The organism is Bacteroides xylanisolvens, from assembly GCF_018289135.1.
GTDB lineage: Bacteria > Bacteroidota > Bacteroidia > Bacteroidales > Bacteroidaceae > Bacteroides > Bacteroides xylanisolvens.
Genome location: NZ_CP072216.1, coordinates 5,882,490 through 5,997,832, shown reverse-complemented (window position 1 = coordinate 5,997,832; position 115,343 = coordinate 5,882,490). Strand labels below are relative to the sequence as shown.

General features: G+C 41.3%; 83 protein-coding genes, 2 tRNA genes and 1 pseudogene (2 of these 86 cut by a window edge). 41 read left to right on the top strand and 45 right to left on the bottom strand.

The window, feature by feature from the left end:
* From INE92_RS24555 to INE92_RS24545, 3 genes are all read right to left on the bottom strand, one after another.
* A protein-coding gene (locus INE92_RS24555; RefSeq protein WP_195436637.1) for a sensor histidine kinase crosses the window boundary here: on the bottom strand, positions 1-1,166 show its 5' portion. The gene continues 1,645 nt to the left of window position 1, outside the view; the window shows 1,166 of its 2,811 coding nt (coding positions 1-1,166); its start codon is at positions 1,164-1,166; the stop codon falls past the left edge of the window.
* 192 nt (positions 1,167-1,358) lie between these two features.
* Positions 1,359-2,567, bottom strand: a complete 1,209-nt coding sequence (locus INE92_RS24550) for a hypothetical protein (RefSeq protein ID WP_009039047.1) — start codon at positions 2,565-2,567, stop codon at positions 1,359-1,361.
* A gap of 43 nt (positions 2,568-2,610) precedes the next feature.
* Positions 2,611-5,325, bottom strand: a complete 2,715-nt coding sequence (locus INE92_RS24545) for a TonB-dependent receptor (protein ID WP_211421268.1) — start codon at positions 5,323-5,325, stop codon at positions 2,611-2,613.
* Positions 5,326-5,781: 456 nt separating this feature from the next.
* Between INE92_RS24545 and INE92_RS24540 the strand changes: the two genes are divergently transcribed.
* Positions 5,782-7,347, top strand: a complete 1,566-nt coding sequence (locus INE92_RS24540) for an ATP-binding protein (protein ID WP_008642103.1) — start codon at positions 5,782-5,784, stop codon at positions 7,345-7,347.
* Positions 7,348-7,373: 26 nt separating this feature from the next.
* Here the strand turns inward: INE92_RS24540 and INE92_RS24535 are convergent, their stop codons facing one another.
* From INE92_RS24535 to INE92_RS24520, 4 genes are read right to left on the bottom strand one after another with little or no spacing between them, the layout of a single operon-like run.
* Entirely contained in the window at positions 7,374-8,270 is an 897-nt protein-coding gene (locus INE92_RS24535) for an AraC family transcriptional regulator (protein WP_008642101.1), read from the bottom strand.
* A gap of 34 nt (positions 8,271-8,304) precedes the next feature.
* On the bottom strand, positions 8,305-9,645 hold the full coding sequence (locus INE92_RS24530; RefSeq protein ID WP_004315638.1) for a mechanosensitive ion channel family protein: 1,341 nt from the start codon (positions 9,643-9,645) through the stop codon (positions 8,305-8,307).
* Positions 9,646-9,682: 37 nt separating this feature from the next.
* On the bottom strand, positions 9,683-10,711 hold the full coding sequence (locus tag INE92_RS24525; protein WP_008642097.1) for a DUF4435 domain-containing protein: 1,029 nt from the start codon (positions 10,709-10,711) through the stop codon (positions 9,683-9,685).
* A 22-nt stretch (positions 10,712-10,733) separates the two neighbouring features.
* Positions 10,734-11,597, bottom strand: coding sequence for an AAA family ATPase (locus INE92_RS24520; RefSeq protein ID WP_004315636.1), 864 nt, complete (start codon positions 11,595-11,597; stop codon positions 10,734-10,736).
* Between the two features lie 122 nt (positions 11,598-11,719).
* Between INE92_RS24520 and INE92_RS24515 the strand changes: the two genes are divergently transcribed.
* Positions 11,720-12,637 carry a DMT family transporter gene (locus tag INE92_RS24515; RefSeq protein WP_004315635.1) on the top strand — a complete coding sequence of 306 codons (918 nt, stop codon included), beginning with the start codon at positions 11,720-11,722 and terminating at the stop codon, positions 12,635-12,637.
* Between the two features lie 90 nt (positions 12,638-12,727).
* On the opposite strand, the gene meaB is transcribed toward INE92_RS24515, so the two are convergent.
* From meaB to INE92_RS24500, 3 genes are all read right to left on the bottom strand, one after another.
* The gene (gene meaB, locus INE92_RS24510) at positions 12,728-13,819 is read right to left on the bottom strand and encodes a methylmalonyl Co-A mutase-associated GTPase MeaB (protein ID WP_004305376.1); all 1,092 of its coding nucleotides are present in this window, start codon (positions 13,817-13,819) and stop codon (positions 12,728-12,730) included.
* Between the two features lie 11 nt (positions 13,820-13,830).
* Entirely contained in the window at positions 13,831-14,898 is a 1,068-nt protein-coding gene (locus INE92_RS24505; protein WP_008642094.1) for a DUF1573 domain-containing protein, read from the bottom strand.
* Between the two features lie 225 nt (positions 14,899-15,123).
* Entirely contained in the window at positions 15,124-20,868 is a 5,745-nt protein-coding gene (locus tag INE92_RS24500) for an alpha-2-macroglobulin family protein (RefSeq protein ID WP_015532351.1), read from the bottom strand.
* A gap of 459 nt (positions 20,869-21,327) precedes the next feature.
* Here INE92_RS24500 and INE92_RS24495 point away from each other — a divergent pair, with 459 nt between their 5' ends.
* Positions 21,328-22,995 carry an ISL3 family transposase gene (locus INE92_RS24495; protein WP_203462761.1) on the top strand — a complete coding sequence of 556 codons (1,668 nt, stop codon included), beginning with the start codon at positions 21,328-21,330 and terminating at the stop codon, positions 22,993-22,995.
* Between the two features lie 749 nt (positions 22,996-23,744).
* On the opposite strand, the gene INE92_RS24490 is transcribed toward INE92_RS24495, so the two are convergent.
* Positions 23,745-25,202 carry an aminoacyl-histidine dipeptidase gene (locus INE92_RS24490; RefSeq protein WP_008642083.1) on the bottom strand — a complete coding sequence of 486 codons (1,458 nt, stop codon included), beginning with the start codon at positions 25,200-25,202 and terminating at the stop codon, positions 23,745-23,747.
* 121 nt (positions 25,203-25,323) lie between these two features.
* Positions 25,324-26,310: a lysylphosphatidylglycerol synthase transmembrane domain-containing protein gene (locus tag INE92_RS24485; protein WP_004315816.1), complete on the bottom strand. Its 987-nt coding sequence runs from the start codon at positions 26,308-26,310 to the stop codon at positions 25,324-25,326.
* Between the two features lie 116 nt (positions 26,311-26,426).
* Between INE92_RS24485 and rsmA the strand changes: the two genes are divergently transcribed.
* From rsmA to INE92_RS24470, 3 genes are all read left to right on the top strand, one after another.
* Positions 26,427-27,227 (top strand): 16S rRNA (adenine(1518)-N(6)/adenine(1519)-N(6))-dimethyltransferase RsmA, encoded by an 801-nt coding sequence (rsmA, locus tag INE92_RS24480; protein ID WP_004312093.1) that lies wholly within the window; start codon positions 26,427-26,429, stop codon positions 27,225-27,227.
* A 61-nt stretch (positions 27,228-27,288) separates the two neighbouring features.
* Entirely contained in the window at positions 27,289-28,629 is a 1,341-nt protein-coding gene (gene mgtE, locus INE92_RS24475) for a magnesium transporter (protein ID WP_004312092.1), read from the top strand.
* A gap of 85 nt (positions 28,630-28,714) precedes the next feature.
* Positions 28,715-30,568 (top strand): DUF349 domain-containing protein, encoded by a 1,854-nt coding sequence (locus tag INE92_RS24470; RefSeq protein WP_195436689.1) that lies wholly within the window; start codon positions 28,715-28,717, stop codon positions 30,566-30,568.
* 337 nt (positions 30,569-30,905) lie between these two features.
* Here INE92_RS24470 and INE92_RS24465 read toward each other — a convergent pair.
* Positions 30,906-30,976: transfer RNA gene (locus tag INE92_RS24465), tRNA-Gln, on the bottom strand.
* 264 nt (positions 30,977-31,240) lie between these two features.
* Here INE92_RS24465 and rsfS point away from each other — a divergent pair.
* Genes rsfS through INE92_RS24450 form a run of 3 tightly spaced genes read left to right on the top strand, consistent with a single transcriptional unit; the run spans position 31,241 to position 34,628 of the window.
* On the top strand, positions 31,241-31,600 hold the full coding sequence (gene rsfS, locus INE92_RS24460) for a ribosome silencing factor (RefSeq protein WP_004310984.1): 360 nt from the start codon (positions 31,241-31,243) through the stop codon (positions 31,598-31,600).
* Between the two features lie 9 nt (positions 31,601-31,609).
* Positions 31,610-33,763, top strand: coding sequence for an ATP-dependent zinc metalloprotease FtsH (ftsH, locus tag INE92_RS24455; protein ID WP_008642079.1), 2,154 nt, complete (start codon positions 31,610-31,612; stop codon positions 33,761-33,763).
* Positions 33,764-33,779: 16 nt separating this feature from the next.
* A complete protein-coding gene (locus INE92_RS24450; protein ID WP_008642078.1) occupies positions 33,780-34,628 on the top strand; it encodes a phosphatidate cytidylyltransferase in 849 nt (282 codons plus the stop codon).
* Between the two features lie 106 nt (positions 34,629-34,734).
* Here the strand turns inward: INE92_RS24450 and INE92_RS24445 are convergent, their stop codons facing one another.
* From INE92_RS24445 to surE, 3 genes are all read right to left on the bottom strand, one after another.
* Complete coding sequence (locus INE92_RS24445) at positions 34,735-35,526, bottom strand: NigD1/NigD2 family lipoprotein (protein WP_004315145.1); 792 nt, start codon at positions 35,524-35,526, stop codon at positions 34,735-34,737.
* Between the two features lie 94 nt (positions 35,527-35,620).
* Positions 35,621-36,757 (bottom strand): lipid-A-disaccharide synthase, encoded by a 1,137-nt coding sequence (lpxB, locus tag INE92_RS24440; protein ID WP_004315144.1) that lies wholly within the window; start codon positions 36,755-36,757, stop codon positions 35,621-35,623.
* 92 nt (positions 36,758-36,849) lie between these two features.
* Positions 36,850-37,617, bottom strand: coding sequence for a 5'/3'-nucleotidase SurE (gene surE / locus INE92_RS24435; protein ID WP_022199104.1), 768 nt, complete (start codon positions 37,615-37,617; stop codon positions 36,850-36,852).
* Positions 37,618-37,973: 356 nt separating this feature from the next.
* Here surE and INE92_RS24430 point away from each other — a divergent pair, with 356 nt between their 5' ends.
* The 5 genes from INE92_RS24430 (at position 37,974) to INE92_RS24410 (ending at position 44,174) form a co-directional block, all read left to right on the top strand.
* On the top strand, positions 37,974-38,738 hold the full coding sequence (locus tag INE92_RS24430; RefSeq protein ID WP_004301394.1) for a ParA family protein: 765 nt from the start codon (positions 37,974-37,976) through the stop codon (positions 38,736-38,738).
* A 15-nt stretch (positions 38,739-38,753) separates the two neighbouring features.
* On the top strand, positions 38,754-39,644 hold the full coding sequence (locus tag INE92_RS24425) for a ParB/RepB/Spo0J family partition protein (protein WP_004301392.1): 891 nt from the start codon (positions 38,754-38,756) through the stop codon (positions 39,642-39,644).
* On the top strand, positions 39,645-40,532 hold the full coding sequence (locus INE92_RS24420; RefSeq protein WP_004315141.1) for a DUF5683 domain-containing protein: 888 nt from the start codon (positions 39,645-39,647) through the stop codon (positions 40,530-40,532).
* 33 nt (positions 40,533-40,565) lie between these two features.
* Positions 40,566-41,861 carry a lytic transglycosylase domain-containing protein gene (locus INE92_RS24415; protein ID WP_008020625.1) on the top strand — a complete coding sequence of 432 codons (1,296 nt, stop codon included), beginning with the start codon at positions 40,566-40,568 and terminating at the stop codon, positions 41,859-41,861.
* A gap of 72 nt (positions 41,862-41,933) precedes the next feature.
* Positions 41,934-44,174 carry a RelA/SpoT family protein gene (locus INE92_RS24410; protein WP_015532345.1) on the top strand — a complete coding sequence of 747 codons (2,241 nt, stop codon included), beginning with the start codon at positions 41,934-41,936 and terminating at the stop codon, positions 44,172-44,174.
* A 119-nt stretch (positions 44,175-44,293) separates the two neighbouring features.
* On the opposite strand, the gene INE92_RS24405 is transcribed toward INE92_RS24410, so the two are convergent.
* A complete protein-coding gene (locus tag INE92_RS24405) occupies positions 44,294-44,641 on the bottom strand; it encodes a MerR family transcriptional regulator (protein WP_195436690.1) in 348 nt (115 codons plus the stop codon).
* Between the two features lie 20 nt (positions 44,642-44,661).
* Entirely contained in the window at positions 44,662-45,630 is a 969-nt protein-coding gene (locus INE92_RS24400; RefSeq protein ID WP_004315137.1) for a M23 family metallopeptidase, read from the bottom strand.
* Between the two features lie 171 nt (positions 45,631-45,801).
* Here INE92_RS24400 and alaS point away from each other — a divergent pair, with 171 nt between their 5' ends.
* From alaS to INE92_RS24370, 6 genes are all read left to right on the top strand, one after another.
* Entirely contained in the window at positions 45,802-48,420 is a 2,619-nt protein-coding gene (alaS, locus tag INE92_RS24395; protein ID WP_004315136.1) for an alanine--tRNA ligase, read from the top strand.
* Between the two features lie 524 nt (positions 48,421-48,944).
* The gene (locus INE92_RS24390) at positions 48,945-51,182 is read left to right on the top strand and encodes a GH92 family glycosyl hydrolase (RefSeq protein ID WP_134993107.1); all 2,238 of its coding nucleotides are present in this window, start codon (positions 48,945-48,947) and stop codon (positions 51,180-51,182) included.
* A 27-nt stretch (positions 51,183-51,209) separates the two neighbouring features.
* A complete protein-coding gene (locus INE92_RS24385) occupies positions 51,210-51,767 on the top strand; it encodes an RNA polymerase sigma-70 factor (protein WP_004310994.1) in 558 nt (185 codons plus the stop codon).
* A 34-nt stretch (positions 51,768-51,801) separates the two neighbouring features.
* Positions 51,802-52,809, top strand: a complete 1,008-nt coding sequence (locus tag INE92_RS24380) for a FecR family protein (protein WP_009039026.1) — start codon at positions 51,802-51,804, stop codon at positions 52,807-52,809.
* A 44-nt stretch (positions 52,810-52,853) separates the two neighbouring features.
* Positions 52,854-55,160, top strand: coding sequence for a GH92 family glycosyl hydrolase (locus INE92_RS24375; protein ID WP_195436693.1), 2,307 nt, complete (start codon positions 52,854-52,856; stop codon positions 55,158-55,160).
* A gap of 104 nt (positions 55,161-55,264) precedes the next feature.
* Positions 55,265-57,535 carry a GH92 family glycosyl hydrolase gene (locus tag INE92_RS24370; RefSeq protein WP_141408879.1) on the top strand — a complete coding sequence of 757 codons (2,271 nt, stop codon included), beginning with the start codon at positions 55,265-55,267 and terminating at the stop codon, positions 57,533-57,535.
* A gap of 1,021 nt (positions 57,536-58,556) precedes the next feature.
* Here the strand turns inward: INE92_RS24370 and INE92_RS24365 are convergent.
* Both INE92_RS24365 and INE92_RS24360 read right to left on the bottom strand, forming a co-directional pair.
* Complete coding sequence (locus tag INE92_RS24365; protein ID WP_004301374.1) at positions 58,557-59,864, bottom strand: DUF4989 domain-containing protein; 1,308 nt, start codon at positions 59,862-59,864, stop codon at positions 58,557-58,559.
* Positions 59,865-59,884: 20 nt separating this feature from the next.
* On the bottom strand, positions 59,885-60,109 hold the full coding sequence (locus tag INE92_RS24360; protein ID WP_229097062.1) for a hypothetical protein: 225 nt from the start codon (positions 60,107-60,109) through the stop codon (positions 59,885-59,887).
* Positions 60,110-60,325: 216 nt separating this feature from the next.
* On the opposite strand from INE92_RS24360, the gene INE92_RS24355 reads away from it, so the two are divergent.
* Complete coding sequence (locus INE92_RS24355; RefSeq protein WP_008771523.1) at positions 60,326-61,633, top strand: IS5 family transposase; 1,308 nt, start codon at positions 60,326-60,328, stop codon at positions 61,631-61,633.
* A gap of 9 nt (positions 61,634-61,642) precedes the next feature.
* Here the strand turns inward: INE92_RS24355 and INE92_RS24350 are convergent.
* The 3 genes and pseudogenes from INE92_RS24350 to INE92_RS24340 all read right to left on the bottom strand — a co-directional run.
* A pseudogene (locus INE92_RS24350) lies at positions 61,643-62,746 on the bottom strand (BT_3987 domain-containing protein); the annotation flags it as partial.
* 26 nt (positions 62,747-62,772) lie between these two features.
* A complete protein-coding gene (locus tag INE92_RS24345) occupies positions 62,773-63,933 on the bottom strand; it encodes a DUF1735 and LamG domain-containing protein (RefSeq protein WP_004310999.1) in 1,161 nt (386 codons plus the stop codon).
* Between the two features lie 9 nt (positions 63,934-63,942).
* On the bottom strand, positions 63,943-65,013 hold the full coding sequence (locus tag INE92_RS24340; RefSeq protein WP_149952020.1) for a glycoside hydrolase family 18: 1,071 nt from the start codon (positions 65,011-65,013) through the stop codon (positions 63,943-63,945).
* 237 nt (positions 65,014-65,250) lie between these two features.
* On the opposite strand from INE92_RS24340, the gene INE92_RS24335 reads away from it, so the two are divergent.
* From INE92_RS24335 to INE92_RS24310, 6 genes are all read left to right on the top strand, one after another.
* Positions 65,251-68,577, top strand: a complete 3,327-nt coding sequence (locus INE92_RS24335) for a TonB-dependent receptor (RefSeq protein ID WP_004301370.1) — start codon at positions 65,251-65,253, stop codon at positions 68,575-68,577.
* 11 nt (positions 68,578-68,588) lie between these two features.
* Complete coding sequence (locus INE92_RS24330; protein WP_118161046.1) at positions 68,589-70,211, top strand: SusD/RagB family nutrient-binding outer membrane lipoprotein; 1,623 nt, start codon at positions 68,589-68,591, stop codon at positions 70,209-70,211.
* A 90-nt stretch (positions 70,212-70,301) separates the two neighbouring features.
* Entirely contained in the window at positions 70,302-71,387 is a 1,086-nt protein-coding gene (locus INE92_RS24325) for a glycoside hydrolase family 18 (RefSeq protein WP_004323633.1), read from the top strand.
* A gap of 11 nt (positions 71,388-71,398) precedes the next feature.
* Entirely contained in the window at positions 71,399-72,565 is a 1,167-nt protein-coding gene (locus INE92_RS24320) for a DUF1735 and LamG domain-containing protein (RefSeq protein ID WP_004301367.1), read from the top strand.
* Positions 72,566-72,590: 25 nt separating this feature from the next.
* Positions 72,591-74,015 carry a BT_3987 domain-containing protein gene (locus INE92_RS24315; RefSeq protein WP_004301366.1) on the top strand — a complete coding sequence of 475 codons (1,425 nt, stop codon included), beginning with the start codon at positions 72,591-72,593 and terminating at the stop codon, positions 74,013-74,015.
* A gap of 32 nt (positions 74,016-74,047) precedes the next feature.
* Positions 74,048-75,550 carry a BACON domain-containing protein gene (locus INE92_RS24310; protein ID WP_004311004.1) on the top strand — a complete coding sequence of 501 codons (1,503 nt, stop codon included), beginning with the start codon at positions 74,048-74,050 and terminating at the stop codon, positions 75,548-75,550.
* Between the two features lie 267 nt (positions 75,551-75,817).
* Here the strand turns inward: INE92_RS24310 and INE92_RS24305 are convergent, their stop codons facing one another.
* Complete coding sequence (locus INE92_RS24305) at positions 75,818-77,236, bottom strand: ATP-dependent DNA helicase (protein WP_004311005.1); 1,419 nt, start codon at positions 77,234-77,236, stop codon at positions 75,818-75,820.
* A gap of 95 nt (positions 77,237-77,331) precedes the next feature.
* Between INE92_RS24305 and INE92_RS24300 the strand changes: the two genes are divergently transcribed.
* Genes INE92_RS24300 through INE92_RS24290 form a run of 3 tightly spaced genes read left to right on the top strand, consistent with a single transcriptional unit; the run spans position 77,332 to position 79,312 of the window.
* Positions 77,332-78,018, top strand: a complete 687-nt coding sequence (locus INE92_RS24300; RefSeq protein WP_004301363.1) for a hypothetical protein — start codon at positions 77,332-77,334, stop codon at positions 78,016-78,018.
* Positions 78,018-78,788 (top strand): DUF3822 family protein, encoded by a 771-nt coding sequence (locus INE92_RS24295; RefSeq protein WP_004311006.1) that lies wholly within the window; start codon positions 78,018-78,020, stop codon positions 78,786-78,788. Before INE92_RS24300 ends, INE92_RS24295 begins: the two co-directional genes overlap by 1 nt.
* A complete protein-coding gene (locus INE92_RS24290) occupies positions 78,779-79,312 on the top strand; it encodes an RsmD family RNA methyltransferase (RefSeq protein ID WP_004314595.1) in 534 nt (177 codons plus the stop codon). The genes INE92_RS24295 and INE92_RS24290 overlap by 10 nt, the downstream gene beginning before the upstream one ends.
* Before the next feature lie 24 nt (positions 79,313-79,336).
* Here the strand turns inward: INE92_RS24290 and cls are convergent, their stop codons facing one another.
* The 3 genes from cls to INE92_RS24275 all read right to left on the bottom strand — a co-directional run bounded on the left by cls (position 79,337) and on the right by INE92_RS24275 (position 84,318).
* Positions 79,337-80,776: a cardiolipin synthase gene (cls, locus tag INE92_RS24285; protein WP_149952022.1), complete on the bottom strand. Its 1,440-nt coding sequence runs from the start codon at positions 80,774-80,776 to the stop codon at positions 79,337-79,339.
* A gap of 132 nt (positions 80,777-80,908) precedes the next feature.
* Positions 80,909-83,830, bottom strand: a complete 2,922-nt coding sequence (locus INE92_RS24280) for a TonB-dependent receptor (RefSeq protein WP_004311007.1) — start codon at positions 83,828-83,830, stop codon at positions 80,909-80,911.
* 83 nt (positions 83,831-83,913) lie between these two features.
* The gene (locus INE92_RS24275; RefSeq protein WP_004305412.1) at positions 83,914-84,318 is read right to left on the bottom strand and encodes a hypothetical protein; all 405 of its coding nucleotides are present in this window, start codon (positions 84,316-84,318) and stop codon (positions 83,914-83,916) included.
* Positions 84,319-84,398: 80 nt separating this feature from the next.
* Here INE92_RS24275 and aroB point away from each other — a divergent pair, with 80 nt between their 5' ends.
* Positions 84,399-85,460, top strand: coding sequence for a 3-dehydroquinate synthase (aroB, locus tag INE92_RS24270; RefSeq protein WP_004305415.1), 1,062 nt, complete (start codon positions 84,399-84,401; stop codon positions 85,458-85,460).
* Positions 85,461-85,572: 112 nt separating this feature from the next.
* Here the strand turns inward: aroB and INE92_RS24265 are convergent, their stop codons facing one another.
* The 6 genes from INE92_RS24265 to INE92_RS24240 all read right to left on the bottom strand — a co-directional run bounded on the left by INE92_RS24265 (position 85,573) and on the right by INE92_RS24240 (position 88,861).
* Positions 85,573-86,442 (bottom strand): helix-turn-helix domain-containing protein, encoded by an 870-nt coding sequence (locus INE92_RS24265; protein ID WP_004301155.1) that lies wholly within the window; start codon positions 86,440-86,442, stop codon positions 85,573-85,575.
* Between the two features lie 680 nt (positions 86,443-87,122).
* Positions 87,123-87,974, bottom strand: a complete 852-nt coding sequence (locus tag INE92_RS24260) for a 5' nucleotidase, NT5C type (protein WP_004311009.1) — start codon at positions 87,972-87,974, stop codon at positions 87,123-87,125.
* A gap of 8 nt (positions 87,975-87,982) precedes the next feature.
* Positions 87,983-88,192, bottom strand: coding sequence for a hypothetical protein (locus INE92_RS24255; protein WP_004311010.1), 210 nt, complete (start codon positions 88,190-88,192; stop codon positions 87,983-87,985).
* A 17-nt stretch (positions 88,193-88,209) separates the two neighbouring features.
* Positions 88,210-88,413, bottom strand: a complete 204-nt coding sequence (locus INE92_RS24250) for a hypothetical protein (protein WP_004311011.1) — start codon at positions 88,411-88,413, stop codon at positions 88,210-88,212.
* Between the two features lie 17 nt (positions 88,414-88,430).
* The gene (locus INE92_RS24245) at positions 88,431-88,634 is read right to left on the bottom strand and encodes a hypothetical protein (protein WP_004311012.1); all 204 of its coding nucleotides are present in this window, start codon (positions 88,632-88,634) and stop codon (positions 88,431-88,433) included.
* A 17-nt stretch (positions 88,635-88,651) separates the two neighbouring features.
* Positions 88,652-88,861: a hypothetical protein gene (locus INE92_RS24240; RefSeq protein ID WP_004311013.1), complete on the bottom strand. Its 210-nt coding sequence runs from the start codon at positions 88,859-88,861 to the stop codon at positions 88,652-88,654.
* A 208-nt stretch (positions 88,862-89,069) separates the two neighbouring features.
* On the opposite strand from INE92_RS24240, the gene INE92_RS24235 reads away from it, so the two are divergent.
* The 3 genes from INE92_RS24235 to INE92_RS24225 all read left to right on the top strand — a co-directional run bounded on the left by INE92_RS24235 (position 89,070) and on the right by INE92_RS24225 (position 90,751).
* Positions 89,070-89,669 carry an Nmad2 family putative nucleotide modification protein gene (locus tag INE92_RS24235; protein ID WP_004311014.1) on the top strand — a complete coding sequence of 200 codons (600 nt, stop codon included), beginning with the start codon at positions 89,070-89,072 and terminating at the stop codon, positions 89,667-89,669.
* Positions 89,666-90,460 (top strand): Nmad3 family putative nucleotide modification protein, encoded by a 795-nt coding sequence (locus INE92_RS24230; RefSeq protein WP_004311015.1) that lies wholly within the window; start codon positions 89,666-89,668, stop codon positions 90,458-90,460. Before INE92_RS24235 ends, INE92_RS24230 begins: the two co-directional genes overlap by 4 nt.
* Positions 90,461-90,586: 126 nt before the next feature.
* The gene (locus tag INE92_RS24225) at positions 90,587-90,751 is read left to right on the top strand and encodes a hypothetical protein (protein ID WP_157758044.1); all 165 of its coding nucleotides are present in this window, start codon (positions 90,587-90,589) and stop codon (positions 90,749-90,751) included.
* A 268-nt stretch (positions 90,752-91,019) separates the two neighbouring features.
* On the opposite strand, the gene INE92_RS27040 is transcribed toward INE92_RS24225, so the two are convergent.
* The 5 genes from INE92_RS27040 to INE92_RS24195 all read right to left on the bottom strand — a co-directional run bounded on the left by INE92_RS27040 (position 91,020) and on the right by INE92_RS24195 (position 95,805).
* On the bottom strand, positions 91,020-91,367 hold the full coding sequence (locus INE92_RS27040) for a hypothetical protein (RefSeq protein ID WP_224262958.1): 348 nt from the start codon (positions 91,365-91,367) through the stop codon (positions 91,020-91,022).
* A gap of 550 nt (positions 91,368-91,917) precedes the next feature.
* Positions 91,918-92,490, bottom strand: coding sequence for a tetratricopeptide repeat protein (locus INE92_RS27035; RefSeq protein WP_004311016.1), 573 nt, complete (start codon positions 92,488-92,490; stop codon positions 91,918-91,920).
* A gap of 212 nt (positions 92,491-92,702) precedes the next feature.
* Positions 92,703-93,710, bottom strand: coding sequence for a phage/plasmid replication domain-containing protein (locus tag INE92_RS24205; RefSeq protein WP_004311017.1), 1,008 nt, complete (start codon positions 93,708-93,710; stop codon positions 92,703-92,705).
* 51 nt (positions 93,711-93,761) lie between these two features.
* Positions 93,762-94,547 (bottom strand): helix-turn-helix transcriptional regulator, encoded by a 786-nt coding sequence (locus tag INE92_RS24200; protein ID WP_032856120.1) that lies wholly within the window; start codon positions 94,545-94,547, stop codon positions 93,762-93,764.
* Positions 94,548-94,557: 10 nt separating this feature from the next.
* Complete coding sequence (locus INE92_RS24195) at positions 94,558-95,805, bottom strand: site-specific integrase (RefSeq protein WP_004311019.1); 1,248 nt, start codon at positions 95,803-95,805, stop codon at positions 94,558-94,560.
* Positions 95,806-96,261: 456 nt separating this feature from the next.
* Here INE92_RS24195 and INE92_RS24190 point away from each other — a divergent pair.
* The 3 genes from INE92_RS24190 to INE92_RS24180 all read left to right on the top strand — a co-directional run bounded on the left by INE92_RS24190 (position 96,262) and on the right by INE92_RS24180 (position 98,177).
* A tRNA-Pro gene (locus INE92_RS24190) sits at positions 96,262-96,336 on the top strand.
* Between the two features lie 57 nt (positions 96,337-96,393).
* Positions 96,394-97,614, top strand: a complete 1,221-nt coding sequence (locus INE92_RS24185; protein ID WP_195436583.1) for an S-adenosylmethionine:tRNA ribosyltransferase-isomerase — start codon at positions 96,394-96,396, stop codon at positions 97,612-97,614.
* A gap of 44 nt (positions 97,615-97,658) precedes the next feature.
* Positions 97,659-98,177 carry an NUDIX hydrolase gene (locus tag INE92_RS24180; protein ID WP_004323622.1) on the top strand — a complete coding sequence of 173 codons (519 nt, stop codon included), beginning with the start codon at positions 97,659-97,661 and terminating at the stop codon, positions 98,175-98,177.
* On the opposite strand, the gene INE92_RS24175 is transcribed toward INE92_RS24180, so the two are convergent.
* Positions 98,155-98,697, bottom strand: a complete 543-nt coding sequence (locus tag INE92_RS24175) for a glutathione peroxidase (RefSeq protein ID WP_117684886.1) — start codon at positions 98,695-98,697, stop codon at positions 98,155-98,157. The genes INE92_RS24180 and INE92_RS24175 overlap by 23 nt on opposite strands.
* A gap of 210 nt (positions 98,698-98,907) precedes the next feature.
* On the opposite strand from INE92_RS24175, the gene INE92_RS24170 reads away from it, so the two are divergent.
* The 4 genes from INE92_RS24170 (at position 98,908) to INE92_RS24155 (ending at position 106,127) form a co-directional block, all read left to right on the top strand.
* Positions 98,908-103,233: a CusA/CzcA family heavy metal efflux RND transporter gene (locus tag INE92_RS24170; protein WP_195436584.1), complete on the top strand. Its 4,326-nt coding sequence runs from the start codon at positions 98,908-98,910 to the stop codon at positions 103,231-103,233.
* 62 nt (positions 103,234-103,295) lie between these two features.
* Positions 103,296-104,189, top strand: coding sequence for an efflux RND transporter periplasmic adaptor subunit (locus INE92_RS24165; RefSeq protein ID WP_004301142.1), 894 nt, complete (start codon positions 103,296-103,298; stop codon positions 104,187-104,189).
* Between the two features lie 70 nt (positions 104,190-104,259).
* The gene (locus INE92_RS24160) at positions 104,260-105,327 is read left to right on the top strand and encodes a sensor histidine kinase (RefSeq protein WP_004313051.1); all 1,068 of its coding nucleotides are present in this window, start codon (positions 104,260-104,262) and stop codon (positions 105,325-105,327) included.
* Between the two features lie 5 nt (positions 105,328-105,332).
* Positions 105,333-106,127: a LytR/AlgR family response regulator transcription factor gene (locus INE92_RS24155; protein WP_004305425.1), complete on the top strand. Its 795-nt coding sequence runs from the start codon at positions 105,333-105,335 to the stop codon at positions 106,125-106,127.
* 474 nt (positions 106,128-106,601) lie between these two features.
* On the opposite strand, the gene INE92_RS24150 is transcribed toward INE92_RS24155, so the two are convergent.
* The 6 genes from INE92_RS24150 to INE92_RS24125 form a co-directional block, all read right to left on the bottom strand.
* Positions 106,602-107,459, bottom strand: coding sequence for an IS3 family transposase (locus tag INE92_RS24150; protein ID WP_015533000.1), 858 nt, complete (start codon positions 107,457-107,459; stop codon positions 106,602-106,604).
* Between the two features lie 35 nt (positions 107,460-107,494).
* Positions 107,495-107,875 carry a hypothetical protein gene (locus tag INE92_RS24145; RefSeq protein ID WP_015532999.1) on the bottom strand — a complete coding sequence of 127 codons (381 nt, stop codon included), beginning with the start codon at positions 107,873-107,875 and terminating at the stop codon, positions 107,495-107,497.
* Positions 107,876-108,116: 241 nt separating this feature from the next.
* Positions 108,117-110,063, bottom strand: coding sequence for a glycoside hydrolase family 97 protein (locus INE92_RS24140; protein ID WP_195436585.1), 1,947 nt, complete (start codon positions 110,061-110,063; stop codon positions 108,117-108,119).
* A 103-nt stretch (positions 110,064-110,166) separates the two neighbouring features.
* Positions 110,167-112,524 (bottom strand): GH92 family glycosyl hydrolase, encoded by a 2,358-nt coding sequence (locus tag INE92_RS24135; RefSeq protein ID WP_195436586.1) that lies wholly within the window; start codon positions 112,522-112,524, stop codon positions 110,167-110,169.
* Between the two features lie 10 nt (positions 112,525-112,534).
* Positions 112,535-113,329, bottom strand: coding sequence for a basic secretory family protein (locus tag INE92_RS24130; RefSeq protein ID WP_004313054.1), 795 nt, complete (start codon positions 113,327-113,329; stop codon positions 112,535-112,537).
* A 13-nt stretch (positions 113,330-113,342) separates the two neighbouring features.
* Positions 113,343-115,343 carry the 3' portion of a GH92 family glycosyl hydrolase gene (locus INE92_RS24125; RefSeq protein WP_195436587.1) on the bottom strand. The gene runs 342 nt beyond the window's last position, so only the last 2,001 of its 2,343 coding nucleotides appear in the window; its start codon lies beyond the right edge, outside the window — the gene reads right to left on this strand; it ends in the stop codon at positions 113,343-113,345.

Genomic DNA, 115,343 nt, shown 5'->3' with positions numbered 1-115,343 from the left:
CTATCCAGTATCTCTTCCAGAAAATTAAGTTTTTGGAGATAGTCAGGATGCTTTTCAGATGCCAAAGAACCAATATACGACTCCAAAGGAAGCCCGAAAAAGGTTGAACTGACCTCATTCGCATCCGTCACCCGATAATCGCAAGGTTTATTATTCTCGTCACGGATAATGGACATACGTATATATCCCATCGGCATAAAATGAAACAGATTATTTAGGAAAGTCTGTTCACGGATTACCTTGTTCTTAGTTTTACGCAACTCGATACAGATATTTATAATATTTCCCAATGAGGAGAACCATTGAAAATCTTCATTACTCCAGTCATGGTAGGTCTCAACCAAATCAATCCCCATATATCCCCAAACGCGGTCGCCTGTCATCAAAGGAGTCACCATTAACGATTTGATTCCCTGAACTACAAGAATCTGATATTCATCAGGAGCCTCTTCTAATAACTGCTCCAGTGTATTTAAAATAATCGGCTTGCCCGATAATATCTGTTCACTCCACCATTTTGACTCACTGGCAGGCATGTCCTGCAGATTGTCTATCTCTGCCGATACTCCTTCAGAAACAACTTCGTAGATACAACTATGATGGGCATAAATTTCATCGTATTCAAAAATATAAACACGACCTTTTCCATTATAAAGATTCAGAATATCTCTTAAAATATCTGCGATACAAGATTCTACTGCCTCATCACGTAGGAAACGAAGCAACGATTGCGAAACAAAATTCTGACGACAAAGCAAATCATTCACACGCCTTAATGCATCCCTTTGATCTTCCTCCTTGGGAGCCTCAACGCGCTGGATTATTCCGAAGGACTTATCACCTCCATCAACACCCGTACCCTTCTCACGAAAAGCCAGACGGGTATGCAGCCAAACCTCACCATATTTTGAATGAATCGGGAAAGTTTGTTCGTAAAAGTCCTTATGGATAGAAGAATTTGCCCGGAACTCCTGAGCAATCTGCTTGCGATAATCTTCACGTATCAGGTTTAGAAAATCCGAAGTAGAGATGGTGTCGCCGTCCAATCCCAAAAGATCAGAAAGATAATCGGAACATAAATAACATCCTGCCGTTAAATCTACTTCCCACCATCCGATTTGTGCAAGAGAAGCCATTTTTTTGTATCGCTCGTTGTCTGTTTGCATATTTTGTATCGTTGTAAAATAATAGGTTGACAAATATACGAAAAAGGTAATCACTGATACCATAAAGGAGCAAATAAAAAAGCTAAAAGAAGATTACGAAAACAAATAAATAGAATATGGGAGAATCTGTTTGTTACAAATTCTCCCATACCTCCTATTAAAAAAGATACACTTTGCTACTCTATATCTTATTTATAAGGAAGAGAAATTATATCCGCTCCAAGTGAACAGGGATGCATCTGCACCTGTATTCGTAGTTGGCTCGGTAAATGTATTCAATGTACCGTTCAGCTTATTCTTAAAGTTCAATGTATGGGTGATGCTGATGCTGGAAGCAGCATTTCCTGTACCTTTATTGTCATTCATATCAATCAAATCGATTGTACCGCCTGAACCTTTGACAAGGGCATTGGTGATCGTAGCTTTTGCTCCACGACGGATTTTAATCACATCTTGCATACGGTCTACATTATCCGTTGTATTGGCAGCATTATTTACGATTGTCATATTTTCAACCACAAAGTCCGACTGACGTAAATGATCCGGATAAATGCCATCCAAGTTACCATCTGCTTCAATGCCGCGCGGATCTGCTTCCGTACTGGTATAACCGCTTTCCCAAACACCATAGCAGTTTTTCAATTTACCGGAATATCCTTGAGTGAAGTCGAACATGTCATCATCCGGGTTCACAGCCAATAGGTTGGTTACATTCACCGTACCGCCAAAGAATTCGACGGCATCATCCGCACTCTCAAGAATGTAGATATTCTCGATCTTGGTACCGTTTCCAACACCGTTCAGTGTCAATCCGTTGTGCTCGATATCGGCAGTAGAGCGGGCACCGGCATAGCAGATTTTCACATAAGTCAGTGAACCGGAATTGTCATTATCGACATTACCACCGTATTTATAGTTGTTGTCGATTTCCGTCAGACCTGTATCACTCTTATTGGCGTTCGAACCGGAAATCGGAGCTTTACCATTGATAATGATTCCTCCCCAATAGCCGGATGTAGGGGTTGTTGAATTGGCAGTGAAAACAATCGGTTTATCAGCTGTACCGTCAGCATAAAGTTTACCGCCCTGTGCTACCAGCAGATAACTGCTGAAACCTTCGCGAGCCTTAATCGTTGTTCCGGCAGGGATATTCAGACGGCCTCCATTTTCAATGACTACCGTTCCGTTCAGAATATATTCCTTAGCTTCCAGTGTCTGTTCTCCGGTCAGCGTGCCGGACAGGATATTTTCGCCCACAACAATAGAACTACCGGTCCCACCGTTGTTTCCACCATCTCCGTTACCATCACCGTCCCCGTCACTATCACTGCTACATGCAGTCAATGTAAGTGCTGTTGCCATAACGGCAAACGTCATAAAGTTCACAAACAATCTTTTCATTTTGCTTTCATTATTAGTTAATAATCTTATTTCATCACCCGGCTTAGAATGTACACGACACTCCCAGGCTTATATTTATTCCTTTCTTATAATCATTCAGTATCACCTTTTCCCCGTTTTCGTTCGCTTTGCGGCTTAACTTATAAGAGGGATTCAGCAGGTTGCGGGCTTTCAGGTTAAGGGAAAGATGCTTGTTCAGTTTGGCTTGGGACACAAAATCCAGTATCAGTACTCCCTGCTCCATTATATCCTGATAGCCCTGTGTGCCAATGGTATATATCTTATCACTCACATAATTAAGTACCAATGTATTGACAAAACTGCGTTCTCCTTTCGTGAAGTTATGCGAGAGGTCGAAATTGACAATCCACGGTGCGGCTCCTTCCAGTTGCGAACCGGTGGTAACCGTTGCCAAAGGCATTTTTGCATTCGTGTAGATATAAGAGCCATTCAATCCCAAAGAGAGTTTATTCATTCCGTGCGCAGCATTACTCACCGGACGGACAAACAGATTCTTACGTATTTCTATCTCCACTCCTGCCACGGTTGCCTTATCCGCTATATTCTCATAAGAAAGATAACCTCCGGCGCTTGCCACTTCAATGCGGGATATCGGATTCTTAATCAATTTATAGAAAGCCGTAAGAGAAATCAACTCGGTCGGAGTGGGATTAAAGTCCCACTTCAGATCAAGGTTATAATTATCCGAAGGTTTCAGATTGGGGTTACCCTGACTGTTGAAGTTCACGCCGACATAACGGTAAGGAGATATTTCCTTTGCCTGCGGAAGCGTATATGTTTTACTAGCTCCCAGACGAAACGAGTTTTTATCATTCAGATTGTATTTGAGATTCAAGCTGGGCAGGAAATAATCTTTTTGGATGGTATTGTTTCCTTTAGAGCCTCCACGATTCACATTGTAATCCACTTCAATATCTACCTTGTCGTATTTCAGTCCCAGATTCACAATCCAACGGGGAGTAAACTGGTAGGTAGCCTCGGCATAAGCGGAATGAATATTCTTTTTTACGATATATTCATCTAAGTTCTTTTGTATCTTGAACCAGTCGGAAGCAAAGTTTTCCTGATTATAATAATCGTCAAGCGAGAAGTCGTCTAAAGAAGGGATGGCAGAAACATGTCCTACGGTCAGGTTATATTCCGTGGCTTTGAAGTTATCATCTACGAATCGGCCTGTATATCCGAAACGGACATTCGAAATCTCTTCTATATTATCTTTCAGACGATAGACCAAGCCTGCTTTTACATTCAAGTCGTCTTCATCTAAAGTTGAGAAATAGCGCTGTTGTGAGTTGCCCCTTAGCAACGTATAGCCGTCTTCCGCTTTAGTCAGGTTATTGATTCGACGATCTGGTTCATAGCCTTTCACCATATTATAGGAAGCACCTGCATCAAGACTTAATGATTTGGTCAATCCCCAGTTAGTCATTAGTTGGTTAACGATCAGCATATTGTCATTCGTTTGTTGGCGACGGGTGAATCCAAGGTTTTCATAGTCGTCACTAAAAATCGAGTTCTTGCCGTTGTAATCGCCCACCGACTGGGTATTGGCATGAATCATCATCAAATTATAACTGATGTGATGACGGTTCTGCATATCGAAATCCACATTGGCAAGTGCCAGTTGACTGATATTCTCCGCATACTTCTTTCCATTCATATCTTTGTAGACCGTACCGCTGGTAGTTGTATTACGTATGATTTCATCCGTATACTGATAGTCCGTCGTATGTCCGGCGGTCAGGAAGAAAGAAAACGGATTTTTGTCTTTTCCGACATAGAATCGTTTACCTCCGGAAATACTGTAACTCCGGTTGATTTGAAGATGTTGAGCGGAAGGGTCTAACTTATTTCTGAAGTTCCATGAGTTTTCATCGGCATGTTCGGTACGATTGGCAAAGCCCATGAAGTTCACTCCATCCTGTTTCAGAAAATCGGCTGCTACCGTTTGTGTATTCAAGCCACCGGAAATGCCGAATCCCAGATGACCGCTACCAATTAGTTCTTTGGATACAATATCAATGGTTGCCCCTCCGACATCGCTGCTGCCCCCCGCGTTGAATGCTTTCTTTACACCTACAGACTGAATAATGTCCGTACCGAAGAAATCAAGAGAGATATTCTTATATTCCGGGTCTTCGGAAGGAAGAGCAAATCCATTAAAAGTAGTTGCATTGTACCGGTCTCCCAATCCACGGACAAAGACATTTTTCACTCCGTCTTGTTTAGACACTCCGGCAACTTTCGTCACAGCACCTTCTGCATCCGAAACACCTTTGCGGGAAAGCTCCCTGACACCAACAGATTGTACGGCAATGACTGCTTTTTGCTGTTCGAGCAACAGCATATTCTCATTTTCCCTATTCTTCTTAGCTACAACCACCACATCGGCAAGTTCCTGTGCATCGGTTTCCAACTCCAGATTCAGTATCACCAGTTTTCCATTCTCCACACGCACTTTACGGCGCACTTCCGTTTTGTAACCTACATATTTAATCTCAATATCATACATACCTTCCAGAACGCCCATGCTGTTCAATTCGAAATTACCCTCCATATCGGTCACTGCTCCGGCTTGAGTTCCGAGCAAACGTATCGTAGCTCCTATCAAAGGTTCCTTGGATAGTTTGTCTTTCACAGCTCCTTTAATCTTGATATTGACAGCCAATGCAGGAAGTACACACAACAGGCAAAAGAAGGCCGCCACTGAAAATCGGATAAGAAATAGTTTTTTCATCTAACTTTGCTCTACGTTTTAATTACGTCGGCAAAGATAGAGGGTGAGCATTACAACCGTAAGACGAAAAAAATACAATCTATTGAAAGAGTCATTGCAAGATGATGACAAGATGTTACAAACGTATTATCAATCAGTTACGCTATTAGTTTAACTTGTTTATAAGCAAATTTAAGACCGGAACTTCACTCTTTTATCTCTCATTATGCATAAAATTAATCGGCTGACAGTTGTGAGAAGGTGAAAATTTTGGCTGATAGTGTATTTCCACCCGCTTGTCGTCAAAGATATGTTTCACCGCTTTTCAATGCATTACGCAAAGAAACACCGATAGCTCCTTTCCCACTAAGTATATATCCAACGTTGGACTTTCTTAAAAAAAGAACAGGCATAATTGACTTGAAACTAAATATCATTATCTTTGTGAATGTTTCACGCTAAAAACAGATATGCGTCATGGAAGAGAATTTCAGAAGATATCCGATAGGAATACAGAACTTTGAAGATTTACGCAATAATGATTGTGTCTATGTTGATAAAACAGAATTGATTTATCGTTTGACTCATACAAATAAAGTCTATTTTCTAAGTCGTCCCCGACGCTTTGGGAAAAGTTTGCTGGTTTCTACACTAGAAGCTTATTTCCTGGGAAAAAAAGAACTGTTTCAAGGCTTGGCTATGGAGACTCTGGAAAAGGATTGGACGGTCTACCCGGTACTACACTTTGATTTTAGTGTGAGTAAATATATAACCGCTGATATGCTGTCAGCCGTTATTAACCGCCAATTGCTTTTATGGGAGAAAATTTATCAACGGGAAGAAGGAGAAACGACTTTCAGTTTACGTTTTGAAGGAATTATTCGTCGTGCTTACAAACAGACGGGTAAACAGGTGGTGGTATTAATAGATGAGTATGACTCACCAATGCTGGACAGCAATCATAATGATGAAGTTCAAAAGGAAATACGTAATATCATGCGGGATTTCTTTAGTCCACTGAAAGCCCAGGGACAGTATCTTCGCTTCTTATTATTGACAGGTATCAGCAAATTCAGCCAAATGAGTATCTTCAGCGAGTTGAATAACTTGCAGAATATCAGCATGAGGGATGATTACAGTGCTATCTGTGGCATCACCGAACAAGAACTGCGCACGCAATTGCAAATTGATATTGAACAAATGGCCCAAGCCAACAAGGAAACATACGAGGAAGCCTGTGTACATTTGAAACAACAATATGACGGTTATCATTTCAGTAAGAATTGTGTAGACATTTATAACCCATTTAGTCTATTCAATGCATTTGCGCAAAAGAGTTATGAGAATTTTTGGTTTTCGACCGGTACTCCCACTTTCCTGATAGATATTCTGCAAGAAAGCGATTTTGATATCCGGGAACTGGATAACACGACCGCCACCGCCGAACAGTTTGATGCACCTAGCAATAGAATCACCGATCCTCTTCCGGTGCTCTACCAAAGCGGTTATCTCACAATTAAGGGATATGATCCGGATTTCCAACTGTATACACTGGCTTATCCCAACAAAGAAGTAAGAAAAGGATTTATCGAATCGCTGATGCCCGCTTATGTGCATCTGCCTGCACGAGAGAATACATTTTATGTAGTGTCCTTTATTAAAGACTTGCGTATCGGTCATTTAGAGGAATGTCTGGAAAGACTGAAATCTTTCTTTGCGTCTATCCCGAATAAACTGAACAACAAGGAAGAGAAACATTACCAAACTATCTTTTATCTGTTTTTCCGGCTGATGGGACAGTATATAGATGTGGAAGTGGATACAGCCATTGGAAGAGCAGACGCGGTTGTGAAACTTCAAGATACCATCTATGTTTTTGAATTTAAAGTAGATGGTACACCCGAAGAAGCATTAACGCAGATTAACAGCAAAAAGTATGCTATTCCGTATCAGGCGGATCACAGGAAAATAGTTAAAGTAGGTGTAAACTTTGACAGTGCCACACGAACGATTGGTGAATGGAAGATAGAACTCGGGAGTTAATCACCGAGTTCATAAAAGAGAATGCGCTAAATCAATTTCTTTTTCTTCCGGTAGTTCTCACGAAACTCTTTAGGCGAACAACTCTTTTTCTTCTTGAAGATCCGGTTGAAATTGGAAAGGTTATTAAAACCGCACTCATAACAAATCTCAGCGATAGACATCGTAGAATCTACCAGCAACCGGGAAGCAAAGCCCAGCCGAATATCAATGATATAATCAGAAAGATTCTTGCCTGTACGCAGTTTGAAAAAGCGGCTGAATGACACATCCGTCATCCCAACCATATCAGCCAACTGCCCCAGACGTATTTCTTCCTGATAATGTGTATTGATGTACTCCTGCACTTTCTGCACACGCCGGCTGTCCGAATGAATATCTATCTTGGCAAAAGACGAACTGGACAAGGTACGCGCTTCTTCTTCAAAGAGAGAAAGTTCATACAGGATTGTCATAAACTTAATGACCGCATAAAATCCTTGCTTCTCGGAAGCAAGCGTATCCAGCAACGGATATATTTTGAGTATGGCAGACATCGGGAAACAAAGCCCTTTTTGTGCTTTATCCAGTATCCGGCGGATAGAGTCGAACTGATTCTTATTGATAAAGCTCTTGAAGAAAAGATCGGAAGAAAACTGAATCGTAATCTCCCGTATCTCTTTCGAATGGCAGTCGTTCTGTTCCCAGACGTGTTCCAAATCTTTTCCTGTTATCAATACCAAATCATAATCACCTATCACTTCGGAAGAGTCTCCTACAATCCGCCTTACTCCGGCTGCCTTTTCGGTGAAGTTCAATTCAAACTCGGAGTGGTTGTGTATAGGATAAGTGAATTCCGTTTTATAACGTTCCGCAATGTAAAAGCAATCCTTATCTGACAAAGGAGTGATTTCACGGATAATCTGGTTGGATAACGGTGTAGTCATAGTAATTACAATTTATAAGCGTTTTATCGTTTGATTAGTTTTCTATCTTTACCCCTATCTGATGCAGGTCTGCCCCCGACGGGTTTTGGAAGACACGCAAGTCGAATTCGGGAATAATGGCAAGCACATGATCGAAAACATCTGCCTGTATGCCTTCGTAGGCAACCCATACTTTATTGGCAGAAAAGAAATAAAGTTCCAACGGGATACCGGTTTCGGTAGGCTGAAGCTGACGTACCATGCAGGTCAGGTCTTGGTTGACAGTAGGCAGATTCTTCAGATAGTTAGTCAGATAGGCACGGAAAACTCCCAGGTTTGTTTGCCGGCGTCCATTCACTAACACAGAGTTGTCGATATGATGTTCCTTATTATATTCTTCCACTACCTTTTCCGTTTCATCCACATAGTCTTTCAACAGTTGTATCTTCCGGTATTTTGCCAACATCTCCGGTGTACAGAAATGCACACTGGTCATGTCTATATTGATGGAACGTTTCACACGACGTCCGCCGGATTCCTGCATTCCCTGCCAGTTTTGGAAAGAATCACTAATCAATAGATAAGGAGGAATGGTGGTGATGGTATTATCGAAGTTACGTATTTTTACGGTATTCAATGTTACTTCTATCACCGTACCGTCCGCACCGTATTTCGGCATCGTGATCCAATCGCCCACCTTCAGCATATTATTGGCGGAAAGCTGGATGCCGGAGACAAATCCCATGATACTGTCCTTGAAAACCAACATCAGAACCGCAGCGGAAGCTCCCAATCCGGTCAGCAACACCACCGGACTTTGCTTTATCAAAATACTGATAATGATGATAGCTCCTATAAAGAAGAGAATGACTTGCGCTGTCTGCAAAAGCCCCTTCAAAGGTTTGTCTTTATATTGTTCACGCGCGCTATATACCAGATACACAGCCGTAAACAAAGCACTGACGAAGCGAAGAAAGACTGCAAGGATATAAATCATGCAAAGTCTTCGAAGAAAATCAAGCAAAGCAGAGTCTGCATGTTCGGGGAAGGCAATAGGAATAGATATATAAATCAATATAGGCGCCACCATCCTGCTGATGTTCACCATTACTTTATCATTAAATACAATATCATCCCAAGTAGCTTTTGTCTGTCTCACCAATTTAGCCACGGTACGCAGAATAATCTTGCGGCAAATCAGATTAGCCAATAATGCTATTCCAATAATAAACAATAAAATGATAAAGTTATCAATCTTATCAGCCATAGCTTCATCCACTCCCATCGAGAGCAAAGCATGATTCACCTCTTGCATCACTACATTACCTGCTTCTTCCGGTTGCCCGTTTGCTAATGCCACACTCACTGTATCAACCACTTCTTTTACTTCTTTCATAAGCAATCGTCTCTCTCTTTTTTAGTTTTTCTTTTATTTATGATCTCTGTTTCTTTTCTTCTTTATTCTTTCCTTCTTCCAAATATTCACTGATATCCTGCCGTAGCCAATCATAATGGAAGAGTCTTTTGTAGGCTACATTCTTCTTGAGCATGATTTCTACGTTCACCTGGCTGTTCTGATAACAAGTCAGTTCGTTTCTGAACTGTTCATTGTGTTCGGCCAGCCGCTTGATTTCCTGTTCCCGTTCACGACGCAATACGGTGCAGACCGGAATCAGTAGTTTCATTACCACATTATCCATCACATGGTGTCCCTGCATATACAAGTAAGTAGTTTCCGGCACCAAGCCCAGCTCTTTAAATTCAGTCCGCAATCCACTCACCTGATTAATGTTATGGGGAAATTTCCTTTTCAACTCTGCCAACTTCTGATTAACCCGTTGTTGAAGGGATTCCAAGCTCTTTTCCGGATGCCGGAGATTAATCTCGCGCAAAGAAGTATAAGTATGGAAATCGTACATGGGGAAAGTGTAAGTATCCCGTTGGCGATAGAACCATACGTTCCAGAGGAAAAGCGGATATACTATTTCAGAGTACTTCTTCAGGTAGAAGTTGAAATCTAAAATGGAACGGTCATTCAACGTAGCCTGCACACATACTTCGTGAAGGCTTTCGGCAAAACAATGATAGTTTTCAATAGCATAGGTATAAGTCTGAAAAATATACCTGTTCCGATTGATTTTACGGGAAGTATTGGTAGCTCCCTGCAACAGGAAATCATAGTCACTGTCCACACAGGCAATCAGACTTCTCCCCAATTCGGCTGTATTCAGCGTGTTCATGAGTACCATCTTTTTTCCTTTTGCCAGGGAGGTGGCCGAAGGAAGCATCACTTGGAAATAGTGTTCGTCGTCTTCAAACTCTTCAAGCAATGTGCGCCAGAAAGCGATGTCGTCATAGCTTTCTACGTAAGCGATGATACGTCGGCGGGCTTTCTTCGGATAAAGCTTATGGGCGGCATTGAAATAAGAAGAAGTCAGATTATCTCGTAGTGAAGTTGCCATTTGTTCAATTACAGGTTACGAATTACAAATTACAGTTGGGAGAATCCTTGTCGAGCTTGTGCCCTACGGTGGTAGATATATCACTTACTTCTGTCACGGCATCCAGCCAGCCTTCCATAATGACGGCAGGCGAATGGGTAGTCAGGATAATCTGCACATTCGGATTCAGTTCACGTATCATAGCAATCAGTTTCTGCTGCCATTCTATATGAAGGGAGGCTTCCGGCTCATCCATAAACAATACACAATGGCTGTTGTCCTGCACGAGTACGGTCAGCAGGATAACCAGCATTTGCTTTTCACCGGACGACAGTTTATAAGGGAATAATAGTTCGCCATCCTGATAGAAAGCGATATCGTTCCGTTTCCGGTCTATCTTTTTGCGTGTATAGCTGAACAGTTCGTCAATCATATCCTGAAAACGACGTTTGGCTACAGATAATGTAGCTGCTTTACGACGCTCTTCTTCATCAGTGCTGGAAAGCATTTCAATCATCTTATTACCAATGTTGACCTGATAATCGAGGTAACGGCGTTGCAAGAGATAGAGTTGCCAGTCCAGTTCAGACTTTACATTCTTGTCGGCCATGCGGGCTGTGAAGTCACCCATAATCAGGGGACGGTCGTAGCTTCGGATGACGTCATAAGGAATATAGGTTGCCTGGGGATTGTCGAAAAAGAGACGCACTCCGTTCTTCTCGTCACTTTTCATTTCACCGGAAAGTTCTTCGAGGTATCCCACCGAACGGTTCAGAATGGTAGTCTTCCCCACTCCGTTGATGCCGGAGAGGATGTTCACATCGGGACGCAAATCCCATCCTATATTAAAGCGTTCCCATAGTCCGTGTATCTCGATACGACGGATATAATTGGCTTGTTGTTCCATAATATTCAAGTTTAATCAAGGCAAATATAAACAAATCATACGATAAAAGACTACCTTTGCAACCGTTTTCTCTATTTGATTGTTAATGATATCAGAGATATGGTAAAATAAATAGTATCAACATGGACAAAAGTAAGAACCTGTATGGTCATTTGTTTGCGCTTACAGCAAACGTTATGTGGGGATTAATGTCTCCCATCGGTAAGTCGGCTCTTCAAGAGTTTTCTCCAATTTCTGTCACTACATTCCGCATGGTGGGGGCAGCAGCCGCTTTCTGGATCCTTTCCATGTTTTGCAAACAGGAACATGTGAATCATCAAGATATGCTGAAAATCTTCTTTGCTTCACTGTTTGCGCTAGTATTCAATCAAGGAGTGTTTATCTTCGGACTTTCTATGACTTCTCCTATTGATGCTTCTATCGTAACTACCACTCTACCGATTGTAACAATGGTTGTAGCGGCCATTTACTTGAAAGAACCTATTACCAATAAGAAAGTACTGGGAATTTTTATAGGTGCTATGGGAGCGCTCATTCTCATTATGAGTAGCCAGGCAGGAAGCAACGGAAATGGAAGCCTGATTGGCGACTTGCTTTGTCTCGTTGCGCAAATCAGTTTTTCCATATACCTGACTGTATTCAAAGGATTGTCTCAACGATATTCGGCAGTAACGATTAATAAATGGATGTTCATATATGCTTCAATGTGTTACATTCCGTTCTCCTATTATGATATTTCTACGATTCAATGGACTTCTGTTTCCACTGTCGCCATTCTACAGGTACTTTATGTCGTATTAGGAGGTAGCTTCCTCGCGTATCTCTGCATTATGACTGCACAGAGGCTGCTCCGTCCTACGGTAGTCAGTATGTACAATTATATGCAACCGATCGTGGCTACGATTGCGGCAATCGCGATGGGTATCGGAAGTTTCGGCTGGGAGAAAGGAATCGCTATCGCGCTCGTATTCCTGGGAGTATATATTGTGACTCAAAGTAAATCAAGAGCTGATCTTGAAAAAGCAGAAAAGCCTCATTAATAGTACAAGCGGGTAGAAAGACTGACGTTTCCTACCCGCTTATGCTAAATGTATTCTTTAAGAATCAGAATCTTATTATCATTTAAAGTCTTATTTCAAATCCTCAAAATAAGTATCGAGCAAGCTTCTTGCAGCTATAAACGAAGTCAGGTTGCCTTTCAATACCTGCTGTTCTTTTTCTAAGAGCATTGTTTCAATCTTCGGATTATGATAAAAGCTGTCACGAAGTTGTTCATTGATGCTTTCATACATCCAATATTTACTTTGCTCGTTGCGGCGATATTCAAAATAGCCGTTTTCTTTCACGAAGTCAATGTATTCGTAAATCATATCCCAGACCTCCTTCACTCCCAGGTTATAAAAACCGGAGTAAGTCAATACTTTGGGAATCCATCCGGATTCAGGCGCAGGAAACAGATGCAATGCATTACGGAATTGAGTGGCAGCCAACTTGGCACGTTCCAGATTATCTCCATCGGCCTTATTGATAACGATACCATCCGCCATCTCCATAATACCACGCTTAATCCCTTGCAGTTCATCGCCCGTACCGGACAACTGAATCAACAGGAAGAAATCAACCATCGAGTGAACAGCCGTTTCGCTCTGTCCCACTCCTACGGTCTCCACAAAAATCTTATCGAATCCGGCAGCTTCACAAAGAATAATCGTCTCACGTGTTTTGCGTGCCACTCCTCCCAAAGAACCGGCTGACGGACTAGGGCGGATAAACGATTTAGGATGCACGGAAAGCTGCTCCATACGCGTTTTATCCCCTAAGATACTGCCTTTACTACGCTCACTACTAGGGTCGATGGCCAATACCGCCAGTTTGCCCCCCTTTTCGAGCACGTGCAGACCGAATACATCTATGGATGTACTCTTTCCCGCACCGGGAACGCCGCTGATACCAATCCGGATCGAATTACCGGAAAATGGCAGACACTTCTCTATGATTTCCTGTGAGACAGCCTGATGTTCAGGCTTTACGCTTTCAACCAATGTCACAGCCTGACTCAATATGGTGACATCACCTTTTACGATACCTTCTACAAACTCTGCTACTGAAAGTTGGCGTTTCTTAGGTTTCCGCTTTAAGTAGGGATTCACAGATGAGGGTTGCTCAATGCCTTTATTGACAACAAGCCCCTTATATTCTTCACTATTTTCAGGATGTTCCATAATCATAGGATTTAGCGTTTGATATTGATTTCAACTTTCGGGCGTAACGGATCATTTGTTATCATCAGGATACGTAAATGATGCTTCTTATTACCTACGTCACGCTTACGAATAGTTACTTTGAGCTTCGTCATTCCATCCGGAGGAAGGACCGTCTTCTTCAGGCTCACTCCTACCGACGAATTGAATACCTGCAACTTACTGATGACTAACGGAGTCTTTCCGGAATTGGCTATCAATATATCATGGCTTACCTTATTCTTCTTTATCAACGGGATACTAAGATCAATATCCGTTTCCGAAATGTGCATGGCAGGAGCGTTCAAAGAATCTTTTTCCGTCATACGAGAGAAGTCGGGAAGAAGAATGGCCGAAACCGGTATTTCATTATCTTCGCTCACCTTATCACCGGAGAAACGGGAAAGGTAGACAGAAGCCTGTGTCAATCCGTAATCTTTTAGCTGGCTCGCATCCAGCGTCAGTTTGATAGTTCCCTTCTTGCCTTTCAACAAGACTTTGGGTTCCGCTTCCATTTTCAGATAAGGAGGCAGATGCATCAATACCGGTTCGTAAGGACGATCCGAAAGATTGGCGATATCAAAGGTCAATGAAGGCTGCTGTCCGCGATAGACATCGGGGAAAGCAAACTCATCACGATCTAAACGAATATTTCCAATTGTATAAGGAAGTAGCTTTGTATAATCTTTTATTTCCTGCACTACTTCACCGGTAAACTTCAGATAGACCAGGCTCGGACTGGCATTGCTATATATTCCTATCGACTTTTCAAAATGTCCTAACGCTTTTGCGTCAAAAGAAGCTTTTACTACTCCTTTTCCTCCCGGGGCAATCGGTTCTTTGGTCCAGTCGGCCACGGCACAGGCACAAGAGGTTGTGACGTTGGTCAGTACCAATGGCTGGTTTCCCGTGTTAGTGATGGTATATTCCACTGTCACCGGACGTTTCCACTCAATTTGTCCGAAGTTATGTGTCTCTTTATTTGAAGAGATACGAGGTTGGGCAACGGCTGCCAAAGCGACAGTAAGTAAAGATAATATAGATAGTAAACTACGTTTCATGCGATATTTTTTATTTTGGTGCACAAATGTAGGGGTTTTAGATGAGTTTTTCACCACAGATTACACAGATTAACACAGATTGACGAAAGAGGATAATTCTCCCCATCAAGAGGTATCAAATAGATTCAGGCACGGATTACGCCTATTTTACGGTTTCAGTTTATCTAATGAACCGTAAAATCGGCATAATCCGTGCCCGAATATTTCTCTTACAAATGTCCTGCGTTACTCTTTAACAGCTACCGTCATCGAAGCAGAATGTGAAGCATATTCTGGTGCGTATGCACATTGCATGGTTGCCAGACCTGTTTCGTAAGTTCCTGCACGGCTGACACGGTAACTATATTCCAATACATATACTCCTTTTCCTAAATGATCGAAGAAGAAATTGGTCGATGCATCTTTGATGTCTACGTAATAGCCCAGTCCGTTGTTCCAACGATAGCCGGAAATGCTGCCGATCGGTTCGAAGCAAGCTCCCCGCTGATCTTTCAACTGCACAAAGTCCATCGGACGGTCTACACGGATGCTCAAACGGGAAACGACTTTATCACCTACCTGAAGAACAGTTTTCGCTGTTATAGGCTGCAATTGAGGGACATTATTTACCATACGTTCCACATACAATTGTTTCTCTACATTCAACTCACCACCCTGTTGTTTCACATCACTGATGGGGGATTCAAATTCTGCATATACAGCTCCCCAGGCGATACCCGGATTTCTCTTTTCCACTTCAATCTTACGGGCATCCACCACGCTCTTCTGTGTGAAAGAACGTTTGATATATCCCAATCCGGGAACAGTTGTTTTACTCGGAGCAACCGTTTCCAGCACTTCATTAGCAATTACAATCCGTACATCTCCCTGATTGTCGAGCAAGTTAACACCTTTCATCAGCAATGCAAATACCGCGTCGGCAGTAGCTACCGGAGAGTTCCATTGTTGTGTTTGCTTTTGCTTCAACAGCCAAAGTTTCATTTCTTCCACGGTATCGCTGTTACCGCCTATCGCCTCCAATGCTTCCATCACATCTACGTGAGCCTGCATCTGCATTCCGCCCCATGTATACGGATTCTCGTTGAAAGCAAAGAACATTCCCTGTTCATCCGTCTTGGTCAGGAATTCTTTCAGAGAAGCGACAAATTCCTGTGCTTCTTTCTTGCGTCCGGCTTTATCCAGTACAATAGCGGCAATCGCTTTCGTATCCATCGAAGGAGAAGTAAGCAGTTCTCCTACTTTAGAAAGATAATAGGTATAAGCAGCTTTATTGGCAGCAGGCACCTGCTCTCCGGAAATAGCGATGAGATACAAATATTGCAGAATACTACCCGAAACACCGGTAAATTTCACTCCTTCTTTCTGTGCTTTCAAGATTTCCTTATATTCGTCTAAAGCTGATTGATGAAGGTAAGTGAAAGCATTTTGTTGCAAGGAGAGAGCTGGACCTGTTAATTTCTCACCTGTCAACATAGCCAGACGGGCATTCAGTTCGGCGATATAGGTAGTAATATATCGGCTGCCGGTCATTCCTTTATACCAAGACCATGCACCGTTTGCGTTCTGCAACTCCTGTAATCGGGTCAAAGCCGCTATATTATTGCTACGGATATTATTCAAATCAAACAAAGTGGCGATACGTTCTTTCTGTTGCTCTTCCGTTTGCGCTTCGAGCACCCAGGGAGATTCGGACAGAATAATATTCTTCACTTCCTGATTCTTTTGCAGATTGCTCAAGAAGGTTTCTTTCGTACCTCCCTGCAATTTCCAACTTTCAAACACTGCTTTGATCTTCGGCTGACTGTTCATAATGAACGAAGCCAAGGTATTTGCATAATATGCCGTAGCCCAGGAGATCGCATTATTGCTTGTAGGAAGACTCAAAGAAGGCAATGCCTGAATAGCATACCAGGCCGGATTTCCTGTAAACTCGACAGTCAGTTTACGGTCGGTTGCCGTTTTACTTTGTTGGTTGAACAGGCGGTCGAGTGAGAAAGTACGGGTTTCTTCTCCACGTACAGGCATTGGAAGTGTCTCTACCAAATGTTCTTTATTGCTAAGCACCGGAAGCAACTGTTGTTCTCCATCGCTGAAAGTACCGCTGTCGGCTATCATCCGGCATCCCAATATTTCGTATTTATCACTGACGGTAAACTGGAAGCTCACGCCAATCGTCTTTCCGGCAACAAGGCTGAATTTCTGTTTTTGTGTACTGATTACTTTCTCCGTCATCGGATCGAAAAGAATCAGAGTTACTGTTCCGGCTTGCGACTTACCAGTCATATTAGAGATAGAAGCTGTAAGAGAAGTCTTATCTCCCACACGTACAAAGCGGGGAAGATTAGGAGTCAGCATAAATTCCTTACTCGTGGTAGCTTCACCGTCCAATGTTCCCATCAGCATCCCTTTCGTATGAGAATATCCACGGAAGTTCCAACGCGTCAGACTTTCGGGCATCGTGAAAGAGAACGAGATTTCTCCCTGTTCATTGGTACGAAGTTGCGGATAGAAGAAGGCCGTTTCTGCAAGATTTGTACGCAGGTCGGCAGGAGCTTCAGGGAGTGTTTCGTTTCCGGACGTTTCATCAAGTTTACCAAGTGTTCCCGTTTGACCCCATCCTGACTCAAATTCCACATCTTCAGAAGCATCGGAGACTAAAGCCGGTACATATTTCACTTCCACCGCATTGCTCCGGCTTGTAACACTTCCTGTCATCGACACCTTTCTCTGAACCGCCAGACCTCTAACCACCACTCCATCAGCCAAAGACTCCGACAATGCATATACATTTCCTACACCGGAAGACATCACGAAATAATCATACGCCAATCCCGGCACTTTAAGACTTTTCGTATTCCACCAGTAATTAAATGAATTATTTCCTGAATATCCGCTCATCCAATTAGAATACGGAACAATCTGACTATAGAAGATTTGGAAATTCTGCTGACGGTTCCATATCTTATCCAGTGAAGCATCATACATCGTTGCCAGCATCTCCGCATTGGCGGCTTGTCCTTGCGGCGTTTTAATCGTCAGTTTCCATTCTTCCTTCTGTCCGGGACGCAACTTATCGCGGAATACTTCCCACTTCATAGTCAATGTCTTATCCGGTACACGTCTGGTCAGCCGGGCATGTTCCTGATAAACCTGTCCATCTCTTACCATACAGAAATTCACAAACACACCGTCACCATAACTCTCCTGATATGGATATTCGAAGCGAACAATCGTATCAGACAAGTTCAACGTCTTACTTTCCAGCAGTTTATCACCGGAGAATACATTCATCATCACATAAGCATCCTTTTTCGACGTACCGAAGCAGAATACAGCCGGATGAGTCGCATCAAATTCCATATTTTCTCCATAGAACCAAACTGTCGTTTCTACAGGCGGACGTTTGTCCTCAATGGAAAAAAGAATCGTGTTAGTATCAGCAGTCACTTCCTTGCCCTGATTATCTTTCACCGATGCTTTCAGTACATAAGGGCCCGAAGGAAGATCCTTCCAATCGAGCGTTATTTCTTCGTTAGAAGTAAAAGTTCCCGTTGCAATCGATTTCTCTTCCAGTTGTTTGAAATCCTGGTCTTTGGCAGGATACAAGTAATAATTTCCTTTCACTTCCACAGGTTGTCCATTCAGGTTTTGCACGTTAAACATCGTGTCGAATGGTTTATCCTTACAAGTCTTATCATGCAATTCCACCTGCAAAACCAACGAACGATTTCCGGCCGAAATGACATCCGTAGAAGATTGTGTTTCACCCGCCACATTGGTAACAGTAGCTTCAATGGAATAGCGATAATATACTTTATCATCATTCTTATAAGAGTCACTTTCCTGCAGGCGGACCGGTATCGTAAATTCTCCGTTCTCATTGGCCGTCACTTCACCGGAAGCAATCTGTACCGATTCCGCAAACCGCCAAAGGCTGTATGTAGAACGCATCACTTTATATTTTACCGGAAGATCCTGAAGCAATACACCGCTATAAGATTCTATCTTGCCTTTCACCTGCACTTCATCTCCCAACTTGTAACTTCCCTGTTGCTTTTCAAAAGTGATGTCAAATGTCGGACGTTTATAATCTTCCACACGGATACTTGTACGGCCTCTTCCTGCCTTCAACGAGAACATTCCGTTCAGGCAAGCTGAAGGCAACGCGAAATCAGTGGCAAACGAACCGAACTCATTGGTGCGTACCGACTTCTGCCCTACTTCCTGATTATTCGCATCCAATAAAGTCACCATATATTCCTTGTTCGGGAGCACATCCGCCGTATCTGATTTTTGAGAATAGGCAATCCCTTTCACATACACCGTTTGTCCGGGACGATACAAAGAACGGTCAGTCAATAAAGTCATATTTTCCGCCACTTTATCTTCGTCACCGTAGTATCCGTAACTTCCTGCATAGATACCTTGCTTCGGCATCGCTGTATCCGTGCCCTTGGAGGCTCTCAAATAGCGGTATTCAGATTTCCAGGGAAATACCACCTTACCATCTTTGTCCGTCGTAAACTCTTGCAAAACTTTTTCATCGTTACTATACATCGTAACTTTCGCATTCGAAATAGGATGTCCCGTCTGTCCGTCCAACGTCACCACTTGATATTGTTTTTCCGGCAGACGACAAGTCAACACCTTGAAACGTGTTACGTCAAACTTGCTTTCACTGTCTCTCTTTGCACGAATATCCGGTATGATACGCATTATGTAAGCTCCAAGTTCGGGAGCTTTGAACGTAAACACCGTGTCCTGTGTCCGGTAATCTTCCGGACGAATTACAGAGTAATGTTGTTCTTTTATCAGTTTCTTCGCCTGATAAATCCGGACGGTAAAACCATCCAGATTCTTATGTGAGGCTCTTAGTTCTATCTCTTCGTTCGGGAAAGCCTGATCTGCTGCATAGACATTCAAATAAGGAGCCAATATCTCTTCCCGAAGATTTTTCAGAGCATTGATTCTGTCATACCCCGGATAAAGACGAATCGCCTCATCACAAAGTTGCAATGCATTAACCTGCTGTTGCTTTTCAATAGCATAACGGGCTTGTGCCAGGTACACTTCAGCACATATCGGTTCCGAAGCATATTTACTTTTCAATGTATTCAATGCTTTCAGGTAAGTGTCATCCGTCAATACCGAAGCCTCTCCCTTTACTTGGAGAGGTCGGATATACCGTTCCGCTCCCCGTCTCCAGTCCAAATAGTTAAGTGCGGTCAACACATAACCTTCTTTCAATCCGGCTGCTTTATAAGCAGAAAGCATATTTCCGTAAATAGCTATTATATCCTGCTTCACCGGATTTACGGCGTTCGTTTCAGTATACCCGCTACCTAGTTTTTCCACTTGCAACAGAGCATCAATTCCACGGGAAGCCAATAGATGATAGAGGTCATGGTGATAATATTCACTCGTTTTCCCCAATTCTACGAAAGGGATATAGTCGCGTGAAGAAGTTTTGAGCAGTAACACAGAGTCAGCCAAGGCTTCTTTCACATTTGTCCGCACTTTCTCTACAAACATATTGGCGGTCCACTCGCGTATATCCGCAGAAGGCGTTTGGCCTACGATTTCCGTCCGTTGGCGAAGTTGCCATTGATTGTTGGCAGCATAATTTGCATAAATTCCGGCTATCAGAGAATGCAAAATAGCACGGTCCATTGGTTGGTCGGTTTGTTTCACCCACTGTTCCAGTCCTTTCAGACCGGCATAAAGACTATCCGGATTCAACATTTCCCGGTATTTCATCCGCCACGCGTATGCTTTGAGCATCTGCGGAGAGTTTTTCTCTTTTTCCCCTTTCTGATAAATCTCATCAGTCAGTTTTATCACTGTCTTAGGCAAGCTCTTTTTCTCTGCTTGCTCCACTTCTTTCCATAATTTGTCGAAAGTCTGTGCCTGCACCGCCGGAATCACTCCCAACCATAGTAGCACCATCATACAAATCTGCTTTACTTTCATAATCTTTCTAGTTTAAGTTCGCTATAAGTCTCACTCTATAAATAACAAAGTAAAGAAATAAAGTTTAAAGATTTGTACTTTTTAGCTTAAAAAAAACTTTTATCAAGCTACCAACCTTATACTGTATCGTATAGACGTTAGCTCATTAGCTGATTCACTTTAGAATAAAAAAATATTATTCGGTTTGTTATTTAATTGAATAGTTCATTTTTGCACTGTTTTCACCACAGAGGACACGGAGGGCACAGAGGTGAATTTGGTTTATGATTACGGTTGTGACCCTAATTTTGATGCGTAATCCTTCCTCTATAAAGTTGAAAAAAGGTTCTTCGTCAAATTTGGTGGTAATCTCTTTTTTATTTCGATGGTTTTCCTCTTCTTCTTTCTTAATCCTATAAAAAGTTGTAGATATGTTTGCTTTTTAGTAACTTTAAAGACACCACATCATTAAGAGTTACAATGCAACAAGCCATATCTACAACGTACAAATATACATCAAAAAAAGAAAATCCTCCTACAAATAGGGGATTATTCCATGATTTCAGATTCAGTCCTGGCTACGATAATCTGCAACAAGATGGTATCTCTGAAGCTGTTGGTTCATTGACGGTCTTTTTACATACGGCTGGCAAGGGGGCTTCCTGTCCTTATTGCGGACATTTCAGTCACCGATTACACAGTTATTACTCCCGTCATATTCAGGATCTTGAAGTTTACGGTCATACTTTGGAGTTAGTCATAAAGGTTGGCAAATATTATTGCGAAAATGTTTCTTGTCCGCGAAAAATATTCTGCGAACCGTTGTCTTTTCTGGCTCGTCGGTATGGTAGACGGAGCTATCTTGTTGAGGAACGCATCAGATCGATAAGCTTGGAACTTACTTCCCGAAAGGCCTCTTCTCTTTTGCAGCTGTTCCATATAACGGCCAGTAGCTCTTCCTGCTTACGCATCCTACAACAGTGCGGGCAACATAATCCTATGCATAATAAAAGTATTTATGTAGGTATTGATGATTTTGCCTATAAAAAAGGTAAGGATTATATGAGTGTGGTCGTAGACCAGATGACACACATGCCTATTGCTTTGTTAGAGGATAGAAACGGAGAAGCGCTTGATAACTGGCTCACCCGGAATCCTCAAATACAATATATAACGAGAGACCGTGGAAGATGTTTCACAGAGGCTATAAACAGAATAACCCCTGGTGTTACACAAATCTGCGACCGGTTCCATCTAACCAAGAATATGACGGACACGATGATACCGGAAATAGAGAAAATGATTCGTCAGACCAAGCAAAAGCTCAAATACGAATATCCTGACAGAGACACGGCTTCTTCGTTAATTCTTCAGGACATATTTAACATGGGAGATGTCCGACACAGAGAAAAATTGAAGATATACAGGGAAAGCCTGAACTTAAAAATGCAGGGGATGACCATTGAGCAGACAGCCGCGCATTTGGGCAAGAAAAGTCGCTACATTTATAAGCTCATTCACAACAGGAGAATAGGGGCATACTTGAATGAGCAACAGAAGACAGCTCTTAAATATGTATCCGAACTGGCTACAATCATTAGTGCGGGCTGTATTACCCGAAAAATATTGGCACAAAAAATGGGGAGTAAAATCAGTGGCGCACTTATTGGAAGGATAACATCCAGCTTGCGAAAAATGTATCAACAAAAGAGGAAGGAAGTCAAGGAGCATAATGAGAGCATTGAAAACGGAAGTAAAACACAGAGAGTTTCACAGAATCAGATACGCAAATACATTCTAAAGGGAGAATCGGATAATCCTAAACTAGCGGAACTATATAAGTCCTCACCACAGATTAAAGAACTCTTAAGCGTGTGTCAGAATTTCAGAGATATGATTAATGGGAACACTTATGATAAGGATATTAGAAAGTGGATTGAAAAAGCGAAGGCAACACGGAATATGGCACTGACGAACTTTGCATATGGTATTGAAAAAGACTGGGAGGCAGTACAGGCAGCTATTGATATCCCCTTCAGTAACGGATTACTGGAGGGGACAGTGAATAAAATTAAAGCGGTAAAAAGGCAGATGTACAATAGGGCAGGAAGCAAACTACTGAGAGCCAAGATTCTTTATTCACAATAGAAGAAGTACCACCAAATTTGACGAAGAACCGTTTTTTCAACTTTATAGTATGAGGATTACACGTCAAAATTATGCCCACAACCGTAAGTCATAAACCAAATTCACCTCTGTGTCCTCCGTGTCCTCTGTGGTGAAAACATGAGTTAAATGCTCCTTCATTTTATTCCCCGCCTCACCCTATATCTCTTTTATATAGAAAAGTGGGGATATCGTCTTTAATAACGTATCCCCACTCTAAACCTAGTTAATGTACTCTTTCTCATTTCTCAATTCTGTACCCCCATGAAAGCATTTCATTACGACCTACTTCACTAAGGATTTTTCTAACTAAAGAACTCATTTTCTTTGCCATAATCTTTAAAACTTTAAATTACTAATTCCTGAAAACTAAAAAATAAAACTTACTTGTTTGGTTTAGCATTAATTGTTGAATATCCCCAAACATGTACATCGGCTTCGCCGATCTTTCTAAACAATCTTTTTAAACTTTTCATTTTGTTATCCTCTTAATTACATGTTTTATAACACAAAAATACGGTCTTTGTTTATACATTGGTCTAAAAAAGAGAGAAATTTATGTTTTATAGCATATTTCTTGATTTGCATCAATTAATTTATTTGTTATGAAATAAAATTGTAATATAGCCTGCAACAAATATGACAAAAAGGCACGGATGAAATCTCATCCGTGCCTTCTCTATAAATACCTATTATATAATAGGAGAATATTTACATAATAAAGAATACGCTTATTTCAGTGGAGTTTGTTCTAAAGTAGCCACCAGGAAGTCGTAGAACTTCCGTACAGTAGGAATCAAAGCTCTTTCGTCCGGTGAGTGCGGTGAACGCAAAGTCGGGCCAAAAGAAATCATATCCAATCCCGGAATAATAGCACCGATAATACCACATTCCAAGCCTGCGTGGATTACTTTCACTGCAGGCTCTACACCGAACTGCTGCTTATAAGAGGCCTTCATCGCATGCAAAATCGGAGAATTAACATCAGGCTGCCAACCGGAATATCCACCAGTCATTTCCACCTTCATACCTGCCATAGAGAAACAAGACTCCAAGCTGGTAGTCAGATATTCCTTCATGCTATCACTCGAGCTGCGAGCCAGAATCTTAATGGCTGCTTTTCCTTCACCAATCGTAATAATAGCAAGATTGGAAGAAGTCTCTACCGTATCCGGAACAGTAGGAATCATACGGGTCACACCGTTCTGACAAGCAAAGATTGCATCAATCAGATTGTCCTGAATCTCTTCAGGCACTTGACCCGAAGGAAGTTCCACACGTTCAGCCGTAAAGCTGATCGGTGTTTCAATTGCCGAATATTCTTCATTGAACAGATCTTCGCAGTATTTCACCAAGCCCAATAGCTCTTCTTCATTTTCAGCCGGAATGGTAATAACCGCATGTGCTTCACGTGGAATAGCATTACGCATATTACCACCTTCCCAGCTAGCCAAACGGGCTTCATAGCTGGCAACCGCTTCACGAACGAAACGAACCAGCAACTTATTGGCATTAGCGCGTCCTTCATTGATTTCCAATCCCGAATGTCCGCCACGTAATCCTTTCAATGTAACTTTCACTGCGATATCTCCTTCTTCGGGAGCTACTTCTTTATATTCTAAAGTTGCAGTTACATCCATACCCCCGGCACAACCAATATACAATTCGCCTTCATCTTCCGAATCCAGATTCAAAAGAATCTCTCCGTTCAGTGTACCCGGTTTCAAGCCGAATGCACCATACATACCGGTTTCTTCGTCTTTCGTGATAAGAGCTTCCAAAGGACCGTGTTTCAGGTCTTTTGCTTCCAACACGGCCATAATAGCAGCTACACCCAGTCCGTTGTCTGCGCCCAAAGTAGTGCCTTTTGCTTTTACCCAGTCACCGTCTATAAAAGTTTCAATCGGATCTTTTTCAAAATCGTGTACAGTATCGTTGTTCTTCTGCGGAACCATATCCATGTGCGCCTGAAGAATCACACCTTTCCGGTTTTCCATACCCGGAGTGGCAGGTTTACGGATAATCACATTACCTGCTTCGTCTACAAAAGACTCCAGCCCCAGCTCTTTTCCGAAACCTAAAAGAAATGCTGTAATCTTTTCCATGTGTCCTGACGGACGGGGAATCTGTGTCAACGAATAAAAATGCTTCCACACGTTCTGTGGAGCTAAAGAAAGAATGGTACTCATAATAAATATTTTAAAACTATTTTAAATCTGATAATTAAACAGTGCCAAGTTATGGAAAAGTTTTCAGATGACAAAGGAGGTTGGCAAAAACATGTAAGAATATACACTTTTAGCTAAAAATTTACGCCCGATGTCTATTGGTGAACGGCAGAGCAGCCAAGCCGTACACACCCAATAAAACAACCAAAAAGGTTTGAATACCGTGTACAATCAGGGCAAATATTCCGGCATCCGTCACGTTTACTCCATAAAGCATCATCATAGAAATGATGGCAAAATGCCAGGGTCCCGCTCCGTTAGGGGTAGGCACAATTACGGCAAACGTGCCGCCAACAAACATGACCAATGCCGCAAGGATACCCAAATGTGCCGTAAAGGCAAAGCAATAGAATGTAAAATAGAAATGGAGAAAGTAACAAGCCCAAATAGCCAGTGTATAAAAAATAAAGAGGGGAATGTTGCGCACGCCTTTTAAAGACATAATTCCTTCCCATATATTCAATACAAATCCTTTCACCCGTTCATAGAAGAACAACGTTTTTCTTAAATAATAAAGAAGTATCACCACACCAATAAAACAAAACAGAATGATATAAAACCATACCGAAGTCAAAAGGTGGACTAATGAAGGGATTTTCGTTCCGGTCTGCTGAAGGAAAGTGACGAATATCGGTAATTGGAGCAATACAGTGATGCCTGTGATGAGGAGAATAGTCAACGTATCGACCAACCGCTCCGTAACGACTGTTCCCAACGACTTGGCAAACGAGACATTATCATATTTCGCCAACACTCCGCAACGGCTCACCTCCCCGATCCGGGGAACCACCAGACTGGCAGCGTATGAAATGAAGATAGCATTCACGCAATCGCTCTTTTTCGGGAAAGCGTCCAACGGTTCCAATGTTTGTCTCCACCGCCAACCACGAAAGACTTGCGCAAACACTCCGAACAATAACGAGAAGAGCATCCACCACCAATTTGTACCGTGTAACAACACATCGCCCGCTTTTGTAAAATCAAAGTCGCGATATACCCAGAATAAGATAAAGCCGCCTAAAACAACCGGTAATATCAGTTTCAGCGTCTTTTTTAATAGTTTCTTCATCCTTAATTCTTCATTAGCTTCGCTGACACATCATTTATTTTTTAATAAATAGTGGTACGTTCTTCATTTAAAAGAATTACCTTTGTCAGCTGCAAAAGTAATTATTTAGTTGGTAAATGAAATTAGTAAAGCCTAAAAAGTTTCTCGGACAACACTTTCTGAAAGATCTGAAAGTTGCGCAAGATATTGCCGATACAGTCGATACCTTCCCCGAACTGCCTATTTTAGAGGTGGGGCCGGGTATGGGAGTATTGACCCAGTTTCTAGTAAAGAAAGACCGATTGGTAAAGGTCGTAGAAGTTGACTATGAGTCGGTTGCTTATCTTCGCGAAGCCTATCCGTCACTGGAAGACCACATCATTGAGGATGACTTCTTGAAAATGAATCTTCACCGGTTGTTCGACGGGAAGCCTTTCGTACTGACTGGTAATTACCCGTATAATATTTCCAGCCAAATCTTTTTCAAGATGCTGGACAACAAAGATATCGTCCCCTGTTGCACGGGAATGATTCAAAAAGAGGTAGCCGAACGTATTGCAGCCGGACCGGGCAGCAAGACATACGGTATCCTTAGCGTATTGATACAGGCATGGTATAAAGTGGAATATTTGTTCACTGTCAGCGAACACGTGTTCAATCCGCCTCCCAAAGTGAAAAGTGCTGTTATCCGTATGACACGCAACGAGACTAAAGAGTTGGGATGCGACGAAAAACTGTTCAAGCAAGTAGTGAAAACGACCTTCAACCAGCGACGGAAAACATTGCGCAACTCTATCAAACCTATTTTAGGCAAAGATTGTCCGCTCACGGAGGACATCTTATTTAATAAACGCCCGGAACAACTATCGGTAGCCGAATTTATCGATCTGACCAATAAAGTGGAAGAAGCACTAAAGACAGCCGGCAACGCCCAATAATTGGCGGGCAACAGTGAGCAGAGAACTGGATTTTGTAATTCGTAATTTGTAATTGACAACGATGAACGAGGAATACATTGACAACGTTAAACACCTTATTGAGCAAAAAGACGCCGACAAGGTAAAAGGTCTTCTCATCGACCTCCATCCGGCCGACATCGCCGAATTGTGCAATGACCTGAATGCGGAAGAGGCTAAGTTCGTCTATCGCCTGCTCGATAACGAAATTGCCGCCGACGTGCTTGTCGAAATGGACGAAGATGCTCGTAAAGAGCTGCTCGAAATGCTTCCTTCGGAGACAATCGCCAAACGCTTCGTTGACTACATGGACACGGATGATGCCGTAGACCTGATGCGTGAACTCGATGAAGACAAGCAGGAAGAGGTTCTTTCGCACATCGAGGACATCGAACAGGCAGGAGACATCGTCGACTTGTTGAAATACGACGAAAATACCGCCGGTGGTTTGATGGGTACGGAAATGGTACTCGTCAACGAAAACTGGAGTATGCCCGAATGTCTGAAAGAGATGCGGCAACAGGCGGAAGAGCTGGACGAAATCTATTATGTATATGTCATCGACGACGACGAACGTCTGCGAGGTATCTTCCCGCTCAAAAAGATGATTACTTCCCCTTCTGTATCCAAAGTGAAACACGTGATGCAGAAAGATCCGATTTCGGTACACGTAGATACTCCCATTGACGAGGTAGTACAGGCGATTGAGAAGTACGACTTGGTGGCTATCCCCGTTGTCGACAGTATCGGTCGGCTTGTGGGACAAATCACCGTCGACGACGTCATGGATGAAGTCCGTGAGCAGTCGGAACGTGACTACCAGTTGGCATCCGGTCTTTCGCAGGACGTAGAAACGGACGACAATGTATTGAGACAGACCACTGCCCGCCTCCCCTGGTTATTAATCGGTATGATCGGCGGAATCGGCAACTCTATGATATTGGGTAATTTCGACTCCACCTTTGCTGCCCATCCCGAAATGGCACTGTACATCCCGCTAATCGGTGGTACAGGAGGAAATGTCGGAACACAATCTTCGGCAATCATCGTACAGGGTTTGGCAAACAGCTCGCTGGACGCTAAAAATACCTTCAAGCAGATTACCAAGGAATCGGTAGTAGCTTTAATTAATGCCACTATTATCTCCTTATTAGTATACACCTACAACTTTATCAGGTTCGGCGCAACGGCTACGGTCACCTATTCCGTATCCATCAGCCTGTTTGCCGTGGTAATGTTCGCTTCTATTTTCGGGACACTGGTACCGATGACATTGGAGAAGTTCAAAATCGATCCAGCCATTGCAACAGGTCCGTTTATAGCCATTACAAATGACATCATCGGAATGATGTTGTACATGGGAATAACCGTTTTATTGTCATAAAAACACGATAAACAAAAAAAAATAAGCAAAATAGTATGAAGTAATCGTTTTATTTCATTAATTTGTGACCCAAAACTAATATACAATGATGGACGCTCATGACACTAATCAACCCTTGAACCAAGGGGAATTAGAAGAAGAAAAGAAAACAGTCGAGGTTTCTGAAGCTATTACAGAGATTCCGGCTGAAGATGTTACTGCCGAAGTTCAACCTGAAGCAGCTCCTAAACCTGCCACTAAGGAAGATGTACTAAACCAGCTAAAAGAGCTTGCGCAAGACGCTGAAAATGCGAACAAGCAGGAAATTGACAATCTGAAACAATCATTCTACAAGTTACATAATGCCGAGTTGGAAGCTGCTAAGGTACAGTTTACAGACAACGGTGGAAACATTGAAGATTTTGTTGCCGAAGAGGACCCGACGGAAGAAGAATTCAAACGCCTGATGGGGGTTATCAAGGAAAAACGCAGCAAACAGGTTGCCGAGCTGGAACGCCAAAAGGAAGAAAACCTGCAAGTGAAACTTTCCATTATTGAAGAACTGAAAGAATTGGTGGAATCCGGAGATGACGCCAACAAATCTTATACGGAGTTCAAGAAGCTGCAACAGCAATGGAATGATACGAAACTGGTGCCGCAAGGTAAAGTGAATGAACTTTGGAAAAACTATCAATTATATGTAGAGAAGTTCTACGATTTATTGAAACTGAACAATGAATTCCGCGAATATGACTTCAAAAAGAATCTGGAAATCAAAACGCATCTCTGCGAAGCTGCCGAAAAGTTGGCTGACGAGGAAGATGTTGTTTCCGCTTTCCACCAACTTCAGAAGTTGCATCAGGAGTTCCGCGATACAGGTCCGGTAGCCAAAGAACTGCGTGATGAAATCTGGAATCGGTTTAAAGCAGCTTCTACCGCTGTCAACCGCCGCCATCAGCAGCACTTCGAATCGCTGAAAGAAGCCGAACAGCATAATTTGGATCAAAAGACCGTCATCTGCGAAATCGTTGAAGCGATTGAGTATGATGAACTGAAAACATTCTCTGCCTGGGAAAACAAGACCCAGGAAGTGATTGCCCTGCAAAACAAATGGAAAACTATCGGTTTTGCGCCGCAAAAGATGAATGTGAAGATCTTCGAGCGTTTCCGCCATGCCTGCGATGATTTCTTCAAGAAGAAAGGAGAATTCTTCAAAAGTCTGAAAGAAGGAATGAACGAGAATCTGGAAAAGAAAAAAGCGCTCTGCGAAAAAGCGGAAGCCTTGAAAGATAGTACAGACTGGAAAGTAACTGCCGATGCACTGACCAAACTTCAAAAAGAATGGAAGACCATCGGACCGGTTGCAAAAAAACACTCGGATGCTATCTGGAAACGGTTTATCACAGCTTGCGACTACTTCTTCGAACAAAAGAACAAAGCTACTTCTTCACAACGTTCTGTAGAAACAGAGAATATGGAAAAGAAGAAAGCATTGATCGAGAAGTTATCCGCTATTGATGAAAGCATGGATACCGAAGAAGCAAGTACCTTGGTTCGGGATTTAATGAAAGAGTGGAACTCTATCGGTCATGTGCCGTTCAAAGAAAAAGATAAGTTATACAAGCAGTATCACGGAATCATCGATCAGCTATTCGACCGCTTTAACATCAATGCTTCCAACAAGAAGTTAAGTAACTTCCGTTCGAATATCAGCAATATCCAGGGAAGCGGTACTCAATCTCTGTACAGAGAACGCGAAAAGCTGGTACGTACTTATGAGAATATGAAGAATGAGCTTCAGACTTATGAGAACAATCTGGGCTTCCTGACTTCTACTTCTAAGAAAGGCAGCAGCCTGTTGACTGAATTGAACCGCAAGGTAGATAAGTTGAAAGCAGACTTGGAACTGGTATTACAAAAGATCAAAGTAATCGATGAATCAATAAAAGCAGAAGAATAAGAGTTCTGCCCGATTTAGAAAAATTAGAAACAGGTTTTATACTCACTTGAGCTATAAAACCTGTTTTTCTTTTCTACTAAACAAGACGACAGCCAGTTTAAGGATTTATTCTTTATCAATCAACTTCACGGCTTTTCATAAGATTAGCGTTTTTCGGACTATCAACGTGCATTTGTGTCACCGAATTTGCCACCGAGGAACTGTTTTTAAAACTTCCAGTGACCTATAATGTGACCTCTTGATGGTGAGAAGTTTAGAGACACATACTGTTAAACATGCAAAAAAGCCGTTATTACCTAGTAATAACGGCTTTTAGCTTATTTTGTCTTATAAATTGTTGGGCTACCTGGATTCGAACCAGGAATGACAGGACCAGAATCTGTAGTGTTACCATTACACCATAGCCCAATGATTTTCGTTTGCGGGTGCAAAGATACAAATATTTTGGGAATTCAAAACAAATCCGATATTTTTTTTGCAAAAATGTCCAAATAAGCTTTCCAAACAAAAGTATCTCCACTAAAAAACACAAAAATTGAGGGATAACTTTCTTGTATCCAATAAATCAGCGTATATTTGTCAAAAATATCACGTTTATTATCAGAAACAAAGGGTCACCTTTTTTTGTTATAAACAAATAGAGAACATGAATTATTAATCCCAATTACAGGAATGAACGATACTAAAGTATTAATTGAAAAAATAAAAGAAGGAATTCAAGAGAAAAAAGGTAAAAAGATAGTCGTTGCCGATTTAACCAGCATAGAAGATACCATCTGTAAATATTTCGTTATCTGTCAGGGAAATTCTCCCAGTCAAGTGAGTGCAATAGTAGATTCAATCAAGGAATTTACACGCAAAGGTGCGGACAGCAAGCCTTATGCAATCGACGGACTCCGAAATGCAGAATGGGTAGCTATGGACTATGCCGATGTATTGGTACACGTTTTTTTGCCGGAGACAAGAGCTTTTTATAATCTTGAGCACCTCTGGGCAGATGCCAAACTTACTCAAATCCCCGATCTAGACTAATTAATGATTATGGACAATAATAATAGCAATAATAACAATAGCAATAAACCTAACAATAAGGTTAATATGCCCAAGTTCAACCTGAACTGGATGTATATGATTATTGCCCTTATGCTTCTCGGCCTCTGGTGGGGCAGTGATTCAAAAGGAGCAGGAAGCAAAGCTGTAACTTACAGCGAGTTTCAGGACTATGTTAAAAAGGGTTATGTCAGCAAAGTATTGGGTTATGAAGATAAATCAATCGAAGCTTTCCTCAAACCGACTGCCGTAGGGGCTGTTTTTGGAGCCGACTCTACCAAGGTGGGACGCAACCCTGTCATTACAAGTAGAACCCCGTCTACCGATAAACTGGAAGAGTTTTTGCAGGCAGAAAAGGAAGCCGGTCATTTTGACGGTTCATCCGACTACCCGCCCAAATCGGATATTTTCCCCGCAATTCTGATTCAGGTACTCCCGCTTGTCTTGCTGGTTGCGTTATGGATATTCTTCATGCGCCGTATGAGCGGAGGCGGCAGTGGTGGCCCCGGCGGCGTATTTAATGTAGGAAAATCAAAAGCCCAGCTTTTTGAAAAAGGCGGAGCCATCAAGATTACATTTAAAGATGTAGCGGGGCTGGCCGAAGCGAAACAAGAAGTGGAGGAAATCGTAGAGTTCTTAAAGGAACCGCAGAAATATACGGATTTGGGAGGTAAGATACCCAAGGGAGCATTGTTGGTAGGCCCTCCGGGAACCGGTAAAACATTGCTTGCCAAAGCTGTGGCCGGCGAAGCGAATGTGCCTTTCTTCTCATTGGCAGGTTCCGACTTCGTGGAAATGTTTGTGGGTGTAGGTGCATCCCGTGTTCGCGACTTGTTTAAACAGGCTAAAGAAAAAGCTCCCTGTATCGTCTTTATTGATGAGATTGATGCCGTAGGACGTGCCCGTGGCAAGAACCCTGCAATGGGAGGAAATGACGAACGCGAAAACACATTGAACCAGTTGCTGACAGAAATGGACGGCTTCGGTTCCAATAGCGGTGTGATTATCCTTGCTGCTACCAACCGTGTAGACGTACTCGACAAGGCACTGCTCCGTGCAGGACGTTTTGACCGTCAGATACACGTGGACCTGCCCGACTTGAACGAACGTAAAGAAGTATTTGGCGTGCATTTGCGCCCGATTAAAATAGACGATAGTGTAGATGTGGACTTGCTGGCACGTCAGACACCGGGATTCTCGGGTGCGGATATTGCCAATGTATGCAATGAGGCTGCACTGATCGCTGCCCGCCACGGAAAGAAATTCGTAAGCAAACAGGACTTCCTGGATGCGGTAGACCGCATCATCGGTGGTCTGGAAAAGAAAACCAAGATTACAACGGAAGCAGAAAGACGCTCCATCGCTTTGCATGAAGCAGGACACGCCTCTATCTCCTGGTTGTTGGAATATGCCAACCCATTAATTAAGGTTACGATTGTTCCTCGCGGACGTGCATTGGGAGCTGCCTGGTATCTGCCGGAAGAACGTCAGATCACTACCAAGGAGCAGATGCTGGACGAAATGTGTGCTACTTTGGGAGGACGCGCCGCTGAAGATTTATTCCTCGGCCGCATCTCAACTGGTGCCATGAACGACCTGGAAAGGGTGACTAAGCAGGCATACGGCATGATTGCTTATTTAGGTATGAGCGACAAGCTGCCAAACTTATGTTATTACAACAATGATGAATATTCTTTCAACCGTCCATACAGCGAAAAGACAGCCGAATTGATTGATGAAGAAGTCAAGAGAATGGTAAACGAGCAGTATGACCGCGCCAAGAGAATTCTGTCAGAGAATAAAGAAGGACACAACGAACTGACGCAATTACTGATTGACAAAGAAGTAATCTTCGCGGAAGACGTTGAACGCATCTTTGGTAAACGCCCCTGGGCTTCCCGATCAGAAGAAATCATGGCTGCTAAAGAAAGCCAGGATGCCGCAAGAGCTGAAAGAGAACTTGCCCAAAAGCTGAAAGAAGAAGAAAAGGAAATCAAAGAAGAGGAAGCTGAAAATACCGCAAAGGAAGAACAAGCACCCATAGACACCAAAGTTGCCGCAGAAGGTAAAAAGGTTACTGTGGAGGGCAAAGTTACCGTAGAGGGTAAATCCAATGGGGAAGAACAAGCTAACGGGTCCAACTAATTAAAACGAATAGATTTTGATTAACAATTTCATAAAACGAGCTATTACGGGTGTACTCTTCGTTGCCATCTTGGTAGGGTGCATCCTTTATGATGCATTCAGCTTTGGTATTCTGTTCACCGCTATCAGCGCACTGACCATTTATGAGTTCGGACAGCTGGTAAATATGCGCGCAGAAGGAGTGAAGATAAACAAGACCATTAATATGCTCGGCGGGGCTTACCTATTCCTTGCAATCATGGGATTCTGCATTGATGCGGCCGATTCGAAGATATTCATCCCGTATGTGCTTTTATTGCTTTACATGATGATTAGCGAGTTGTATCTGAAAAAGGAAAACCCGGTACTTAACTGGGCTTATTCTATGCTTAGCCAACTTTATATCGGACTGCCTTTTGCTTTGCTGAATGTATTAGCATTCCATAACGATCCGGGATCAGAATACAGTAGCGTAAGTTACAATCCTATTCTACCGCTATCCATCTTTATTTTCCTCTGGCTGAATGACACGGGAGCCTATTGCATCGGTTCATTGATCGGCAAACACCGATTGTTTGAACGTATCTCTCCCAAGAAATCATGGGAAGGTTCTATCGGCGGCGGAGTGGTAGCAATCGGAGTATCTTTTATACTCGCTCACTACTTCCCATTTATGTCAATGATTGAATGGGCAGGACTGGCCTTGGTGGTTGTTATATTCGGCACATGGGGCGACCTGACGGAGTCGTTATTGAAACGCCAGTTGCACGTTAAGGATTCGGGAACCATTCTTCCGGGACACGGTGGGATGCTCGACCGCTTTGACAGTTCTCTGATGGCTATACCGGCAGCAGTCGTTTATCTATATGCATTAACATGGTTCTAACGGGGGATTCTTTCTCAATCGATTAGAACTGAAACAAAATACAAAAGGTCGGGAACTTCTACGGAAGTATCCCGACCTTTTTCACACACAGTAAATCATAGTTAGGTTATCGGATCGAAGAAGTGGAATGAACATCCTTTGCTGCTTCCGGTACACCGACCGGATGATCCAGATCAAGAACAATCACTCTTCCTTCTCCATGTTCTCTTGAGTTTATTGTCACCTTAAACCCTTTGGGTGCTACCCAGGAATCTTTCGGCGTAGGGAAGAACTTTTCCAGATTATAAGAAACTCGTCCCCATCCCCAATAGTCAGTCACATCCTCATACGTATTATAACGCAGTTCCAAATGTATGTAACCATCTTCATCCACATTCAATGTTCCCGGTTCTGACGGTTCGCCCGGCTCTCCCGGTTCCATCTTATTTTGCACAAGACTGATACGATGTTTCTCCGAACGAGGCAACTCCTGGCGGAAAATTACGTTCAGGAACTTTCCTCCCAACCACATATCACCCTGATAAATCAGAATAGGATCATTTCCGAATTCTTCCGCTTCTTCCTCTGTCGACATATCTTCCACTTCTTTTGTCAACAGTTCCTGTATGCCTTCCATCTTCACCTGAACTCCTTTTCCTCCTTCCATGTCATACAAAGGATTGAAAAAAGCCACGACACGTTCACCGTCCACCGGTTTAAACCAAGGAATAGAAGTAGCAACCGGATCAATCACCCCCCAATTATCACCTTCCAAATAATAACCTCCTCCACCGGTTGCACGAACAGTCGCCCAGTCCCAGCTGAAATCTCCAATAGAATAACCATCATCATCACATGATTGCAACATTGGCACTAATGCCAATAATAAGATTCCTAAAAGCCACTTAATTTTTTTCATATCTTTTTCCTTTCTTTATTTTAGTCTTCTGCTTTATAAATAAAAAAGCCGTGCATTTACTGCATCGGCTTTACGTTTATTCAGAAAAAGAAAGTTATTTTTTCAACAAACGCAGCATTTCACGAGCTGCATGACGAGGAGCACCGGCAGGCCCTAACCGTTCGGCTACATATTCATACCCCGAAAGCATCTCATTTCTATACGCTTCATTTTCAATGATATTTCTCAATTCGTTCTGCATATTCTTCACGGTCATCGTATCCGCCACCAGTTCCTTTACCACTTCACGGTCAGCAATCAAATTAACCAACGAAATAAATCTCACAGTTAAGATATGACGCCGCAAAAAAGAAACCACTTTCCCGATCGGAGTGTAATAACAAACCACTTGAGGAACACGAAACAATGCCGTCTCAAGCGTAGCTGTACCCGAAGTAACTAAAGCTACATCTGCATGCTGCAACAGGCTATAAGTCTGATCGAAAATGATTTTCACTTTCGCCTCTCCTACATATTGTTTATAATACTCGGGAGCAATGGCAGGTGCACCGGCCAAGACAAGCTGATAATCAGGAAAAGCGGAAGCAGCCTTCAACATATCCGGCAGATTATCTTTGATTTCCTGTTTCCGGCTACCGGCAAGAAGAGCGATAATCGGCTTATCCTCCAATTGGTTCTCTGCAATAAAGTGCTCCTTATTTTTCGGATGAGCTGCCTGATAGGCTGCCACCTCATCCACCGTAGGGTTTCCTACATAGTGAATGGGGTATTGATGCTTTCCTTCGAAGAATTCCACTTCAAAAGGAAGAATGGAGAAAAGCTCATCTACATCTCGTTTTATATTCTTGATACGGTATTCTTTCCACGCCCATATCTTCGGAGAAATATAATAGTAAACCGGTATCTGTGTCTTTGCATGGACAAACTTGGCAATATCAAGATTGAATCCCGGATAATCTACCAGAATAACAACGTCCGGTTCCCAGGAAACAATGTCTTCTTTGCAACGCTTCATATTTGCAAAGATAGTGCGCAGATGGAGTAATACAGGAATAAATCCCATGTATGCCAACTCCTTATAGTGCTTTACCATTGTTCCTCCGACAGCCGCCATCAAGTCACCTCCGAAAAAACGGAAATCAGCCTGCGGGTCTTCTGCCTTTAAGGCAGCCATCAGATGAGAGGCGTGCAAGTCGCCGGAAGCTTCACCGACAATCAGATAATACTTCATTGAGTTGAGAGTTGAGAGTTGAGAGTTGAGAGTTGGTAGGGATAGATGACTAACAGGGCGTCATGCTTTCTTTTTCAACTTTCAAATTTCAACTAATTAAACCATTTATTAAGTTCGTCCATAAAGTGATAAGCCGTCACGTCAACCGTAGTCGGGGTGATAGCAACATAACCATTTGCCAAAGCCCAATGATCGTTCTTCTCGTTTTCAGGTTCATGATCGGTAAATTCACCGGTCAGCCAGAAATAGTTAGGATCATTCAGACGAGGGCAGGCAGCCCATTCATTCGTCCAACGTCCTTTCGCCTGTTCACAGATTTTCACTCCTTTTATATCGGCTGTATCGGGGAAGTTTACATTCAGACAAGTTAAAGGAGGAAGTCCTTTTTCCAAGATCATGGCAGCGATATTGCGGATATAAGGTCCGGCAGCTTCAAAATCAGCATCGGGTGCATGATTGCACAAGGAGAAGCCAATAGAAGGAATTCCATTCAAACAGCCCTCAAAAACCACTCCCATCGTACCGGAATAATGCACGTTAGTGGCAGAGTTATCTCCATGATTGATACCGCCGACTATCAGATCCGGAGTCCGGTCGAGCACTGTGTTTCTTGCCAATTTGATGCAATCGGTCGGTGTTCCCGAACATTTATAAACAGTCAAGCCCACTTCCTTCTTTACTAACTGGTAATGAACCGGCTGCGTCACCGTCAGCGCACACCCACTACCGGAACGCGGAGCATCAGGTGCCATCACTATAATCTCACCCAAAGGGCGAAGAAACTTCACCAGTTCATTAATACCTTTAGCCATCACGCCATCGTCATTCGAAACAAGTATCAACGGCTTCTCTTTTTCCATATATTCAATCCTTTCCTTTTTTTATATTCGCACAAAAGTAACAAAAAGAAGCCGTACCACCAAACACCTCCCCGCATCAGATCGAAAACTCTCTTTCACCCCCACTCCTACCCGTTTACAAATCTTAATCTTCTGCAAGCGAGCAAAAAAAGAAATAAATATCCAATATAAATATGTATATTTGCAAGCTCATAAAGAGAAAGGTAGATGATGAACCTGTCGAAGTTTGGTAACCGTTTCGTCCGACAGTTATTAACAAAACAGGCGACTTATCAACAGAAATTGCAAAGTTTCTCTTTTTTCGTAGGCGCTCTAAGGATTTATCACTTATTTCGCTGCCAATAAATTTAGAGAATATGGGAAAAATTATTGCTTTGGCCAATCAAAAAGGCGGTGTAGGAAAGACAACGACTACGATTAATCTCGCAGCTTCACTTGCTACACTGGAAAAAAAGGTACTCGTAGTAGATGCCGACCCGCAAGCTAATGCCTCTTCCGGTCTGGGAGTAGACATCAAGCAGTCGGAATGCACTATCTATGAATGTATTATTGACAGAGCCAACGTACAGGACGCTATCCTTGATACGGAGATTGATTCTTTGAAAGTAATCTCTTCGCACATCAATCTCGTAGGAGCAGAGATTGAAATGCTGAACCTCCCAAACCGAGAAAAGATACTAAAAGAAGTACTCACACCTTTGAAGAAAGAATATGACTATATCCTGATAGACTGTTCGCCTTCATTAGGACTGATCACGATCAATGCCCTGACGGCAGCCGACTCCGTGATTATCCCCGTTCAAGCTGAATATTTTGCTCTTGAAGGTATCAGCAAATTGTTGAATACCATCAAAATCATCAAGTCGAAACTGAATCCGGCTTTAGAAATCGAAGGTTTCTTACTGACAATGTATGACTCTCGTCTGCGTCAGGCTAATCAGATTTACGACGAAGTGAAACGTCATTTCCAGGAACTGGTGTTCAACACCGTTATTCAACGAAATGTGAAATTGAGCGAGGCTCCCAGCTACGGTGTCCCGACCATCCTTTACGATGCGGAATCTACCGGCGCCAAAAACCACCTGGCTCTTGCTAAAGAGATTATCAACCGAAATAAATAAAAGAAAGAAGAAGATATGGCAACACAAAAAAGAAATGCATTAGGACGTGGTCTCGACGCCTTGCTCTCAATGGATGATGTGAAAACCGAAGGGTCTTCTTCCATTAATGAAATAGAGCTGGCAAAGATTACTGTCAATCCTAACCAGCCCCGCCGTGAGTTTGACGAAACAGCATTGCAGGAACTGGCTGATTCCATTGCGGAAATCGGTATCATCCAACCTATTACCTTACGCAAACTCTCGGACGATGAGTATCAGATCATCGCGGGAGAACGTCGTTATCGTGCGTCACAAAGAGCAGGACTGAAAACGATCCCTGCTTATATACGCACTGCCGACGACGAAAACATGATGGAAATGGCGCTGATTGAAAATATCCAGCGTGAAGACCTGAATGCCGTAGAAATCGCACTTGCTTACCAGCATCTGCTCGATCAGTACGAACTGACACAGGAACGTCTTAGCGAACGTATCGGAAAGAAACGAACGACGATCGCCAACTACCTGCGCTTACTGAAATTGCCGGCTCCGATACAGATGGCCCTGCAAAACAAGCAGTTGGACATGGGACATGCCCGTGCACTGATTTCATTAGGCGACCCTAAACTACAAGTTAAAATATTCGAAGAAATACAAGAACACGGATATTCAGTCCGCAAAGTAGAAGAAATTGTTAAATCATTAAGCGAAGGAGAAGCTGTGAAAAGCGGCACACGGAAAATAACACCCAAACGTGGCAAACTTCCTGAAGAATTCAACTTATTGAAGCAACAACTCTCCGGCTTTTTCAACACCAAGGTACAACTCACCTGCTCTGAAAAGGGAAAAGGCAAGATCAGTATTCCTTTCGGGAACGAGGAGGAACTGGAACGTATCATGGAAATCTTCGATACGCTAAAGAAGTAAATGACAAGAAAAAGTAAGAAATATCAGTTACTAGTCAGCGCCCTGCTTCTCTGTTTTTTACAGGTGGCAGGGATTGATGTGTATGCACAATCCACTGTTACTCCGGCACGGAAAGATACAACAATCATACAGCGCGAAGCGCCGAAAGCCCGTGCACGAAGGCATCGTGATCCAATTATACAGGACTCGGTGAAGAAGGATTCTATCCAAATCATACCATCCAAAGAACTTCCGGCCATCGACAGTTTGTCAGCTGCTAAAATACAGATAGCGGACAGCTTGGATGCAGCCAACAAGAAAGAGCTGAAAAAGATAGAGCAACCTGCCTCCATTGTTGTAAAGACCGACACTGTGCCGCCACCTGCTCAAGATATTAACAAGAAAATATTTATCCCGAATCCGACCAAAGCAACGTGGTTGGCAGTCGTATTCCCCGGTGGAGGACAGATTTACAACCGTAAATACTGGAAATTACCTATTATATATGGAGGATTTGCTGGTTGTGCTTACGCCTTAAGTTGGAACGGTAAGATGTACAAAGACTATTCGCAAGCCTATCTGGACATTATGGACAGCAATCCGAATACGAAAAGTTACGAAGACTTGTTGCCCCCGAACTCCACTTATAATGAGGAGCAGCTAAAAAACACACTAAAACGAAGAAAAGATATGTTCCGTCGTTATCGGGACCTTAGTATATTTGCTTTTATCGGAGTTTACCTGATCTCTATCATCGACGCTTATGTAGATGCAGAGTTGTCTAACTTCGATATAACCCCCGACTTGAGTATGAAAGTAGAACCGGCTGTTATCGACAATAACAACCAGTTCCGCTCCAGCAGTTTAAAAAGCAAGTCGGTTGGTCTGCAATGCGTATTACGATTTTAAAAACACAATTTAGATTGATCTTATTATTGAAGCATGAAGAAATTAGTTAACTATTGTTCGATTATTTTTCTTTTACTGGTGGCAACGTCGCAGGTAAAAGCGCAAAGTGTAGATGTAGTGATTCGTGAAAATGGAACTGAACGCAAAGAAAGCATCGACCTGCCTAAAAGTATGACATATCCACTTGACAGTCTGTTGAACGACTGGAAAGCCAAAAATTATATTGACTTAGGCAAAGATTGCAGTACAGCTGAAATCAACCCTTTATTCAGCGACTCTGTCTATATCGACCGCTTGTCACGCATTCCGGCTATCATGGAAATGCCTTATAATGATATTATCCGCAAATTCATCGATATGTATGCAGGACGCTTGCGTAATCAGGTTTCTTTCATGTTGAGTGCCTGCAACTTCTATATGCCGATTTTTGAAGAAGCATTGGATGCATACGGACTTCCACTGGAACTTAGATATCTCCCGATTATCGAATCTGCATTAAACCCCTCTGCCGTGTCACGCGCAGGCGCTTCCGGTCTGTGGCAATTTATGATCGGTACAGGTAAGATCTATGGTTTGGAATCAAACAGCCTGGTAGATGAACGACGCGACCCGATTAAAGCAACTTGGGCTGCCGCACGTTATCTCAAAGAAATGTACGATATCTATGGAGACTGGAATCTTGTGATTGCTGCTTATAACTGTGGGCCCGGTACTATCAACAAGGCAATCCGCCGTGCCAATGGCGAAACGGATTACTGGAAAATTTATAATTACCTGCCTAAAGAGACACGTGGTTACGTACCTGCCTTTATCGCCGCTAATTATGTGATGACTTACTATTGTGACCATAATATTTGTCCGATGGAAACAAATATCCCGGCAAGTACCGACACAGTACAAGTGAACAAAAATCTGCACTTCGAACAGATTGCTGATCTTTGCAACGTACCTTTGGATCAAATCAAGAGCTTGAATCCGCAATATAAGAAGCACATGATTCCGGGTGACAGCAAGCCTTATACTTTAAGACTTCCTATCGATGCTATCAGTACCTTTATAGATAAGCAAGACACAATTTACGCACATCGTGCCGACGAATTGTTCCGCAACCGAAAAACCGTTGCAGTAAAGGAAATTACCCCCTCAACCCGCAAAACGACAGCAGCTGTTGCCGGTAAAGGCAAACTGACCTACTACACAATAAAAAGTGGAGACACTTTGTCAACTATCGCCGGAAAGTATGGCGTCACAATTAAGGATATACAAAGGTGGAATGGAATGTCCAACACCAAAATTGCTGCAGGAAAACGATTGAAAATATACAAATAAACAGCTTCCTGCTTGCATCGTTCGGAAATTTGCTTATTTTTGCAGAACTAAGCAAGTGAAAGGATAACAATTATGGATAATCTGCCCCCTAAAGAAATAAGTGATGAAGAGATGATCAATCAGGCGTTCCACGAACTACTGAATGATTATCTCAACACTAAACATCGCAAAAAGGTTGAAATCATTACGAAGGCTTTCAACTTCGCCAATCAGGCGCATAAAGGTATCAAACGTCGTTCGGGCGAACCTTATATTATGCACCCGATTGCCGTTGCAAGTATTGTATGTAATGAGATCGGCCTGGGTTCAACTTCTATATGTGCGGCCTTGTTGCATGATGTAGTAGAAGACACTGATTACACAGTAGAAGACATTGAAAATATCTTTGGCCCGAAGATTGCCCAAATTGTGGACGGACTGACCAAGATATCCGGCGGAATTTTCGGTGACCGTGCTTCAGCACAAGCAGAGAACTTCAAGAAGTTACTGCTCACTATGTCGAACGATATCCGGGTAATTCTTATCAAGATAGCCGACCGTTTGCACAACATGCGTACCCTCGGTTCCATGTTGCCCAACAAGCAATATAAGATTGCAGGCGAAACGCTTTACATCTATGCGCCACTCGCCAACCGCCTGGGTCTCTATAAAATAAAAACAGAGCTTGAGAATCTAAGCTTCAAATATGAACATCCCGAAGAATATGCGGAAATAGAAGAGAAGTTGAATGCCACAGCTGCCGAACGCGACAAAGTTTTCAACGACTTCACTGCTCCTATCCGTACACAGTTGGATAAGATGGGATTAAAATACCGGATACTTGCCCGCGTAAAATCAATCTATTCTATCTGGAACAAAATGCAGACCAAGCATGTTCCTTTTGAAGAAATATTTGATCTACTAGCTGTCCGTATCATCTTCGAGCCACGTAACATAGAAGAAGAACTCAACGACTGTTTCGACATTTACGTTTCCATCTCCAAGATATACAAGCCTCATCCGGACCGTCTGCGCGACTGGGTGAGCCATCCTAAAGCAAATGGTTATCAGGCATTGCATGTCACCCTGATGGGTAATAACGGACAATGGATTGAAGTCCAGATTCGTAGTGAACGAATGAATGACGTTGCCGAACAAGGTTTCGCCGCTCACTGGAAATACAAAGAAGGAGGAGGCAGCGAAGATGAAGGAGAGTTGGAAAAATGGTTGAAAACCATTAAGGAGATATTGGATGATCCGCAACCGGATGCCATTGATTTTCTGGATACCATCAAACTTAATTTATTTGCTTCTGAAATATTCGTATTCACCCCCAAAGGTGAGCTGAAGACTATGCCGCAGAATTCTACGGCTCTCGACTTCGCGTTTTCCCTGCATACGGATATTGGCAGCCATTGTATTGGTGCCAAAGTCAACCACAAATTAGTTCCGTTAAGCCATAAATTGCAAAGTGGTGACCAAGTTGAGATCCTGACTTCAAAATCGCAACGTGTGCAACCGCAATGGGAAGTTTTTGCAACCACTGCCCGTGCCCGTGCCAAGATAGCAGCCATCCTCCGCAAAGAGCGTAAAGCAAACCAGAAGATAGGTGAAGAAATCCTTAACGAGTTTTTGAAAAAAGAGGAAATCCGCCCTGAAGAAACCGTTATTGAGAAGCTGCGCAAACTGCATAATGCCAAGAATGAAGAAGAACTGCTGGCCGCCATTGGCAGCAAAGCAATCGTCTTGGGAGAAGCGGATAAGAATGAACTGAAAGAAAAGCAAACCAGTAACTGGAAGAAATATCTGACTTTCTCTTTCGGCAACAATAAAGAGAAGCAGGAAGAAAAAGAGCCGCAAGAAAAAGAAAAGATCAATCCGAAGCAAGTGCTCAAGCTGACAGAAGAAAGTTTGCAGAAGAAATATATCATGGCCGAATGTTGCCATCCTATTCCCGGTGATGACGTATTGGGATATGTGGATGAAAACGACCGGATCATTATCCACAAACGCCAATGTCCTGTTGCCGCCAAACTGAAGAGCAGTTATGGCAACCGTATATTAGCAACAGAATGGGATACACACAAAGAACTATCTTTCCTGGTATATATATATATAAAAGGTATAGACAGCATGGGACTTTTGAATGAAGTCACCCAGGTTATCTCCAGACAGCTCAATGTAAATATCCGTAAGCTGACCATCGAAACCGAAGATGGTATCTTTGAAGGAAAAATTCAGTTATGGGTACATGACGTGGATGATGTGAAAACCATCTGTAACAATCTGAAGAAAATACAGAATATCAAACAGGTGAGCCGCGTAGAAGAATAGCTTTCAAACGGTAAATAAGAAAACGATGAACGGTGAATAAGTTGCAGTATCATGCAAATTGTTCACCGTTCATTTTGTTATGAGGTTTCTTGGCTATCGAATCCATTATCGATTAGCATTTATTCCCGTCCATCCAATTCGCGTTTAATAGCCAAAAGCTCTTCTTTTATCGCTTTCAGCTTATTTACAATCTCATAATTACGAACCGTAGCTTCTTTATTATCCTTCAAACGTTGCCGGGCACCGGGAAGTGTCATGCCTTTTTCTTTTACCAAATGGTAGATAAGTCCGATCGTTTCTACATCTTCTTTGCGGTACTGACGTATTCCTCTTCCCGCTGTCTTAGGAGAGATTTGCGGAAATTCCTTTTCCCAAAAACGGAGCAATGACGGATTGACTCCGAACATATCGGCAACTTCTCCTATTGAATAATATAGCTTCAATTCTTTGTCTGTATTAATAAGCATAACACTCCTGTTTTAAGATTTTAATCAAATACTTTACCATGATTGGCTGCCAACTGAATCATCTTTTCATAATCTTCGGCACTCAAATCCATGAAATAATAATTGACCGGATTTACTACCTGCCCTTTCACGTACACTTCATAATGCAAATGCGGGCCGGTACTTTTTCCTGTACTACCCACTTTTCCGATAATCTCACCACGTACCACTTTCTTTCCGACTTTCGTATTAAATCCCTGCAAGTGAGCATACCGAGTAAGATACCCGAAACCATGATCTATCTCAATAGTATTACCGTATCCGGTTTCCCATCCCACTTTCACCACTGTTCCGTTTCCGGTAGCATAAACATCCGTTCCCGGATGAGCAGAGAAGTCCATGCCTGCATGGAACTTTGTCGTACCATAAATAGGGTCAATACGTGTACCATAACCGGATGCTGTCTGACGAAGATCTTTATTCGAAATAGGCTGTATGGCCGGAATACATTTCAGCATCTCATCGTGGTTCTTACACATATCAATCACATCATCGAAAGATTTCGACTGGATATAAAGCCTTTTGGAAAGCACGTCCAACTTTTGAGTCGTATTCACCACCAGCTTGGCATTCGCCAAATCCATCAGTTCTTCGTAACGGTTCGTCCCGCCATAACCTGCCTGACGAATAGCCGGAGAAACAGGATCTGCCTGTAAAATCACCCGATACAGATTATCGTCACGTTGCTGAATATCCTGAAGCACCCCCATAGCGTCGTCCAAACGCCGGGAAAGCACATTGTACTGCGCCAAAAGACGGCTGTTTTCAATTCTTAATTCCTTCTCCGACGGAGAACCAAAAATCAAAAGCAATACAATAAAGCAACCTGCTCCCAACCCCATTCCATAGAAAAGCCGACGCAGGATACTAAGCGCACGCTGCCGTACAGTAGGGTAAATTCGATCATAAGTCTGGGTCTGTGGATTATAGATGTAGTATACTTTGCGCATCTTTTTGGAAATATTTCGCTTGTTAATACGGCAAAAGTAATAAAAACAAGCTATCTTTGCACAGTTTTTACGAATTTATGAGTTGTGATTTATGATTTATTGGGGATTCCTCCCCTCTCTCATATCCCACAGCCCATAATTCATAATTCATAAATCATAATTCTTCATTATATGTTGACTGCAAAAGAGATCAGAGATTCATTCAAGAATTTCTTTGAGTCGAAAGGACACCACATCGTTCCCTCGGCTCCGATGGTGATTAAAGATGACCCTACCCTGATGTTTACGAACGCGGGTATGAACCAGTTTAAAGATATTATTTTGGGTAACCATCCGGCGAAATACCAAAGAGTCGCGGACTCGCAAAAATGTTTGCGTGTAAGCGGAAAGCATAATGACCTGGAAGAAGTAGGACACGATACGTACCACCACACCATGTTTGAAATGCTTGGTAACTGGTCGTTCGGCGATTACTTCAAGAAAGAAGCGATCAGCTGGGCATGGGAATATCTGGTAGAAGTCTTGAAACTGAATCCGGAACATCTCTATGCAACCGTATTTGAAGGAAGTCCTGAAGAAGGATTGAGCCGTGACGACGAAGCTGCTTCCTATTGGGAACAGTTCTTGCCGAAAGATCACATCATCAACGGTAACAAACACGACAACTTCTGGGAAATGGGTGATACAGGACCTTGCGGACCTTGTTCCGAAATCCATATCGACCTCCGTCCTGCTGAAGAACGTGCCAAGATCTCCGGTCGCGACCTCGTGAACCACGATCACCCGCAGGTAATTGAAATCTGGAACCTCGTGTTCATGCAATACAACCGCAAAGCAGACGGCAGTCTTGAGCCGCTTCCTGCCAAGGTTATTGATACCGGTATGGGATTCGAACGTCTTTGTATGGCTCTGCAAGGCAAAACATCCAACTACGACACAGACGTATTCCAGCCAATGTTGAAAGCTATTGCAGCAATGTCGGGTACAGAATATGGAAAAGACAAGCAACAAGATATTGCTATGCGTGTGATTGCCGACCATATCCGTACCATTGCATTCTCAATCACAGATGGCCAGTTGCCGTCTAATGCAAAGGCAGGTTATGTGATCCGCCGTATCCTTCGCCGTGCTGTTCGTTACGGATATACTTTCCTCGGACAGAAACAGGCATTTATGTATAAGTTGCTTCCTGTATTGATTGATAACATGGGAGAGGCTTATCCTGAACTAGTTGCACAAAAGACACTGATTGAAAAAGTAATCAAGGAAGAAGAAGAATCATTCCTCCGCACTTTAGAAACTGGTATCCGTTTATTGGATAAGACAATGGAAGATACCAAAGCCAATGGAAAAACTGAAATCAGCGGTAAAGATGCCTTTACTTTGTATGATACATTCGGTTTCCCGCTCGACTTGACAGAGCTGATTCTCCGTGAAAACGGAATGACTGTCAACATTGAAGAGTTCAATGAAGAAATGCAGCAACAGAAACAGCGTGCACGTAATGCTGCCGCCATCGAAACTGGTGACTGGATTGTACTGAAAGAAGGAACTACTGAATTCGTTGGTTACGATTACACTGAATACGAGGCTTCTATCCTTCGTTACCGTCAGATCAAACAAAAGAACCAGACATTGTATCAGATTGTACTCGACTATACTCCGTTCTATGCAGAAAGTGGTGGTCAGGTAGGTGATACAGGTGTATTGGTGAGCGAGTTCGAGACGATTGAAGTGGTCGACACAAAGAAAGAGAATAATCTTCCGATACATATTACCAAAAAGTTACCCGAACATCCGGAAGCTCCGATGATGGCTTGTGTAGATACTGACAAACGCGCTGCCTGCGCAGCTAATCACTCGGCGACTCACTTGCTGGATGCTGCTTTACGTGAAGTATTGGGTGAACACATCGAACAGAAAGGTTCATTGGTTACACCGGATTCATTGCGTTTCGACTTCTCTCACTTCCAGAAAGTGACCGATGAAGAAATCCGTAAAGTTGAACATATCGTCAATGCAAGAATCCGCGCTAATATCCCATTGAAAGAATATCGCAATATTCCTATCGAGGAAGCTAAGGAGTTGGGAGCTATCGCTCTCTTTGGTGAAAAGTATGGCGACAGAGTTCGTGTGATCCAGTTCGGTACTTCTATCGAGTTCTGCGGTGGTACACACGTAGCTGCAACCGGAAATATCGGTATGGTGAAAATCATCTCCGAAAGTTCTGTTGCTGCCGGCGTTCGCCGTATTGAAGCTTATACCGGAGCACGCGTGGAAGAAATGCTGGATACGATACAAGATACACTTAGCGACTTGAAGGCTCTCTTTAACAATGCTCCTGACTTGAGAATTGCAATCCGTAAATATCTGGATGAAAATGCAGGATTGAAAAAGCAGGTAGAAGACTTCATGAAAGAGAAAGAAGCAGCTTTGAAGGAAAGACTACTGAAAAATGTACAAGAGATCCACGGTATCAAAGTAATCAAGTTCTGTGCCCCACTACCGGCAGAAGTAGTGAAGAATATCGCTTTCCAACTTCGGGGTGAAATCACAGAAAACTTGTTCTTCGTAGCCGGAAGTACAGACAATGGCAAACCGATGCTGACAGTAATGCTTAGCGATAATTTGGTTGCTGGTGGTCTGAAAGCTGGTAATCTGGTAAAAGAGGCTGCCAAACTGATTCAAGGTGGCGGCGGTGGCCAACCTCACTTCGCTACTGCAGGAGGCAAAAATGCTGATGGACTACCGGCAGCAGTTGAAAAAGTACTGGAGCTGGCAGGAATCTAAGAATAAATAAAAGAGGCTGTCTAACAGGCCCCGAAAAAAAGAAATCACCCCTGTCAGAGTTTGTTCTGATAGGGGTGAAATCGTTAAAAAGAGACTTATAGACAACCTCTTTTACGTAAAGACTTAAAATTAGACGCGTCTGAATAAATACATAAGAAACTCCCTATTAATGTAGAAAAAAAATAGTGACGGTATATGCACAGGATAGTGACGGTATCGCTGGCATATAGCGTCACTATTTGCATCGGATAGCGTCACTATTTTACAGAAGGGAATTCACCAACAACAATTTCGGCTTGAATCCCCTTTTGAATCCCCTATAAAAGCATCGGGGAAGGATATTTCCTACCCTCCCCCCAAAACCAACAAACCCGGTAAAAAATAGAAGTCTATTTGTCTCTTTCTAAAAATATTAGCTTATAATTTAGGCTTGTCACAGTTTTTTTCTACCTTTGTGACCAGATTAATTATTTTTCTTATCCTTCAAATAAATAAAATAAGTAATCACTAATACCTAAAGAATGATGAGAACACCTGCTTATCTATGCCTGCTGTTAACCTGCATGCTCATTTCTTGTACCCCTACGCAAGAGAAACACGAAATAGATTACACATCTTATGTAAATCCATTTATCGGAACAGACTTCACTGGAAACACTTATCCTGGTGCCCAAGCTCCTTTCGGCATGGTGCAACTTAGCCCGGACAACGGACTCCCCGGATGGGACCGTATCTCTGGTTATTTCTATCCGGATAGTACGATTGCCGGTTTCAGCCACACGCATCTTTCCGGCACTGGAGCGGGAGATTTGTATGACATCTCTTTCATGCCTGTCACTCTTCCCTACAAAGAAGCGGAAGCACCGCTTGGCATCCATTCTAAATTCTCCCACAAAGATGAAAGTGCTCATGCCGGTTATTATCAAGTACGCCTGACTGATTATAACATCAACGTCGAACTGACTGCCACCGAGCGTTGTGGTATCCAACGTTATACGTTTCCGGAAGCCCAATCTGCTATCTTCTTAAATCTGAAGAAAGCCATGAACTGGGATTTTACCAACGATTCTCATATCGAAGTCGTAGACTCCGTCACCATTCAAGGTTACCGTTTCTCCGACGGCTGGGCACGCGATCAACACATCTATTTCCGCACCCGATTCTCCAAGCCTTTTGAGAAAATGGAACTGGACACAACTGCCATCATCAAAGACAATAAACGTATCGGCACAGCTGTTATCGCCCGCTTCGATTTCAACACCCAAAAGGATGAACAGATATTGGTAAACACTGCCATTTCCGGTGTCAGCATGGAAGGAGCAGCCAAAAACCTGCAAGCTGAAGTCCCCGAAAATAACTTCGACAAATACTTGGCGGAAACAAAAGCAAACTGGAACCGCCAGCTCGGAAAGATTGAAATAAAAGGTGATAATGAGAACGATAAAGTGAACTTCTACACCGCTCTCTATCACTCAATGATTGCTCCAACTATTTACAGTGATGTAGACGGAGCTTACTACGGTCCCGATAAGAAAGTACACCAAGCCGACGGCTGGATTAATTATAGCACTTTCTCCTTATGGGATACATACCGTGCCGCCCACCCGCTCTTTACTTATACCGAACCCGAGCGTGTCAACGACATGGTGAAATCCTTCATCGCCTTCTACGAACAGAATGGCCGTCTGCCAGTGTGGAACTTCTACGGAAGTGAAACAGACATGATGATCGGTTATCATGCTGTTCCTGTTATTGTAGACGCCTATCTGAAAGGAATCGGCGACTTCGACGCAAAGAAAGCCTTGGATGCTTGCATAGCAACGGCTAATCTGGATAATTACCGCGGCATCGGACTCTACAAAGAATTAGGATACATACCTTACAACGTAACAGACCACTACAACGCAGAAAACTGGTCGTTATCCAAAACACTGGAATACGCTTTCGATGACTATTGCATTGCCGAAATGGCGAAGAAGATGGGCAAACAAGACATTGCGGACGAATTTTATAAACGTTCTCAAAATTACAAGAATGTTTATAACCCCGCCACTTCTTTCATGCAGCCACGTGACGACAAAGGCACCTTTATCAAGGACTTCAAAGCCGATGACTATACACCACACATTTGCGAAAGTAACGGATGGCAATACTTTTGGTCTGTTCAGCATGACATTAACGGACTGATCGACCTTGTAGGAGGTAAAAACCGATTTGCCGAAAAACTGGACAGTATGTTCACCTATCATCCAGCAGCAGATGACGAACTACCTATCTTCAGCACGGGCATGATAGGACAATATGCGCATGGCAATGAACCGAGCCATCATGTTATTTATCTGTTCAATGCTATAGGACACGAAAATCGCACACAAGAATATGTGGCCAAAGTGATGAACGAGCTCTACAAAAACGAACCAGCCGGTCTTTGTGGCAACGAAGATTGCGGACAGATGTCAGCATGGTATGTATTCAGTGCGATGGGATTCTACCCCGTCAATCCCGTCAGTGGAAAATACGAGATAGGTACTCCCCTATTCCCGGAAATGCAATTACATCTGGCGAATGGAAAAACTTTCACCGTACTGGCCCCCAAAGTGAACAAAGAAAATATCTATATCCAATCCATCAAAATAGATGGAGAACCGTATGACAAAACGTATCTTACTCACGAGCAAATCATGAGTGGAGCAACTGTCGAATTCGAAATGAGTAACACCCCTAAAGCAATTGGAGTCATATTCGAAGAAAATAACCCATAAGCCAAACCTGAACAACCAATTGAGAGAATGAACGAAAACTTCGATATAACCTATAAAGCACTATTTCGCCGGTACTACCCCAGCCTGATTTTCTATGCTACCCGTCTGGTGGGAGAAGAAGAAGCAGAGGATGTAGTGCAGGACGTATTTGTAGAATTATGGAAGCGGAAAGACCACATAGAGATAGGCGACCAAATCCAGGCCTTTCTCTATCGTGCCGTTTACACCCGTGCCCTTAACGTCTTGAAACACCGCAGTGTGGAAGAAGGTTATTGTGTTGCCATGGAAGAAATCAACCAAAGACGCGCAGAATTCTATCAACCGGACAACAACGAAGTGATTCGGAGGATCGAAGACAAGGAACTCCGCAAGGAAATTCATGATGCAATTAATGAACTCCCTGACAAATGCAAAGAGGTTTTCAAACTTAGCTATCTGCATGATATGAAAAACAAGGAAATAGCCGATATTCTCGGAGTTTCACTCCGCACGGTGGAAGCCCATATGTATAAGGCTTTAAAATACTTGCGTGGCCGACTTGATCCTCTTTGGACGATTCTTTTCTTATTTTTATGGCGATTATAATAAGTGTTTTTGCGTTTTGAATTGTATTACTAATATGAAGGAAAAGAAAATGAGTAATCTGAGTGAAGAAATAATAAACAGATATCTGACAGGACAGTGTTCTGAAGAAGAGCTTATCGAGGTTAATGCCTGGATGAAGGAATCGGAAGAAAATGCCCGCCAGCTCTTTCGTATGGAAGAAATCTATCATTTGGGTAAATTCGACCAGTACACTGATGAACAACGGATACTTCGTGCGGAAAAACAACTCTATAAAAAGCTGGACGAAGAGAAAGGTAAACAGAGCAAAATACTAAGCATGCATCGCTGGATGAAATATGCCGCAGTGATTGCTGTAATGTTGGTCATGGGTGGTGGAGTCGGATATTGGTTCTATCAAAGCGGAAACAATCAACAAATGATGGTTGCAGTAGCCAGCGAAGGCATTGTTAAGGAGGTAGTCTTACCGGATGGCAGCAAGGTTTGGCTGAACAATGCAGCAACCTTGAAATATCCACGTGAGTTCTCCGAAAAGGAACGCAATGTCTACCTGGAAGGAGAAGCTTATTTTGAGGTCACCAGAAACCGCCATAAGCCATTCACCGTTCAAAGTGATGCAATACGCGTACGCGTATTGGGAACTACGTTCAATTTAAAATCCAATAAACGTTGCCGAATAGCAGAGGCGACACTTATTGAAGGTGAGATTGAAGTAAAAGGCAATAAGGAAGAGGGGCAGATTATCCTCACTCCGGGGCAACGTGCGGAACTGAACAAAAATAATGGACGATTGACCGTGAAACAAGTGGATGCCAAGTTGGATGCTGTTTGGCACGATAATCTGATTCCATTCCAAAAAGCAGATATCTTCACCATCACCAAAGCGCTGGAGCGTTTCTATGATGTGAAAATCATTCTGTCTCCTGACATTCAGACGGGTAAAACTTACTCCGGTGTACTGAAAAGGAAATCGAATATCGAGTCAGTGTTAAAATCATTGCAAAACTCTATACCTATTGATTATAAAATTGTCGGAAACAATATCTTCATTTCTCCCAAATAAGAAGTAAAAGATGAACCGGATAAAACTTAAAAGCTATTAATACCATGAAATTAAAAACATTCCTAATAGTAGAATGTTTAGGAGGTTTATTCACACTTAGCTCCTGCACAGCCCCCACTAATGTAAAAGACTATAGTGCTTACGTCAACCCTTTCATCGGTACCGGTGGACATGGTCATACCTTCCCTGGAGCGGTAGTTCCCCACGGGATGATTCAGCCCAGTCCGGACACCCGGATCGATGGTTGGGATGCTTGTTCCGGTTATTATTATGCCGACTCTACCATCAATGGCTTCTCACACACACACGTCAGCGGTACAGGTTGTTGCGACTATGGAGATGTCTTGCTCATGCCAACTGTGGGTAAGCAACAATATCGTACAACCGATCCCCAAAGCCAACGCCTAGCATACGCTTCCTCTTTCTCACATAAGAATGAAATCGCAGAACCAGGATATTATTCTGTCTTTCTTGATACTTACCAGGTGAAAGCTGAAATTTCATCCACCAAACGAGGAGCAATCCATCGCTATACTTTTCCCGAAAACGCCGAATCCGGGTTTATCATCGACCTGGATTACAGTCTGCAACGACAGACTAACTCCGAGATGGAAATAGAAGTAATAAGCGATACGGAAATCTGTGGACATAAGAAAACAACTTATTGGGCTTTCGACCAATATATCAACTTCTACGCTAAATTTTCCAAGCCATTCTCTTATACGCTCGTTACGGATTCTATCACCATGGACAATGGCAAACGGCTTCCTGTCTGCAAAGCATTATTGCATTTCAACACCAGTAAAGACGAACAGGTTCTTGTTAAAGTAGGTGTGTCCGCTGTTGATATTGCCGGTGCACGGAAGAACGTTGAATCAGAAATTCCCGGATGGGATTTCGAGAAAGTACGTAAAGACGCACGTACGGCATGGAATGAATATCTTTCCAAAATTGATATTACAACTTCTGATAAAGAAGATAAAGCCATCTTCTACACGGCCCTCTATCATACGGGAATCAGTCCAAATCTGTTCACTGATGCAGACGGACGTTATTTAGGAATGGATCTTGAAGTGCATCAAGGAGACACCCTTAATCCGATATACACTGTATTTTCTTTATGGGATACTTTCCGTGCGCTACATCCGCTAATGACTATCATTGATCCTGATCTGAATAATCACTTTATCAATTCGTTAATTAAGAAGCATCAGGAAGGTGGGATATACCCCATGTGGGACTTGGCTTCCAATTACACCGGCACTATGATTGGTTATCATGCTGTTCCGGTCATCGTGGATGCCTACATGAAAGGGTATCGCAATTTTGATGCCAAAGAGGCTTATAAAGCCTGCCTGCGTGCCGCCGAATATGACACTACCGGCATCAAATGTCCGGATTTGGTATTGCCTCATCTCATGCCTAAAGCAAAATATTATAAGAATGCCATCGGATATATCCCTTGTGACCGCGAAAACGAATCAGTGGCCAAAGCTCTGGAATATGCGTATGATGACTGGTGTATCTCTATCTTTGCAGAAGCAATGAGTGATTTTGAATCCAAAGCAAAGTATGAACGCTTTGCCAAGGCGTACGAATTTTATTTCGACAAATCAATCCGCTTCATGCGTGGACTGGACTCAAAAGGTGAATGGCGTACTCCATTCAATCCGCGTGCATCTACTCACCGCAGCGATGATTATTGTGAAGGAACAGCTTGGCAATGGACTTGGTTTGTGCCGCATGATGTAGAAGGATTAGTCAATCTGATGGGTGGAGAAGATGCTTTTGTCCAGAAACTCGATTCCTTATTCTCGGCCGATTCATCACTTGAAGGTGAGACAACCTCATCAGATATCAGCGGACTTATCGGGCAATATGCACATGGAAACGAACCAAGTCACCATGTGATCCATCTATATAACTACGTTAACCATCCTTGGAGAACTCAAGAGTTGGTGGATAGCGTTTACCGAAGTCAGTATACCAACAGTATAGACGGTCTTTCGGGTAATGAGGACTGCGGTCAGATGTCTGCCTGGTATATACTCAACTCTATGGGATTCTATCAGGTATGTCCCGGCAAGCCGGTATATTCCATCGGACGTCCTGCCTTCGACAAAGCAGTTATCAATCTGCCTGAAGGAAAGACTTTCAGTATTGTAGTAAAGAATAATGGGAAAAAGAATAAATACATTGAAAGTGTATTGCTGAACGGTAAAGCTCTAAACATTCCATTCTTTAACCATCAGGATATTGCGAATGGAGGAACGATGGAAATCAAGATGACCGATCATCCTACGAAATGGGGAGTCCTCTCTCCAGCTCTCTCCTCCAAAGAAGAGGAATGAGTTGGTACTAGCTGTTCAAATTGAATAAAAAAAACAAAACCTTGAAAAATAAATTGGCTCAATCGATTTCTGATTCGATTGAGCCATAAATAATAAATAAGACCATGAAAAAGTATCTCCTATTAGTATGCGCATTAAGTTGTATCGTCTTTGCAAAAGCCAAAGACTGGACGCAGTATGTCAATCCGCTTATGGGTTCTCAATCTAGTTTCGAGTTATCAACAGGTAATACTTATCCGGCCATTGCCCGTCCGTGGGGGATGAATTTCTGGACTCCACAAACAGGAAAGATGGGAGACGGATGGCAATACACTTATACGGCTAATAAGATTCGTGGATTTAAACAAACACATCAACCCAGTCCGTGGATTAATGATTACGGACAATTCTCTATTATGCCTGTAGTAGGCAAACCGGAATTCAATGAAGAGAAGCGTGCCAGTTGGTTTGCCCACAAAGGAGAAACTGCCACTCCTTATTATTATAAAGTATATCTTGCAGAGCATGATGTAGTGACAGAAATGGCTCCAACCGAGCGTGCAGTTCTTTTCCGTTTCACTTTTCCGGAAAACGATCATTCGTATGTTGTAGTGGACGCCTTTGATAAGGGATCGTATATTAAGGTTATTCCGGAAGAAAACAAGATTATCGGTTACACGACTCGCAACAGCGGTGGAGTTCCCGAAAACTTTAAAAATTACTTTATTATTGAATTCGACAAGCCTTTCACATATAAAGCTACGGTAGTCAATGGCAATCTGCAGGAAAATGTTACCGAACAGACAACAGATCATGCCGAAGCCATTATTGGTTTCCAAACACATAAGGGCGAACAAGTACATGCAAGAATTGCTTCTTCTTTCATCAGTTTTGAACAGGCAGCTTTGAATATGAAAGAGTTGGGCAAAGATAATATCGAACAGCTAGCCCAAAAAGGAAAAGAAGCGTGGAACCAAGTATTAGGCAAAATAGAAGTAGAAGGAGGCAATCTCGACCAATATCGCACATTCTATTCTTGTTTATATAGTTCATTGCTCTTCCCACGCAAATTCTACGAACTGGATGCTGCCGGACAACCTGTTCATTACAGTCCTTATAATGGGCAAGTATTACCGGGGTATATGTATACCGACACAGGCTTTTGGGATACTTTCCGTTGCCTATTCCCGTTATTGAACCTAATGTACCCGTCAGTCAACAAGGAAATGCAGGAAGGTCTGATCAATACATATAAAGAGAGCGGTTTCTTCCCGGAATGGGCAAGTCCGGGGCACAGAGGCTGTATGGTTGGTAACAACTCTGCTTCTGTCTTAGTGGATGCTTACATGAAAGGAGTGAAAGTGGACGATATAAAAACATTGTATGAAGGGCTGATTCACGGAACGGAGAATGTACATCCACAAGTATCATCAACAGGACGTCTGGGATATAAATATTACAATAAACTGGGCTACGTGCCTTATGATGTAAAAATCAATGAGAACGCCGCACGCACGTTGGAATATGCATACAATGACTGGTGTATCTACCAACTGGCAAAGGAACTTAAACGTCCGAAAAAAGAGATTAATCTTTTCGCAAAACGTGCCATGAACTACAAGAATCTTTTCGATAAGGAATCTAAGTTAATGCGTGGACGCAACGAAGATGGTACATTCCAATCTCCTTTCTCTCCGCTGAAATGGGGAGATGCTTTTACGGAAGGAAATAGCTGGCACTATACTTGGTCGGTATTCCACGATCCTCAAGGATTGATTGACTTGATGGGTGGAAAAGAGATGTTTATCACCATGATGGATTCTGTTTTTGCCGTACCTCCTATTTTTGATGATAGCTACTACGGCCAAGTGATTCATGAAATCCGTGAAATGACTGTGATGAATATGGGTAACTATGCACATGGCAATCAACCGATTCAGCACATGATTTATTTATATGACTATGCAGGACAACCTTGGAAAGCCCAATACTGGTTGCGTCAAGTAATGGATCGTATGTACTCTCCTACTCCGGACGGCTATTGTGGCGACGAGGACAACGGACAAACTTCTGCCTGGTATGTATTCTCGGCATTAGGTTTCTATCCTGTTTGTCCGGGAACGGATGAATATATTATAGGTGCTCCGTTATTCAAGAAAGCTACACTCCATTTTGAAAATGGCAATAGTTTGGTTATTGATGCTCCGAATAATAGTAAGAAAAAATTTTATGTCAATTCGATGAATGTCAATGGTGCTGATTACACTAAAAATTATCTCCGACACGAAAATTTGCTCAAGGGAGGTACGATCAATGTTGAAATGAGTAATCAACCTAATCAGAATAGAGGAACTAAAGAAGAAGATATGCCCTATTCTTTCTCTAAGCAACAATAATCCTTGCGGGATAATTTAGCCCTAATCTTGGTTTGAGTCTTTCTGTATTGCACCGAAATGAGCCAAATGAACATTTATTGAAACGCAGATTAACGCAGATTTTCGCAAAGAATAAAAAAGTTCTCAAACATGGCGCAGCCTTCTAATAATCTGCGAAAATCTGCGTTAATCTGCGTTTCAATACTTATTTGCTAAAATATCAATTGATTCAGCACCGTACGGAAATGAGTAAAATGATACAGGTTTGAATACATAGTGAGAAAAACATCTATCATAGTATCATTCATTTTAATAATCTTCTAATTATCAAAGGAATAAGTATGATAGATAACTTTTAGAAAATGCATCTATCATACTTTTATTGCAAAAAACGGGTATCTATCACACCCATACTATATCTATTTAGTGTAGCATTAGGTGAGAGTATCCATTTAAAGGCATAAGAATGCACACTTTATAGGATGATAACCTGTATTGACAACTTAATAATCTATTGGAAGCGGCTGTCTTTCTATAGTTCACATGTGCAGGCTGTACAGCCCACGTATGTAAACCGTGCAGCCCACACATGCGGACTGTACAGCACACATACGTGGGCTATAAACTTATCGCCATTACATTTACATTATTAAGCCACGATAATCAGATTTATATGGCTCCCTTGTGACAAAAACAAGCTATCTTACACCTATTATGACCCTTATATGGCTATTTTGCACAATGATAGATAACCTGTTTTTACTGGTAAAAGTATGATAGATGCATTTTCTAAAAGCTATCTATCATACTTATTCCTTTGATAATTAAAAGATTATTGAAATAAATGATACTATGATAGATATTTTATTTCACTATGTAGCATTTAATTCAAATATTTAGGAACATGAGCAAACGTTAGACTTAGAAAAGTTAGCGCCTGCCCGTTCTTTGAAAAAGCAATTAAAAAGAGGCTGACTCAAAAACAATCTTGAGACAGCCTCTCGAATACAAACTTTAATCTATATTCTTTTTAGACTCAATACTACTTAAAGACGTATATTTCATAAAGCTCACATCCCCAAGAAGCCAAAAGATCAAATTTCACATACCGTGCAGTTATAGATTCAATGAATTGATAGTAATCGGCATTCTCATCAGCAGTAGCTACTTTTCCTAGATAATTCCATGTGTTTCCATCAGAAGAAACTGATAATTGTACATTTTGAGGAGCATAATAATATATATAATCAAGACCTACTCCAGTGATTGTTTTTTCCTCTCCCATATCGAGTGTAAATGAAATATCTCCATCAGAACATATACCTTCATAGTTACCTTTGGTTTCACCATCAATAAGCGAACCGCCACCATCGTTTTGATAAAAATCACTACTATCTTCCACATCTACAGACCAACCCTGTTTGGCCCATTCTATCCAACCGGAAGGCCGTTTGTAAGATATGTGTTCAAATCCTCTTATATATTTATTTATATTCAAGGTGAAAGAACTTCTTTTCTCATCCTGCACGAAGACCGGATCTTCACATTCAAAAACAGCTGTGATATTTAATGTGTTTGACGAGTCGTCCGATGTACGCAACAAAAAGTCATTAGTAATCTCCCAAGTAATATCTCCTGATGTCTTTTCACCAGCAGGAATTATAATTTCTGCAGGAGTAATACTAATGTCTTTCAGGTATTCGTCATCCACTCCTTCCGTTGTAAGTTTCACCTTTACATCTTTCCGAGCAGGACGATCCAATTGTACACTGAATGTATATAGATTCCGCTCCGTGTCCTTAAATTCTCCGTTGAAATAAGTATGTTCGAATGTAGTTTTATTACCGACTTTTCCTTCCAAGAAACCTGTAGCTACATACGCCTCTTTCTTTATCAAAGCTTTTGCCTCCAAGGTAATAGATGGCATTTTATATCCTTGCACAGTAGCTCTCACTCCTAAATTATAGGTAGCTTCATCGTAATTAGATTGAAAAACATCCATATTTTTTATACCCAAAGTAACACTGGCATCCGTATAGCCTGCCGGAATTATCAATTTGGTATCACTTAACTCAACATCTTCTCCGATTGGCTCAAAAGTAACTATTGCGTCCTCGGGTGAAGCGTTAAAACGAAAGGTGAATATTACGGGTTTATCGAATTCTAATATACCCTCATTATTATAGGTGGCATTCACTGTTATTTCCGAGCCTTCTCCGTCTTCCGCCACAAGAGAAAAATTGTTATCCGGATAGGTAGCCAGACTTGGAGTTTCATCTTCGCCGCATCCAGAAAGGGCTGTCAGCAAACCGACTGCCAATAATAAGAAAAATCTATAAAGTGTTCTCATTTCTACAATTGTTTTTTAATTTATTGCAAATCATCGGGATATTGGTAAGGTGTGGCATCATTGTCTTTGTAGAACACGGTAGGTGCTTGTAACGGAGAACCATACAGAGTTCTCACATCAGACAGACGCCGGAATACATTGCCATAATTTTCCGGCTTCGGTGAAAAGCCCATAAACCATCCAGAACCTTGGTTTATCAGTCTTTGTCCCTGTAAATCGCCACCTGTACCTCTAACAAACTCCATGGATTGACCGGAACATTCTTTGGATGTCAGGTCCCCATACGGAACTTGAGAAGGATCTCTACCATAATCACCAACTACAATATCTATCCAGTTTTTAATAGTTAGTCGCCCCTTAGAATGTGCTTTTACGCCTAATAATCAACATATTAATATATAAATTGCTTTGATATATCTGCAAGTTTTTGTATCTTTATGGTTGAAAACTTGCAGATTATTATGATAAACAAGACCACCCCTCAGCCCTCCTTGTTCAGCTCTTTGACAGACCAGCTGAATCCCAGGCATCCCTTATACCTGCTTGCCAATAAGATAGACTGGCGCCGTTTTGAAGAAGCTTTCTCCCCGCTATACTGTGCCGTCAACGGTCGTCCGGCCAAACCCATCCGCCTGATGTGCGGACTTCTGATTCTTAAGCACGTGCGTAACCTGTCCGATGAATCGGTTGTTGAACAATGGAGCGAGAATGCTTATTACCAGTACTTTTGCGGTATGTTGGAATTCACGCCTTCCTATCCCTGCAATGCAAGCGAACTGGTACACTTCCGTAAGCGTGTCGGAGAAAATGGCATGGAACTGATTCTGTCAGAAAGTATCCGCGTCAATCAGGAGGACGACGGCCCGGACCATCACTGCACGGCCTTCATCGATTCCACGGTACAGGAAAAGAACGTGACTTATCCCACGGATGCGAAGTTGCATAAAAAGATAGTCCGCAAAGTGTTGTCTGTCGTAAAATCCTTAGGGCTTCCTTTGCGCCAGAGCTATACCTTTGTCCTCAAGAAGATCTACCGTGACCAGCGTTTCCGTAACCACCCCAAGAACCGTGGCAAGGCCCTGAAAGCGGACAAGCGGCTGCGCACCATTGCGGGAAGGCTTGTCAGGGAACTGAGGCGCAACCTGAAAGAAAACCACGGCTACGACTCCCTGCTCGACCTCTTTGAGCGGGTGCTTTCACAGAAGCGCAATTCTCCCGGGAAAATCTATTCCCTGCATGAACCGGAGGTGCAGTGTATCAGCAAGGGGAAAGAACATAAGAAATACGAGTTCGGCAACAAGGTTTCAATCGTCCGCTCAATTACCGGTGTCATACTGGGTGCCAAGTCTTTCCGGAATGAATATGACGGGCATACCATTGAAGAATCCCTCAGGCAGGTGGAACGCATTACCGGAAAGAAGATCAGGAAGTTGGCCGGGGACAGGGGGTACAGAGGAAAGAAAGAGGTGGGCGGCACCGGGATACTGATACCCGATGTTCCAAACAGGAAAGACAGTTATTACACACGCAAGAAGAAACATAAGCTATTCTGCAAGCGTGCAGGAATAGAGCCGACTATCGGGCATTTGAAATCAGACTTTCGTTTAGGACGCAACTTTTATAAAGGTGTGTTCGGGGATGTTGTCAATCTGCTCTTAGCCGCAGCAGCGTACAACTTCAAAAGAGCCATGAGGGTTCTTTGGCTACTTGTTGAAAAAATCTGCGGGACACTGTTTTCTTGCAATATCCCGCAGATGAGTACTTTTTAAGGGACGACTAGTTACTCCATCAACAACGGTTGCCTTCGAACTATACATTCTTCTTAATGCATATACTGCTACGATTTTATCAGGCATTGCTTGTTTAGTTTCGTAGCATAAACGTGCCGCAGCCTCCTCACTAGGCTCTGTTAATGCTGGATTATTCGGATCATAAGCACCTTCATATTCGTCATCAAAACATACCCCGTCCAGATTATATGCTTTGCAATACTGAGCTAGTTCTCGTGCAAAGTCTTTGGCACCTTGTTTAGAAAGTTGCGCCACTCCTGTTATATCCCCGTTACTAAGTATTCCTAATACTATTTTAGTTCCACGTTTACGAAGTGGTTGCAAAAATTTCTCATTATTATCTAGCAAATATTGTATGTAAGCATTACATTTTAAATAAGGGCGTTGGGCTTGTGCGTCCCAGTTGATATTGGCAGCAAATGGAGATACTACATCCCACAGCAATTTTCCGTTTTCCAGTTGAAAAGAAAGAGCATTCAGTGGATTTGTACCATCAAAGAAGACAAATGACTTTACTACATCTTCCCCTTTGTAAGTGTTTCCTAACTTTCTCATATCTTTTATCAAATAGATACAATGACCAGCTTTCTCATCTTTTATGGTAATGTCGCTACTTACGTGGGTAAGAGCTATAGGTAAAGCATAGGTTTTATCTTCTTTCAAAGTGCCGTCCGTCTGAATGGTGATGTCAGTCTGAGCAGATTTTGTTTGTGCATCTACAATAAGCTTCCCGTCATTCTTAAAAGAAACCAAGTGCGCAGGATACAATTCAAAATCGGTTTCATGCTCTTTGTTATAAGTATCCAAATAGTCTGCATCAATAATTACTTGAGCAAAAGTACTGGTACTCGCCATTTTACTAAGACTCATTTTTACAGAAGTAGTATAAGTATCTTTGTATAGCTCCACTACGTTAGAGGACAAATTGGACTTTCCGTCACGCAAGTATCCATTGTTTTCATAAATGCCAGTATATGCTGACTCATCTATTGCTTTATTTATGACAAGATCATCATCACAAGAGGTAAGGCAAGTTATGCCGCCTGCAAATATGGCAACCATCAACCCTGTTATCAGATATTTTTGTTTCATAATAATATTCTTTTTAATTAAAAGGATTAATATATTTGAGGAAGTTCTACAGGAACCCATATCGGATCTTTACTCGCAGTGATATCATTTCCATTACCTGTACGATCTATAACAACCTTTCCAGACCCCTCATTAAATTTCCAGTAGGCTACAAGTCCTTCACTGGCAGGATTTACTTTATAAGGATTATCTGCAATTTGCTCTGCAGTTCTTTCTACGCTCCAAATACGAACCTCTGAAATTTCTCCCGGAAGCCAGCGGGTACCATCAAAAGAACGGCCTATATAGCAATTCTTAGTTAAATCAACCGTACTATTTGCTGACTGGTCTTTATACACCGCCACACCATTCTTGTAATAGATTCGGTTTTTATTGACAGTGTTATACACAACAGCTATGTGTACCCATTCGTCTACCGGAAGTCCAATACCTGGTGCGTGATTTGCTGGAGGAAAACTTCCACCTGGCACAAATGCCTGAAGTTGATCACGTGGACGGTCGCCATCACCGATACGTATAAGGAAATTACCTTCAATTCCAAAAACAGAACTTAGTGCATTATCACGTTTGGCCACCCAGTCATCACTTCGTACCAATGCTTCCACTGTAATAGTAATCATCTTGCTTACATCACTATTCCATTTTATCGGAAAATAGTTTTCTTTAATATTAGCTACAACATTAATAAGAGCAGCGCCTTTGATGATAAAATAAGTAGTACGGGCACTCTCAAGAAGTCCAATTCCAGATACATTTGTGATTGTAACAGGCAACACATAACGTCTTGAGTCGTCCAATTGATTCAAATTAACGAAATTCACTATGATATCATCTCCAGAAATTCCTCCGGGTTGAATCGTAACATTCTTCACAGGAATATCATAAAACGCTTCGGGAAGTGCTGTAGCATTATCTCCATAACTTAGATTGTAGGTAGCCGCTAAAGATGGTTTGGCATCAAAGCTGACTTGGATTTCGTTGTCGACAGGAGCAGCAAGCCGATAAGTAATTTTACGACTGTCAAACAATACATCTTCTTTAATCAGTAAATCTTCTGTTACGGGTACCGAACTTATATAAAGCTTATTGTCATAATGATGTTCATCATTAATATCCGTATCCTTGCAGCTGCTTACCGTAAATGCAGTAAATGCTATAAATGCTAATTGATAAATATGCAATTTCATATTGTATTTCTATTTATTAGGATTCATTATATGAATAGTTTCACGTACTGTTCCATAAGTATTATTGTAATAATCCTTTTGGATATTGATGATAAAAATACCAGTGCAGGTATAATCTGGTGATGCCTGTACAATCCATTGAGCTGTACCTTGTGCAGCCAATACTTTATTTCCATTTGCATCCCGTGTATCCCAATAACCAATTATCATATCCTTATCTTCCTGTTGAGGAAACTGTGTACAGGCAATAAAACGATCTTTTGGAACAAGATCCGCATTCGTTCCTGCTACGTCTATGCCTGCTTGAATAGCCATAAAAACATTTAATGTCAGATCCTCCATGTTTTTGGAAGAAGCGGTTTTCAGTATCAGATGATTGTATTTATCCAGCATATCCATGTTTTCTGGAGCCAAATACTGCACATAACCGTAAAAAACCAATGTTTTGTCGGTATGCTTAATCCGCCAATCCAACACTCTGCTGAAGAAGTTTTGCTGACGTGCCTTGTATTGTTGTAACACATCTTCTTGCATACCCACCATTGAAAGTCCTGTATAGTCAATTAGGATACCATCATATCCATAATTGTCACATAGAACCAGCATAGCATCCGTACGTTCATTCAGATACCTTTGTGCATCTTCTTCCGTCAATTCGGAATTATCTTTTGCCTTATTGTTCCATTCTTGTTCTAAACTCTCATAATTAATGCAGGAAAGCGTGCGGATATTCTTCTCGCGTATTTTTACCATTTCGGCTTGTGTTTCAGACGAGAGCTTTTCTGGATTATTCAAACAGATAAAATCCACACTGTCCAGTATAGCGGTGAGACGTTCGGTTTGATTGATTGGATTAGTTTCCGGATTGTCAAAAGAGACAAAGACTAACTTATGTTCTCCATCCTTGTAGCGTTTCAGATCTCTGATATAGTCAGCATACAGTTGCGGGTTTTGCTCTTCAAATGTAGGGTAATGGATGTTAATGCTTTTTGGGTCTGTCCAGCCTTCGCATGAGGAATACATCATCCCCCACACCATCAATATTGTTGTAAACAAACTGTTTTTTACTATTCTTTTCATATATATTATCACTTAAAGATTTTAATCACATTATTTTCATCCAAGTTCTCTAAGTACTTGGTAAATTCTAAATATAGGTTATTCAAGGAGATATCAGATATTTCTTACTTTTTTCGAAAAAAAAGAGAAAATGGACTAAGTGTTTATTATATTAGCATTGTTTTATTAACAAAGGAAGGGAAAGTCGACACTCTTCTTTTTGAGTTTAATAAAATGTATAACCATTAAATTAAATGTATGGAAAGCAAACATTCGCTTCGAAAGTCGAAGTTATTTCGAGCTTTATTGATTCTTTTGTTGATAGCAGTTCCTGTACAATGGGCTGCGGCACAGTTGACCTTATCAACTCCCCGTACAACTTTAGGAACTGTAATTAAACAAATTCAATCACAATCAAAGTACCAATTTTTCTACAATGACAAGCTATCAACTGTCACAGTTGAACCTTTAAAAGTAAAAGATGCTTCTTTAGAGCAAGTTTTAAACACACTTTTGAAAAATAAAGATATCTCTTATAAAATAGAAGAGAATATAATTTATTTATCAGAAAAAGAAAATTCCGATTCACTACAACAACAAAGCGGGAAAGAACGTACTATAACCGGACAAGTTGTAGATGCTAAAGGAGAACCATTGATTGGTGTTAGCATTTTAGTGAAAGGAACAACAGACGGAGCTATTACCGATTTGGATGGTAACTACAAAATTGTGACAAAAAGCAATAACCCAGTTATTGTTTATTCTTATATCGGATATAAGACACAAGAAATCCCTTTGAAAGGACAGACAGCCATTAATATTACGATGATGGATGATACCCAAGTGATTGACGAGGTAGTTGTTACAGCTTTGGGTATTAAGCGTTCAGAGAAAGCTTTGAGTTATAATGTCACACAGGTCGATGCAGAATCAGCTTTAGCTGTAAAAGATGCGAACTTTATTAATTCACTGAACGGAAAGGTTGCGGGTTTAAATATCAACTCTTCTTCTTCTGGTATTGGTGGTGCAAGTAAAGTTGTTATGCGTGGCTCCAGGGGTATCGAACAATCGTCTAATGCTCTTTATGTTATCGACGGTATTCCAATGTATAACCTGAGCGCTTCTGGTGGTTCTGAAGAGATGCAATCGCAAGGCTCTACAGAAGCTATAGCTGATATAAACCCAGATGACATTGAATCAATGTCAGTTTTGTCTGGTGCTGCTGCTGCCGCATTGTATGGTAGCAATGCATCTAATGGTGCTATTGTGATTACAACCAAAAAAGGAAAAGTGGGTCGTGTAGCCTTGACCGTATCTAGTAATACAGAAATGTTATCTCCATTCGTCATGCCACAGTTTCAGAATCGCTATGGAACTTCTGGAACAGATGCTAGTTGGGGTAAAAGATTGAATGAAGCTAATTACCGCGGATACGATCCTGCAAGTGATTATTTTCAGACTGGGCTTATTGGAACAGAATCTGTAACACTTTCTACTGGTACTGAACACAATCAGACATATCTTTCTGCCGCAGCCGTTAATTCGCGTGGCATTATTCCAAATAACAAATACGACCGCTATAACTTTACATTCCGGAACACCACTCTTTTTCTAGAAGATAAGATGAAACTGGATGTTGGTGCTCAATATATTATGCAGAAAGACCGTAATATGGTGAATCAAGGTATTTATGCAAACCCATTGTCTTCTGCTTACCTGTTTCCGCGTGGAAATGACTGGGAAGATTACAAAATGTACGAACGTTATGATTTAGAGCGTAATATGTATACGCAATATTGGCCTCAAGGAGGGGGATCGTTCCGTTTACAAAATCCTTACTGGATTAATTATCGTAACTTGCGTGAAAATGACAAAGATCGTTATATGTTGAGTGCAGCTTTAAGTTACGATATTCTAAGTTGGTTGAACGTAGCTGGACGTGTACGTCTAGATAATTCATACAACACATATACACAAAAATACTATGCCTCTACCATCGCAACTATTGCTGAAGGTGAAAATGGTTTTTATGGTGTAACAAACACTCGTGACAAGCAAACATATGCAGACTTATTGTTGAATATAAATAAAACATTTGGCGAGGATTGGAGTTTAACAGCTAATATCGGAGCATCTTATTCAGACAATCGTTCTGAAGCTCTTGCCGTTAGTGGACCAATTGCAGCGAATGGACTTCCTAACTTTTTCACAGTTGCTCAATTGGATAAAGAAACTGGGAAACGTGAAGAAACTGGTTATCGTGAACAAACACAATCTATATTTGCATCTGCAGAAGTTGGTTATAGAAGTACTTACTACTTGACTCTTACCGGACGTAATGATTGGCCAAGTCAATTAGCGGGACCGAACTCAAAACAGTCTTCTTTTTTCTACCCGTCAGTAGGAGGCTCTGTTGTTTTGTCTGAACTTTTCAAATTACCTGAAAGTATTTCATACTTAAAACTACGTGCTTCTTGGGCATCCGTAGGTCTACCATTTGGACGCTTCCTTGCTTATCCAACTTTTTCATGGAATACTTCAACAGGAGCATACTCTTCTCAGTCTGCATATCCATTGTATGATTTGAAACCGGAACGTACAGATTCTTGGGAAGTAGGTCTTACTGCACGTTTCCTTAAACATTTCAATTTTGATGTTTCATTCTATAATACCAAGACTTACAATCAAACCATGGATGCAAAGCTTTCTCCAACAGGAGGCTATAGTACATTCTATGCGCAGACTGGTAACGTACGTAACCGTGGTGTAGAACTTTCACTTGGTTACAAGAATACATGGAACAAGTTTTCATGGAGTTCTAACTACACATTCAGTGCCAATAAAAACAAGATTTTAAGCCTGATTGATGGTTACATAAACCCTGTAACCGGTGAAGAAATAACAAAAGACCGTATGGATGTAGGTGGTTTATCAAAGGCACGGTTCATTCTAAAAGTAGGTGGATCTTTAGGTGATCTCTACTCACAGTCTGACTTGCTTCGAGATTCAAATAATAAGATTTATGTAAATGCCGATGGAAATGTAGCAGTGAATGACAAAGCTGATGATATTTATTTAGGATCTGTTTTTCCAAAAGCTAATATGGCATGGCGCAATGACTTTCAATATGGTAACTGGGGACTTGGCTTCCTTCTTACTGCCCGTTTGGGAGGAGTCGTTTACTCTGCGACTCAAGCCGTTCTTGACTCCTATGGTGTATCCGAAGCTACAGCAGCAGCTCGTGATAATGGTGGAGTCGTGATAAACGGCAACGATATGATTGACGCGCAAAAGTGGTATACAGTGGTTGGTGCCGACAGCGGTATTCCTCAATATTACACTTATAGTGCTACCAATTTACGTCTGCAAGAAGCTTCTGTCAGCTACACTATCCCAAGAAAGAAATTGAAAAATATTATGGATATCACTCTTTCGCTGGTAGGTCGTAACTTGTGGATGATTTATTGCAAGGCTCCTTTCGATCCTGAATCTGTAGCCACTACAGGTAACTATTACCAGGGAATTGATTACTTTATGATGCCTAGCCTTCGTAGCGTAGGATTCAATTTGAAACTTAAATTCTAAAAACGGAAAAGATGAAGAAAAATACAATAATACAGTTTATAGTCACTGGTATGTTTCTTTTCGGTGCAACTGCATGTACAGGAAACTTTGAAGATTACAATAAAAATCCTCATGAACCAGACCAAAATGACATGGGAGTAGATTGGTATTTGGTAAGATCATTAGCTCTTAATTTACAAGATTTGATGATGCCAGAACAAGAGAACTTTTCTCAATATGTAGACTGTTTGATGGCAGGAGCATTTTCGGGATATGTAGCAGACTCCAATTTGGGTACAGGTTGGTCTGGTCGTTACGCAACTTATAATCCTTCAGACGATTGGAAAAAAATTCCATTCAATGATTTTTATTCAAAGTTTTATCCTGATTACTTCAATTTGAAAAATCAAAGCGATGATGAACTTTTCTTATCGTTGGCCGAGTTATATCGTATCGTCGTAATGTTACGTGTAACAGATACATATGGTCCCATCCCTTATTCAAAAGTAGGTGCAGCTAATGCGATCAAATCCCCTTATGATTCTCAGCAAGCTGTCTATGCCAAAATGCTAGAAGATTTGGATAATATTATTACAGTATTAGGAAAGTTTGGCAACCAAAGCTTCAGCTCAAGTGCTGATAGAATTTATAATGGCAATACATCAGCATGGTATAAGTTTGCCAACTCTTTGAAGCTAAGAATGGCGATGCGTACTTGCTATGTAGCAGGATTTAACGTGAATGGAAAAACATCACAGCAATTGGCTGAAGAAGCTGTAGCAGCAGGTGTTATGACTGCTGCAACTGATGGCGCTTATCGTAAAGTTGCCGATCATAATCCATGGCAACGTTTTATGGTACTATGGTCAGATGCACGAATTTCAGCGGATTTAACCTGCTACATGAATGCATACAACGATCCTCGTCGCGAAGCATATTATGATAAAAGTACTTTTGGCACCGTGTCGGGAAATGCATATACTGGAGAAGAAAGTTATGTAGGTTTACGTCGGGGTATTCTGCAAGGACAATATAACTCCTGGTCACAAGGCTCTTCTTGTATGAAAGTCACTACGAGTGATAATATAGTTGTGTTCCGTGCATCAGAAGTCGCTTTCTTGCGTGCTGAAGGAGCTCTTCGTAACTGGAACATGGGAGGAACAGCTAAAGACTTCTATGAGGAAGGAATCCGTTTGTCGTTTGAAGAAAACGGAATTACCAGTGGAGTCGAAAATTATCTTGCAAGTACGGGAAAAGTAGAAGCATATAAAGATCCACTGAAAGGACAAAGTGCCCAAACTTATGATTACTCTGGAGCTATTAATACAAATGTAACTGTGGCATGGTCTGGAGGTGATTTTGAAAAAAGCTTAGAACAGATTATTACTCAAAAATGGATTGCAAACTTTCCAAATGGTATGGAATCATGGACTGAGTACCGTCGTACAGGCTATCCTAAATTAATGCCAATGGTAGCAAATGCAAGTGGAGGAATTGTTAATGATGCGGAAGGTGCACGACGCATGCCATATCCAACTGATGAATATCGTGAAAATAGAGAAAGCGTAGAAGCAGCAGTTGCGACATTGACACAAGAGTCCAAGACTAAAAGAGGAGATACGATGGCAACTCACGTATGGTGGGACTGTAAATAAATCAACCAATGAGTAACAAAAAATAAAAATATATACCAAGTACTTAGTATATTAAATTATACAAATAAAATTACCTTAATTATAGCATATATGAGAAGAAAAATAAAATATCTCATGCCTGTAATGCTGGCATGTTCTATGATGCAGTTCTCGTGTTCTGACTGGACAGATCCAGAAAGCATCAATATACATACTCCTTCTATGGAGGAACAAAATCCGGAACTTTATGCTCAATACCTGGAATCTCTCAACAACTTTAAAGCAACAGACCATCAGGTAGTAATTGTTTCAGTTAATAATGTAAGTACTGTAACAACCTCACGCAGTCAACATCTTACTGATATGCCTGACAGTCTCGACTATATTTGTCTAAACAATACAATGGAAGTAAATCAGGCAAATATATCTGAGATGAAGGAAGTACGTCGATTGGGTACAAAAGTATTGGGATTAGTTGATTTCGATGCTATAGAAAGTGCATGGAAAAAGATTCTTGAAGAAGAAGCAGCCAACGCTGTACCTAATCCCGAATCTGATGAAACAGAAAATGGAGAAGAAGGAGAAGAGACTGTCGACGATGCAACACGTTTTATTGAATACTGCAAAAGTGAGGTCACTAAACAAATCGCCGCAAGTAACGCTTTAGATGTAGATGGAATTGTAGTGAATTATACAGGCTTCGACCTCAATTCGCTTGTTGAAGAGAATGAAATTGCCGCTGAAACAGCACGTCAAGGAGCATTCTTTGACGCGGTAGCTAACTGGAAAGTTGCGAATACTAATAAGGACTTGCTTTTCAAAGGTTACCCGCAGAACGTTATTGGTAAAAGTCTGCTTTCTGATTGTAAATACATCATTGTCAATGCGCATGGAGCAAAAAACCAATACGAGATGTCTTATCTCATACTCATGGCATCAGCAAAAAACGTACCAACCGACCGCTTCATCATGGGAGTAACAACGCCTTATCTTACCAATTCGGGGAGTTACAATGGTGAACTCGGAGATGGCTCATCTGCCATCATTGGAGCTGCTCAATGGGCAGTGGCAAAGACGCCTGACTACACCAAAGCTGGAATTTCAATTGATGCAGCGGAAAAAGACTATTTTAATGCCAGCAATGTATACCCAACCTTAAAAGAAGCTATAAGTATATTGAGTCCAACCGTTAAATAAAAAACTGCCTTATGAAATTAAACAATTTAATATTTACAGCTCTTGCCGGTTTCTCAATAATTCTTGCCGGTTGCCAGAACAACGATGAAAATGAACAGCATTATGACAATAAACTCTTCATTTCGGCATCGAACTTTACTAAGGAAATACTGTTCAAAGCTGGTGATACAAATGTAGAAACTGGTCTTTCAGTAGCCATAGCAAAGCCTGAAGAACATGATATCAAAGTGACTATGTCACCTGCTCCCGAACTTTTATCAACTTATAAACTGGCATATTACGATGAAACTGCAGTACTTCTTTCTGAAGAACATTATTCAATGCCAGAAACTTCGACTACCATCAAATCAGGTAGTATAGTTAGTCCAGAATTGCCTATTGAATTCATTAATACAGGAGAACTTGATATCAAAACCACTTATGTGCTTCCAGTCACTATTAAATCAGTGGAAGGAATCGGCGTTTTGCAAAGTGCTAAGACATATTATTATGTATTCCGCGGAGCATCACTTATTAATGTGGTATGTAATATCAGTCGTAATCGTGCTTATCCGGACTTCAAGAATGACTCCAAATTCAATAATCTAACGGAGAATACGATGGAGATACTGTTCAAGGCCAATTCATTCCCTAATACTCTGAACACGTTGATGGGTATCGAAAGCAATTATTTGCTCCGTATCGGTGACGCAACCATTCCGAATAACCAACTTCAAGTAGCTACTTCTGTTAACAATTGTACAAGCGCAGACCTTCAACTTGAAAGTGGCAAGTGGTATCATGTAGCTGTCGCATTCAATAAAGGTAATGTCAAAGTATATATCAATGGCGTAGAAAAGCTTTCCGGTTCAACGGGAAAGAGTTCTGTTAGTCTTGGTGCTAAACATACCAATGAGGAAGACGGCTCACGTTGTTTCTGGGTAGGTTATTCCTATAAAGATGACCGCTATTTTGATGGCGTCGTTTCCGAAGTACGAATCTGGAATCGTGCATTAACAGCAGAAGAAATTCAGGCAACAAATCACTTCTACACAATAGAACCTGAATCGGAAGGGCTCATTGCATATTGGAAATTCGACGAAGGTTCGGGTACAGTAGCTAAAGATTACAGCGTGAGTGGCTATGATTTGACAATCGAAAAAGAACCTAAATGGGAATCTGTTTCATTGCCTCAATAATAAATCATTTAACTAAGAATTGAATATGAATATGATAAACAATATCAAATATGCTTTCCTGCCAGTGGTAATGTTCACTATGGCAACCTTCACATCTTGTGAGGAAGACATTGAAATAGGAAACAAGATAGATGAATCTTCTTATTTGGCATCGACTCAACTGAGCGGATTATTATTGGACGAAAATACGAATAAAAACAGTTCGGTAATCGAGCTCCGAAATAATGAATATAGCACTAATGTGGTATTCCGTCTTTCTAAACTACCTCAAAAAGGAGTAGATGTTCAAATAGCTGTCGAGGAATCATATGCAGCTATATACAACACTATCCATGAAACGGATTTCGAAGTGTTTCCTGCCGCTAATGTGAAAATCGCAAATAATGGTACTTTTGTACTTGCCCCAGATGATAAAGTTACCCCAAGCGTGAAAGTTACACTGACTGCGTTTGATGGAATGGAAGAGGATAAAACCTACATAGTACCTTTGACAGTAACATCTTCTACTGAAGGAGTAACATTTACTGAAACGTCCAAGCATATGGTGCTTCTCGTTCAAGATTATCGCAACAAACCTAATACTAACAAAGGAGAAGATGCGGTACAAACAGTTCTTTATTTCGAAGTTAATGATACTAACCCGCTCAATGCCCTTGAGTTTCTGACTGAAAGTGGTAAATATTTTTTCGACCATATCGTACTTTTTGCTGCTAATATCAATTGGGATCCAGAGAAACAACGAGTATATTTAGCGAACAATGAAAATGTTCAATTCTTGCTCGACAATAATGATAAGTATCTACAACCATTGCGTAAAGCTGGTATGAAAATTATTATCAGCATCCTTGGTAATCATGACGAAGCTGGTGTCGCTCAACTTTCGGATATGGGAGCTAGGGAATTCGCCCGGGAACTGGCAGCTTATTGCCGTGCTTATAATCTGGACGGCGTCGCTTTCGATGACGAATATTCGAACTCACCAGACCTTTCAAACCCCTGGCTTGCAAGCCCATCAGCTTATGCAGGTTCACGATTAATGTATGAATGTAAAGCTGTCATGCCGGAAAAAATTGTCTCGCTCTATAACCTTGGCAACATGTATTCAAGTAGTCTCCAAGTTATCGATGGTATCGAACCTGGTCAGTATTGCGATTATGCTGTAGCTGACTATGGTGGTGCTGCTGGGCCAGGTACCGGTATGACATTGAAACAGTGTGCTGGTATGTCAATAGAACTAAGACGAGGCAGTGGCAACTCAAGTGAATCTACAGCGCGTTCTAGAAAAGAAGCTGGTTATGGATACTACATGTTCTTCGCACTTGACCCATCATTATATGGTTCACAAGTATATAGATGCCAATCCGTTTGTAAAGGTTTGTACGATGAAACATTAGTTTATCCAAGTTACTATTATAAAAAGAATAGTACAGAACGTGAAGCTATTAACTGATTAATGTATATTTTACCTTAAAAAGAATAGATATGAAATTATTTAAGAATTTAATGATAGTGTTATCGGTATCCCTCCTACTATGGGGTTGTTCTGATGATGATGAATCAATCAATAATGGTAATTCAACAATCTCACTATCGACCAATATACTCCAAGTGGATAAAAATGGAGGGGATGCTACAGTTACTGTAACAAGCTCCGATAACTGGCGGTTGTCAGGAATATGTGATTGGGCACATCCGTCAATAACTTCAGGTAAAGATGGTGATGTAGTTACTTTTACCATCGATCCTAACAAATTAGATGAAAAGCGTACTGCAACCTTCAAGTTTTTCACAGGTTCTTCAGTTGTGCCACTACAAGTAGAGTCTCAACCTGCATATATAATGGATTTACTTTCTGACGAAGCTCTTTCTATTACTAAAGAAAAAAGTACTGTGAGAATTCAACTTAATACCAATGTGGCCGACCCAACGATAACATATAGTGACGGTGGTAAAGAGTGGCTGACATTCGATAGACGTAATGAATTCGGTGGCAAAGTAACTTTATCATTCACTGCTGCCGAGAACAAGACATATAAAGATCGTAGTACAAAAATTACAATCTCAAGCCCACTCGTTACTGAAAGTGTCAATGTAGATATTAATCAAAAACAAACAGATGCAATTATCACCGAAAGTAACACTTTAACATATGATCTAACAGCACGAACTATCTCTTTTAAAGTGAAATACAACGTCAATTACGCTATTTCCATAACAAAAGGGAAAGATTGGATTACTGATCAATCAATTTCCGAACCACAAAAAGGCGATGATGGTTTGACTACGGTTACTGTTACTTATAAACTATCCGCATCACCAGCTTCGCGTGGAGGTACAATTCATATTGCCCAAACCAGTGGTACATTAGTAAAAGATATTGCTATTGTTCAAAAAGATCCGGACGCCAGCCCTGTGGAAATTCCAGATGCCGTTCTTCGAGCACTTTGTATATCTAACGGTTGGGCTCTCCCTATTGATGATACCAAATGTATTATTCTTGAAGAAGGATTAAACGCAACTTCATTCTCTAACACCTCATACTCTAACCAGATTAAAGATTTAACCGGAATAGAGTATTTCCCTAACCTGACTTCATTACGTTTAGGTTATTGTTCAAACATGAAAAAGCTTGATATTTCAGGTTTACATAAGGTATCATCACTCACATTTAATAGCCCTACTATTTGTGAAGAGTATAATTTGGGAGATAATCCAATTACTAGTTTCAATGCAGGAGGTAGCTATGTTTATTCGGAGGCAGAAAGTCTTAAAGTCATCAGTAGTAAACTTGAGTCTTTGGATTTAAGTCTTGTTTCCTGGTATGCAAGTTATGATTATGTTACGTCAATTGATGCTTCGGAATGTCCAGCATTAACAAACTTAAACGCCAATCGTAGCAGCAAAATTAAGACTCTTTATTTAAAGACTGGTCAAGTGATACCAAAGTTAACTAAGAATGATGCAACTACTATTGTTTACAAATAATTAATATATAGAGAAATAATTTATAGAGAATCCCTTTATTTACTCTTTCCAAATCTGTGAATAGAGTCAAATAAAGGGATTATTGCTATCTATTTTTATCTAATGCTAGCTCTTATCTTAAAATACTCTTTTCATCTATAAACAAACCACAACCAGTACTCAAAGACCTTTTTGAATCCAACAATATTGAAATCAACTGATTATATAATCAATGTAACCTTAAAACTCTAAATCATATAAAGATTAAGAGTCATTCAAAAAACAAAACTATTCCACCTGCTCTTTCGGGTAATTCACCAAATACAGTGTCTTTGTCGCCCGAGTAAAAGCTGTATACAACCACCGGAAATAATCCGGAGTCAAATACTCATCTGTCATATACCCCTGATCTAAAAACACATTCTGCCACTGTCCGCCTTGCGCTTTATGACAGGTTATTGCGTATGCATATTTCACCTGCAAAGCATTGTAATGCGGATCGGCTTTCATCTTTTTCATCCGGTCTCTTTTGTTTGGAATATCTATATAATCCTCAAGTACCGTATAGAACAATCGGTCATTGTCTTCTTTCGGCAATGCAGGTGAGTCCGAATGTAAAGTGTCTAATAATAGATTCGCATCCAATTCAAAATCATTCTGATCAGGAAAGCGGAGAGTAACTTCGGCAAAACGAAAACCATATATTTCACGAGTTCGACGAACACGCCGGACAACTGCAATTTCTCCATTAGCTATAAAATCCATCTCCTTATATTTCTCCGTCCAATAGTAATTATTTTTGGCTATCATCAACATATCTCCTGTATTCAATTCATCTTCACGCCAAAGAATTTGAGCACGTATTCCATTGTTATATAGGTTTGCACGTTTATTGGAACGACAGACAACAATCGTCTCATCCATACCATCATGATCGTAGCAATTAGTTAGTTCCTCTATCAGTTCAGTTCCCGGCACCAGTTTAATATCAGGAAAACCTGCTATTTTTATCTTAGGCAGAGAATAACAATCATCCTCTGCTATCAATTGCCTCAACTGTGTGGCATTCCATAATATTCCGGATTCTTGCACCTGACGGACTACTTGAGTAAGATCAATCTCACGTACTTCAAGTCCATACCCCTTCAATGCATCGGAAAAAAGTGCCGGGCTTAACTCCTCTCCTACCGGAGGAAGCTGCGCGGTATCACCCATTAACAAGAGACGACATCCCTGTCCTGAATAAACAAATTGCACCAAATCATCCAATAAACGTCCTGTTCCAAACATACTGCCCGACAGTCCTTCGTTTGAAATCATGGAAGCCTCGTCGACAATAAACAATGTATTGGTAGCTAAATTGTCATTGATCGAAAAGTTACTAAGTTCATTAGAAAAAGATTGTTGTCTATATATTTTTTTATGAATAGTAAAAGCCGGATGTCCTGCATACACTGAAAAAACTTTTGCCGCACGTCCTGTAGGAGCCAACAATACAGATTTCTGCTGCAGCTGATCCATCGTTTTCACCAATGCCCCTACCAACGATGTTTTACCAGTACCAGCATACCCTCTTAAGATAAAGACTTCATCTGCCAGTGTGGACAGCAGAAACTCTGAAAGAGATTTTACAGCAATTTCCTGCTCTAAAGTTGGCTGATAAGGAAAATTTTCCTTAATTTGCCTTTCTAAATAGTTATTTATCATTTTTGTACGAGAAAAAAGTTCGAGGAACTATCGTATTTAAATTTATTTATTCTATTTTTGCGATGCGAATATAACAACTAAAAACATAATTTATCATGAAAACAGTATTTAATATTGTATTGGTGCTTTGTGCTGCTGCACTGATTTACATCTGTTACACCAGCATTATGGGTCCTATCAATTTTGAAAACGCAAAAAAAGAAAGAGAAAAAGCAGTCATTGCCCGTTTGATCGACATCCGTAAGGCACAGCAGGAATACCGTTCGCTGCACCGCGGAATGTATGCACCCAAATTAGACACACTGATTGATTTCGTTAAAAATCAAAAATTGCCGTTCGTTATGAAGATGGGAATGTTAACTGACAAGCAATTGGAAGATGGACTGACTGAAAAGAAAGCCATGGCTATCATCGAAAAAGCAAAGAAAACCGGTAGATACGATGAAGTTAAGAAATGGGGACTTGAAAACTTCAAACGTGACACTATGTGGGTAGCTGTATTGGATACTATCTATCCCAAAGGATTCAATGCCGACTCTATGAAATATATTCCTCACGGAAATGGTGCTCAATTCGAAATGAACGTGAAAAATGACACTGCCAAGTCTGGTGCTCCGGTATATTTGTTCGAAGTGAAAGCTCCATACGAAACTTATTTGAGCGGACTTGACAAACAAGAAATCATCAACCTAAAAGACCTGGATTCTAAACTAGGCAAATATAGCGGCTTGATGGTAGGTTCTATCGATACTCCAAACAATGGTGCTGGTAACTGGGAATAATGATTGATTTTACTAAATCAAAACAATATACTTTATCCATCCGTCTTAGTACGGATGGATTTTCTTTTTCTATCTATAACCCGATTCATGACGATTCGCTTTCAATAATAGAGAAAGAGATAAATGCGTCTTCATCCCTTACCGCAAATCTAAAAACACTCTTTCACGAATCGGATTTCCTCAATCATCCTTACAAACGAGTAAACATTATGATGGCAGGCAAGCGTTTTACGATTGCGCCATTAGAATTGTTTGAAGAGGAACAGGCGGAACTTCTGTTTTATCATAATCATCAGAAAAAAGAAAACGAAACGGTGCTCTATAATATTCTAAGAAAGAATAATGTAGCTGTCATCTTCGGCATAGACAAAAGCGCACAGACCTTTTTGAATGAACAATATCCCGAAGCTCGTTTCTATTCTCAATCTACTCCATTCATCGATTATTTTTCTGTAAAAAGCAGATTGGGAAACAGTAAGAAGATGTATGCTTCTATACGCAAAGACGGCATTGACATCTATTGTTTTGAACGAGGACATCTGCTTCTGGCTAATTCCTTTGAATGTACGCACACAGAAGACCGTATTTACTATTTATTGTACGCCTGGAAACAACTGGAGTTTAATCAGGAACGGGATGAGTTACACCTAACCGGAATACTTCCGGAGAAAGACGTTTTAATGAGTGAATTGAAAAAGTTTATCCTACAGGTATTCATCATGAATCCTGCAACTAATATTGACATGCAAGCCTTATTAACATGCGAGTAATCAGCGGTATTTACAAACGAAGAAGATTTGACGTGCCTCGGACATTTAAAGCACGCCCTACGACAGATTTCGCCAAAGAAAATCTGTTTAATGTACTCAATAACTATATCGATTTTGAAGAAGGAATAACAGCTCTTGATTTGTTTGCCGGAACGGGAAGCATCAGTATCGAATTGGTATCCCGCGGATGCGACCGTGTTATCAGCATTGAGAAAGATCCTGCACATCACTCATTCATCTGCAAAATTATGAAAGAGGTGCAGACAGACAAATGTCTGCCGATACGCGGAGATGTATTCAAGTTTATCAAAAATGGCCGCGAACAGTTCGACTTCATCTTTGCCGATCCTCCCTACGCTTTAAAAGAGTTGGAAACAATACCCGAATTAATCTTTCAGAATAATCTTCTCAAAGAAGGAGGATTATTGGTACTGGAGCATGGAAAAGATAATAATTTCGAAGAAAATCCACATTTCCTTGAGAGAAGGGTGTATGGAAGTGTGAACTTCTCACTATTCAGATAAGATCCAAATACAATTTCATCCTTATTAAAGTAGCGGAGCCAATAAACGCACGATAGACTCCGCAGCTTTTTGTCTCCACGAACGTCTGCCCCAATTCTTCAAAAAGATCTGTGTACTTTCGCGCTGGTCCTGAAGAAATATTTCTTTCATTTCAAGGGCAGTTTCTACGTCATACATAAAAGCATTCACCTCAAAGTTATGCTCAAAGCTACGGAAGTCAACATTGGTAGAGCCTACAGTGGAAAGCATATCATCTGAAACCATCAGCTTAGAATGTAGAAAACCTTTCTTATAAAAATAGACCTTAACACCTGCCTGCATCACATCTGCCAAATAAGAACGCGATCCAAGATGAGTTATCCAGTTATCTGCACGTTCCGGTAACATCAAGCGTATATCCACCCCAGACAATGCTGCTGTTTGCATAGCTGCTAATATTGGTTCTGTAGGCAAAAAATAAGGTGTTTGCATATAGAAATATTTTTTTGCACTGGTAATGGCAACAGTCAATCCCTGCATGATTTCTTTCCATGGCCCGATAGGCTCACTCGTGACAATTTGCACTAAAGAACTTCCGCAAGAGTCAATCTTCGGAAAATAACGGGAAGCGGTTATCAACGTACGGTCTACAAAATACCAATCAAGCAAAAAAGCCGTTTGTAAACCATGCACTGCCTTGCCTTCCAACATGATATGCGTATCTCGCCAAATCCCCCAAGAAAAGCCACGCATATAACGTTCTGCCAGGTTCATTCCCCCAACGAAGCCCACGCGTCCGTCAATAACGACAATCTTTCTATGGTTGCGGTAATTCACCCTACTGGTAAATAAGGGAAAACGTACTTTCAAAAAGCTCCTGACTTCAATACCGGCATTGCGCATTTCTTCAAAAAAACGGTTAGGCACATGCCAGCAACCTACATCATCATAGATAACCCGTACTTCAACCCCGTGAGAAGCTCTTTCTATCAGCACATCCCTGACCATACGCCCGATAGCGTCATCTTCAAAGATGTAATATTCCATGTGGATATGCTGCTTCGCTTTTTGCAGTTCACGCAACAATGATTGAAGTTTGGTATATCCTTCGGTATAGACTGCCACACGGTTCCCCTCAAATGGAAACGCTTGATTCGTTTGCTGGAAAAGCTGAATAAGACGGGAGTATTCATAAGGAACGTCCGAACAATCCTGTGCGAGATATTCGGCCATTGGTTTCTTCAATAAGCGGTCGTAGCTTTTTTGCCCAATGATACGTTCGCGACGTTGACTCCGCCCAAAGAAAAAATAAAAGACAAGTCCGACAATAGGAAGGAAAAGTAATATGAGTATCCATGCCATGGTTTTAACCGGATTCCGGTTGTCAAGAATGATGATGACAATCGTACCGATAATGGCTCCAAAATAAAGAATATCAAAAGCCACTGTTGCTATCTGGCTAAGCATATAGTTCCAATCAATCATAGGAATCTCCTTTCATACGGATACTAAACAACAAATATAGAGTAAATTCTCGGATTAACAAAGAAGTCCCGGCAACAACATTGAATCGTTGTGCCGGGACTTCCTGTTTTTATTTAAACCTATTACTCTGCTTTAGTGTGGTCTGCCACCTCCAAAGCCACCACGCGGGCCACGAGGTCCACCACCATCAAAACCGCCATGACGCATATTGCCGCGAGCTTCTTTATTTCCAAAAACATTCAGACGATAAGAGAAACGAAGCATGCAGTAGCTATTAATTCCGTTATATTCAGAAACAGAACGCATATCGGCTGTTAACGAACGGCTGATATTAGATTGCTGCCGCAGAATATCATATACTTCAAAACTGATGGTTGCGGCATTGCCTTTCAGGAAGTTTTGGGCAATCTGTGCATTCCAAATAAGTTCATTCTTATTCATACTGGCATCACGATAACCACGACGAGCGTTATTAGTGATATTGGTAGACAACGTCATACTCCAAGGTAAAGAGATATTAGTACTTGCACCATAACCAAATGTATAGGGTTCTTGATTGTTTTCCGGACGCAGTTGATTTCGCTCAAAGTTATAGTTGATTGAACCATTCAAGGTAAATTCAAACCAGTCGTTACGGAAAGTTCCATTCAAATTCTCTCCGAAAGTCAGTGTCGTACTAGTGTTCTTGTCATTTATTTTAGTATCGTCATTAAAAAGATAAGAAACCGCATTGGTATAATTAGCACGGGAAAAAGAATTTATGGTAAACCGCTTGTCTCTCAATGCTGTATTGAATCCAAACATTCCCATCGCATTCCAGTTTCCGTTGATATTCTCCGGTTTAACAGTCACTCCACCAGTACTCTGATTATAAGTAGTGGCATTAGTAATGCTATTTTGAGTCATATTCAAGTTTGCATGAGCCATCATGCCACGCTGTTTATCTGCATTATAAGTATTATAAAACAAACGCATAGAATGAGAGAAAGAAGGTTTCAATCCCGGATTACCCTTACGGATATTCAACGGATTAGAGTCATCAGTTACATCAAGCAAATTTTCCATACTCGGCTGGCTTGCACGTCCCCGATAGGTAAAGCGCAACTGGCTGACTTTAGAAAATCTGTAACGAAAATCAACGTTAGGAGCAAAATTGAACACATTTCTTTTTACTACAGTATCTACTTCGGCCTTCTTATAATCCAATCTGGTGTTCTGCGGTTGCAAAGATACTCCAAAGTTCAATCTATATTTCTCGCGGATAATATTTAGTCCTGCATTAATATCATGGTTATAATATTTATATTGAGCATACTTACTCAAATCTCTATCTTTATTCTCTTCATATCCTACAGGCAGACCATCACCAAAATTCCAAAACCAATCCTGTCCTTTATCGGCATCAGGAATCAAGCTGTATGTACTTCTGTCACTTTCACTATATTTATATTGAAATTTATAGCGGAACTGTAAGAAGGTAGCTCTCGCAATCGGTTCGCTATAGGTCAGTTCGGCAGTATAATCATAATTTTTGGTTGGAGAAGTAGTATATTGTTTACGCTCATCATCTTCTTTTTTTGCATTATCATCAAAATAACGCGTCAATGATTCACTAAACTGTTCGCTGTCATTATCTCCATAACTAAATGTACCACGGAAAGTGATGTTTCGTCCCTGATTATTCAATCTACGATTCACTTGCAAAGAAGCATTTGCAGAGAGATTCTGCCCTTCAGATTTTGATTCACTATTACTGGCGTTGACACGAATAGCTTCTAAAGGATCATCCGTACTTCCCCAGAAAATCTTATTCAAAAACTCATTAGGATTAGACACCAAATTAAATGGATCTCCATTAAAAGTTCCCGATTCGGAAATAGAATAACTATTAGACTTTCCATAAGAAACGTTCGGACGGAAAATGATATTTGTCAATGTGTCCGGTTTCCACTCCAACCGAAAGTCTGCATTAAAGTTCGTATTCTTATTGCGGCCTTTACTGTTCGAATTTGAATAAGAATTTCCATTTTGCAGGAAACGTTCCGAGTAGTTTGTAGATGTTGCATCCCGATCACTGAAATTATAACGGGCACTACCTCCCAGTTCCAATTTTTCAGTCTGGGTAGCAAAGTTAGCCCCTAACATCTTGGTAGCAGTCAAACCATTGCTGTTCCGGAAACGAGGTCCGCCACCTCCACCGGAGAATCCCTGATCGTTCACATTATTAGCAGAACCGATTAAAGAGAATTGGCTATTATCGACAAAACGATTCAACATCAAGTTGCTTCCGTAACGATCTTCTGTACCACCGGCAACACTTGCATTACCAAACCAACCTTGATTCATACCTTTCTTCACTTTCAGGTCAAGAACAGTTTCTTCTTCTCCGTCATCTATTCCGGTAACACGTGCCAAATCAGACTTTTTATCGTACGTCTTCAGTTTGTCGATCATGTTGACCGGTAAGTTCTTCAATCCGGTTTTCACATCACCGCCAAAGAACTCTTTACCATCCACCATAATCTTCTTTACTTCTTTACCATTGATTTTGACGTTACCGTCATCGTCTATTTCTGCTCCCGGAAGTTTCTTCACCAACTCTTCGAGCATCGCCCCTTCGGGAGTACGGTAAGCTGTTGAGTTATATTCCAGCGTATCTTCTTTCACGACCACCTGCGGAGCTTCGGCAGTAATCACCGCTTCCTTCAGCATGACAGCATCCGGATCCAATGTAATGGTTCCCAATTTTTTATCAGTGGCGTTAGCAGATAATTGTACCGGTACGAGCTTGGTTCGGAATCCAATATAGGAAACTTTCAACACATATTTTCCGGCTTTTACTTTGGGGAGAGTAAACCATCCCTGGTTACTACTGGCTATACCAGCGGCATAAGCACTATCAGGTAATGATAGCAATTGAACTGTAGCCTGCGCTGCGGGCTCTTTAGTATCGGATTCCACCACACGTCCCGAAACGGTAATAACCTTATTCTGTGCAAAAATTGAGAAGGTGCATAGCAACATCAGCACCAACCCTGCTGAAAATCTTTTCATTTACCTTATTTACGATTATATTAGTAGCAATAACAATGTCTTTTTGACAAATCGAATCGCAAAAGGTTTAATTGAAAAGAAAATTATCTTTTAAAGAATCGATCAACAAGCGCTTTTTTCAGACCAAACTCCAGACAAAGCACATTAAAAACCAGAAAAGTCAGGAAAGAGGAAGTATCGACGTTTATCACATCTCCTTGCATAACACGCCACAACATACCACCAAAGACGAACAAGAATGTCAAAAAGATGGCATTACGAACAGCCGAATTCCGGATTTGCTCCGTTTCACGGCTTTCATTCTTACTCAATGCAAAGATTATTAACAAGCATCCTGCCATCATCAACAACTTTGTACATTCTTTATAAAACAGCAAATTAGTATCAGTTACTACTCCCTGCATCACCAAAATAAAAGGGATGAACAGAGCTACCAACAAGACAACATATCCTAAAGGACGACAATATACAGGTAATAATGCTTTCATGATTAAACGTTTTAATGAGACAAAAGTAAGTAAAAAAAGATATTTTATATACATTTGCAGAGTAAAAAAGCAAAAGAATCATGAGTAAACAAGAAGTTATTCTCTGCGAAAGCTTGGAAACGAGCCTCGGTCGTGCCATTGAGCTATGTCCGCATGACAAATTATTCGTCCTCACAGACGAGCATACCCAGCGTCTTTGTCTCCCCTCTCTAAAGGAATCGGGTCTGTTGAAAGATGCTGTAGAAATCTGTATCGGAGCAGAAGATGTGCATAAAACTCTGGAAACACTCGCTTCCGTCTGGATGGCATTAAGCACTCAAGGGGCTACCCGCCACTCTTTACTTATCAATCTTGGAGGAGGGATGGTGACAGATCTCGGAGGTTTTGCCGCAGCTACATTCAAACGGGGCATTTCCTATATCAATATACCAACCACTCTGCTCGCTATGGTGGACGCATCAGTGGGGGGTAAAACAGGAATCAACTTCAACGGACTGAAAAATGAAATCGGTGCTTTCGCTCCGGCAAACAGTGTATTGATTGAAACTGAATTCCTGCGCACATTGGACACACACAATTTCTTCTCCGGATATGCTGAAATGTTGAAGCATGGTTTGATTAGCAATACGGCACATTGGGCAGAATTGCTCAATTTCGATTCCTCTAGTATTGATTATGCAGCTCTCAAACAATTGGTAGGCCAATCGGTACAAGTGAAAGAAGATATTGTAGAACAGGATCCCTTCGAACATGGAATCCGCAAAGCATTAAATCTGGGACACACCGTAGGACATGCGTTCGAAAGTATGGCACTGGCAGAAAACCGTCCTGTATTACATGGATATGCAGTAGCTTGGGGAATTGTGTGCGAACTGTATCTTTCTCATCTCAAAGTAGGTTTCCCGAAAGAGAAAATGCGGCAAACGATCCAGTTTATCAAGGATAATTATGGTGTATTTACTTTCGACTGCAAGAAATATGACCAACTGTATGCATTTATGACGCATGATAAAAAAAATACTTCAGGTACTATCAATTTCACCTTACTGAAAGATATTGGAGACATTTGCATCAATCAGACTGCCGATAAGGACACTATCTTCGAGATGCTCGACTTCTATCGCGAATGTATGGGAATTTAATCCATCCTACATCAGATATACCGCATAATAAAAGGGAATGAAATAGACTTCATTCCTTTTCTCTTCCCAATCCCTATAGATATTATTGCCTATTGTGAGGCAATTGTCCGCACTATTGTTCTAAGTTACTCATTCGATATTGTGAAAGCGACATTCCTGTATGCTTTCTAAAAAAACGTCCAAGCGACGATTGATTCGCAAAGTTCGTTTTAATCGCTATTTCCTGAATGTTCAGGCTGGTATTTTTCAGCAAAGCCTTGATTTCTAATATGATGTATTCAACAATCCAGTCTTTGGCAGACTTCCCGCTTGTCTCCTTAATTACCATAGTCAGGTATTTGGAAGTAATACACAGTTTATCCGCATAAAAAGCCACATCCTTATTCTCCTTAAAATGCTTCATGATAAGCCCAAAGAATTTATTAGCCAACTCTTCTTTACGGGTATCCCTGCGGGCAGTCATCAAGGTCGATTCCTTTTGATAAGCATTGAACAGTTCCAGATACAGATACCTCAACAAATGAATAATCAGCTCACGCCTATATATATCTTGAGAGGTAACTTTATCTTTTATCATACCCAGATAATTATATATCCGGGGAATATCTCGTTCTGACTGCGGATACCAGTAATGAGTCCGCATGTAGAAAAAGAAATGCGGAGAAAATCTGGGCACACCACTTAACGCATCACTAAACAGTGAAGTAGATATAACCATCGTAACGGTCGAGAAATCTTCACTTGGCTCACTAAATGAGACAAATTGTCCGGGTAATAATATAATCAATTCCTCCGGTTGTATCCAATGTACATCTTCATGCACTGTAATTTTGGCCTTTCCACCTAAACAATATATAATCAAAGCTGATTGATTATTAGAAGGATAAGAAGTCAAAGGAAGATACTTCAGATTTTGATAAAATTTAAAATCGTCACCCAGGACGTATATCTCTAATGTCTCTCTATTTTTAATGTCTAACATTTAACACCTTTCTAAACTAAGTCTTTTTACAAATGTATAACTTCCTAATTTACCACGCACCAAAAATGGAAATATAGTATCATACTAAGGAAGTCAAACACCTTTTATTTGCATTAATTTATAAACAAACTATCTGATTGTTAGTTCATTTATCATTTTCCTATTTCGTTTTATTATAGACTGACCTGTTTTTTATAGTGTTTTTAGGACAGGAAAAGGATTAATGCTTTCAAATGAAAAATAAGCAGATTGTTTTCTAATTCAAGCAAAATTAAAGAAATGTACTTTTATATCACATAAGAGGCAATCAAAAAAACTACTAACTCATTGAAATAAAGATTTGTATGTTCACAAGAAAGACTAATAATCAGAATAATAGCTATAAATCGGCACAATTCATACTAGAAAAATCAACGGATTATTTGCTAATTAAAAATTAATCTGTACTTTTGCATCCGCAATTCGGGGTGTAGCTCAGCCCGGTTAGAGTACGCGTCTGGGGGGCGTGAAAAGAGTAAAAGATTTTCATTTTACAATCACATATAAAACAAGGAATTAGATAGTTATCTAGTTCCTTTATTTTTTAGCTCGATTACTCATTCATTACCTCTTTCGGGAAACTTAATCCAAACTAAAGCAAATTGCAGTACAAAACCTCTTTTGCGTTCTTCGTGTTTTTATCACATTAAATACCTTACCACAGACTCCCAATTTGGAAACCGTTCAGAACCGAACAATATAAGCTCACCTTTAAAATCAGCAGCACCATTCTTTTTCCTGTCATCTATTAAATAATCCCCTGCATTCAAGTTTTTGTGGTGCGACAAGATCAAACGTTTATAGCATACTTCACCCAAATAACGCTTCACCCATTCTAACTTGTCAGACCATGCACTTAGGTTATCCCATGGGGCTGTTGATAAAATGTAAATGTCGTATTTGTCTTTTAAACGATTCATAGCATCTATTGCCCCTTCATTGGGTTGCATTTTTGCAAATATATTAGGGACTTCATCATAGCACCCCGCATATCGGCTTTTTAAGTCCTCATTTAAGGCGTCTATGCCCGATTGGAAGTTTACCAATACATTATCCATATCTACATATAAAACTTTCTTATTTGAACACCGTTCGAGGTACTCCAACGCTTCTTTATATGTTTCCAACTTCCAATGTGCCTTACCATTCAAACGGGTTACATCCATATTGTCTTTTAGGTCTTGTATTTTAACCTTTGTAGCCAAACGATTAGTAGAGACACGTTCAATAAACGCTTTATAATCTTCCCCCGCTTCTTTAGTCAGACATTTTAAAGCCTCCAGTAGCCTGTCATCCAACCCTTCCGTTTTTAAATCCTCAAATGTTATGGAAGTATCTTCTACAACATCATGCAACAATGCTACTATCTTTTCATCCTCTGTTTGACAGTGTAAAGCAACTCTAACAGGATGCAATATATACGGACTACCACCTTTGTCTAACTGTCCAATATGAGCCTTATAGGCAATCTCCAATGCTTTATTTTGATTCATAAGACAATTTAATCTACTGGTTTGCCATCACGTAACCATTCGTTCTTCAAACGGGTAATTTCCAAGTCTGCGTCATCAGCATCGTTTGGTACATCGTAACCAAACTTCTTGCGTTCCTCGGGGGAAGCGGCTTGGTACATGCGTTTGAACTTCTTATCACCCTCGTAAATTACAAATTCGTAGGACTTTTCAATGTTGTTTTCTTCTTTCTTTGCCATAGTGTTATTCCTTTAGATTAATCTACGGGTTGCCCATCGCTCAACCATTCCCCAAAAGCTCTTAAGCGTGCCAAGTCATCCGCATCTGCGTCGTTTGGTATATCCACACTATTTGGAAGACCTTTAGCCTCTCGCTCTTGGTATATCTTTTTCATTTTTCGGTTAAACTCACTTTTACCAAAATCGTAAGATTTGTCAATGTTGTTGTCTTTCTTTGTCATAGTGAAATTCCTTTAGATTAATCTACGGGTTTACCATCACGTAACCATTCGTTCGCCATGCGGGTAATTTCCAAATCCTCTGCATCAGCATCGTTTGGTAGGTCGTACCCCATCGTTTTCCGCTTTTCGGGTGATGCGGCTTGATACATGCGTTTAAGTTCTTTGTCCATTTCTGAAATTTCCAGTTTGTAAGACTTTTCAATGTTGTCTTTCTTTGTCATAGTGTAATTCCTTTAGATTAATCTACGGGGTTACCATCACGTAACCATTCGTTCTTTGCACGGGTGATTTCCAAGTCACGGTCAGTAGCATCGTTTGGCACATCGTAACCCATCGTTTTCCGCTTTTCGGGTGATGCGGCTTGATACATGCGTTTGAACTCCTTGTCGCTTTCGAAAATTGTAAGCGTGTAGGACTTTTCAATGTTGTTTTTGTCTTTTTCTACCATAGTAATATAATTGCATTGATTATACATAAACTTGCTAAACTAAATTCCCCATTATCCTTCATATCTACACAGATGAAGCATCAACACAAACTTATTACGACAAATATAATTAAAAATATCCCATTTATATCGTTTTTTAAGATAATATTTGATATATTCGTCGGAAATAAAAGCTAAATATCAATATTTACTCTTAACACCAACAAATATGGAAACTACAGATTACAAACTGTACAGTTATAAAATGAAGCATGACAACCGTTTTGCTCCAAACCCTTTATTTGGAGTACTGACACTTGCAACATGTAAGCCTGCAATGCGTCGCAACACCAAAATAGGAAACTGGATTGCGGGATGGACTTCAAAACAACTAAAGGACAGTCCGACCGAAGTTGGAAAAGAAAAACTTGTCTATTTAGCAAAAGTGACACAAAAACTTTCTTTTGCTGAATACTGGGAAAAGTATGAACAAAAACGACCTGTAAAAACAGAAGATACTAAAGTTATACAACGTTATGGAGACAACATATATAAACCAAACCTGACTAACCCTAAAGAATTTATACAGATAGAAAACAACTTCCATGGAAAAGACAAAATGGACAAGGATTTGAGAGGGGAATATGTTCTTATCTGTGAAGAATTTTATTATTTCAGTCGTTTGTCCCCGTTGGATATCCCTGTTGTGTTACGTCCCAACATTCCTAAAGTGCAAACAAGCTATGGAGTAATAACAAAGGATGCCGCAGAATTTATAAACTACGTCAAACAACATGTTGAACTATGCAAATACACTGACGCCAAATGAAAGTTATACTAAGTAGAAAAGGATTTGATTCCCAATATGGTAGAATGCCCAGTCCAATATTGCCGGGCGGGACATTACTGTCATTGCCGATACCCTCAAAAACAGATATGGAAACAAAGTATAGAGATTTATACTATGGCAATAGTTCATATTACGATATCATCCATACTTTAAACCCCAACAACAAAATAAAAGAAGAATATAACTGTCATTTAGACCCCGATATCAGAGAGGAAATAAAGGATAGACCAACAGGGTGGAAGCCTACATTCGGACAGGAAAAGACCGCATTACGACACCTACAAAAACAGGGAGTGGGAATCGGTGACTTGTTTTTATTCTTTGGTTGGTTTAGGCAAACGGAGTACATTGCCGGACAATTACGTTATAAAAAAGACGCTCCGGATTGGCATGTTATATACGGCTATCTTCAAGTAGGAGAAATCATTGACACTCCTACCAATATCCCCGCATGGTTAAACGGACACCCACATGCAAAAATGGAAAGATGGAACAGTCCAAATGTCATTTATACGGCTCCTTCCAAACTTTCATTTTTACCACAACTATCCGGAGCCGGATGTTTGCAGTTTTCAAACAGGCTTGTACTTACTAAAGAAAAATGCAGCAGGAGAGTATGGAATTTACCCGATTTTTTCCGGCAAATTCCAATAAGCTATAATGCAAATTCCTGGAAAGAGGACTGTTTTATTTCCGCAGCCAAAGGGCAAGAATTTGTTTTTGAAGCAAATGACAACGCTTTGGAATGGATAAAAGACATAATTCAATAATAAAAACATTTATATCCAACAACAATTATAGACAAGAATGTGGAAACAATAGTCAGAAAGTTCCTTAAAGACAGTGACGAATTTGAACTTATACCGTTAGACAATTAGAAAGATAACACCGTCTTTTTGACTTTTCCAAAAGGAATTGACGAATATGCAAATGTCGGACTTCCTATTTATGTATTAATAGACAAATTAAGAAACGTCCGTTATGCAGATAGCAACGAGCAACATGAATTGTTGATACGTAGCCAATCAGAAGAATTGGAAAGTAGTAATGAGGAGGACTGACAGATCAATGCGTCACTAGACATTTAGAGGGAGGCTTCGATGAGGCTTTCTATGTCCTTTTTATCACTTTTGCTATTGAGACCTCACAATTAGCTTCAGCACAGACTCAAACACAAAAGTTCGTATTAAAGCGTTTTAGCCACTTTATCCCCTTACCGAATAAATTATACCTTTGAAGAATGAAAATGGCAATACGCTTCCAATAGAGAAGTTATATATAAGATTTGACCTGATAATAAATATAAAAAGCAAATTATAAACTAGGACATCAACTTACATAGGTGGTAATCCTACTAGTCCTCTTCCTCATCCTCCTCTTCCTTCTCAACCTCTTTAACCTCTTCATCCTCTTCCTTCTCAACCTCTCCTCGGTAGGGTTCGAACGCATCAATATTTCATGATTTTCTTCGTACGTGGCGTATCGGGCTTTACCCAATTTATCAATCAGTATATAAATAGGACGTCCGTAATTTGTATTCCCGTTCGCCTCTTTATAAGCTGCAAAATAGACTACATAGTTTTTGTAGTTTTCCTCTTTAATCAATTCAAAATCCTCGTCTCCGTCTAGAAACTTCGTGGCTATCGCCCGAGTTACCTCTTCTGTCATTTTACTCATAATACATTGCGTAATCTTTAACAATATCCGGTTTAATAAGTAAATTATCTACTCGTAGTACTTTACACACATATTTGGGGCTAACATCTTCGTTCATTTCCCCCATCCCTCCTTGTGCAAAACTACCATCTTTTGACAATGCAAATATAACAAATCCATGGACAAAAGCAAAGATTTCTCGCCATTACAGAGCTACATTACTACAAGATATTGTCACATAGAGTAGATTTTCCCAAATCTATAAAACGAATTAAGAACGAACCCTACATAGCCTATCGATACCCCAACAATAGCCTCATCACACACTTAATCATAGAGGCTCGTTTTAGAGCGATATTAACCATTTTGTCCCTTTACCGAGTAAATTATGCCTGCAAGGGATAAAAGAGGCAATACGCTTCCAATAGAGGAGTTATATATAAGATTTGACTTGAACAATAGACAAAAGGGGGAAAGCAAAGCATCCTAACAGCAATTTTACAACTATACAAAAGCAAACGGAGAGGTCGAATAAATCCAACCCCTCCGCTAAAACTTTAATCAGTTGTCATTAAAACGGCAGATCAGTTAACGCCCCCTTAGCAGCGTCACAACCTAGCTCCGCAGATTTATGATACCATTCATTAGCTACATCTTCATCCTTGTTTTTCCCCCACAATCCTTTTGCATAGGCTTCCCCCATTAAAAACATGGCATAGGGCATTCCTCTTTCACACATGATTTCCAAGAGTTCAACACCATTTTCTTCATTTAGCGGAGTTTCTTTATCTCCACCATAAAGCCACAGGTTGACAGCCTCCCACAATAAGGGTTCATCCATTTCAACATCATCGCTGGCGTACAGTCCTGCATACTCAAAGCACGCAGCAGCCTTCAATAGATTTGGTTCAAAATTAGGAGCACCACATTTATACAGGTAAGCATATATAGCTTCAACACCCGAATGCCCTAATCTACTTGCCTGTTGAAAATAGAAGATTGCCCTTTGTGTATCTTGGCAAACTTTATTTCCATTCAGATACATTGCTCCCAACTCAAAAGCTGCATCTTTATCCCTATTAGCTTTTCTTATCAAATCAAACAACATTTCTGAATCCATTTCTTTACTTAAATTAGTTTTCATATTTTCTTAATTTAAAAATTACACAATATTGATAATTATATTTTCCTAGAATGCACTAATATACATGGCATATCACGTATAAGATTGGTGCTCTTACATATATTCCTCATATTAGAGCCTGTTTTTAATCCTGTTATTTGAAATAAATTAATTGGGAATATCCAATAACATAGGTCACACCCCAATTCTTTCTATTCGCTTCCATAAGACGATCAATTGACTTGATAAAATAGCCGTTGCTCCTCTTCTATACTCATGCCGTCTTCTGAACTTTCCAACAGCCAAGTAAGATAGTGTTCAATCTTATCGGTCAACTCCAATATTAGACTGGGGAGTACCAAATGATTTTTCCCCCATTCTGACGCATCCTGGATTCTTTTTTGGAACTGAGCGTGTCGAACTCTGTCTTCGGGCTGCGGATTTTTACGCAACTTAAATAGAACGTTTTTCACATAATAACCCAAGTTTTGTCCCGCGATTGCTATACAAATGCACCATTTATCAAAGTCCTTGGCGCTCTCAAAAATATTAAAATCCACATCCAAGCAGTCATTAGGCAGCTTCTCCATATCTTCATAATAGCCAAACCACTCCGCAACCAACGTCCAAAATACACGTTTGTCCCATAATTCACCGGCTGTAATCTCTCTTCTAAACAACTTAAACAGCTCCTTCTTTTTAAGCGTAATTTCATACCTCAATAAATACTCCGGTAGACTACTTCTACCCACTTTGGGCAACTCTTTCTTCTTTTTAGCCTCTGATATTTTATCGTAGAACTTTACCCGTACACCCTCTTTGTCGAAATATACAGTTCCACCCTTACCTTCAGCCCAATCATTAGGAGTGAACCCCTTTATTCCACTTAACTTCCTTAAATAAAATACAGGGGGTTGCGACATTTCAAAGTTATGAGCAAACTCTACATACTCCACCTCTGCATCATACATAGGTACTCCCAAGTCCTCACTTAACATCATAATACAACACTCAACATCATTCAATGACATAGTATGCGTATTGTGACCCCATAAAGACTTAGGAAGACTACCCTCGAATGACACACACGTTTCTGTAGCTATAATAGTACGACCATGCCACCACCCCAAACCACCTGTACCGTCAGCACGGTAGGAATACGCAACTATACGGCTTAAGACTGATTGCCAATTGTACCCTATTGGTAGGGCATGTAATACCAACTTGACTTTATCATACATGACTATTAAATTTAGATGTATATAAAAACTTGTACATAATTGAGTTTATTACTATTTACGAAAACGTGCCGCCAACTGACCTTCCATCCTTTTGACAAAATCCTCATTCGTTTCCTGTTTCCGAGCTGTCAGCCATTCTTTGATTTCATCACGTCTAAATTTCAATTTACGTCCATTGCTACCGGAACGACAGCAAGGTATCTCATTTGCACAAGTCAGTTTATAAATCGTATGCTTTGCATAGCCTGTCAATTCACAACAAAGGTCTACACCAAACACCTCCGGATAATCTTCTATCCGTTTTAACGGTCTATTGTTCTTCTGTTGCTCGTTTTTGACAGCCGTCGGTACTGAACCTAGCATACTACAAATAGTTTCCCGTAACGACCTTATTTGAGCCAACACCATATTTTCCCAATCCGTCTTTAAGTATCGGACATCATTATTGTCCAATGCCTTCTCCATCGCATCATGGTGATAGTCATTTATAAAACCCCTACTGGATATAGCAGCATACAAAGTTTCGGCTGTTAACAGTCTCTTCCCCTCTTTCCGCCACGATTCCTCTTCGAAATACAATTCATCCACTTCGTCCATACTACATTTGCCCTCTTCCCATTCTTTTATTTTATCCTCATAATGGGAAATAAAAGAAAAACTTTTCCAGTTGACAATAGCCTCATCAACAGTTTCCAGCACCTGTTCTAGTTCTTTTTTATCACCATGTGTCAGACTTTCAAGATAAAACCCAAAATCCGTTTCACACCATTCATCCGCTTCCCCTCGGAGCAACTTGTTTATCAAGCTGCCCAGAGGCATGATACAATCATTTTTCATTGTTTTGTAGTTATAATAAATTTACTGTTCTGTCTAATATGCTAGTATCAAAACTTGCGAGGTATGTAGCCGTTGTGTCAATATTGGCATGACCCATTACTTGGCTGATAACCTCACGTGGAACATTCTTTCCCTGTAACTGCATTGCCATTGTATGACGGGCAACATAAGTGGTCAGTTTTATTCCAATATTTAATTTTTCACCAAGTTTCTTCATGTTGTTATTAATCCTTTTGTATCTCGTACGTCTATGCTCGTACCATAATTCTTCTTCACCATAATCTTTGGTTATTAAAGGAAGAAGATAGTCCCCCATTAAAGGAGTGTTCGATTTAAACCAATCCAACAGTTCCTTTATAGGTTCATTTATCTTTATTATTATGGGCTTCATTTCTTTGGCATTCTGCGTTTTGTGTCTTTTATACACAATATGTTCACCCGTCGCCAATACTTTAATATTAGCGGAAGTCAATTTCGCCATGTCCACCATACTCATTCCAAAACAATAGTAGGAAAACAGAAAGAGTCTGCGGGCACGCTCCAAAACAAAATCCTCCTGGGGTGATTCTTTTATAAGTTCCAGTTCTTGCGGAAGCAAATATCTTTTTTCCGTTACCTCTGACAATTTACCCAGTTCAAAACCACCTTTCCCAAACGGATAGGTATCTAAAGAGCATTTCTTTTCCTTTATAGCCTTATTTAGTATCACACTTAAAGGTTTCAAATAAATCCTTCGGGTATTGCCACAACACCCCCGTTTTTCCAATGCCGCATTAAATCCAGTCACATACTTAAAATCAATTTCCGCACAAGTCCGTTCCTTTATTTTCTTATCATACTTTTCCAACATTCTAAGAGTGCCTTCAAACTTTTTAGCATTTCCTATATGACCAGTAGCTTTCAAAAGGTCTATATGTTCAATAAAAATATCATTTATTCTATTTCCCCTATTCTTACAGCAAAACTCTTCTTCAAATTGAATTAGCGACCAATTTTGTCCCTTTTCCGCAAACATCAACAAAATTTTCCCCGCACGTTCCTCGCAGGAGTTCAGAAACAAATTATCCCTCTCATAATTGGGACATACACGCTTATCTTTCTTAAAACGGTCGGCATCGTCATTCCACTGCACCCCTTGCGCTGATAGCCCCAAACTGATATATTTCCGTTTCCCATCCTTAGAAATACGCAAACACACAGGGTAACTTCCATCTCTCTTTTGGTTGCTCTTATAGAGCATAATTTTCATATTTTTCATATTCTATTTTTATTTAGTTATGTAGTATATACGCACATTGCAAAAGTGAACTCGTGCATTTTTGACGATTTTCGACGACTAAATTTACATTTTTCGCATCGCTCCACAATGAAAAGTAATCATATTTCTAATATTAAGAATTATTAACCATCTATTATTATAACATGCTGCACTACTTTATCGATTACATAATCATTACTTATTCATTACACGTTTTATCCAAATTACTACAACCAAAAGCAAATTATAGAGGTAAATAAATACTAATAGAAATTATAAGGGTGGGGAAACACTCTCTCTTCCAGCCCCATTATCGGAATAACAAAGCACAAATAATCCTACACGCACTTCACTATAAATCAAACGATTAGTAAAACAATCCATTTAATAAGGAAACAAATTTCACACTATTTATTTGCTAATTAAAAATTAATCAGTACTTTTGCATCCGCAATTCGGGGTGTAGCTCAGCCCGGTTAGAGTACGCGTCTGGGGGGCGTGTGGTCGCTGGTTCGAATCCAGTCACCCCGACTGGTTAAAGAGGTTAGAAACCGAATGGGTTCTAACCTCTTTTTATTTTAGAAAACAATGAAAGAAGATCCTAGACATATCCATATCAGTGAATACAGTTATCCTCTTCCGGATGACCGTATTGCTAAATTCCCGTTGCCTACCCGCGACCAGTCCAAACTCTTAATATACCGTCGTGGAGAAATCAGTGAAGATGTTTTCACTTCTTTGCCGGAATATCTGTCGCAAGGCAGTCTGATGATATTCAATAATACAAAAGTCATTCAGGCGCGCCTCCATTTTCGAAAAGAGACGGGAGCACTGATCGAAGTGTTTTGTCTTGAACCGATCCAGCCAAACGATTATGTCTTGAATTTCCAACAGACAGCACATGCCGCCTGGCTTTGCATGATCGGCAATCTGAAGAAATGGAAAGACGGACAGTTGAAACGCGAAATGACCGTCAAAGGATTCCCTATTACCCTGACCGCTACCCGAGGAGAATGTAAAGGAACCAGCCATTGGGTAGATTTTGCATGGGATAATCCGGAAGTGACGTTTGCCGATATCCTTGAAGTATTCGGAGAACTTCCTATTCCTCCTTACTTAAACCGGGATACGGAAGAAAGTGACAAGGAGACTTATCAGACTGTTTATTCTAAGATTAAAGGTTCGGTAGCTGCGCCTACGGCGGGATTACATTTTACTCCACGAGTATTGGATGCACTTCAAGAAAAAGGGATTGATCTTGAAGAATTAACTCTACATGTAGGAGCAGGCACATTCAAACCTGTAAAAAGTGAAGAAATCGAAGGTCACGAAATGCACACGGAATATATATCGGTCAACCGGAGTACCATCAAAAAACTGATTGACCATGACGGTTGTGCTATTGCAGTAGGGACTACTTCTGTACGGACTCTGGAAAGCCTGTATCACATTGGAGTTACATTGGCTGAAAATCCGTATGCTACGGAAGAAGAACTACGTGTCAAACAATGGCAGCCTTATGAAAAGTACGACCAGATTCCTCCCGTTGTTGCGTTGCAAAAGATATTAGGATATCTCGACAGGAATGGTTTGGAAACCCTTCACACCAGTACACAGATTATCATAGCACCGGGATACAATTATAAAATAGTAAAAGCGATGGTTACTAATTTCCATCAGCCGCAAAGTACCTTGCTGCTTTTGGTTTCAGCTTTTGTAAAAGGGAATTGGCACACAATTTATGATTATGCACTGGCGCATGATTTCCGATTCCTAAGTTATGGAGATTCTTCTTTATTAATACCATAAGATATTCTCCTCTCCGTAAGATTTCACCCAATATAAAAGACACTATGCCAAGCGATAATAACCAGGAAATGTTCCCTATCGTAGACGAACAGGGAAATATCACCGGAGCCGCTACTCGCGGAGAATGTCACAGCGGTAGCAAACTGCTTCATCCGGTAGTTCACCTTCACGTATTCAATGCCCAAGGAGACATCTATTTACAGAAACGACCCGAATGGAAAGATATTCAACCGGGGAAATGGGATACGGCTGTGGGCGGACATATTGATTTGGGCGAAAGCGTAGAAATCGCCCTAAAGAGAGAAGTCCGTGAAGAATTGGGCATCACAGACTTCACCCCCGAGCTTCTCACCAGTTATGTTTTTGAATCCAGCCGTGAAAAAGAGCTTGTTTTTGTCCACAAAACCGTTTATGAGGAAGAAATCCATCCCAGCGACGAACTGGACGGTGGACGATTTTGGAAGATCGAAGAAATAAAAGAAAATCTGGGTAAAGGAATCTTCACTCCCAACTTCGAAGAAGAGCTGAAAAAAGTATCCCTTATTCCTTCTCTATCCAAGTAATAATCTTTTCAGAGAACGGACTTTCTTTCGGAGACACAACTCCCGCCCAATGTCCGTTCTCATCAATCATAAACTTCTGAAAATTCCACTGAACCGGTGCGTTTTCTTTTCCATTCTGTTTTTTCTCCGTCAACCATTGGTAAAGAGGAGCCATATCTTTTCCTTTAACGGAAATCTTAGCCATCATCGGAAAAGTAATATCATAGTTCAAAGAACAGAACTTGGCTATTTCCTCATTACTACCCGGTTCTTGTCCCATAAAGTTATTCGCCGGAAAACCGATAATAACAAAGTCTTTTTCTTTATATTTCTCATATAGTTTCTCCAGTTGAGCATACTGGGGCGTCAGCCCACACTTAGATGCCACGTTGACTACCAACACTTTCTTACCTTTCAGTGAAGAAAGAGGAAAGTCCTTACCATCAATAGTTTTCACTGTAAAATCATAAAAAGACTTGTTTTGCGCTTCCGAAGAAATTGCAAACAACAGGCTTACCATCATCAAGACGAATGTTTTCATGTTGAATATACATTTAATTTGTTTTTATATTAAACGAGTAAACTGAAAGAAATGTTTGTCCAGCAGTGAAACAAGAGCTATGATTTTACATCTTTCAATTCCCCAATCCGTCACTTCACCCCACAATCTTTCCGCTTCATTTATTCTTAGTGATAACGGATGAAGATAGGTAGTAATTTTGTATCGTGAAATAATAATACAACGAAAGTCATGTTTACAGCTATTGTACGTTTTTCAATCAAGAAGAAACTATTTGTAGGACTCACTACTCTCTTCCTGTTTATCGGAGGTATCTATGCGATGCTGACACTACCTATTGATGCCGTGCCCGACATTACCAATAATCAGGTACAAATAGTGACCGTATCCCCTACACTCGCACCACAAGAGGTGGAACAACTCATCACTATGCCTATCGAAATAGCGATGAGCAATATTATGAATGTCGAAGATATCCGTTCTGTCAGCCGCTTCGGGCTATCGGTCGTAACGGTCGTTTTTAAAGAAAGTGTCCCCACACTCGATGCACGACAGTTGATAAATGAACAAATACAAAGCGTAACAAGCGAGATTCCCTCCGAACTCGGAACACCGGAGATGATGCCCATCACCACCGGTTTGGGAGAGATTTACCAGTATATATTGAAGGTAGCTCCCGGATATGAGAAGAAATATGACGCAATGGAACTCCGCACCATTCAAGACTGGATGGTGAAACGTCAGTTGTCCGGTATACCCGGTATAGTAGAAATCAATAGTTTCGGCGGTTACCTGAAACAATATGAAGTAGCCGTCGATCCGGACGCCCTGTTTTCTTTGAATATCACTATCGGCGAGGTATTCGAAGCACTTAGCAGCAACAACCAAAATACCGGCGGAAGTTACATTGAGAAAATAAAGAATGCCTACTATATCCGGTCGGAAGGTATGATTACCCGCATCAAGGATATTGAACAGATCGTAGTGACCAACCGGAATGGGATTCCGGTACATATCAGTGATGTAGGAGTTGTCCGCTTCGGTTCTCCAAAGCGTTTCGGTGCCATGACAAAGGATGGTGAGGGCGAGTGTGTCGGCGGAATTGCCATGATGCTGAAAGGTGCCAACGCAAATGTAGTGACTCAAGAACTCGAAAAACGGGTAGAAAAAATACAGCAGCTATTACCCGAAGGAGTCAGTATAGAACCTTACTTGAACCGTTCGGAACTGGTAAACCGAAACATCTCTACGGTTGTCAACAACCTGATTGAAGGAGCGGTTATCGTCTTCCTTGTACTCATCCTCTTCCTCGGCAACCTCCGTGCCGGACTGATTGTAGCATCCGTCATCCCGCTGGCAATGCTCTTCGCTTTTATCATGATGCGTGTATTCAATGTCACCGCCAATCTAATGAGTCTCGGTGCCATTGACTTTGGTATTGTAGTAGATGGCTCTATCGTTATATTGGAAGGTATCCTCGCCCACATTTACGGAAAACAATTCCGAGGCCGCACACTGACCCGCAAAGAGATGGACAAAGAAGTGGAAAAAGGAGCTTCCGGCGTTGCACGTTCGGCCACTTTTGCAGTGTTGATTATCCTTATCGTCTTCTTCCCCATCCTTACATTGAACGGGATTGAAGGGAAATATTTCACTCCTATGGCTAAAACACTTGTGTTCTGCATTATCGGAGCCTTAATTCTTTCACTGACTTATGTTCCTATGATGGCCTCCCTCTTTCTGAAGCATACCATTGTTGTGAAACCCACCCTTGCCGACCGCTTCTTCGAGAAACTGAACAAGATCTACCAGCACACCCTGCGAGCCTGTCTTCATCACAAATGGCGTACCGTCATCGTAGCCTTCTCCGTGCTGATCGGTTCACTTTTTCTCTTTACCCGCCTGGGAGCAGAGTTCATTCCTACTTTGGACGAAGGAGATTTTGCCATGCAAATGACACTACCCGCAGGAAGTTCGCTGACCGAAAGTATCGAAGTATCCCGCTTGGCAGAGAAAGCATTAATGGATAAATTCCCTGAAATCAAACATGTGGTAGCCAAAATAGGAACGGCAGAAGTTCCCACTGACCCGATGGCAGTGGAAGATGCCGATGTGATGATTATCATGAAACCATTCAAAGAATGGACAAGTGCCGGAAGCCGTGCAGAAATGGTGGATAAAATGAAAGACGCACTTGCTCCGCTCTCCGAACGTGCCGAATTCAACTTCTCGCAACCGATACAGCTTCGCTTCAACGAGCTGATGACGGGAGCAAAAGCAGATATTGCCATCAAATTATATGGAGAAGACACGCACGAATTATATGAAAGAGCCAAAGAAGCAGCTACCTTTGTAGAAAAAGTGCCGGGAGCAGCGGATGTCATCGTTGAGCAGACGATGGGATTACCCCAATTAGTAGTGAAATACAACCGTGGCAAAATAGCCCGTTACGGCATCAACATACAAGAGCTTAACACCATTATCCGAACTGCCTATGCCGGAGAGTCAACAGGTGTAATCTTTGAAAACGAACGGAGATTCGATCTCGTGGTCCGGCTTGACCAGGAGAAAGTGGCCGACTTGAATCTTGATAAGTTGTTTGTACGCACTTCGGAAGGAATTCAAATCCCTGTTGGAGAGGTAGCAAGCATCGACCTTGTCAGTGGGCCACTGCAAATCAACCGGGATGCAACCAAACGGCGCATCGTCATCGGTGTCAATGTGCGTGACGCAGATATCCAGCAAGTTGTCGCCAATATTCAAGAGACACTGAACAAGAACATCAAACTGAAGCCGGGATATTACTTCGAATACGGCGGCCAGTTCGAGAACTTGCAAAATGCCATCAATACCTTACTGGTAGTCATCCCCGTGGCATTAATGCTCATTCTATTGATTCTGTTCTTCGCATTCAAAAACATCACCTATACCCTGATGGTCTTTTCAACCGTCCCCCTATCGCTCATCGGTGGTATCGCCGCACTTTGGCTACGCGGGCTCCCGTTTAGCATATCGGCCGGAGTAGGATTCATCGCCTTGTTCGGGGTAGCAGTATTGAATGGTATCCTGATGGTAAATCACTTCAACGAACTTCGTAAACAAAATACCTATTCCATGACTACAAACCAGATTATCAAAAGAGGGACTCCACACTTGCTCCGTCCTGTATTCCTGACAGGACTGGTTGCATCTCTGGGATTCGTCCCGATGGCAATAGCCACTTCAGCCGGCGCAGAAGTACAACGTCCGTTGGCAACAGTGGTCATCGGTGGCTTGATAATTTCTACCGTACTGACTTTACTCATCATTCCGGTGTTTTACAAAATTGTAAATTCATTTGCTATCTGGAGACGTCCGGGAATCAAACTGCGCTGGCTTTTCGGGGGATTGTGTCTCCTGTTCTTGTTTCTTCCCGCGTTCGTTTCCGCTCAACAGACACAAACAGTCAGTCTCGAACAGGCGATAGAAATAGCCAAACAAAATCATCCTCGCCTGAAAATAGCCAATAATGCTATTCAACAAGCCAAAGCTACTCGCGGAGAAGTGATAGAAGCAACGCCTACCTCGTTCAGCTATTCCTGGGGTCAACTTAACGGAGAAAACAAAAAAGACAAGGAACTGGCTTTCGAGCAAAGCCTGGGCTCCCTTCTAACGCCATTCTACAAGAATGCGTTAGTCAACCATCAGGTAAAAACGAACACCTATTATCGGCAGAAGGTAGAGAAAGAAATCACAGCAGAAGTGAAAAGGGCGTGGGCCTACTACCAATATGCCACTAATCTCTGTTCAATGTATCGGGATCAGGATAAAATGGCAGAAGAGCTGCAGCGCATCGGAGAATTACGATACCAACAAGGAGAAATCACCTTGCTCGAAAAAAATATGATGACCACCATAGCTGCCGATCTGCATAACCGCTGGTTCCAAGCAAAAGAAGAAGAGAAAATGGCATTGGCACGTTTCCAATGGAGTTGCTATTCCAACGATCCCATTGTTCCGGTGGATTCCACTTTATCCTTATTCTATACCGGCATTTCGGATGGAAACCTGTCGGGAGCACATACTGCCTACTTTCAAAGCCAGGCAGATGAAGCGAAAGCAATGCTTCGTGTAGAGCAGAGCCATTTCTTTCCTGAAATCAGTGTGGGGTATACACGTCAGGACATTCTCCCACTTAAGAATCTGAATGCCTGGATGATCGGGGTTTCTTTCCCCATCTACTTCCTGCCACAAAAGAGCAAAGTGAAGCAGGCACGGCTAACCGCCACTTCAGCGCAAATACAGGCAGATGCCAACATCCGGGAGTTAAGAAATAAGACACTCGAACTGGAAGCATCCCTCCGCAGATATAACGAGAGTTTACGATATTATACATCTTCTGCCCTGAAAGAAGCGGACGAACTGACAAAGGCAGCCAACCTGCAATTGCAGCAGAGCGAAACAGGCATTGCCGAATATATACAGTCGATTACCACCGCCAGAGAGATACGCAGAGGCTATATTGAAACAGTCTACCAATACAATATTGCTGCACTGGAATATGAACTTTTCAAGTAGGTGGAAAATCGAGACATTGAATGACATACATCACCCTGAATAATTATTATAAAACATAAGATATGAAAAAGATAGTTTATCCCATCCTTTTACTAGTTCTAACGGCTTGCAAAGGAAACCAGCAAACTACAAATAACGAATCCGCCGCAATTCCCGTTGCCGAAACGATAGCAGATACCATCGCACAACCCGAAGTGGATGCCATCACTTCAGCTACCTCAAAGCCTAATCAGGTTTCGTTCAACGGACGAATCGTTCTTCCTCCTCAACGTCAGGCAACCATTGCTTTAACCATGGGAGGCATTGTAAAAAAGGCTTCTCTGCTTCCAGGGCAATGGGTGGCTGCAAACAGTGTAATCGCTACGTTAGAGAATCCGGAGTTCATCACCCTGCAACAAACTTATCTGGACAGTCACGCACAGACCGAATATCTCTTAGCTGAATACGAACGGCAAAAAAATCTGTCTGCCGAACAAGCAGCTTCTCAAAAGAAATTCCAGCAAAGTAAAGCGGACTTTCTCTCCATGAAGAGTCGCCAGGACGCCGCTGCTGCACAACTTTCTCTTTTAGGCGTTCAAACGGAGGCATTACTTAAGAACGGAATACAACCGCTACTGGAAGTCAAAGCCCCTATTAGTGGTTATGCCGCTAATGTAGCGATGAACATCGGCAAATATATCAATCCGGGAGAAGCACTTTGCGAACTTATCGATAAAAGCAGCCCGATGCTTTGCCTGACTACTTACGAGAAAGATCTTGCAGACATACAAGTCGGCAGCCCGGTACAGTTTCGTGTAAACGGAATGGGGACACAAACCTTTCACGGTATCGTGATTTCCATCGGACAAAAAGTAGACGAAACCAATCGTTCGCTCGAAGTGTATGCTTCCATCAAGGAGGAAAATGTACAATTCCGCCCCGGTATGTATGTCACGGCACACATTCAGAAACAATAATTGACCAACTGTGACAACAGCATTGACATTTTATAACCGGTAACTCATAATTTACCACTATCTTTGTTGTATGATAGCCAAAGCAATAAAAAAAGATAAGTATATACTTTCCACAGTCATCATCTCCTTAGCGGTTGCTGTACTGATTCATTTTCCTGAATCAGTATCTCTTTTCGACCGTTTCGAAAGTCATTCCTTATTCCCGGGGATGAAGTTTATAGATGTGGCAAACGAAATCCTGTTTACCTTTCTGTCGCTATTGTTACTTTTTGCCATCAATACCCGTTTGTTTCATTTCAATCAGGCTTCCATTAAAATTACAGGGACAAAGATTTTGCTTTCCTTTATCGTGACATGGATATTGAGTAACTTGTCAGGACAGTTTTTTGTTTTCCTTCACAGAACGTTTGATATTCCGGCCATCGATGCCATGGTACATCATTATTTGCATCCATTGCGAGATTTCATTGTGGCATGTCTCGTCACCAGTAGTTGCTGCATCATTCATCTTATATTCAAGCAGCAACTGGTACTTATCGAGAACGAACAGCTTCAGGCAGAGAATCTCCGCAATCAGTATGAAGTACTGAAGAATCAGCTGAACCCACACATGCTGTTCAACTCGCTGAATACCCTGCGTTCGCTGGTACGCGAAAATCAGGATAAAGCGCAGGATTACATTCAGGAACTCTCCCGGGTACTAAGGTATACTTTGCAAAGTAATGAGTCACAATGTGTCAGTCTCCGGGAAGAAATGGAATTTGTTTCCGCTTATATATTTCTATTAAAGATGCGTTTTGAGAACAATCTACAATTCGACATACAGATAAGCAATGCCTACGAAGAATATCTCCTCCCTCCAATGGCGGTGCAAGTGTTGATTGAGAATGCAGTAAAGCACAACGAAATCAGCAACCGGAAGCCGTTGACCATTCATATCACGACGGACGATAACGGCAATTTGTCTATCAGCAACGACATTCAGCCCAAATGGACTGCAACTTCCGGAACCGGCATCGGACTTGCCAACCTTGCCAAGCGATACAGGCTCTTGTTTAAACGGGATATACAAATAACGGAGGACAGAGAGTTTACAGTTTGTATTCCTTTGATTGAAAAATCACAACTAGAACAATAATCACCATGAAGATTGTCATTATAGAAGACGAAAAAGCAGCAGTACGAAACCTGACTTCACTGCTGAATGAGATAAAACCGAATGGAGAAATCGTGACCATACTGGATAGTATCAGTTCCACTATCGAATGGTTCAGTTCTCATCCGATGCCGGAACTGGTATTCATGGATATTCACCTGGCAGATGGTTCCGCCTTCGAGATATTCAATCATATCAATATTACTTGTCCGATTATCTTTACAACTGCCTATGATGAATATGCATTACGCGCATTTAAAGTAAACAGCATCGACTACTTATTAAAACCCATCGGTAAGGAAGACATAGAACACGCTTTCGATAAGCTCCAAGGTTTACAAGATGCTGCTGACAAACACCAGTTCCCCTTTCCACAACAGGAGAATGAGCTACTGAAACTGATACATTCACTCCAAAAGCAGGAAAACTATAAAAGTCATTTCCTTATTCCTAGCAAAGGAGACAAACTATTGCCCGTTTCTGTAGATATGATACAATTGTTTTATATTAAGGACTGTCAGGTAAAAGTAGTCTTAACCGATGAAACCGAATACTGTTTTTCTCAAACATTAGATGAACTTACGGAGTGTCTCAATCCTTCTCTTTTCTTTCGGGCTAACCGCCAATATCTTATTTCGCGAGAAGCTATCAAAGATATTGACTTATGGTTCAACAGCCGCCTGTCCATCAACTTGTATTATTCAGGAATCAAAGAAAAAATACTTGTCAGCAAAGCCCGAGTAGCAGAGTTTAAAGAGTGGTTCTCTAAGAGAAAACGTTGATTCCGAGACATTGCCTTCTTAGAACAAATAGCAAAACAAAGTGTTTCGTGCCGTGAAACGATTGGTTTCAACGCTTGAAACAAACAGTTTCATGTAGTAAAACACTTTGTTTCAAGCCTTAGAAACTTTAGTTTCAAGCCTCTGAAACTGCAGTTTCCCCTAATGGAAACTAAAGTTTCCCGCCTTGAAACCAAAGGTATCCCCTGTTGAAACTGTACTGTACTGGATTTAGTTGACAACTTCGTTTGTTATACCTAAGTTAGTTAACTCAATATATTTTAAAACCTAAATAAGTTTACTTGTCCCTTTGTAATTCCTTAATAAGTTGTCATATTAAAGATGTTGCAAACATATGTATCTTTTCTTATAAATGCAAGACTTCGGGCTGTAAACTTCATTAAACAACAAAAACTCTTCGCTCGGGGATCGCCCTCGCGGCAAGGGGCGGGAGCACCCGTCCCGACGAGCGGGACTTCAACTACCTTTTTCCGCGTACTTACGAATATGTTCCATCGGTGTTTTCATTTGTATACCTTGATGGGGTCGAACATAATTGTATGCATATATGGCGTCGCTTATACGTTTATCCAACTGTTCAAAGCTGTCATCTTCGCAGTCAAACAACCACCCATTCTTGATCGTGTTATTCATCCGTTCAGCCAGGGCATTATGTAGCGGATCTCCACACTGCGTCATACTAATATTGATATGATGTTTCTTGAGCATATCCACATACAGGTTTGAGCAGTATTGCACTCCCCGGTCAGAATGGTGTATGAGACTACTCAAATCAACATTGTATCTGTTGTAAAAGTCTATAGCCATCCTCAGTGCCTTTAAGGGACCTTCCGCTTCAAGTGTTTTGCACAGGGCATATCCAACTATCGCCCGACTGCCCGCATCGGTAAGAAGAGACAGGTAAGCCCATCCCTGGTACGTGGCAACATAGGTTATGTCCGCTACAACCATTGAACCGAATGTGTCAGCTACAAATTTAGGAGTAACATTTAGCAAGTCCGGATAAATGTAATAATTATGATTAGAATTTGTTGTCTTTGGTCTCACATGTCTGACACGTTGACACAGGCCATTAGCACGAAAAATATTATAGCATTGATCACGCCCAATGACCATCCTGACACCAAACTTGCGGAGACAGCATGCATAGAGTTCACGTATACCAGCCTTAGGCATAAGTTTACGTAACTCATTACAATACAACACAATGCTTGATGTGAGGATGTCTATTTCCTTTTTTCTGTTGACATGCTTATAATAACCTTGTCTGGTTATGCCGAAGTAATCACAGAGGAACTGTAGCCTACCGCGCATATGACGGGCAGAGTTCCCCTGTGACAAGGTATCGATTACTTGGCATCGGAGTTTTTTCGAACCTTGATGTGATAGGTTGACTCAGCAAGATTTATTAATTCCTCACAAGCTTCATGACGAAGACTTTCCTCCTGAAGAGCACGCTGAAGTTTGCGATTTTCGGCACGCAATGCAGCGAGTTCTTTCTCCAGTTCATTGAGAGACTCAGCAGAGTATTTGTTGAAAGAGGGGTGGTCTGTACTCATAACTTTATCATTTATATGATACTTATCAAGCCAAAGAATCAGCAGACGACGGCAAATACCGGTACGTTTGGCAAACTGATACTTCGTTTCCGAAGTAGATAAATACTCACGAATATAAGACATTCGTTCGGATTCTGTGTAAGGAGTGTACTTCTTTTTTAATTCTTTCATGGGAATTTCGCATTTAAGAAGTGTCAACTTATTTAGTACACTACAAACTTCTATTTACATACAAGCTTATATTTATATGCAGGCATGTTCATTTCAAACGGTGATAGATGAATGATTAGATGATAGGTGGAGAACAATCTATCACCACCCTGAAAGCTCGATGAACAATGCGTTTCAGAAGAATGGTGATAGATTGAAAGAGGATTCCATTTTTACGTATGGAAAGTTAGAATATGTGCCATCATTCAATGACAGCTGCAAAGCCGCCATTTCTAACCATCTTTATAGTTAGCTGTTCTCCGGCTTTCACTTGGGCTGACTTGCAACGATAATCCATCGCCTGACGTCCTGCGTTGATACCATCCTCAAAAGATGTCATTTGATAAGAGCGATCTTTATTCAAGAAATCTAACTTTATGGTAAACTTACGTTCCTTTTCACCATTGTTAGTCATTCCTCCTATAAACCACTTATCACCTTTCCGTTTTGCAACAATGACATATTCACCCGCTTTAGCTTCCAGTGCCACAGTCTCGTCCCACGTTACGGGAACTTGTGTAATGAAACGGGTACAATCTTCATTACGATAATAAAGAGTAGGATTATCCGCCAACATCTGCAGACCACTTTCAAAAACCACAAAGAGTGCCAACTGATAAGCACGTGTTCCGATACTTGCAGCATTAGGACGTTCCGACCGATACACATTAGGCTGCATACTAATCATCGCTCCGGGAGTATAATCCATCGGACCGACAGCATTACGCATAAATGGTAAATACAGACTATTATCCGGATAACAACCGCCCATTTGTTCCATTCCACGCACTCCTTCGTAAGACAATACATTCGGATATTTATATTCCAGTCCGGCAGGTTTGAAAGAGCCATGAAAATCGACAAACAAATGATGTTTGGCTGCTTCTCGGGCTACCCGTTCGTAAAAGTTGACCATCCACTGATCGCTTCTGTCCATGAAATCAATCTTAAGTCCTTTTACTCCCCATTCATTGAAAGTCTTGAAGAGATCAAAATTGTTTTCTACCGTCAACCATGTCAACCAAAGCACAATCCCTACATTTTTTTCTTTGCCATAACGAATCAACTCGTGCAAGTCTACTTTGGGATTAGGCGTATAAGGATCACGTGTACTTTTAGCCCAGCCTTCATCCATAATGATATATGGAATACCAAATTTAGAAGCAAAATCAATGTAATACTTATAAGTATCCAAGTTATAACCGGAAACAAAATTCACATCCGGTCCGTAAGGAGAAGCGTCATTCCACCATTCCCAGCTCACCTGTCCCGGCTTAATCCATGAAACATCCTGAAGTTGATTCTTTTCAGCCAGTTTATAAGTCATTGTGTTCTCAATCAACTGCTTATCATTTTTACTTATCACAAAGTAACGCCAAGGATAATTTCTCGTACCTTTTGTTTTAGCAATGTAATCAGCTTCTTGAGTAATCTTCATGCTACGATCACTGTTTTCGGCAAACGCAAGCGGAGCTTTAGGAAAAACAGAGATTGCTCCGTTCGTCCCCGTTCCTTTGAGAAACATACATGGATAATCAGCCAGATCCGACTCGCTGATTAATATTTTATAGTCTTTTTGTGTGTCAATCAATACCGGCAAAACAGCTATCCGTTCTTCAGGCTTCCACGCATTACTTTGAACATGTGTGTAAGGTTCCTCATAAGCTGTATGGAAGCCTCCCGGTTGTTGCAAGTGAAGAAGATAATCCGACGGGAAGTTGATAGCAAACTCTTCGTTCATTACTTCAACATCACCTTTTTGTGAGGTAATAAACCGGTAAGCAACTCCATCGTCAAAAGCACGGAATTCTACTGCATAATCTTTAAAGGTCAGTAGCAATTGATTATAACGATTATTGACTTTCGAATATTTCAAAGGAACAATAGGAGTTAATTGCTCGTCGACACTCATACGTTTCTGACGGCGCAGTTTGGGATTTTGTCCCAACACCTGATTCCTCAATGTCAACTGAAGGGTATTGTCTTTCAACAATACATCTCCGTTATAATCTATACTATAATAGATTTTATCCGAGAGATTCAAGGACACTTTCAGCTCTCCATTGGGAGAAATTAACTCTAACTTATTCTGTGCACGAAGTAGTGATGCCAAGCACAAACACACAACTAACAGGAAATATCTTCTCATGATTTAGATATTTAATTAATAATCGTTTTACATTGGCAAATGTAATAAAAACATCACTTCGTACTATCAAACGGACTGGGTAATACTCCTTCAAAAGTCATTTTCACTGGTTTGATATACCCGTTTTCATTAAATTTACCTGATATTTCATTGTCTTTCCGGGCAACGACAAAGAAGGAGCTACCGCTTCATCCGATACCGCACGCTTATAGTTCGGTTTATTGCTCATGACAAAACGTAGTTTCACGCCATCACGTATATCCTCATATTTCAAATAAGATTTGTCATACTTCTTGCCATTCACATACAATTCCTTTACATACACATTCTTCGGCGACCAATTATCTGCTACCATTTCAATCACTTTTCCGTTGCTCATCCGAACTGTTATTGCCTCAACGCAAGGAGAACCGATGTTATACATATTGCTTGAAGGAGCCACCGGGTAAAAGCCAATGCAATTGAACATATACCAAGCCGACATCTGTCCGCAATCGTCATTGCCACTTAATGCATCCGGAGTATCGCCATAGAAACGTTCAGCAATCGTCCGTACCCACTTCTGACATTTCCAAGGTTCTTTCAAGTAATTATAAAGATACGCTACATGATGGCAAGGTTCATTTCCATGCCAATAGGCTCCGATACGGCCTTGAATATCATGTGCTCCCGGAATGTCATCCGGCAACTCTACTGTGAACAGTTCATCCAACCGGTTGCGGAACCAATCTTCGCCAGCTTCGTTCATATATCCTTGTACATCTTGTGGTACGTACCAGGTATATTGTACAGTAAAGCCTTCCGTAATATCCCCCCATCCATTTACAGATCCGGGTCCCTGATAAGCTACCGGAGTAAACGGTGTACGCCAGTTTCCCTGACTGTCCTTGCCACGCATATACTTCGTTTCCGGATCAATCAAAGTCTGATAAGAGAGTGCACGATTCAAGAAATAACGATAATCATCCTCTTTACCCAAAGCCTTGGCAGCCTGTGCCATGCAATAATCATCATACGCATATTCCAATGTTTTAGATACTGATTCCGCCTCTTTATCGAAAGGCACATATCCCATCATACGATATTCCGGCAAACAGTCATAATTCGGATTCATCGCCGTGGTCTTCATAGCCTCATACGCACGTTCGTAATCGAACCCTTTTACTCCCTTCACAATCATGTCAGCCAATACGGAAACTGCATGATAACCAATCATACACCAAGTCTCATTTCCATAAAACGACCAGATAGGCAGCATTTTCTCCACACTCTTATCATAATGAGCCAACATGGAATTGGCAATATCGGCATTCACTTCCTGCTGCACCAGATTGAACCAGGGATGCAAAGCCCGGTAGGTATCCCAAAGAGAGAATACCGTATAGTTGGTAAATCCTTCGGCTTTCTCTATATTTTTATCTAATCCTCGAAACTGCCCGTCTGCATCCTGAAAGATGAACGGATGCAAAGCCGCATGGTAAGCCGATGTATAGAAAGTTCTTTTCGTTTTACGGTCGGCAGTAAGGGTATATTTTCCAAGTTCTTTTTCCCATAGTGCTTCTCCTTTAGCTTTCAGATCATCGAAAGCGAGTTCGGCAAGTTCCGCCATATTGTTCTTTGCTCCGTTTGTGCTGACCGATGAAATAGCAGTTTTTACAATCACTTCCTCTCCGGCTTTTGTATCAAAAGAGATGCAAGCCATCAGATTCTTTCCCCAAGCCTCATAGCTGCTACGAAACCGGGAGGTATTGTAAATCACCGGTTTCTTATTCTGCATAAAGCGCAAGCCGGTCAACTTTTTAGAGAAAGTAGCCGTGAAATAGATATGCCGTTCCGGTCCCCAGCCTTTTACCAGTTTATATCCGGTGATGGTAGAATCATTTTCCATGCGCAGATTCGCCCATTCACAAGATTGCCATAAAGTATGGTTCATATCAATCATTATAAAAGCTTTATCCGATTGAGGATAGGTGAAGCGAAACATACCACTACGTACCCCTGACGTCATTTCAGCCTTTACTCCATAATCTGACAGTTCCACCGCATAATAATTAGGTGATGCCCATTCCTTTTCATGAGAATAACGTGAACGGTATCCCTTTTCCGGCTCCTCACGTGTCCCCGGATCCAGTTTCATCTCTCCTGTTCCGGGAATAAACAAGAAGTCTCCCAAATCAGGTATACCAGTCCCGCTTAAATGAGTCAGACTGAACCCCAACAAGGTGGAATGATTATATTTATAACCGGAAGCCGCATCATAGTATTTACTATCCGTGTCCGGACTCATCTGAATTCCTCCGAAAGGAATCTGCGCACCCGGATACACATTACCATAACCATCTGTTCCCACAAATGAATTCACATAATCAATCAGTTTCTCGGTTTGAGCCATGCCCGGCAAAATATTCACCAGGCACAGCCATACTAAAAACAATCCTCTTTTACCCATAACACTCACCATATTTACATTATTATGCTTGTATATCACCTACAGCGACCTGATACTCATGCCATAATTCGTCAATACTATATTCATTCCCTAAAATATGTTTGATAGCACCATCGAACGACCAAGGCACCACCTCCAACGTACTGCGATTGAACTTACGCAGGAATTCAGGATCTTTGTTATCACGCAACCAGACAAAGAAATAACCGGCTGTACGATAACCGTCCATATAGTTCCCGCCTTTCGGACGGGCATTCGGTCCGTCAAATCCTCCATTGGCAACCCGCACAGCATCTGCCATTCCCTCGATAAATGCCCAGAACACACGATTGGTTCCATAAGAACCGATTCCTTGCGGTTCCAGCTGATAAGCATGTGTCAGTTCATGCAACAATACCCCGCGCGTTTCGAAAAACAACTTTGCCGTATCATTCGCTGCAAAAGATTTTTCAATATGACGTGTACTGTAGAAAATCGTCACATCACCATTGCCACCGCCTTTAGCAGAAATACCGTTGATATCTTCCAAAGTATAATGTATCTTGTGCACTGCGGGAATACTATCTTCCGGAGAATTGTAAAGAGTAGCTAATACAGTACGTGCCTGTTCCTTGATGTACGATTCAGCATCGGGAATAATCCGGTGATAAATGTCCGATCCCAACGTTTCCGGTGCTTTATCCTCAAACAATATAGCACCTGTATTGTACTCTTTCCATACATCAAAATTATCCTTCACCTGCTTTTGCACACTTGCAGCACAAGCCCCCATACCTACCAGCAGGCAAGCAGCATAGATTAAATGTATCTTTTTCATATTTCTTTATTGATTATTGATTGATTCCGTTAGTTAATGAATAAGGTTTATCCTCCGGTGATAATCCGCGGCGTTTGTTAGGTGACGCACCCATCTTGAATTCAAGCACGCCTCCTTTCAAAATGTCTTCATGTGTAATATACATCTTGTCGTATACTTTGCCGTCCAATTTCAGCGACTGCACGTAACGTTTCTTATCGCTGACACCCGGCGCTTTGATCTCTAATGTTTTTCCATTAGGAAGCGTCATCTTCAGATAAGGTAGGTAGGGCGCTCCCAATACATACTGGTCTGTACCAGGACAAACCGGATAGAAGCCCATCACGGAGAAAAGGTACCATGCTGACATCTGTCCGCAATCATCATTTCCACCCAATCCGTTAATATCATTCTTATACATCTTATTCAGAATCTCACGCAGCCAGTACTGTGATTTCCACGGCTGGGAAGTCCACGCATATAGATAAGGAACATGGTGGCTCGGTTCATTACCATGCACATATCCGCCGACCAAACATTCTTCCGTAATATCCTCATTATGCTCATAGTACTTCTCCGGCAGATGCATGGAGAACAGTTCATCCAGTTTCTGCACGAACGTCCCTTCTCCTCCCATCAAGTCGATCATGCCAAATACATCGTGTGGCACATGAAAAGAGAAATTCCATGAATTGCCTTCGATAAAACCTTCACCATAGGTTTGCAATACATCAAACTCTTTCTTGAAAGAACCGTCACTATAACGGGGACGTGCAAAACCAATACTTGTATCATAGATAGTACGATAATTGAGGGCACGCTTTCGGTAAGTCTCCGCTATTTCCTTGTTACCTGCCTTCAAAGCTGTCTGATAGATAGTCCAATCGTCGTATGCATACTCCAAAGTAGAAGAGGCTGCTGTACCACTTTTGTCAAGCGGAATATATCCCAGCTTCATATAATCAGCTATACCTTCATAATACGGAACGGTGGATGTACTGACCATTGCCGCCAATGCCTCATCCACATTCGAAAAGACGCCTTTGGTTATTGCATCCGCCAGTACAGACACAGCATGATAACCGCTCATACACCAGTTTTCATTTCCCATCAGACTCCATATCGGCAACATTCCGTGCACGCTTTGTTGCTCATGTTTAATCATGGATTCCACCATATCCGCATTGCGTCCCGGTTTCACCAGATTCAGGAAAGGATGTTCCGCACGATAGGTATCCCAAAGGGAAAATATAGTATAGTTGGTGAATCCTTCCGCCCGGTGTATGTTATGATCCAGCCCACGATAGGAACCGTCTACATCCATATACACAGACGGATTAATCATGGTGTGGTAAAGAGAAGTATAGAACATTGCTTTCTGATCGGGCGTACCTTCGATCTCGAAATGCTCCAGTTCACTATTCCAATCTGTACGAGCAGCCTCCGCCAACTGTTCGAAACTCTTTCCGGAAGCCTCGGCATGCAGATTCTTAATGGCCCCTTCCGTACTGACTGCCGACAATGCCACTTTTACAACCAGTTCCGAATTGTTAGCGGTATCGAAGTTAAAGTAAGCCACGATTTTTCGACCTGTGATTTCGGGGAAGTTCTTTTCCAACTTAAAACGACGCCAAAAGCCATTGTACAATACTTTTTCCTTATCCTTATATCCGTAGTCTTTAATCGGCTGTGACAAAGAGATAGCAAAATAGGTATAATTCGTACGCGCCCATCCATTGGTGATACGATATCCGGTCAACAGAGTATCGTTTTCGACTCTCAAATTGGCCCATAGAACTTTGCCGTCATAATTATAAATACCATGCACCAGATCCAAAATCAAATGACCATCTTTTCCTTTCGGGAAGGTATATTTATGTATACCCGTCCGTTGTGTTGCTGTCAGTTGGGCCTTAATGCCATAATCGTCCAGTATCACTTCATAATATCCGGGAACAGCTTTTTCTGTAGCATGGTCAAAACGTGAACGGTATCCCTCTTCCGGATAATCCGCCCGACCGGGATTTAACTTCAC

Coding starts and splice junctions, on each gene's coding strand:
- aroB (WP_004305415.1), top strand. CDS start 84,399: ATGAGTAAACAAGAAGTTATTCTCTGCGAAAGCTTGGAAACGAGCCTC.
- INE92_RS24540 (WP_008642103.1), top strand. CDS start 5,782: ATGGAAGAGAATTTCAGAAGATATCCGATAGGAATACAGAACTTTGAA.
- INE92_RS24230 (WP_004311015.1), top strand. CDS start 89,666: ATGAAAGTTATACTAAGTAGAAAAGGATTTGATTCCCAATATGGTAGA.
- lpxB (WP_004315144.1), bottom strand. CDS start 36,757: ATGAAGTATTATCTGATTGTCGGTGAAGCTTCCGGCGACTTGCACGCC.
- INE92_RS24160 (WP_004313051.1), top strand. CDS start 104,260: ATGATAGCCAAAGCAATAAAAAAAGATAAGTATATACTTTCCACAGTC.
- INE92_RS24180 (WP_004323622.1), top strand. CDS start 97,659: ATGCCAAGCGATAATAACCAGGAAATGTTCCCTATCGTAGACGAACAG.
- rsmA (WP_004312093.1), top strand. CDS start 26,427: ATGAAATTAGTAAAGCCTAAAAAGTTTCTCGGACAACACTTTCTGAAA.
- INE92_RS24495 (WP_203462761.1), top strand. CDS start 21,328: ATGCAACAAGCCATATCTACAACGTACAAATATACATCAAAAAAAGAA.
- INE92_RS24335 (WP_004301370.1), top strand. CDS start 65,251: ATGGAAAGCAAACATTCGCTTCGAAAGTCGAAGTTATTTCGAGCTTTA.
- INE92_RS24165 (WP_004301142.1), top strand. CDS start 103,296: ATGAAAAAGATAGTTTATCCCATCCTTTTACTAGTTCTAACGGCTTGC.
- INE92_RS24280 (WP_004311007.1), bottom strand. CDS start 83,830: ATGAAAAGATTTTCAGCAGGGTTGGTGCTGATGTTGCTATGCACCTTC.
- INE92_RS24130 (WP_004313054.1), bottom strand. CDS start 113,329: ATGAAAAAGATACATTTAATCTATGCTGCTTGCCTGCTGGTAGGTATG.
- INE92_RS24545 (WP_211421268.1), bottom strand. CDS start 5,325: ATGAAAAAACTATTTCTTATCCGATTTTCAGTGGCGGCCTTCTTTTGC.
- INE92_RS24420 (WP_004315141.1), top strand. CDS start 39,645: ATGACAAGAAAAAGTAAGAAATATCAGTTACTAGTCAGCGCCCTGCTT.
- INE92_RS24355 (WP_008771523.1), top strand. CDS start 60,326: ATGATAAACAAGACCACCCCTCAGCCCTCCTTGTTCAGCTCTTTGACA.
- INE92_RS24305 (WP_004311005.1), bottom strand. CDS start 77,236: ATGATAAATAACTATTTAGAAAGGCAAATTAAGGAAAATTTTCCTTAT.
- meaB (WP_004305376.1), bottom strand. CDS start 13,819: ATGGAACATCCTGAAAATAGTGAAGAATATAAGGGGCTTGTTGTCAAT.
- INE92_RS24245 (WP_004311012.1), bottom strand. CDS start 88,634: ATGACAAAGAAAGACAACATTGAAAAGTCTTACAAACTGGAAATTTCA.
- INE92_RS24330 (WP_118161046.1), top strand. CDS start 68,589: ATGAAGAAAAATACAATAATACAGTTTATAGTCACTGGTATGTTTCTT.
- INE92_RS24185 (WP_195436583.1), top strand. CDS start 96,394: ATGAAAGAAGATCCTAGACATATCCATATCAGTGAATACAGTTATCCT.
- INE92_RS24430 (WP_004301394.1), top strand. CDS start 37,974: ATGGGAAAAATTATTGCTTTGGCCAATCAAAAAGGCGGTGTAGGAAAG.
- INE92_RS24320 (WP_004301367.1), top strand. CDS start 71,399: ATGAAATTAAACAATTTAATATTTACAGCTCTTGCCGGTTTCTCAATA.
- INE92_RS24325 (WP_004323633.1), top strand. CDS start 70,302: ATGAGAAGAAAAATAAAATATCTCATGCCTGTAATGCTGGCATGTTCT.
- INE92_RS24535 (WP_008642101.1), bottom strand. CDS start 8,270: ATGACTACACCGTTATCCAACCAGATTATCCGTGAAATCACTCCTTTG.
- INE92_RS24140 (WP_195436585.1), bottom strand. CDS start 110,063: ATGAGAAGATATTTCCTGTTAGTTGTGTGTTTGTGCTTGGCATCACTA.
- INE92_RS24250 (WP_004311011.1), bottom strand. CDS start 88,413: ATGACAAAGAAAGACAACAACATTGACAAATCTTACGATTTTGGTAAA.
- INE92_RS24410 (WP_015532345.1), top strand. CDS start 41,934: ATGGATAATCTGCCCCCTAAAGAAATAAGTGATGAAGAGATGATCAAT.
- INE92_RS24290 (WP_004314595.1), top strand. CDS start 78,779: ATGCGAGTAATCAGCGGTATTTACAAACGAAGAAGATTTGACGTGCCT.
- INE92_RS24375 (WP_195436693.1), top strand. CDS start 52,854: ATGAAATTAAAAACATTCCTAATAGTAGAATGTTTAGGAGGTTTATTC.
- INE92_RS24445 (WP_004315145.1), bottom strand. CDS start 35,526: ATGAAAAAAATTAAGTGGCTTTTAGGAATCTTATTATTGGCATTAGTG.
- INE92_RS24205 (WP_004311017.1), bottom strand. CDS start 93,710: ATGTATGATAAAGTCAAGTTGGTATTACATGCCCTACCAATAGGGTAC.
- INE92_RS24310 (WP_004311004.1), top strand. CDS start 74,048: ATGAAATTATTTAAGAATTTAATGATAGTGTTATCGGTATCCCTCCTA.
- INE92_RS24380 (WP_009039026.1), top strand. CDS start 51,802: ATGAAGGAAAAGAAAATGAGTAATCTGAGTGAAGAAATAATAAACAGA.
- INE92_RS24135 (WP_195436586.1), bottom strand. CDS start 112,524: ATGGTGAGTGTTATGGGTAAAAGAGGATTGTTTTTAGTATGGCTGTGC.
- INE92_RS24505 (WP_008642094.1), bottom strand. CDS start 14,898: ATGAAACGTAGTTTACTATCTATATTATCTTTACTTACTGTCGCTTTG.
- cls (WP_149952022.1), bottom strand. CDS start 80,776: ATGATTGATTGGAACTATATGCTTAGCCAGATAGCAACAGTGGCTTTT.
- alaS (WP_004315136.1), top strand. CDS start 45,802: ATGTTGACTGCAAAAGAGATCAGAGATTCATTCAAGAATTTCTTTGAG.
- INE92_RS24530 (WP_004315638.1), bottom strand. CDS start 9,645: ATGAAAGAAGTAAAAGAAGTGGTTGATACAGTGAGTGTGGCATTAGCA.
- INE92_RS24235 (WP_004311014.1), top strand. CDS start 89,070: ATGGAAACTACAGATTACAAACTGTACAGTTATAAAATGAAGCATGAC.
- INE92_RS24240 (WP_004311013.1), bottom strand. CDS start 88,861: ATGGTAGAAAAAGACAAAAACAACATTGAAAAGTCCTACACGCTTACA.
- INE92_RS24265 (WP_004301155.1), bottom strand. CDS start 86,442: ATGTTAGACATTAAAAATAGAGAGACATTAGAGATATACGTCCTGGGT.
- INE92_RS24315 (WP_004301366.1), top strand. CDS start 72,591: ATGAATATGATAAACAATATCAAATATGCTTTCCTGCCAGTGGTAATG.
- INE92_RS24195 (WP_004311019.1), bottom strand. CDS start 95,805: ATGAAAAATATGAAAATTATGCTCTATAAGAGCAACCAAAAGAGAGAT.
- INE92_RS24370 (WP_141408879.1), top strand. CDS start 55,265: ATGAAAAAGTATCTCCTATTAGTATGCGCATTAAGTTGTATCGTCTTT.
- INE92_RS24500 (WP_015532351.1), bottom strand. CDS start 20,868: ATGAAAGTAAAGCAGATTTGTATGATGGTGCTACTATGGTTGGGAGTG.
- mgtE (WP_004312092.1), top strand. CDS start 27,289: ATGAACGAGGAATACATTGACAACGTTAAACACCTTATTGAGCAAAAA.
- INE92_RS27040 (WP_224262958.1), bottom strand. CDS start 91,367: ATGAGTAAAATGACAGAAGAGGTAACTCGGGCGATAGCCACGAAGTTT.
- INE92_RS24425 (WP_004301392.1), top strand. CDS start 38,754: ATGGCAACACAAAAAAGAAATGCATTAGGACGTGGTCTCGACGCCTTG.
- INE92_RS24345 (WP_004310999.1), bottom strand. CDS start 63,933: ATGAAATTGCATATTTATCAATTAGCATTTATAGCATTTACTGCATTT.
- INE92_RS24275 (WP_004305412.1), bottom strand. CDS start 84,318: ATGAAAGCATTATTACCTGTATATTGTCGTCCTTTAGGATATGTTGTC.
- INE92_RS24145 (WP_015532999.1), bottom strand. CDS start 107,875: ATGAAAGAATTAAAAAAGAAGTACACTCCTTACACAGAATCCGAACGA.
- INE92_RS24155 (WP_004305425.1), top strand. CDS start 105,333: ATGAAGATTGTCATTATAGAAGACGAAAAAGCAGCAGTACGAAACCTG.
- INE92_RS24300 (WP_004301363.1), top strand. CDS start 77,332: ATGAAAACAGTATTTAATATTGTATTGGTGCTTTGTGCTGCTGCACTG.
- INE92_RS24255 (WP_004311010.1), bottom strand. CDS start 88,192: ATGGCAAAGAAAGAAGAAAACAACATTGAAAAGTCCTACGAATTTGTA.
- INE92_RS24415 (WP_008020625.1), top strand. CDS start 40,566: ATGAAGAAATTAGTTAACTATTGTTCGATTATTTTTCTTTTACTGGTG.
- INE92_RS24470 (WP_195436689.1), top strand. CDS start 28,715: ATGATGGACGCTCATGACACTAATCAACCCTTGAACCAAGGGGAATTA.
- INE92_RS27035 (WP_004311016.1), bottom strand. CDS start 92,490: ATGAAAACTAATTTAAGTAAAGAAATGGATTCAGAAATGTTGTTTGAT.
- INE92_RS24360 (WP_229097062.1), bottom strand. CDS start 60,109: ATGGAGTTTGTTAGAGGTACAGGTGGCGATTTACAGGGACAAAGACTG.
- INE92_RS24385 (WP_004310994.1), top strand. CDS start 51,210: ATGAACGAAAACTTCGATATAACCTATAAAGCACTATTTCGCCGGTAC.
- INE92_RS24485 (WP_004315816.1), bottom strand. CDS start 26,310: ATGAAGAAACTATTAAAAAAGACGCTGAAACTGATATTACCGGTTGTT.
- INE92_RS24175 (WP_117684886.1), bottom strand. CDS start 98,697: ATGAAAACATTCGTCTTGATGATGGTAAGCCTGTTGTTTGCAATTTCT.
- INE92_RS24400 (WP_004315137.1), bottom strand. CDS start 45,630: ATGCGCAAAGTATACTACATCTATAATCCACAGACCCAGACTTATGAT.
- INE92_RS24390 (WP_134993107.1), top strand. CDS start 48,945: ATGAGAACACCTGCTTATCTATGCCTGCTGTTAACCTGCATGCTCATT.
- ftsH (WP_008642079.1), top strand. CDS start 31,610: ATGGACAATAATAATAGCAATAATAACAATAGCAATAAACCTAACAAT.
- INE92_RS24525 (WP_008642097.1), bottom strand. CDS start 10,711: ATGGCAACTTCACTACGAGATAATCTGACTTCTTCTTATTTCAATGCC.
- INE92_RS24150 (WP_015533000.1), bottom strand. CDS start 107,459: ATGCGCGGTAGGCTACAGTTCCTCTGTGATTACTTCGGCATAACCAGA.
- INE92_RS24405 (WP_195436690.1), bottom strand. CDS start 44,641: ATGCTTATTAATACAGACAAAGAATTGAAGCTATATTATTCAATAGGA.
- INE92_RS24550 (WP_009039047.1), bottom strand. CDS start 2,567: ATGAAAAGATTGTTTGTGAACTTTATGACGTTTGCCGTTATGGCAACA.
- rsfS (WP_004310984.1), top strand. CDS start 31,241: ATGAACGATACTAAAGTATTAATTGAAAAAATAAAAGAAGGAATTCAA.
- surE (WP_022199104.1), bottom strand. CDS start 37,617: ATGGAAAAAGAGAAGCCGTTGATACTTGTTTCGAATGACGATGGCGTG.
- INE92_RS24200 (WP_032856120.1), bottom strand. CDS start 94,547: ATGAAAAATGATTGTATCATGCCTCTGGGCAGCTTGATAAACAAGTTG.
- INE92_RS24515 (WP_004315635.1), top strand. CDS start 11,720: ATGGACAAAAGTAAGAACCTGTATGGTCATTTGTTTGCGCTTACAGCA.
- INE92_RS24490 (WP_008642083.1), bottom strand. CDS start 25,202: ATGAGTACCATTCTTTCTTTAGCTCCACAGAACGTGTGGAAGCATTTT.
- INE92_RS24340 (WP_149952020.1), bottom strand. CDS start 65,013: ATGAAAAGAATAGTAAAAAACAGTTTGTTTACAACAATATTGATGGTG.
- INE92_RS24295 (WP_004311006.1), top strand. CDS start 78,018: ATGATTGATTTTACTAAATCAAAACAATATACTTTATCCATCCGTCTT.
- INE92_RS24170 (WP_195436584.1), top strand. CDS start 98,908: ATGTTTACAGCTATTGTACGTTTTTCAATCAAGAAGAAACTATTTGTA.
- INE92_RS24365 (WP_004301374.1), bottom strand. CDS start 59,864: ATGAGAACACTTTATAGATTTTTCTTATTATTGGCAGTCGGTTTGCTG.
- INE92_RS24520 (WP_004315636.1), bottom strand. CDS start 11,597: ATGGAACAACAAGCCAATTATATCCGTCGTATCGAGATACACGGACTA.
- INE92_RS24260 (WP_004311009.1), bottom strand. CDS start 87,974: ATGAATCAAAATAAAGCATTGGAGATTGCCTATAAGGCTCATATTGGA.